Raw genomic sequence first — 115,343 nt, forward strand, 5'->3', positions numbered from 1 at the left:
AGCGACGTACTTTACCGTAGCTGTTTACTTCTACTTTGTCAATGTTTGGTGAGTTAGCAGGGAAAATACGCTCGACACCAATACCGTTTGAAACTTTACGTACGGTAAATGTTTCTGAAACGCCTGTACTGTTGCGTTGGATAACCACGCCCTGGTAAACCTGGATACGCTCCTTGTTTCCTTCTCTGATTTTATAATGTACGCTCACAGTATCGCCCGCTTTGAAAGACGGAAACTCATTAACCTTTACTGTTTGCTCTTCTACAAATTTTACTAAATCCATGATTTTAAGCTCTAAATGCGATTTTTAACCCGTAAAAATCGGATTGCAATTATAGGGATAATTTTTGAATTTAAAAAGCCGAATTTAAAAATTTCAACATTTAGTTTTTTATTAACAAGTTTTGCTGAAATGATACGGTAGAGACGCAATACTTTGCGTCTTATTAAGACGTCAATAAACAACGCATAGGCATGGGGCACAAAGTATTGTGTCTTTACTCATCCAACAAATCAGGCCGGCGTTGTCTGGTACGCTCGACAGCCTGCTCAAAGCGCCATTTTTCAATTTCAGGAGTATTGCCGCTCAATAAAATATCCGGAACTTTATGGCCTTGCCACTCAGCAGGGCGGGTATAAACCGGAGCATCAAGCAATCCGTCCTGGAAGGAATCAGACAGGGCCGAGGTTTCATCAGATAGTACTCCCGGAATCAACCTCACCACAGCATCAACTACAATAGCCGCCGGAAGCTCTCCGCCCGACAGGACGTAATCCCCGACAGATACCTCCCGGGTGACGAATATATCCCTGATACGCTGGTCTATGCCCTTATAATGCCCGCACAGGATGATAATGTTTTTTTTAACCGACAATTGGTTGGCTATCGTCTGGTTAAGCGTTTCACCGTCCGGCGACATGAAGATCACCTCGTCATAATCGCGTTCAGCTTTCAGGGCCTCGATGCATTTGGCAAACGGTTCGATAGTCATGACCATACCGCTGCCACCACCGTAGGGATAGTCGTCGACACTTTTTTGTTTGCCGGGAGCGTAGTCGCGCAGGTTATGTACATGTATTTGGGCCAGGCCTTTTTTTTGAGCACGCTGTAAAATAGAGTGGGCAAAGGGGCTTTCCAACAAACCCGGCAGTACGGTAATGATATCAAAACGCATGGAGGCAAAGATAGGGTTTTTGATAGAGTGAAGAATCAAGAGCCAAAAAATCAAGATTGAATGCTGGTTAACAAATCTTGACTCTAATATCTATATCTCGCGCTGTACCACCCAACGATGGCCAAAGGGGTCCTGCAGTTCGCCCTGGCGGTAGCCGTATTCGTAATCGGTAACCGGCGATATGACGGTTGCGCCTGCCGCGATAGCCTGATTGAAAACCTGGTGTACATCGGCAGTAAACATACCAATTATCACGGTAGTGCCCCGGTTAGCGTCCGGGCTAACTTTATGCGGATGTTGAGGCATCATTTCGTGTACATGAAACTTCTGTCCGTCAATTTCAAACTCAGCAACATGAATGCTGCCATCGTCATTCAACAGGCGGAAGTTTTCTGTGGCGCCGAATGCGTTTTTATAGAAATCGATATCGGTGGTACCACGGTTAAGGGTTAAGAGCGGCGCGAAGGCAGTTTTTCTCATAAAGCAAATATCAATAAGGAATGTTGAATTTAGAATGCCGAAGTATTTTATAATTAGAGAGCGAACGTCTTGTCTCTTGATTCTAGTCCCCCTCCTCCAATATAAATATTTCCTCAACAGGTTTGCCAAACACCCAGGCAATTTTCAGGGCCAGTACAGTCGACGGCACATAGCGGTTACTTTCAATAGTATTGATGGTTTGGCGCGATACGCCGATCAGTTCGGCAAGTTCGCCCTGGGTTATGTTTTTGATGGCGCGTTCTACGCGGAGCGAGTTTTTCATAGGGCGCCGGTATTAATTGAACGGTTAAGCGAATAGATTTTCCAGCGGAAGCGAACGATAAAGAAGATAAGTGGCGTTATGACGTTAAACATCATCACTGACAAGAATGTCCAATTGTAAAAAAACACGATACACAGAATAAGTAAGGCATAGTTTACATAAACCGACCACTGTAGCGAGTCTAATCTTAGCTGAGCCAGCTGCTCGTCTTCAATTCTTTCTTTCGAAAAACCGATAAACAAAAAGCTCAGAATGATGCCAACCTGCAGCACATCATTATAAATGACTTGCAGCCAGACATTATGCGGAATAGGTTCGAGATTACCCAGATAAGTAGATTCGAACAGCCCACCTGTTTGGTATTGATGTACCCCGCATATTAGGGTTATCATCATTAACAGGATTATCCCAATAAGCCGGAAATTGTAAGGAAATAGAAAGCGTGTTTTCATGTTTGTAAAGTTTAGTTTACCAAATGTAAAACAAACTGGTAACTATATAGGAGTTGGGACAAAATGATATATAGTTATTGGTCACTTGCTATCTCGTCAATTGAATAATATGAAAACACCGTAATCTTGTAAGCAAATGTTATAGCCATAATACTAAATACAATAAGTATTATTCCTGTAACTAAATTAGGGAATCCATATGTTCGCCATGTATCATATAAGCATCCTAGAGCGCATAGGAAAGAAATTATCATTACAAAATATCGCCTAAATATTTTATAGGGGCAAATTTTTGAAATGGCCGACACGATAACAAGCACCATAGCTTGAAAAATAACAAATATTAGCGCTATTAATGTTGTCCCGATTATTAAAAAAACAGCCCAAAATAAAAGCAATCCCATTTTTTCCTGAAAGTAAACCAATTTGCCAATTATAAAGTATATCAATTCCTGGAATCCCCAAAAAGAGCCGTTAAGTACAATAAGCGTTAATATTGCATAAAGCAATGTTCTTAGTAATCGAAGTAAAAGGTTCATTGTGTGGTGTGGTTAGAGTTAAAAAATTATGGCGTAACCTTAATCTTTCGCTACTCATGGGACACCACATCCCTAACCGCAAAAAGACACAGCTACGCCATTTCGGCGTACTACGACTTTTATATTGCGGTTTGCTATTAAATGTGGTGTTTTAGAGCAGCAATAAAATCAAGTACAATATTATTTTGCCTGCTTATTTCCAGGCTTTGGCTTTACAGCCATTTGTATCATTTGTTCTAACGTGCCATTGAACTTTACTTTTTCTTCGTACTGTTCAGCACGTGGCTTTGATTGTTTTTCTTGTTCTTTCTTTGCCATAATTCAAAGTTAATATAATTATATTTACTATCTGTCAACCTTATTGCAATATGGATGAAAAGGTAAAACGCTTAATTGATTTAAGCATTCAATACAGGGGTAATATATTACACCATTGTATTTTATTAGAAGATACAATTACCGATTATTTAGCTATGTATTTCGTAGATACATTAGAAAGATATAAAGATATTAGAGAGGTTGTTTTAGACAGATTGACATTTGATAATAAAATAGCCACGCTTGATGAATTGATAAAAAGAAACTATCCCGATTCGTATAAAAACAAGTATCCTAAGTTATTTTCGGAATTGAGATATATTAAAGATGTGAGGAACAGCGTAGCACATTGGCCCGTATATAGCCACTATAAAGAGGGGGCTAAAATACCCAAAGAGTTTAGTTTAATTAACTTTAGAAATGGGGTTGGGAAGAAAGTTTTTTCAAAAGGGGAATTTGAGTTATTCCAAAAAAGAACCTTAAAGTGTATAGATGTTATTAAGAAAATAGGTAAAGAATAACAACTACTCGGGGCTGACCTCTCGTAATAATCGCTTATTGCGCTTGGGTTATTAGTCAACAAAGCCCCCCTTTCGTTCTACAAAGTTATATCATTATTTATTAGAAATCAAAGCGTGGTATGTTAATCGCTTGTTATTGGCTATTTTAAACGCCGCTTCAAACCTATCAACATCTAACATTTTACGATTATTATAACGGTATTCAAACTCTCTGCAATAGCGGTGTAAATGCTTTGGTGATACATAATGATAAATACCAATTACGCCACGTTTTAACAAGCTAAAAAAGCCCTCTATGGTGTTAGTGTGTACGCTGCCTCTTACGTACTCATGCTGAACGTGGTTTACTTGCTCGTGCTTGTAGGTGTTTTTAAGGCTTCCATACATAGACGAACTATCCGTGTATATTTGAGCATCTTTATCTACATTAGCTTCAATAATCGGCAGTACATCAATTAGCTTAGCCTTTTTATTTGCTAACATAACGGTGCGTACCTGCCCCTCTCTTTCAACCAACGCAAAGATAGCCGTCTTAACTCCGCCCCATTGTTCATTTGCATGACGTATTGCACGGCGTTTCTTATTGCTCTTATTCTTTAAAGATCCGCCAACGTAAGTTTCATCAACTTCAATAACTCCGCTTAGTTTATCATCGCCCCAATCATTTAGCATTTCTCTAATACGATGCAATAAAAACCATGCTGTTTTTTGAGTGATGTTTAAATCTCTGCTTAATTGTAAACTACTAATTCCCTTTCGGTGAGCAGTACATAAATACATTGCGGCAAACCATATACGTAATGATATTTTAGTATTTTCAAAAATAGTCCCCATTGTAACAGTGAACTTCTTATGGCATTCTTTAGCCTTGCATTTATAGCCTCTATTAGTGACGTACGCGCCAACATTACCACAATGTGGGCAAGATGGCTCATTACCCCAACGGCTATGCGCTAAGTAACTTATACAGGTCGTTTCTTCCTTAAAAAAATCAAGCACCTGTAATAGACTTGTAAATTGTGATGTCATTTAACCTCCTTTGGTTTGCTTCGACAAATGTAATATTAATAACAATATGGGACAAGTTTTTGTTTAAAATAATTGTTAATTAAGGATTTGTATTTGGTATATTGTGAGGTTAAACCTTATTTAGTAAATGAACAAATTAGAGGATAAAATTATCGCATTTGATGTAATACCAGATGGCGATAAATACAGATTAATATTGATAACCGATAGCCAAAAAACAGCCTCAATTGTTTATGGGAATTTATCAAATAATGATATTGCAATCACACATAGAACTACCGATATACATTTTGATTTACTAATAGCCTTAAGAAATAGCTATTACGAATTAAATGGATATACAAATGAAACCACTAATCTTCTGATAACGGCCGTTGATTATCGGCAGTTGTCTGCGATAGGGGTTTATTACCATTTGTTAGAAAAACCTGTCCTTTACGATGAGCCAATTCTTTTGACCAATCCTTAGTTACTTTTTTAATGCAAACCTGCACCTTTGCAAGGTCAATAACCACTAAATCTTTGTTATTTTCTAGCATCTTTAAACGGCTTTATTGTGCCATTTAAAGCTACTGTTAACGCGATCAAAAATCCAAATCACACCCAAAAAGCGTAGCTTTTTGCCCACTCAAATTAGTTGACAGTGTGTAAACACAAACACCAAAATTCTGCGTGAAATCAACAAAGCATCAAAATAAATGAAATTAATCCTACGTGTCCCAAGTGATATATAGTTACCAACAAACTTTACAAAAATCAAATGTTTTGGTAACTATATATGAGTCGGGAAAAGGGGTTTTAGCCGAAGCAAGCTTTTTATTTTATCGTAACTAAAACTATTATCTCAGAACCCTGCAATTGAATAATGGCATAGAGCGCCATCCTTTATTATGGCAATCTTTTCAGAAACCGGATCAGTAAAACATTGAGCCCATCTATTGAAGCTTATTGGATCGTAATGGTCGGTTAGTTCACCAAACTCGTCAAAAGTTGGGTGGAACATAAACTCAATTGTTTCGATATTATTCACACTTTGGTTTTTCTTATTTGATGAATAAGGATATTCAAAATAATTAGCATAATGAAGATCTTTACTGACTATGATGGCATTTAGTTTCCGCCGGTATAAATTTTTTAAAAAATTGCCGGATGAGTTGGTTTGAGCTAGCCTTAACTTAAGTCCATAGTTGGATGCGGCTTTCATGAACATCCCTGTAAAACAAGGCAAAATATGTACATGATGGTGTGAATTTAAGTGATTAACATTAATTCCAACTTTTAACGCCTGCTCAATTTGGCAGCAAAGTTCCTTATAAAACGCTGCCCGCGCACGTTTATCAAGAATGGTGTATGACTTATTAATAACTGTAGGGTTCCATTCGCCCTCAGAAGTTAGAAACCTTTTATCCATGTTGGTTAAGGGTTTCCCGGCCGTAAAGTTTACATGAATGCCTATATTTCTAAGCGACGGATATTTTTTGAGAACAGAAACCGCCTCATTAAAGTAGTCGGTGTTTGTCATGATGGATATGCTATTTATGTAACCCCGCTCAAACGCCAGTATACAGCCATCTGTCAAAAGTTTATCAAAGCCAAAATCATCAGCGTTAGCGATAACGTTTAGTGGTATAATTTTATGCATATTACGTGGTTGGTAATATAAGAACTAAAAATGCACAAAAGTGTTTGAGACATTTTTATTGAATAACCGACTAGTACAATGCGCTTAAACCAAATTAATTTTGGTGCATTGGCAGTCACTTATCCAAACATAAATATGGCGTTGTGTTAACCGAATGAACTAAATATAGTATCGAACAAGCCAAGGGGGGCAATCGCAAGGATATTGTTCGCGATCGCTTCGTTGTTCCTCCTTACAGCAATGACAAGTATACTACTCCAGATAAATATCCAGCAGCCCCTCCGGCAAATCGACATAGAGGATCTCTTTAACCTGGTCAATACCGGTAATGATATCTTCATTAAGCGGAAATAACACCTCGGCATCCTGATAAATTACCGTAGCCATGAGTTGCTGCGGATATTCATTGATCTCGGTAATTATACCCAGCTCGCCCTCGTCCTCGTCTACCACCATGAAACCTTCCAGGTCGAACAAGGTAAAGTCCTCTTCGCTTTTGGCGGGTTTTAATTTGTTAGGCAGGTAGATGTCTTTTTTAGTAAGGGCCGCAGCTTTCTCGACGGTATCTACATCCTCCAAATACAAGTAAGCCTGATTGTTATGATTATGATATTTGATAGACTGCACAAAAAAAGGAGCCAACTTACCGGCTATCTCGATAAAAATAGTCTGGAAAGCAATATCCTCAAGCCCGTCGAAATCAACATAAAGCTGCATTTCGCCTTTCAGGCCTTTGGTTTTTAGTACACTGCCTATACGGAAACAGTCTTGAATTTTCATTTGAGTATAAATTCGAATTACAAATTTGGTGGTTTTGGTTTTAAACGACAATGGCGAAGAACCCTCAGGTACTTCGCCATTGTAAATTGTCTTAATTCTTGAATCTGTACAAAAATTATTCAGCGCTATCAGCAGCCGGAGTTTCCTCGGCAGCAGGTGCTTCTTCGGTAGCTTCAGCAGCAGATGCTTCTTCCGCCTCAGCAACCGGAGTTTCTTCAACTTCGTCTGCAGGAGGGGTGTTTTTAGCAGCAACAGCAGCAGCTTTTTCTTCTTTTTTCTTAGCCTCAGCCTCTAAAGCTGCTTTACGTGCGGCTTGTTTGGTAGAAGACAGGTCGGCTTTTTTACCGGTGATTTTACCGTCTTTTTGCTCTAACCAGGCTGTAAATTTAGCGTCGGCTTGTTCTTGAGTTAAAGCGCCTTTTTTAACACCGCCTTGTAGGTGTTTTTTGTAAAGCACACCTTTGTAAGAAAGGATAGCACGACAAGTATCTGTAGGCTGGGCACCATTGTCTACCCAGGTAAAGGTTTTGTCGAAGTTAATGTCAATGGTAGCAGGGTTAGTGTTTGGGTTGTAAGAACCTAAACGCTCGATAAAACGACCATCACGTGGTGCACGAGAGTCTGCTACTACGATGTAATAAAAAGGTTTGCCCTTTTTACCATGTCTTTGCAATCTGATTTTAGTTGCCATTTTTTAATTTTAATTATGTGTCCAACATTCCCCCGGAGTTTCTTTCAGCGGGGGACGCAAAGGTAGGAATTTAATTCAAAATAAAAAATTCAAAATTCAAAAGGCTTTCCGGCGTAAATGTCTGAAATTTACCGCCATGAATAAGTTAAGCATAGCTATTGATATGGATGAGGTTATTGCCGACCCCATTGACAAATTTATAACCATTTACCAGCAAGAACACGGATATAACTACACGCTCGACCAGATGCATGGCAAAGAGTTTCGTGAATTGTTGCCGCCCGAACTGGATCATACCCTGCGCGAATACATCAACCGCAAAGGTTTTTTCCGCGACCTGAAAGTGATTGCCGACAGCCAGGAAGTCATTGCCGAGCTAAATAAAAAGTACGAGGTATTTATTGTATCGGCCGCTACCGAGTTCCCTAACTCTTTAGAGGACAAACAAGCCTGGCTGGGCGATTACTTTCCGTTTATTGAGTGGACCAATATTATTTTCTGTGGATACAAGATTGTTAATACCGATATAATGATCGATGATCGTACGAAAAATTTTGCGCGGTTTAACGGACGCAAATTGCTGTTTACCTCGCCTCACAACTTGCGGCTTACTGAATACGAACGTGTAAATAGTTGGAAGGAAGTAGCAGAGAAATTGTTGTAGCCATTGGGTCTGGAGTAAATAAAAAGCCTGTGATAACGCACAAGCTTTTTTATAATTACACCGAGTCTCGTCAATTTAAAGACTCAAGGCTATTGATTCAGAACTTATGACTCGTTACAAAGACAGCATCTCAACAATCCGCGTAAACTCGGCATTCACATCGCGGTGATGTTTTACTGATTGGCCAAATGGGGTATAAGCGATATTATTATGAATCAAACCTACCATTTCGCCGGTGTGGCCATCTCTCAGCGCTTCAACAGCGGCTACGCCTAACCGGCTAGCCAATACGCGGTCCATACAGGTTGGCTTGCCGCCGCGTTGTATGTGCCCAAGTATGGACACACGCGTATCATAATGCGGAAACTTTTTCATAATGGCTTTACCTATTTCGAAAGCGCTGCCCGGCTCGTCGCCTTCGGCAACCATAACTATTTTTGAGGTTTTGTCTTTGCGGCCTCTTTGCAACCGATCAAACAGTGCATTGATATCTGATTTGGTTTCTGGAACCAACACAGCCTCTGCACCTACACCCATGCCCGTGCGCAGGGCAATCATGCCTGAATCGCGGCCCATTACTTCGACAATAAACAAACGGTCATGCGACTCGGCAGTTTCACGGATCTTGTCAACGGCTTCAATAACGGTATTAATGGCGGTATCGTAACCAATAGTAAAATCAGATCCGCGCAGGTCATTATCAATGGTGCATGGCACGCCTATGATCTTGATGTCTTTATAATCATCGCCAAACTCGCGCATGCCTTTAAGGGTTCCGTTGCCACCTAGAGCAACTAACGCTTCAATGCCATTTTTCTTTAATTGTTCGTAGGCTTTCTGCCTGCCTTCGGCAGTTTTGAAATCTTCGCTGCGGCCGGTTTTTAATAAAGTACCGCCACGCTGAATGATATTGGATACCGACTTGGTATTCATCTCGTAGATATCGCCATTTATCATACCTTCAAAGCCGCGGCGGATACCTGCAACTTCAATGTTATAAAAAACTGCTGTCCGTACTACCGCTCTGATGGCGGCATTCATGCCTGGAGAGTCGCTACCTGAAGTAAAAAGTCCTATTTTCTTAATCGGGGTCATTGTTTTTAAATGGCGGATTTTGGTTATACCTGATTAGCGGCAAGTATGTATATACGTGCTACCGTTTGCGCCGCAAATTTAAGTTATTTTTTGGCTTGTTGCGCACTTTGATAAGCGGTAATTCCGCTTTCTAAGAACTTCAGGTAGCTCTCAACATTATAATTAGCCGGCGACGGCGGTATAGTGACGCCGTTTTTATCGGTCAGCATATTGCCGTCGCTATCCAGTAACACATAGAAGGGCTGCGAGTTAGCATTAAAGCGCGATGCTTCCAGATCGCTCCATTTGCCGCCCAGTGTAGTGATTCTTTTTCCGCTATAAGTTGATGTAAATTGTTCAGATGGTTGCAGCTCTGCTTTGTCATCAACTACTAACTGCAGCAATATATAATCGTTTTTAAGATGATTGAAAACGCGCGAGTCGGTCCATACATCGGCTTCCATCTGGCGGCAGTTTACACAGTTAAAGCCGGTAAAATCAATCATGATGGGCTTGTGCAGCTCTTTTGATACCTGTAATGCCTGATCATAATCGTACCAGGCATCCAGCCCGCGGGTAGCAATGCGGGTATAGTTAGCAGCGTATTTTTTTTCTAAGGATGATGTTTTAACTGCCACCTCGGCCGCGCTTGCACCGCCCGGCACTTGAGACAGGTCAAACTCCTGCGTCGCCATCGGTGGCAAGAAAGCGCTTAGCGGTTTTAACGGAGCTCCCCATAAGCCCGGAATCATATAAATCGTAAAAGCAAAAACCAGTATCGCCATAAAAAAGCGTGTAACTGATACGTAGCCCACGTCGCTGTCATGCGAAAATTTAATTTTTCCTAATAAATATAAGCCTAACAGCATTCCTAGAGAAATCCAGATCGACAAGAAAATATCGCGGTTAAACCAGTTCCAGTGATAAGCCAGATCGACGTTTGACAAGAATTTCAGTGCGAAGGCAATCTCCAGAAAGCCCAGGCAAACTTTTACCGTATTCAACCATCCGCCCGATTTTGGCAGCGATTTAAGTGCCGACGGGAATAGCGCAAATGCCGTAAACGGCAAAGCTAAAGCGGCCGAGAAGCCCAGCATGCCGACGGCAGGCCCGAGCCTGTCGCCTTTTGAGGCTGCCTCAACCAGTAAGGTGCCTATAATTGGGCCGGTACAGGAGAATGATACTACCACCAATGTAGCAGCCATAAAGAAAATACCCGCTATGCCGCCTTTATCCGCGTTAGCATCCAGTTTATTGCCCAATGAGCTTGGCAGCGTTATCTCAAAAGCACCCAAAAAGGATATGCCAAAAACCACCAGCAACAGGAAAAAGAAAATATTGAATATGCCGTTTGTCGCCAGGGCATTCAGCGCATCAGAGCCAAACAGCCCTGAAATAATCAACCCCAGGCCAACATAAATAATAATGATTGACAGCCCATAAAGCAATGACTGTCCGATACCTTTAGCCCTTGACCCCGCTTTTTTGGTAAAAAAACTCACCGTTAAAGGCAATAGCGGGTAGATACAGGGCATTATCACAGCAGCCAGCCCTCCTAAAAAGCCAGCAATAAATATCTGCCAAAGCGATTTGGGTTTTTCGGCAGCCGGCGCGCTGATAGTTGCTTTTTGTTTAGCTACCTGTGCCTGCTGCGCTTTTTTGCGCATAGCCAGGCTGTCGGCAGCCGTTGGTATGCTGGTAAAGGTTACGCCACTGGTATCGTTTTGTGCCATTGCTGGTTTAACGCCGGCTGCAAAGCTGGCAGCAATTACCAGGCAAATCAGCGCTATCCATTTAACAAAAAAGCTTTTCGGGGCTGCTGTCATCATCAAAAAATTATTTACCCAAAGGGATAGAGAAATTTACATCTTCAGGTGGCAAACATTTTGAATCGTTACAGGTCATGTATTCTAACTGACCTTTTATAGCAGTAACCTTTGGCGATTTAAGCTTGATTTTTTGCTGAAATATTACCTCTTTCTCAAAAAAGCTTACGTTCATATTAAAAGCTTTTTCAAAGCGCGTTTCGGGTTTTGGTTCGGTGGCCGGGCCAACTAAACTATAATCCTTTGACTTGGCAAAGTTAAACGAGGTTTTAATAGGGCCGCCATCTTTAACATGTTGCGAGTAAATGTGCCAGCCCGCATCGATAGTTGCTTTCAAAAAAACGGTAACTTCGGTTGAACTGGTTTTTTTGGCTGCGTAGGCCCATTTTACCGGGGTCACAATTTGTGCGTAAGCGCCAACAGTTAAAAACAAGGCGACTATTATTGTTAATATTTTCTTCATAACTGTTTATTTAAAAATTCTATTTCTTTAAGGTTATAGGTTGTTTCTGTATTGTTGTGCTTTACTATTAGTAAGCCATTGTCTTTAACTCCGGTTATTGTGCCGGTAAATTCCTGGCCATTGGTTTTGAAACGTTTTTCTACATTAAACCAGTATAGTCGCGACAAATAGGTATCCCTTACAAAATTTGTTTTACCGGCTTTCAATTTTAAATACCACGCTTCAACATGGTTGCAAATGTCAGCTAATATATCATTAAGCGGGTAATCTTTATGTAATATCTGTCTTACTGACGTTGCGTTAACAGCATCCTCCGGGAAGTTTTCCTGGTTAATATTCAGGCCGATGCCGATCACCGAATTTTTGATCTGGCTGCCCTGCAATAAATTTTCAATCAGCATGCCCCCCAATTTTTTATTGCCATAATAAATATCATTGGGCCACTTTATTTTAAGCGCGTCGCCCAATAGCGGCCACAGTGCATCATAAACGCCCATACTGATGGCCCGATTGAGATCGAACTGATAGGCAATGTCTAAAAAATGTGGCTGTAAAAGCAGGCTGAAGGTAAGGTTTTTGCCGGGTTCGGCATGCCATTTGTTGTTTTGCTGGCCACGACCGGCATATTGCCCTTCTGCCATAATGACCGTTCCTTCGGGCACTGGCTTGGAATTTGACAATAAGTTTTTAAGGAAATTGTTGGTCGAGTCGACTTCTTTTAGTGTCAGTAAATTTTGTCCAACAAATAATCCTGAAAATATGTTATTTTGCAATGTTATATTTATAATAATGCTTAACTCAAAAACGTTCAAAACTAATTCTTTTTGATGGTAAAAAATAAAGCGACCAATGAATCATCTTATATTTCTGAATTAGCCATACATGGCATACAGGAAAAAAAAGGAAATGACATCGTCAGATTAGACCTTCGTAATATTCATAGTTCGGTGACAGATTATTTTGTGATATGTCATGCCGATTCATCCACACAAGTCAAAGCAATTGCCAACAGTATCGAAGAAGAAATTTTTAAAGCCTTAAAACAGGAGCCCTGGCGAAAAGAGGGCCTTGAATATGCAGAATGGATACTGCTTGATTACATAGACGTAGTAGTACACGTTTTCAGAACAGATAAACGGGAATTTTATGGTGTAGAGGATTTGTGGGGAGATGCCGAAATAAAAAGCTATAAAAGCAGTGCCTAACTATAGCTCAATTTTTAATTACAGTGAGATTTAAAACAACAAATGGAAGATAAGAAATTTGATAAGCCAAAACCGATAAGAAAAATACCGAATAAACGTATAACCCCTAAGCCTCCTAAATTTAATTTTATGTGGTTATACGCAGTGGCAATAGCTGTGTTTGTCGGCGTAGCTTATTTCTCAGGGAGTAGTGGTGGTGCCTTAATTGATTTTAAGCGTTTTGAAACCGAAATGCTTAAACCGGGTGACGTAGATTATGTTGAAGCCTATAAAAATGGCGACTACCTGGTGGCCGAAGTTCATATAAAAAAGGATAGCTTAAAAAAACCGCAATACGCTGATGTTGTAAAGCAGCAGCATGCTTTTGGGGTAACCGGTAACGACCCTCAATACACCTTTACCGATGCCTCTTTTGAGAGCTTAAAGCAGTCAATTGCTAATGCGCAGAAAGATGTGCCAGAATCGCAAAAAATAGCGGTTAAATATGTGCCGCACGATAGCTTATTGTCAAACGGACTGGTGCAATGTGTTATCATGATCGTGGTGTTTGCTGTAATGCTGATGTTCATCATGCGCCGTATGGGCGGTGGTGCAGGCGGCGGCCCGGGCGGCCAGATCTTTAACATAGGTAAATCAAAAGCTACTTTGTTTGATAAAGAGGCCCAGGTATCGGTAACCTTTAATGACGTTGCCGGTCTGGAAGAGGCCAAACAAGAAGTTATGGAGATCGTCGATTTCCTCAAAAATCCAAAGAAATATACTAACCTGGGTGGTAAAATACCTAAAGGTGCGCTGTTGGTGGGTTCGCCGGGTACCGGTAAAACCCTTTTAGCTAAAGCTGTTGCCGGCGAGGCGCAGGTGCCTTTCTTTTCCTTATCAGGTTCTGATTTCGTGGAAATGTTTGTGGGTGTGGGCGCATCACGTGTGCGCGATTTATTCCGTCAGGCTAAAGATAAAGCGCCATGTATCATTTTTATTGATGAGATTGACGCTATTGGCCGTGCCCGTGGCAAGAACAATATCGTAGGGGGTAATGACGAGCGTGAAAATACATTAAACCAGTTATTGGTTGAGATGGATGGTTTTGGTACCGACTCAGGTATTATTATCCTGGCCGCTACTAACCGCCCGGATGTATTGGATTCAGCTTTATTGCGCCCCGGCCGTTTTGACAGGCAGGTATCCATTGATAAACCCGACCTGATTGGCCGCGAGCAGATATTTAAAGTACACTTAAAACCGGTTAAACTGGCCGACGGTGTTGACGCTAAAAAATTGTCGGCGCAAACCCCGGGTTTTGCTGGTGCCGAAATTGCCAACGTTTGTAACGAGGCCGCACTGATTGCTGCCCGACGTAACAAAGAGGCCGTTGATATGCAGGATTTTCAGGATGCTATTGACCGCGTTATTGGGGGTTTGGAGAAAAAGAACAAGATCATATCGCCCGAAGAAAAACGCATCGTTGCTTATCACGAAGCCGGACACGCTATTGCGGGCTGGTTCCTGGAGCATGCCGATCCGTTGGTTAAAGTGTCTATTGTGCCGCGTGGCGTTGCTGCATTGGGTTATGCGCAATATCTGCCTAAAGAGCAGTTCTTATATACTATAGAACAGTTGGAAGACGGTATGTGTATGACGATGGGCGGCCGTGTTGCCGAGGATATTACCTTTGGTAAGATATCAACCGGGGCACAAAACGATCTGGAACGCATTACCAAACTATCATATGCGATGGTTACCATTTATGGCATGAACGATAAGGTAGGTAACGTATCATTCAATGATACGCAGGGCGAATATCAATTCAACAAGCCATACTCAGAGAAAACGTCTGAACTGATTGACCACGAAGTTCGGAATCAGATCAACGCCGTTTATGCACGTACCAAGCAATTGTTGCTTGATAAACGCGGGGGCCTGATCAAACTGGCTGAAAAGCTGTTGGAGAAAGAGATTTTGTTCCAGTCTGATCTGGAAGAGATACTGGGCAAACGCCCCTTTGAGCACCGTACTACTTATGACGAGTTTGTAAATGGTGTGGATAATCCCGGAGCAAATCAAGAGGCGGCTGCACAAGGCTTACAGCACGAAGGCGTGGTTGACCATTCCGGAACGTTTGAAAGAAACCCTGAAGAAAAAGAAGCCAACCAGGGCGAATAAATAAAAGTTTAAAGCCATTCAAAGTCCTTAGTTTAAAGTTTTTTAACTTAACGCTAAGGACTTTTTTATTTTATACTATTTTTGACGCCGAAGCTCAATAAACCAACCCATGCGAGACATTACCACACCCAAAGAAAAGCTACTGAAGAAAATACGTCAGGCCTTGTTAGAGAAAAGAGATAACCCTTACCCAAACCTGGAAAACCTGCCGATGTATCCGCCTGCACCCGAGGATCTGGATGTAATGTTTGCCGAGGAGTTTACTGCCGTGCAAGGTCAGTTTGCTTTTTGCGAGGATGAGGTGCAGTTTATAGAGACCTTATTAGAACTGGCCGAGAAACGTAACTGGCGTAAAATATACTGCTGGGAACCCGGCTTGCAGGAAGTATTAAACCGCTACGAATTTCCGTTTTTTGAGACGGATAAAGACTTTACCCAGGCCGAGGTGGGTTTGACCCTTTGCGAGGCATTAGTGGCACGTAACGGCAGCATTATGGTGTCAAGCGCGCAATCTGCAGGCCGCAGGCTAAACATTTATCCCGAAGTGCATATTGTACTGGCCTATACATCGCAACTGGTAGCCGATCTGAAAGACGGTTTTGCGCTGATCAGGCAAAAATATAACGGCAATGTCCCGTCTATGATATCAAATATAACCGGCCCAAGCCGTACGGCCGATATCGAGAAGACACTCGTTTTAGGCGCCCACGGCCCTAAAGAGCTGTTTGTGTTTTTGCTGGAGGGATAACGTTAACAGGCGAGGCTTTATAACGCATACTAAGAATGCTCCATTGTCTGTAGGCGCACAATTCACAGAGTGATCAATAAAAGACTTAAATGTCAGGAAACGTGATCCAAACTGATCCGTTTTTTGCGACTATATTTTTAACAACCTTATTTTCAGTGTCTTGAATTTTCCGCGCGATTCAAATGATCCAACTGATTCACATTCTCGTGGATCAGTGAGCGGTTTATGTTTCTATACATCGTTATAAGAAGGAATGACGAAGCAATCCGCCATCGCCCAATCCGTAGCAAGATTTAGAGCGGACTTAACAATGTATGCTGACTGGCGGTGTGCAGATCGCGCCAGGCGCGATTGATCTCAGTATCAGAGCCTGCGGCAATTAATCCGCAAAGCGGATAAAGGCGATCAACAATTTCTCTGGCCGAGATAGCCAGTTTACGGCTGGTTGTGCTTACAGCATCTAAATTAGCACCACTTACTATGTTATTTTGTACAATGTCACCCCAGGAAATATCCACCGCCTCAAAAAACGCCCGACGCAGATTCTCCATTTCCTTACCAGCCAAAGCCAACGCTTCGATCAGAATAATTTTTTGGGATGGTGTTAACCGCGGGTGATTCATGCGGTCATTAAAAACATCGGCACACAAATCAATAAAATGTATGGCAATGCCCGATATGTTTACAGCTAAGGTCGCTTCTGCTAATTGCAGAAAGGGATAACGGTACAACGGCGCGTCAACAACCGCAGCAGCCGGATCAATTTTAAACGCGCGGTTCTTATTTACGGTTAAATTCACAATCTCAAAGGCATCGCTGCCGGTTGCCGCCATACCCATATATTTCCAGGCAGGGATAGGCACCACATCCTTTTTGTCGAAAACAAAGGGCAATATAAGTTGTTCGTCATCATCACCTAAAACCGGCTGGCCATTTTGGGTAATTGCGCAATTAGCCGTGATATAAGTGGCATGATGCACACCACTGGCATATTTCCAGCTGCCATTGATGAGGTAACTATCGCCAATAAGTTCTGCGGTACCACCTACCGCGCCACTGCCTGCAAGACAAACCAACGGATCGGCGAATAGCTGTTGAGCTAATGCTGCATTTATAAATCCGCCGAACCAGCCGGCGCCGCTGCAAAGCGTGACTACCCAGCCGGTGCTGCCATCGGCCCAGCTGATGGCTTCCTGCAAGTGCACTAAGTTGGATAATGTGAGCTGCTGCCCACGGTAAGCTTCGGGCATTAAAAGTTTAAACCAGCCTTCACAATAAATAATTTTCAACTGTTCAGGATGCAGCATACCCAATTGCTCAGCTTCAGCGGCGTTTTCTCTGATGATATTTACGTCATCCGGGTTAATGAAAACCGATGGATGTGACAGCTGTTTTTCCATAATTTAAGGTGTTGGTGCCTGGTTAGCCCCGTTTTCTTTTTTTAAGATCGCCCGCCATTCTATAAATCCGAAAATAGCTACGATAAACAAAAACAGCGTCAGGGCTGCAAACATGATCAAATGTTTATAGCACAGCAACGGTATAGCAAACAGGTTAGAAATATTTAATAATACCCAGTTCTCCAGCTTGCGCCTGGCCAGCAGCCACATACCCGCCCACGCGGTTGACGATACCCAGGCATCCCAGACGGGGACGTTTGAAGCGGTAAACTTTTTGAGTGCAATAGAAAATATTGCCCAGCCTGCAACTACTATTAAAACGGTTATCACCCATTCTCTTTTTGTGGCCCGGCTGATCTTTACAGGGGGTGCATTTTGACGCCTGATCCAATGTATCCAGCCATAAATACTCATCACGATATAATATAAGCTCAGTACTGATTCGGCATAAAGCCCCGCCAGCATCAAAGCATAAATACCAATAATGGTACCGGCTATTCCCGTTGGATAGAGGAGAATATTATTGACTTTGGCCAACAAAACCTCCGCAATACCTAAAATCACCGCAGCCCACTCCCAAAAGGTGGTTTGGCCTGCCTGCTCAATAAACAGTTGCAACCATTGATGTAAAAGGCTCATCTTATTATCTTAGAAGCATAGCTCCGGTGGTCCGGGGCTATGCTTTTTGTTAAAACTTCAGGTTCAATGATGCCAGGAAATTAACAGGCGCCTGAGCAAACCAATAATTGTAATTAGCAACCTTGCCTCCCTCAACCCCGGGGTAGGTTGCGCCGTCTGATTGATATTTGGCGCTGAATATGTTGTTGACCAGTAGTCCGATACCAATATTCTTAACACCTTTGATGCTGAAATTATAGTTCAGGCGAACATCGTTCACAAAGTAATGCGGCAATGCGCGATCATTGGATGAGGTGTTATCCAGGTACTGCTGACTTACATATTTACTGATAAATGCAATTTCGGCGTTGCGCACTGGCTGATAGCTGACGGTGCTTGACCCCACAAAGTTGGGCGAGTAGGCAATATCCGTCTTGGCGTAATGGAAATTTACCGGATCGCCGTTTTCATCAAATAATACCTGGTTAAAGTTTTTCACTTTATTAGTGCTCAGGGTTGCGGTAGCTGCCCAGGTTAAGGGTTGTGCTATTCGGACTTTCCCATTCAGCTCGATACCTGCGCGGTAGCTGCCGGCTATGTTGGTGCGGATGGCCTCGCCTACATCGTCCAATGCGCCGGTAAGCACCAGTTGGTTTTTATACAACATGTAAAAACCATTAATACCTGCAGTGAAGTTTGATTGCGCGGTGCGGTAGCCAAACTCCAGATCTTTCAGGTTTTCTGCTTTCGGGCGGCTGATGGGTGATGAGTTCACGAAGTCATTACGATTAGGCTCGTGGTTTGCTACCGCGATGGAAGCGTATACATTGCTATTATCGGTAACCTGGTAAGTGATACCTGCCTTCGGGTTATAAAAATTCAGTCCGACCTGCTGCTGTACATTGTTCAGATTTTGGTCAAAGCCCAAAAACGAGTAGCCAATATGGCGGTATTGCATATCGCCGTACAGCAATACATCGCCTAAATGATACTCAGCACGCGCAAACAGGTTGAAGTCTGTTTTCTTAGCTGTATTGCGCGAATATTCATAGTCCGGTTGAATATTAGTGCTTTGTTGTGTCCATTCTATGTTATTATAGTGCCGGCCCTTATATTCATTGTAAGCACCGCCGAGCGTAAAATCAAGTTTGCCGGATGGTTTGTAACTGAAGTTATAAGTGGCACCGTAAAAATCATTATCCAACCATAATCTGCGTACTAAATCGGTCGAGGCAACAGTCACACCGCCAATTATTACCGGCGTGACGCCGTAATCGCTCAGATTATCATCGTTCCGGTATTCTTCATAATAACCATAGCCGCGAGTATAATGCAGTGCCCCGCTAAATGACAGCAGCGGACTAATTTGCTGGTTATACAGTAACTGGTAGTAATTTTGATTGTAATTGTCAGTTTGATTTGGGTAATATTTGCCGGTGGCGTCTATGTATCCCAACTCGTTATACTTGCGGTTGCCATGAAGTACGCTGTCTTGAGGTACGCCGTCCCAGGCCTGGTGGGTTTGCTCATATCCGCCGAAAATATTGACGCGTACCACGCTGGTTTTGCCATAATAAGCCCCGCTTAAAAAGTAAGAGCGCAGCTTAGAGGCAGAACGTTCTATATAACCGTCAGAATACATATTTGACAACCGGCCGTCAAACGTAAAATGCCCGCCCAATAAACCGGTGCCTAAGTTGAAGGTGTGTTTAACCGTACCGTAAGAGCCGGCCGCACCATTGTACTCGGCATAAGCGCTGTCGCGACGGGTGGTGGTTTGGATATTGATGCTGGCGCCGAAAGCACCTGCACCATTGGTTGAGGTACCTGCACCGCGCTGCACCTGGATATTATCTACAGATGAGGCCAGGTCAGGCAGGTCGACAAAGTAGACGCCCTGATCTTCGGCATCATTTATCGGGATGCCGTTTACGGTGACATTGATACGGGTTGGGTCAGAGCCGCGAATGCGGATGCTGGTATAACCAACGCCTGCACCTGCATTTGAGGTTACTACTGTGGACGGCGTTTGCTCCAATAGATATTCAAAGCCGCGGCCTGTATTGTTTTTGTCAATGTCTTTTTTGCTGAGGTTGGTAAACGCCGTGGGTGAATTAGCCGATGCGCGGGTGGCGTTTACGGTAACTTCTTCAGTTACCTTATGGCTGCGGGTTAATATAAAATCAAGCGAACTATTGGCATCAACATATAAACTTTTTGTAATGGGTTGATAGCTCAAATAGCTAACCGCAATGGTATAATTGCCGCTTTTTAAATTTTTAAAGACGTATTTGCCACCAGCGTTGCTAACGGTGCTTAGGGCTAAATTTTGAATGGTGATGGTAGCGCCGGGCAGCGGATCGCCGGTTTGCTGGTCAGTAATTTTCCCGGATACCGAGAATTGGGCCGATGCCAGGACAGGCAGCAGCATGGCAAATAATGCCGTAAATAAATTTTTCAATTTGTGTGTTATAAAACGTTAAACCATCTGCACACCAGGGTACAATGCACAGTACACTTAACTTATTACCTCTCCCTACGCCGGCATTACCCGGATCAGGTGTATGTTTTGAATATGCAGAGACGCAACATGTTGCGTTTCGAACCGGATGTCATAAGACGCAAAACATATTGCGTCTCTACATTAGGTTAATCCAAAACAACGGGTTTGATCTCAGCCTGTCTTTCAGTTTGGTAAAATATGCTGCAGCGATATTTTGCTTTCCCAAAACAAGGCACCCCTTGAGAATTATATGGCAAAGGTAGTGTTTTTTAAGAGTGTGCAAGTCTGAAAGTCAGAAAAGACCGAAAGTTCTGACTTTCCGGCCTCTGGTCTTTCGGACTTTCGGACTAAAATGATACTTTTGCAAACTTTACAAAAGAAGTTACTATGTTAAGAACACATACTTGCGGCGAACTTAATATCAATAATTTAGGCCAAACCGTAACTTTATGCGGATGGGTGCAAAAATCGCGCGACCTGGGCGGCACAACTTTTATTGATGTGCGCGACCGTTACGGATTAACCCAACTGGTGTTTAACGTTGATACTGATGCTGCTCTGCGCGAAACCAGCCGCGCATTGGGCCGTGAATTTGTGATCAAAGTGAGCGGGGAAGTAATTGAGCGTACTAACAAAAACCTTAAAATACCAACCGGCGAAATTGAGATTGCCGTTGCTGATATAGAAGTTTTAAATGCGGCAAAAATTCCGCCGTTTTTAATTGAGGATGAAACTGACGGCGGCGAGGAGCTGCGTGCTAAATACCGTTACCTTGATTTGCGCCGCAACCCTATACGTAATAACCTGGTGCTGCGTCACAAAATGGCTCAGGAGATACGTAAATACCTGGATGATCTGAATTTCATCGAGGTTGAAACCCCGGTGCTGATCAAATCGACGCCGGAAGGTGCACGCGATTTCGTGGTACCAAGCCGTATGAATCCGGGCGAGTTTTACGCCCTGCCACAATCGCCGCAGACTTTTAAGCAGCTGCTGATGGTGAGTGGTTTCGACCGTTATTTCCAGATCGTAAAATGTTTCCGCGACGAAGACTTGCGGGCCGATCGTCAGCCGGAGTTTACGCAGATTGATTGTGAGATGGCTTTCATCACCCAGGAAGATATCCTGAATATTTTTGAGGGATTGACCCGTCATCTGTTTAAAAACGTTAAAGGCATTGAGTTTGATGATTTCCCGCGGATGCAGTATGCTGACGCCATGCGTTTATATGGCTCAGATAAACCTGACATTCGCTTCGGGATGCAGTTTGTTGAGTTGAATGATGTGGTTAAAGGAAAAGGCCTGGGTATTTTTGATAATGCCGAGCTGGTAGTTGGTATCAACGCCAAAGGTTGTGCCGAATACACCCGTAAACAAATTGACGAGTTGACCGAGTGGTTGAAACGCCCGCAGATTGGTGCCACAGGCATGATCTATTGCCGTTATAATACCGACGGTACTTTAAAATCATCAGTAGATAAATTTTATACGGAGGATGACCTGACCAACTGGGCCGCTGCATTTGGTGCTGAAAAAGGCGATTTGATGCTGGTGTTAGCAGGCAGTACCGATAAAGTACGTAAACAATTAAACGAGTTACGCCTGGAGATGGGGACCCGTTTAGGCTTGCGCGATAAAAACACTTACGCGCCGCTTTGGGTACTTGACTTCCCGCTGCTGGAGTGGGATGAAGAGACTGAACGTTACCACGCCATGCACCATCCGTTTACATCACCAAAACCAGAGGATATTGCACTGTTAGATACTGCGCCCGGCGACGTACGTGCCAATGCGTATGACCTGGTGATCAACGGTACCGAAATTGGCGGTGGTTCTATCCGTATCCACGACCGTGATTTGCAGGCGCTGATGTTTAAACACCTGGGCTTTAGCAAAGAAGAAGCTCAGAAGCAATTTGGCTTTTTAATGGATGCGTTTGAGTATGGTGCCCCGCCGCATGGTGGTATCGCCTTTGGGTTTGACAGATTATGCTCTATATTCGCCGGGTTGGATTCTATCCGCGATGTGATAGCTTTCCCAAAAAATAACTCGGGCCGCGACGTGATGATCGATTCGCCATCTACCATAGCCGATGCGCAGTTAAACGAGTTGAAAATTAAAACAGCGCTTTAACCGGGCGTAAATAATAGTTTAACCGGTTTGGCGTTATCGCTACAGCCGTTATTATCGGTAGGTTTGTGTAAATGCTAAAAAATGTTAAAATTTAAAGGCATCCTATTTTTTTAAGTATAGTTGCATAGAAAACGCATGAAAAGATATTTTTTACTACTTGTACTGGTAATTGCCGGTTTATCGGCTTGTCAAAAAGTACAAACAACCACTCAGGCCAAAAACCAGGCTGTGATTGACGATCAGAAAATACAGGATTATATAAAAGCTAATAATATTACTGCAACCAAAGATCCGGCAACCGGGGTTTATTACCACATTACAAATGCTGGCACAGACCCCAAACCTAATGCGCTGTCGACAGTAAAAGTTACCTATACTTACGGGTATCTTAACGGTCTTTCAATAGGCGCGACTAATGGTGTACAAGCTAAAGTAAGCGCTTTTATTGCCGGGCTACAAGCGGGTATCCCTAAAATTGGTACAGGCGGCCGTATTTTATTAATTATCCCTTCGGGACAAGCTTATGGCTCCGGAGAAGTGAATGGTATCCCTGGTAATTCAGTGCTTGTTTATACGCTTGATCTGGATGGAGTTACTGCAAACTAAGCGGTTTCTTTGGTGCGTTAATTGAAAAATATAAAATGAAAAGATATTTACTACTACTGGGTATATGTGCAGCTGTTACTTTCTCGGCATGCAGAAAAACAGTTCAATCGCCTTTTGATGCTTCTCAGCAGGCAAAGTATGATGATAAGGCTATACAGGACTATTTTCTTTTAAACCAAATAACAGATGTAACCAAAGACCCTTCAGGGTTATATTATCATATCGACACACCCGGAACAGGTGCGCATCCTACATCATCGTCAAACGTTGTTGTTAATTATACCGGATTCCTTTTAGACGAAACGCCGTTTGACGCACAATCCAGCTATTATTTTCAACTGGCTAATTTTGATATTGAAGGATGGCGCATTGGCCTGCCGCTTATAGGCAAAGGCGGTACTATAACCCTATATATTCCCTCTGGATTGGCCTTTGGCGAAAAGGGTAGCTCAAAAGTGCCCGGAAATACCTGCCTCATATACCATATAACACTGCAGGGCTTTTCTGATTAAAAGGCAATCCGGTTAGTTTACTTTCTTAAAATTGTAAGGGTCCTGCTCCACAAAGTCGGCCACCTTGACGCGTACACTTGTAATTCGGCCAGCCTGAACAGTGAACGGGAAAACCGTTTTGCCATAAATGGGGTCAGAAAACGTAGCAAAGAATCGATTACCGCCCACCGGCTGCATTTTAACAAACATTTTAGGGTGATGCTCAAAGCGTGCTTCCAAACTATTGCCCTCGCCCTGGGTAATGGTCATATCGCCATACAAATCATTGTGATACCTGCCGAGATACGCGCTGACCGGTTGTGCCGGTTGTAAGTTCATCATCACAGAGTCGCGTAGCTTTTTGATAACAGCCTGGTCATTTGATGCGCTGGCTTTATAAGATGCCAGGTATTTATCACTGTAATTTTGGTAAGGTAGTTTAAAGTACGCGTCCATAATTTCCCAGCGCAATGCTTCGTAAAACGAATTCTCGTCTGTATTGGTCAGGATGACAATCCCCAGGTGATCTTGCGGTACCAGGGTTACTGAAGATACATAGCCCGTTACACCACCGTCATGCATCACAATGCGATGACCTGCATAATCCTGCAAAAACCAGCCTAAGCCATATAGTTCATAATTAGTTTCGCCGTTTACATGGCGGATGCTGCCCACATAGTCCTGTGGTTGGCGGGTGGCTAAAATTGCATTTTCGGGTATGACCTGCCTTGCGCCTACTTTGCCACTATTCAATTGTGCCATTACCCATTTGCTCATGTCGTTAACCGACGAGCAGATACTCATGGCCGCGGCCATATTATCCAGCTGGCCGTAGGGGACAGCGCTAAGGCGTTCATCTATCAAAGTATGCGGCACAGTACGGTTAAATGATTTTGGCATATCGGCAGTAAGCGCCAGGGTATTGGTCATGCCCAGCGGCGCGAAGATGTTATCCTTTAAATATGCCTCCCAGCTTTTGCCGCTTACTTTCGGTATGATCTCGCCGGCAGTTAAAAAGGCCGAGTTAGTATAACCCCATTTGGTACGGAACGGATAGGTGGCCTTTATCTGCCCCAGTTTCTCCATTACCTGCAGGCGGGATAAGTTGCTGTTATAAAAGGTAAAGTCGCCCTGAAAGGTCTTAAAGCCTATTCTGTGGCAAAGCAAATCGCGAATAATAAGCTGATTGGTTGCATCCTTATTCTCCAGCTTAAACCAGGGCAGGTATTTGCTCACATTATCATCAAGCGAAAGCTTTTTCTGCTCTTGCAGCATAGCCATTGCTGTAGCTGTAAACGCCTTGGTATTGCTGCCTATCATAAAAAGTGTGTTCTCATCCACCTTTGCGGGTATTCCGAGTTCTTTTACACCATAGCCCTTCATCAGCACAATATGGTTGTCTTTGATAATACAAACGGCAACGCCCGGTATACGCCAGTTGGTCATAGCGCGGTTTATATAGACATCAATACTGTCTTTTATAAAAGCTGTTCTGTTAACATCCTGTGCATAAGTTAAGTTAGAGAGTAAAATACAGCAAAGCAGATAAATAAAGCTCTTTTTCATCCGGATAGTCAATTAATTAAATAACAGGTTCGCGAAGGTACTACTTTAACATAAAACTGAACCGGCAGATTATATGTTTTAGCTACAAATAAAAAAGCCATCCGGTTAGGTATGGCTTTTGGTTTAATCTTAAAGGCGGGGTTTAAAAATTTATATCATCTATATCGGGCGGCAATTCGTCGACCACCTTTTGACGTTGAAAAGTATCTGGTTCAAAATCAGTTTTGCGGCCCAGCATGGTAAAGTTCTCGGCTACAACTTCTGTAGTATATTTTTTTACACCCTCTTTATCCTCGAATGATCGGGTACGTAATTTACCTTCAATGTAAACTAATTTTCCCTTTTGCAGAAATTTGGCTGCTACATCTGCCAGACTTCGCCACAATACAATGTTGTGCCACTCCGTTTGCTCTACCTTTTTCCCATCTTTATTGAAAGTTTCCGAAGTAGCCAGAGGAAAACTTGCAACAGATACGCCACCTTCTAACTGGCGTATTTCAGGGTCTTTACCTAAATGGCCAATTAGTATTACTTTATTAATTCCAGACATAGTTTAAATTGTACGGCTAATTTACAAGTTTATTTCTAATTTAAAAAATTATCTAAAAATATAAAAATTACTTTAGAAAGAGGTAGCGTTTGTAGATTTTCTACTTTTATGAAAAACCAATTTGGCTTTAAACTGACAGGTTGTTTAGCTATGGTGATAAACCGGATATACAATTGCTGGTGGGTTAATATATGCTTTTTCACCTCGGATATGGTTGATATTTCCAGGGCCTCTCCGAAATAATTAACCGCTTCCGGATGGGTAATTAATTTGTTAACAGGAGCAATTCCATCTGTCTCAATCATAGGTAAATCATACATATTTGCCCATATATCGCTTTCATCGCGCTTGTTCATAAGGATATGCTCGCCGTCGGTATAGAGAAAATAGTTGAAATAGCGTTGTCTTACCTTGACCGTCTTTAGTTTCACGGGTAATGAGGTAGTGGCATTATGTTTAAATGCGTAACAATCCAGGCGCACCGGGCAAATCCCACAAGCCGGATTTTTGGGTTTACAGACCATGGCTCCAAACTCCATGACAGCCTGATTGTGTAACGCCGAATTTTTCTTATTAAGAAAATCGTTTGCTTTCAATTGAAACAGTTTTTTTCCCGCCGTACTATTGATCGGCTCAAAAATGCCGAGATACCTGGCCAGCACACGATATACATTTCCGTCGACAACGGCCTTGGCTTCATTTGATGAAAAAGAAGCAATGGCTGCTGCGGTGTACTCGCCGATGCCTTTTAGTTTGATAAGGTCGGCGTACCTGGTCGGAAATTTACCGCCATACAGATCCTGCACCATACGGGCTGTTTTTAACATATTGCGCCCACGTGAATAGTAGCCCAGGCCCTGCCAAAGTTTCAGGATCTCGTTTTCTTCGGCAGCGGCAAAGTCGGTAACCGCAGGATAGGTCTCGGCAAAGCGGTAAAAATAGGGCAGGCCCTGCTCTACACGGGTTTGCTGCAAAATAATTTCAGATAGCCATATGATATATGCGTCGGTGGTGTGTCGCCAGGGCAGGTCGCGCTTGTTTTGAGTATACCAATTTACAAGCTCATCAGAAAAATTCATAACAGACAAAATTAGGCTATAAAGTGCTTAATTGAATGGTATTTGTAAAGTTAGTGTAGTAGTTTGTGCTCTGACGAAAAAAAAAGCACCGATTATTTCAATCTTTCGAGATAAACCAATACTTTTGCAACCCCAAATAAGTTAAGTAATTACAAATAAATTAAGGAAAATCAGATATGACTAAAGCAGAAATTATAACTGAAATCTCATCTAAAACTGGTATTGAGAAGGTTGATGTTCAGGAAACAGTTGAGGCGTTTTTTAAAGTTATTAAAAACTCAATGGTTGGCGGCGAGAATGTTTATGTAAGAGGTTTTGGAAGTTTTGTCGTAAAGAAGAGAGCTAAAAAGACAGCCCGTAACATTTCTAAAAATACTGCTATAATCATACCTGAGCACTTTGTGCCAAGTTTCAAGCCGGCTAAAACTTTTGTTGAAAAAGTAAAAACAGGCAACAAAGCATCTAAAGTTAAATAAGGAAACATGAAAAAAAAACAAATAGTCGTAGCTGTGGCCGTAGTGGCTATCATGGGCTATTTGTATTCATTACCGGTAAAGGGTTTGATAAAACCCAGCCAGACACATGACACCGCTCCGGCTGCCCCTCAGGCAGCTAAAGCGGTATCAAATGTAACTGTCGAGACCGTATCTGAGCCTGCCAAAGTTGCCATTGGGCCTTCGCTGACCGTAAAGATCGAAGGTTTAGAGCAACAACTAAAAAAAGTATCGGGCGATGCTGAAAAGCTATCGCTTAACAAACAATTGGCTGCTGCCTGGGATGATGTAGATCAGCCCGCGCCGGCAGCTTTTTATTATATGGCTGTTGCTAAAAGTAACAATAGCTTTGATGCATGGTTAACATCGGGCAACCGGTTTAACGATGCATTTAAAATAACGCAGGATACCGCCGTAACGCCGGCCTTTATTACAGGCGCGGTCGAGGCATTTACCAACGCGCTTAAACTTAACCCGAAAAGCTTAGACGCTAAAACCGGTTTAGGGGTAGCATATGTAAATGGCGGGGCAAGCCCGATGCAGGGTATAGCTTTATTGCGCGAGGTGGTTACGCAAGACCCGGATAACATTAACGCAAACCTTAATTTGGGTTTGTTTTCGATGAAATCAGGGCAGTTTGACAAAGCAGTACAGCGTTTTAAAACAGTGATTGCAAAAAAACCTGACTTCGAGTCGTACTTTTATCTGGCAGAGACGTATAAACAGTTGGGCCAGAAACCAGAAGCCATTGCAGCTTACGAAAAATGCAAGCAAATGATGCCTAACCCGGTTTTCGGACAGCGCATCGACCAATATATCAAGGAATTAAAAAGTAATTAACATTTAAAAATTATTATTATGCCGAGCGGTAAAAAACGTAAAAGACACAAAATGGCTACCCACAAACGCAAAAAGCGTTTAAGAAAAAACAGACACAAAAAGAAATAAGCACTGCTTTTTAGCATCTTAGTTCCTTTTCGCCATTATAGGGCGAATACAGTATTGTTTTTTTACCCCTATAGTATGAAATTCGGTCCCTGTATAATACAGGGCTACCGGTAAAGAAATGGAGTAGCAGTTGATAAAAGAATTAATTATCGATTCATCCCCCAACGGGGCTACTATTGCATTATTACAGGATAAACAACTCGTAGAGCTGCACAAAGAGCAGGTTAGCAACAATTATACTGTTGGCGATATATACCTGGGCCGTATCAAAAAGATTATGCCCGGCCTTAACGCTGCTTTTGTTGATGTAGGTTATGAGAAGGATGCATTCTTGCATTATCTTGATCTTGGTCCGCAGGTGCAAACCTTGCTAAAGCTGGCCAAGCAGGTGCGTGGTGGAAGTTACCAATCGAAGCTTTTAGATAACTTTAAGCTGGAGGACGATATCAGCAAGGGAGGAAAGATCTCTGAGATATTGACCAAAAACCAGCTTATACCTGTACAAATAGCCAAAGAGCCTATATCTACAAAAGGCCCCCGCTTAAGTTCAGACTTATCTATTGCCGGAAGGTACGTTGTTCTGGTGCCATTCTCTGAGGTTATATCTATATCAAAAAAGATAAAGAGTAATACGGAGCGCACCCGTCTGCGCAAAATTATCGAAAGCATTAAGCCTAAAAACTTTGGTGTTATTATCCGTACGGTGTCAGAGGGCAAGGGTGTTGCAGAAATGCAAAAAGACCTGCTCGACCTGATATCAAAATGGGAAGCCTTTATTACCCGCCTGCCACAGGTTGAGCCGGGAAAAAAAGTTTTAGGCGAGATTGGACGTACTTCAACCATTCTTCGCGACATTTTAAACCCCGACTTCCAGCATATTTATCTGAACGATAGTACGCTGTATGAAGAGGTTAAGCAGTATGTAAAAGATATTTCTCCTGACCTGGAAAATATCGTGCGTATGCACAAGCACAAAGAGCCTTTGTTTGAACACTTCGGTGTCGACAAACAAATTAAAGGCGCCTTTGGTAAAACGGTAAACTTAGCCGGCGGTGCTTATTTAGTAATTGAGCACACCGAGGCTTTGCATGTTATCGACGTAAACAGCGGTAACCGTACAGCCAACAAAGAGAACCAGGAAGAAAACGCGTTCCAGGTAAACCGCGAGGCGGCAAAAGAAATTGCCCGCCAGCTGCGTTTACGCGATATGGGCGGCATTGTAGTGATCGATTTCATCGATATGCACAAGCCAACCAACCGCAAAGAACTGTTTGATTACCTGCGTACAGAGATGTCGCTCGATCGCGCTAAACATACCATTTTGCCGCCAAGCAAGTTTGGATTGGTACAAATTACCCGCCAGCGTGTAAGGCCCGAAATGAACATAGTTACTACCGAAGTTTGCCCCGCCTGCCATGGCACAGGCACCATTCGCCCAAGTATTTTATTGCTTGACGATATCGAGAATAACTTTAACTATGTGCTGACCGAGCAAAATGAAAAAGGCATTACGCTTTGCGTGCATCCGTACATTGAGGCCTACATCCGCCAGGGAATTGTAAACCGGCAGATGAAATGGTTCTTTAAGTATGGACAGTGGATCAAAGTAAAAAGCAACCCGGCCTACCAGATCACCGAGTTCCGCTTTTTCTCATCAAAAGACGAAGAAATTAAATTGTAATAGTAGAATTTATGAACGGAAAAGAGCCGCTACGGGATGTAGCGGCTCTTTTTCGTTTAAAAGGTTTTAGCGATAGTAATTTAAATCGCCGTTAAGCCTAAAATCATGCTTTTGCTCGTCGGGCTGTAGTTTTAGGTTTTGTGTTAATATACGAATATAACTAAGCAGCCCATCAATAATGCCGGGTAGTATCATCGCATTTATTTTTAGAGTATTATTATTATTGTATGCTATAACCAGATTGTACTCAAAACCATGCGACGCTCTAACAATACTCTTCCAATTTTGCAATTGCTTAATTTCGCTGTGTTGCAATAGGTAATTGATGCTATCTAGTTGTGGTTCACTTAACTTCCCTTTGAAGTAGCCGATATGAGCGGCGTTACTGTCCAGGATCTTTTTTAAGTAGTAATTACCGTCGTTTTCAATATTGATAGTACATTGCTCATATTTTGTAGCATTAGGATATACCGGTTCGCCGTAACCACCGTAGTCAAAATGAATGCTGCTGAATTTTATAGCCGGGTCATTAACGTAATCTATATTTTTTAGGACATAGGTAGTAAGCGGAATAGCGTGCTTTGCATCGTCATTTACAGGGGTTAAACTAAGTGTCTTGTTTCCATTTTGCGACAGAATAAACTTGTATATCATGTGCCGTCTGGGCTTGTCCCAGAGGAGCGAATCGATCACCACCAAAGTATCTTTTGATTGATAATACCTCAAATCGGCCTCCATGAACTGAGGATATGATTTAAAAGATTGGTCAAGTTCCCAGCTTATCCGGTTTTTATCAAAAAAGCGCAGAGTGCCAGAATTGCCTGACACCCAAGTTATGGACTGAAAGCGTTTTTGCTGGGCTTGAACAGTACATGCCAGTAGCACAAAAACAACAATCAGAATTTTTTTCATACTTAAAGTTAAAGTATCTGACGCAGACTTAGGTATAAATTTCGAATAAGTCTGTGCGTTTTTTTGGGGCATTCTTCCGCCTGGTATGAAATCTTAATTCGGTCGAGGAAGTGTTTTGCCTCGATCGTGTTTAGTAACATGCCAAAACGCCCTACGCTGTCCGAAGTTTGTAACTTTTACGATTATAGTTTTACACTAAGCTAACTAAAATAACTCCACCAGTCGCTCCAAAGCCATACCGCGCGAGCCTTTGATCAGTATTGTTGAGTTTTTTATCGGCGATAATTTTAGCGCTCCGATAGCGTCATCAGCGGTTTCATAAAATGCGGCCGCCTTGCCTTCGGCGATGGCTTTTTGTGCCGAAAATTCTTTACCAATGAAAATGCGCTCATCAACCGGGGTAGCCAGGGCTTTTTCGATGATGCCTTTATGCTCGGCAGCGGCTTCGGCGCCCATCTCGAACATATCGCCCAAAATCAAAACCTTGCGGGCCGCGGTTATTTTGCCGATGTTCTCGATTGCGACAGCCATGCTGCTTGGGTTAGCGTTGTAGTAATCGCAGATCAATGTGTTGGTTGCCGTTTGTACAACTTGCGAGCGGTTATTTTTAGGTTGATAACCTTCAATCCCGGCATTGATCTCGGCAGCAGACAATTTAAAATACAGCCCGATGCTGATTGCCGCCAGGATATTGTCCAGATTGTAGGCGCCGGTTAACTGGGTTTTAACTGAATATTCTTCGCCGTTGGTATTATTAGTCCACCGTAGCGAAAGCAGCGGTGCGTTTTCAGTGATCTCGCCGCTTACCAGGTCGTCTAACTGGTCGCCATAAAATACCGGCTGTGCTGTAAACTTACGTGTCCCCTGCATCGACATCAAAATAGGGTTATTGCTGTTGATAAAAGCCACTCCGTTATTCGGTGCCAGGAAATCGTACAATTCGCCTTTGGCAATTTTCACGCCCTCAATGCTGCCAAAACCTTCCAGGTGTGCTTTGCCTACATTGGTAATAAGGCCGTGCGTAGGTTGCGATATGCTGCACAGCAGTTCTATTTCTTTGATATGATTGGCTCCCATTTCTATCACCGCCATTTTATGCTCGTTCGTAATGCCCAAAATGGTCAGCGGAACACCGATATGGTTATTCAGGTTCCCTTGCGTAGCCACCGTGTTAAAATGCTGCGACAGCACCGCGTTAATGAGCTCCTTGGTAGTTGTTTTGCCGTTGGTGCCGGTAAGCCCCACAACGGGGATAGTCAACTGGCGGCGATGGTGACGGGCAAGATCCTGCAGGGCGGTAAGCACATCATTAACCAACAAGCATTTATCATTGGCCCGATACTGCGCATTGTCAATCACCGCATAGGCTGCGCCTGCTTCCAACGCTTGCTGCGCAAAGGTATTTGCATCAAATTTATCGCCTTTTAAGGCAAAGAACATGCTGCCGGGCGTAATCTTACGGGTATCGGTAGCGATAACCGGGTGTTGCAGGTAAATGTGGTATAGTTGTTCGGTTGTGGTCATTGTTTAATTAGCGAATGAGCGAATTAATAAATTATTCTCGTTTTTGTTATTTCCCGCTATCGGTCGGGATGACAAAAATAATGGTCTGTCATTTCGAGCGGTAGCGAGAAATCTATACACCTGCATTCGCGCCACGCTAAGCTTGTATATAGATCTCTCCCGTTGGTCGGGATGACATTTTTTTCATTAGGGTATTGTCTTATTAACCAAAATTATTCATTTCTGTTCATCCAGGCTAATACGGCTTTAATTTCACCATAAGAAAAATCGGCACCAAGTATCTCTTTAAGCGGCGCCAGCCGCTCGGCACCGTAGCTTTCAATAGCATCCTGTATTGCCGGTATCTTATCCGCTGTAGTTATATCCCTTACGTCCAGCTCCCCTGTACCCACAAAGTAGCTTAAATGGCTTTCTATTGTCGACACCGTCAGGCCTCGCCCAGTGGCTATTTCATTAATACTTTTGCCCTGGCGATATAAAGACAGGCTATCAGCACGAGTGTCGCCGCTTTTTGGTGCTGAAGGCTTTTCGGCGCGGGGTTTGCGTTCGCGTTTTCTGCTTTTCAGGTTCATCTTAGAGCTTAAACCCCGCACCGCGGTATAAGCGCCTATCGGCAGTAAAAACTCACGACCATAACGCGCCAGCTTCACCTCGCCAAAGCCGGATATTAGTCTTAGCTCGTCTAAGTTTTGCGGCAAATAAGTGGCCATTTCCACCAGTGTAGCATCCGACAGGATCAAATACGGCGGAACGTTTTCCAGCACCGCAATGTCACGGCGCGTGGCCTTGAGTGTTTCGAGTAGCTCGTTTTCAAACGGCAGATCTTCAGTAGCCCTTGTTTCGATAGTTTGTGTGGCAATAAGTTCTACTTTTTCACCGCCTTTCAGCACCGCCTGGCTTTTGTCGGTAAGCTGCAATACCGGGTACTCGCTGCCCGAAAATTGCAGATAACCTAAAGCCGCCAACTCGCGGATGTAGCGCTGCCAGTCGGCCTTGCTGACATCCTGGCCAACGCCGTAGGTCTTTAATTCTTTATGTTCCTGTCTGATCTTTTCATTTTTCGATCCGCGTAAAAAATCAATCACATAACCCGCACCGAATCGCTCTTTTAAACGAAATACTGCCGACAAGGCTTTTTGAGCGATCAGCGTTCCGTCAAACTTAGTGATCTCACTCAAACAGACATCGCATGAACCGCAATGGTCGGGCGCTGCCTCGTCAAAATAATTGAGTAAATACTTGCGGCGGCAGGTGGGCAACTGGCAGTATTTAGCCATGTCATCGAGCTTACTCAGCATGATTTGCGTTTGCTTCGGGTCGCCGTCTACAGCTACAAAGCCTTTCAATTTAAGCACATCGCCGGGCGAATAAAACAAAAGCGCTGAAGACGCCAGCCCGTCGCGCCCTGCCCGGCCGGTTTCCTGGTAATAGCCCTCGATATTTTTAGGCAGGTCCATGTGCACCACATAGCGTACGTTGGATTTATTGATGCCCATACCAAAAGCAATTGTCGCTACTATGATTTTTAGCTCGTCGCGCAGAAAAGCTTCCTGGTTCCTGGCTTTGATGTTGTTATCCAAACCGGCGTGGTAGGCATCGGCGGCATAACCGCGGGCGCGCAGATTTTCGGCCAGCGCCTCGGTCGACTTACGTGACAGGCAATAAATTATACCTGACTCGTCCCGGCGTTCATTCAAAAAATCCAGCAACTGGTCAAAGCTTTCGCGCTTTGGGTTGACGCGGTAGGTGATGTTGGCGCGATTAAAGGATGAGATGAATATAGCGGGGTTTTTCAAGTCCAGCTTGTCAAGGATGTCTTTTCTGGTTTGTTTGTCGGCGGTAGCAGTCAGGGCTATGACGGGGATGTTGGGGAAATGATCTTTTAACCCGGCCAGCATCAGATATTCCGGGCGAAAATCATGACCCCAGTGCGAGATACAATGCGCCTCGTCAATAGCAATCTGGGCAACAGCCACAGGCAGTGATCGCAGAAAATCAACCAGTTTATTACCCGAACCAAACAGCCGTTCAGGTGCCAGGTAAAGCAATTTGATGTGATTTCTGTTTAGTTGCGCGATGATCTCATTTTGCTCGCCTGCGCTTTGCGACGAGTTTAAAAACGCGGCCGGTATACCCGCCAGGTTCAGGGCATCCACCTGGTCTTTCATCAGCGCAATAAGCGGCGAAATGACAATGGTTAATCCTTCGAGCATTACGGCGGGCAACTGGTAGCACAAAGATTTACCGCCGCCGGTGGGCATTAGCGCCAAAACATCCTTGCCGCTCAAAAGCATATTAATAATAGCTTCCTGCTCATGCCGGAACTCACTGTATCCAAAATATTTTTGCAGGGCTTGTGCCAGGGTCATGGTAATGTACAGACGTTGTTGATATGCAATATGCAGACATGCAAATATGCGATGTGAAGATAGGGATTTGACAGGCAGATGTGCAAATATGCGAATGACGGATTTGCTTGTAGGGACGTAATGCATCGGGTCTCCGGCAAGTGTTTCACTTCCAATTTCGAAAAAAGTACAAAAAATAGCCTAATACTCTGTATGTCAATATTTTAACTGCGCTTACCTAAACCTTTTGTACTGTTTCAAAGTGTTTCACTCTGTTTTTGTAATACGCTTATTTACAGGCGTTTATTGGCTAAAAGTGTTTCAACTGTTTCAAAGTGTTTCACTATTTTGTGAAACACCCAAGCCTTACAATCAGCGGTAAAATTGATATTGAGGTGCCTTAAGATAGCGTAATAACGATAATGATAAATTTATTATCTTCACTTTTGCATGTCGAAAAAATTATTGCTTTTGTTGGCAGGCTGGATTTTGGCCGCGTCGGCCCTTGCCCAGAAAATCCAGTCGCCCTCTGAATTTTTGGGGTATGAGCTGGGTACGCAGTTTACTTACCACTATCGTATCCTTGAGTATTTCAAATATATCGGCGCAAACTCCAGACAGGTCAAGCTTGTAACCTATGGCTCTACCAATGAGGGCCGCCCGCTCATAGTAATGTTTATAGCTTCCGACCAAAACATTGGCCGCCTGGAAGACATCCGCAAAAACAACCTGGCCCTGGCCGGCATGCCGCCCGATAGCTCATTTACCAATAACCGGCAACCAGCGCCAGCGGGCAACACTGCAAACGCCCCAGCCATTGTCTGGCTAAGCTATAATGTACATGGCAATGAACCTGCATCAAGCGAAGCGGCCATGCAAACGCTATATGACCTGGTAGATCCTGGAAATACGCAAACCAAAGCCTGGCTCAAAAACACCGTTGTGGCTATCGATCCATGCCTGAATCCCGATGGGCGAGAACGCTATATCAACTTCTATAATTCAGTAAAGGGAATTGAGCCAAATCCTGATCCCGGTTCTCGCGAACATTCAGAGAGCTGGCCAGGCGGACGGGTAAACCACTACTATTTCGACCTGAACCGCGACTGGGCTTGGCAAACGCAAAAAGAAAGCCGCGCACGGGTGGGCTATTTCAATAGTTGGCTGCCCCAGGTGCACGTGGATTTCCATGAGCAGGGTTATGACTCGCCTTATTATTTTGCCCCGGCTGCCGAGCCCTTCCATAAAGATGTTACAGCCTGGCAAAAGGAGTTCCAGACCATTATCGGCAAAAACAACGCTAAATATTTTGACAAGAACGGATGGTTATATTTTACTAAAGAAGAGTTTGATCTGCTGTATCCCTCGTACGGTGATACGTATCCTATTTACAATGGCTCCATTGGAATGACCTATGAGCAGGGCGGTATAGGCGGGGGCCTGGCTATCACTACTTATAACGGCGATGTCCTGACCTTAAAAGACCGGATAGCACATCATCACGCTACCGCGTTGAGTACCATTGAAACGGTATCGGCTAATGCCAGCCGGGCGGTCGACGAGTTTAAAAAATATTACGATAAAAGCCGCAGCAACCCAACCAGCGAGTACAAAGCCTATGTCATCAAAAATGATAATCAGGATAAATTAGCCGCTTTGGCCGACTTACTTAGACGCAACGGCATTCAGGCGCAGTATGGCATCGTAGCACATGCCAAGGGCTACAATTATATTAGTAAAAAGAACGAGTATTTTGATGTTGAGCCAACAGACCTGGTTATCAGTGCCTATCAACCAAAATCTGTATTAATGCATGTGCTCATGGAGCCAAAGACCTTCCTGGCCGATTCAAACACTTATGACATCACTGCATGGGCGCTTCCCTACGCTTATGGGTTAAAAACCTATGGTGTAAAAGAGCAGATCAGGGCAGATCAAAAAAGTTCCATTAATGATGTAGTATTATCCCAGCCGCCAATGCAATCTGCGATGTTTGCGCATCCGTATGCGTATGTATCATCGTGGCAGTCTGTTAATGATGTTCGGTATCTGGCTTCATTGGTAAAAAAAGGTATCAAAGTGCGGTATGCCGAAACGCCATTCCAGGCAGGCGGCAAGCAATTTGGCGCCGGGTCACTGATTATTACCCGCGCCGGCAATAACTCCGGTAATTTCGATGCGGATGTAAGGCGGGCCGCTTCTGATGCTGATCGCCAATTGACACCGCTCAGCACCGGCTTTGTTGACAAGGGCGTTGATTTGGGCTCGGGTTCTGTTCATTATTTGAAACCACCAAAAGTAATGCTGGTGAGCGGCGAGGGTACATCATCAGCTAACGTGGGCGAGATATGGCAGTTTTTTGAGCAGCAAATTAATTACCCGGTTACGTTGGTTAACTACAAGGATACGGACGACGTAAAGCTGAACGACTTTGATGTGATCGTCTTTCCGGATGGCAACTATGATGATTTCCCATCAGAAAAACTCAAGGGCTGGATCAACAACGGAGGCAAGCTCATTGCTCTTGGTAACGCAGCAGCACAGTTGGCGGGCAAAAAAGGGTTTGATATCCAAAAAAAAGATGTCGACTCAGCAAAAGTAAAATCGAGCGGAAAACCATATGCCGACCGTAGTCGCTCTGCTATAGAAAGTACAGTGCCGGGTGCTATCTATAAAATAGATCTGGACAATACGCACCCGCTGGGATTTGGTTATCCTGACTATTACTATACGTTAAAGGTTAACGATGATGTTTATAAACTGATGGACGATGGGGACTGGAACGTAGGCACTGTCAGAAAAGATGGTTACGTAGCTGGTTTTGTAGGCGAAAAGAGCCTGAATAAAATTAAGGATGGCCTGCTGCTTGGCGTGCAGCCTATGGGCCGGGGCTGCGTAGTTTATATGGTTGATGATCCACTCTTTCGCAGCTTTTGGGAAAACGGAAAGCTCTTGTTTGCCAATGCCGTATTTATGGTGACGCCTTAGCTTCTTGAACAAAAACCAATTCCGACAAAAAGCACGGCTGGGAACTGGCATGGCTTTTATTAATCGTCCTGAATCAATGAGCGCGATGGTTAATTGCCTCCTGCGCGATTGTTCTCGTCTTCGGCACCGGTGCGGTGTTCGCGTTGTTTTATCTTGGTGTTGCCGAAGTTGTAGGTTGCTGTTAATTTGAATATGCGGCTATCCCCTTTTTGGCGGATAGTAAAATTATTACCTAGTTCATAACTATCAATATCATTACGGAATATGTTGAATACATCATCTACCCCAAACTTGATGTTAAGCTTTTTGTCCATAAACGACTGACTAACCGCAGCACTTATGTTTTTGCGCGCGTGCATCTGATAAATACCATAATTCATTGCCGAACGGTAATCGAACATAACCTCGCCCTTAAATGTGCCAAATAATAGGGTTTGCGTAGTTTTAAAAATAAAACCTGCGCGGCCGTTATCAATATTGCCGCCATTTATATTGTTGGATTGAAACCCGCTATAAAAACCGTTGAAATTGGCATTGCCCGTCCACCATTTGGCAATGGTATAGGGCGTATAAATATTGAGGTTATAATTATTCTGCGTAGCCAGGTTCAGGTTGGTTTGAAAACTTTTGTTGCCTTGCGTTAAAATAATTTCAACTATGACATCGGTGGTATGGCTGTAACCCAAGCTCACATTAATGGTTTTATCATATACATAACCTAATTCAAAATTATTAGTATACTGTGGTTTCAAAAACGCATTACCCTGGTTAAATGTATATGGATCAAGGTAATATACAAATGGGTTTAATTCGCCATAATTAGGCCTGTCAATGCGGCGACTATATGAAAAATTCAACTCATTCTTTTTATCCAGGGTTTGATTGATAAACAAGCTGGGGAAAAAGTTTAGGTAACTTCTGTCAACCGGGGTGCTGCCAATGAGGTTACCGTTTGATTGGGTGTACTCGGCGCGTACGCCTAATTGTACCGACCCGCCTTTGTATTCTTTGTTCAGATTTAAATATCCAGCGCTTATCTTTTCAGTATACACAAACCGGTTTGAACGGGTGGTATCGTTTATATAGGCAGTGCCATTATATTTTTCGGCACGCAGATCGTTATCGGTTTTTACACCCGAAAATTTGACGCCGGTTTCTAATTTTATAGTCTTGGTCAACGGTTTGGTATAATCTGCCTTTGCCGAGTGAATCTCTATGTCAGACGGAGTCTCGTTACGCAACAACTCGGGGGTGTGCTGTAAGGAGCCGTCAGATAAAAAATAATAGGTGGTGTAGTTTGCTTTGCTGTTATTCTTAAATTTTGAATAGTCAAGATCAACGTTTAGCGTTTGGCCCAGCGTGTCCAACTTGAAGCGATCATTAAGGTTTACCGCAAAGTTGGTGAATGTCTGACGAATTTCGGAGTTGGTATTTAAAGCCGAATCGACACTGTATATTGATGACCCGATTTTGGTCTGATTATAATTAAGATCACGTTCGTTGTTGCTGTTGCCGCTAACTACTATACCAACAGTGTTTTGGCTGCTGATATCCAGATCGGCGCCTAACCTAAAATTATTATAATGGTAAACCTGGGGCATAGTGGTATGCTGCATAAAATAATTGGTGTCGCCATTAGTAGTTATTTTGCGGTTTATATCCATTGTACGACTATAAGGGATATCCCCATGACTAAGCGAACCAAAGAGGTTCAAATTGCCTTGTTTATGGTTGATGTTAAGATTTTGGCTTTCTCTTACACTGCTACCACGGGCTATAACTGCGGTAAGGCTTCCATTGGTACCGTTCTGTTTGTTCTTTTTTAATTTGATATTGATAATACCCGAATTTCCCGCTGCATCGTACTTAGCCGATGGGTTTGAAATAATTTCAATAGATTGGATAGTGCTTCCATCGGTGGACCGTAGCAAGGTGGCTAACTGCTGTGCGGAAAGATATGTTAATTTATCATTGATCATCACCGTAACACCCTGTTTCCCTTTAAGGCTGATGTTGTCATCTTTATCAACCGTAACACCCGGCGCGCGCTGCAGAATTTCAAGGGCTGTATTACCTGTTGCCAAAATGCTGTTTTCGACGTTCATAACCATACGGTCTGTTTTCTGCTCTATTAACGGTTTGGTAGCCGTTACGGTAACTGCGGTTAGCACTTTTACATTGTTACTTATTTTCAATTCCGGCACTATTACAGGTCCTTTATTTTCTTGGACTACAAAGGGCGGTGAAACCATTTTTGCATAACCTAAATTAGTGGCTTTAATAATGTAGTTGCCTGGTTTGATGTTATTAAAAACAAAAACACCTGCATCATTGGTCAAAGTGCCTTTTACCACGGTTGAGTCTGTTGATCTTAATAAACTAATAGTAGCGTAGTCGACGGCAGTTCCCCGCTCATTAATTAACTTGCCCGTAACCTTGTTGGTTGTCTGTGTGGCTTGCGCAGATACACGTGGGAAACCGGCTATCAATAGCAACAGGGTATAATATATGTTGGTGACTATTTTCATTGTGGTGATTCAATTTTTTGGGCAACACAATTCCCTAAAAGATCTTCGCTCTTTTTTAAGTAAATAGGTAATTAAGTTTTCGTATTAGTTCCGGGTTTGCCGGTTGTTTGTCATAGCAATAGTTTCAGGGCTGTGGCAGATGTTTAGTAGTAAGATGCAGGAAACTGTGAATAGGTTACAGATTATTTTAATTTTTTTAGAGCGGGAATAAACGCCTGAATAATATCGGCATAAAAAAAGAGTGGCGCAGCGGTGGTAGCTGCCGTTTTGAAAACGGGGACTTGTGGTGTTTTTTGAGGGGGAAATAAACTAAAATAAAAGGCAAGTACAAGCCCGCCGCAAAACGGCAGGCTCATACACCTTAAATAAATAGCAAACGCCTTCACTATTTTTTCTTTATTGTTCTAGCAGTATCTATTGTTGGCACCGCGCCTAACGCTTTAGTGGGTGGAGCGGTTACTAATGTGTCAACTTTGCAGGTTAATCCATTAGGCGTCATTATAAAAGAAGCATCTGGTGCATCGGGTTTTTTATTTATATCCCGGCATTGATACAGGTCTATCCCATCCCGTAAAAAATCGTTTAAGGCGTTGTCAATTACAACTACTGCATTAACGGGTACTTTTAAAGTCAACGTGATCTCTTGATCGCGCCATGGGCTCCGTTCCTGGCGTTGCAGGTAACGGTCCAGCATTAGTACGGTATCTTTTTGCGAAAAAATATATTTTGTATGACGTGCGTTCAACAGGGCATCTTCATAATCGCGGCCTTTCGCACGATACGTTTCGATCAGAACCGGTCGTGGTACGTCACTTTTTTCAATATAAAGAGACATATTGTTTTCCCTGAAGTTTTCATAGGTGTTATCATTAGTGATAACCATGTCTTTGAAATTCGATTTTATATCCAGGCGTATACTATCGTCGTGTGTAAAGTACTTAACATCATTTAGTTTTAGATAGTATGTGTTGTTAGATGATTGTGTCAAATCAACAGTTTGATTAAAGCTGGCCGAATCGCGGAAATTGGAGGCAACTTTAGTTCCGTAATAGATTGATACCCCTACGGCAAATAGCCAGGCCACAAATATTACAGAGCCAACGTTCTTGTCAATACCCCGGGTATTAAAAATCGATTTCAATGTCAGCAAGAAGATAAATAGCAATGGTATAAAAGCTACAAAAAAGCCTGCTATATATAAACGGTTGGCATATTCATAGCTCATTATACTAAAAGGGAACAAATGTGAGCCGGGGTTGACCCAAATAGTTAATGTAGCCAGACCCACTATCAACGTAATGGCTCCTGCAATGCAGGCAAGCAATATCGCAACGCCTATTATTTTTATTAATATATGTCCGGCGCCTCTGAAAAATATGCCTAAGTGGTAAATAAATTCGCTTACAAAATCTCTGAATTTATAAACCAATGGTTTGGCTTCGCCCTGCAGACTACTAAGGTGATTACGTACCGCGCTCAGCTCTTCTTCAAAACTATTTTTAAAGCCCTGTAAATTGAGTTTTTCTCCTTTCATGGCCATGCGGTCGGCCCGGGTAACTGCTTTAGGTATAACTATCCATAGTATGATATACAAAATTATGCCGGTGCCAAAAAAAGCAACGAATAACACAAAGATTAAGCGTAACCAAATAGTTTGTATGCCAAAATAATTGGCTAGGCCTGCGCAAACCCCACCCAATAAATGGTCGTCAGGGTCGCGAAACAAGGTGCGGGCACCGCTATTGTTATAGGTATAATTGTTTTGACCAGGGCTGTCTTCGCCATTTTCGGCATTTTCAAAATCCTGCACCGAGCCCATTTGTTCAACTATCGCTCTTACGTCCTGTTCCACAATAACCTGGCGCTCCTCTGTTGCAAGTATTTCCGAAAACATTTCGGCAATGCGGTTTTCAATATCTGTAGTGATCTCATGGCTATCTGCCGAGTTCATAAAATGACGTTTTACATCCGTCATGTAATTTTTAAGGATCTCGTAGGCATCTTCTTCTATATGAAAGACGGTGCCATTTATATTTATGATGATTGTTTTGTTCATGATGTGATTTTTTAGGGAGTCGAAATTATTTCTTTTTTCCGGTTGCGGTTTGTACTGCAAACGCAAGCTCTTGCCAGGTTTTATCTAACTGTTCCAGCATTTTACGGCCGTCGTCAGACAAGGCGTAATATTTGCGTGGCGGGCCTGATGTTGATTCAACCCAGTTATAGGTGAGTAACCCGTTGTTTTTTAAACGGGTTAATAATGGATATAAAGTGCCCTCAACCACAAGCAGTTGTGCCTTTTTTAGCTCGGCAATTATATCTGAAGCGTAGGTTTCATCGCGTGAGATGATAGAAAGTATACAGTATTCAAGTATACCCTTGCGCATTTGTGTCTGTGTGTTTTCTGCTATCATATCACAAAGATATATGTAAAAAACTGTATTATGCAATACATAGTACTAAAAAAGTTAAAAAAATAGAATATGACAAAAAATATTTTTAAAAATCCCGGCTTTTTTATTGAAATAATTTGCGTTTTCAATACCCTTACACTACTTTTATAAATAATTAACTATTAACTGATCTTATTATTAACAAACATGAAAAAACTTCTACTTGTAAGTTTGTGCTTGTTGGTGTTCTGCGTAACACAGGTATTTGCACAAAACCGTACTATTACTGGTACGGTTACTGGCCAGGACGACGGCCAACCCATTCCGGGAGTTACAGTAAAAATCAAAGGATCCAATGTTGGAGTTCCTACCGACGTGAACGGTAAATACTCAATCAATGCGCCGGCGGGCTCAACATTGATGTTCTCTTTTATTTCTTATCTGACACAAGAGGTTTCTGTAGGGGACAGAAGCGTTATTAACGTTTCTTTAGCGCCCGATAACAAGCAATTAAATGAAGTGCTTGTTGTAGGTTACGGCCAAACTACCCGGCAAGCCTATGTAGGATCTGCAAAAGCGGTAAGCGGCGAGGAATTGAATAAAAAACGCGTAGATAACATCACCCAGGCTTTAGCTGGTGAAGTTGCAGGTGTACGTGTGGTTAATACCAGCGGCCAGCCAGGTACTGTAGCTACAGTGCGTATACGTGGTTTTGGTTCTGTTAACGGTAACCGCGATCCGCTGTATGTGGTTGACGGGGTTCCTTATACCGGAAGCTTGAACGCTATTAATCCTAATGATGTGGAATCAACTACTGTGTTGAAAGATGCTACAGCCACTGCAATTTACGGTTCTCGTGGATCAGCCGGTGTAATTGTGATTACCACAAAAAGCGGTAAAAACAAAAAACCTTATGTAGAGGCCAATGTCAACTTTGGTACCAATAAGAACCTGATTCCCCGTTATGATGTGATCACTTCTCCAGAGCAGTATGTGGGCTTATCGTGGGAGGGTTTATATAATGAAGGCGTTGCCAAAGGAAATGCTAATCCAACAAACTATGCTAACACCAGACTTTTCAGCTCAGCAGGTTTGCCCTCACATTTCAATATTTGGAATTTGACAGGCCCAAATCTTGTTGACCCTGCGACAAGGACCGTAAAATCTGATGCTGTACGTAAATACACTCCAGAAAAGTGGGCTGATTACGCTTTCCAATCGGCTTCTCGTACTGAAACCAATGTAAGTTTAGGTGGCGGTACTGAGACATCAGGCTATTACATGTCTTTAGGCTATGAGAATAGTAAAGGTTACTCTATCGCTTCAGATTTTCAACGTTTAACCGGCCGCTTAAATTTAAACAGCCAGATCAAACCTTGGTTAGAAGCCAAAATGACTTCAAACTTTGCCCACTCTAAACAAAATATAGGGGGCCAAACCGAAGACTCAGGCAGTATATTTTGGTTTGTTGATAATCTTCCGCCAATCTATGGCTTGTTTCTGAGAGATGCATCGGGTAACTTCGTTCCTGATCCTATTTTTGGCGGCAACCAGTATGATTATGGAGCTAACGGCAGAAAGTTTGGTTCATTAACCAACTCTATAGCTGATACCAAATACAATACCAACAGAAACGATCGTAATGAATTTAATGGTACTGCATCATTAAACGCTACCATTATTCCTGGCTTGACTTTCGAAAATACTTTTGGTTTGCAATATTATGATTTGCTGAACACGCAATTAACCAATAAGTATTATGGTTCTTCTGCCTCACAAAACGGATCTATTTATCTTCACCGAAATAATCTTACCAATTGGGACCTGTTAAACCTGGTTCGTTACAAAAAGCAATTTGGCGAGCATAACATTGAAGCCTTTGTTGCTCATGAGGCAACTAAATGGTCTCATGGCGATCAAGAGGATTTTAAATACAACTTAATATTAAATAATTCGGAATCGCTAAATAACGCGGTAGTAAGTACTCCTGCTACTTCATACACAGAAGGGTATGCTATTGAGAGTTATTTTGGCCAGATAAACTATGACTATCAGGACAAGTACTTCTTGTTAGGTAGTATAAGAAGAGACGGAAGCTCAAGGTTCCTGAACAATAAATGGGGTACTTTTGGTTCTATCGGTGCGGGTTGGTTAATTTCGTCTGAAGAGTTCATGAAGGATCAAACCATATTTAGCTCGTTAAAATTGAAAGCAAGCTATGGTACCGTTGGTGATCAGGCAGGGGTTGGTTATTACTCAGGATATAACCTTTCAACAATTAGTAATGCCAATGACAACAGATCAATTGGCGTACCCGATAAGGGAAATCCTAACCTTACCTGGGAGTCTTCAAAAATATTACAAGCAGGTGTTGAATTTGACTTGGGCCGTTATTTAACCGGTAGTTTAGAATACTACGTTAAAAACACAAGCAATTTGATTTTTGATCAAAAGAAACCGCTTTCAAATGGCTATACACAAATAACCGTTAATGACGGTGGTTTGAGAAACCAGGGTTTAGAGTTTGATTTGGTTGGCCATTTGGTTAGAAATAAAGATTTCCGTTTAGATTTGGGTGTTAATGGCGAAATGCTGAAAAATAGAATTACCAGCATGCCGATTGATCCTACCACCGGTAAACAGATACCTATACAAACCAATAGCTATTATGGCTGGTCGGCAGGACACTCTATATATGATTTCTACATGAGAAAGTCTACAGGTGTTAATCCTGCTGATGGTAGGCAAAGCTGGGATGCTTATTATGTGGATCTGGATGGTGACGGAGTAGCAAAAAGTGGTGCCATTGAATCAAATACCGGCGAATATATTACCAATCTGGTAGCGTATTTAGCCGCTCACCCTGATCAAAAAGCTAATATTAAAGAAACCACTACTACAACTTATACTAACGCGGCGTTACAATATGTTGGTAAGTCATTTGTTCCAACAGTACGTGGTGCGGTAAACTTGAATGCCGGTTACAAAGGCTTTGATTTGAGCGTACAGTTCTTATATAGCGTGGGTGGTTATTCTTATGATGCAGCTTACAATACTTTAATGGGCAATGACCTTGTAGGTGATAATAACTGGTCTACCGACATCTTGAAAAGATGGCAAAAACCTGGTGATAAAACTGACGTGCCAAGAATATCTGACGATTATGATGTTCTATCAACCGGAGCTTCATCCCGCTTTATCACAAAAGCTAGTTATATTCAGTTAAATAACGTGCGTTTGTCTTACACATTCTCTAAAGCTATGACTGCTAAATGGGGTGTAGGTAGCCTGGGTGTATTTGTTTCGGGCGATAATTTATATATGCATAGCGCACGTAAAGGATTTAACCCGGGTAACGCAGAAGATGGCCTGAGCAGTATTTATAACTACTCGCCGTTATCAACTTTGTCAGCCGGTTTAAACGTAAGGTTTTAATTTGTAAAGAGATTTAAACAATGAAAAATTTAAAAATATATGTTAGTGCATTTGCTTTATTAGCTTTTGCAAGTAGCTGTAAAAAATCTTTCCTGGATGAACAGCCGAGTGAGAAAGTGTCGACTGAACAGGAACAGGAAGAGGTGAAAAAAGATCCTAAGCTTTTGGATGCCCGCGTTTCTGGTTTGTACACCACGATGTACGAAGATTTTACCGGGGATTTTACTAATGGTACCACTCAAAATCATGATGACTTTGGTCAGAAGGGTTATGATATCTATTCAGATATGCTTTCTGCCGATTTGTTGCTTGGTGCAACCAACTATGGCTGGTATACCAATCTGGAAAGATATCAATCTACAAAAAATAGCGCCTCGTCTACTGATTATCAGCCTTATCGTTATTATTATAAAATAATATATGCTGCGAATACGGTTATTGACGTATTAGGTGGTAATAACGCGACGTTGGCTAACGACGATGTAAAACATTACATGGGTCAGGCAAAAGCTATGCGTGCTTACGCTTATTTTTATTTAGCCAATCTTTATTCGCCTAAAGGTTATGGTACCGGTGCTGAAAAAATATTGCCAATATTAACAAGCACCAATCAGGCCGAAGTACCAATGAGTACATCAGCTCAGGTATACACCCAGATTATTAGTGACCTTGATCAGGCGAACAGTTTGTTAGCTGATTTTACTCGTCCTGATAAGAATCATATTGATTCGTATGTAGCTAAAGGGCTTTTAGCTTATGCCTTAGCCGCCAGAGGTACAAATGCGGACTTGACTCGTGTTATCAGTTTGACAGACTCTGTTTTGGCTAAATATCCGTTAACTACTCCAAGTGAGGTTGTTGCTAATCTTGATGGTAGTGGCCATCTTACAAATCCTCAGTCTGGCTTTAACAATATAGCAACCCCAAGTTGGATATGGGGGGCTGATATTACTCTATCAAGCAATCTTGATCTTGTTTCGTGGTGGGGCCAAATGGACATCTTTACCTATAGCTATGCATGGGCAGGCGACCCTAAATTTATTGATGATAGTTTGTATAAATCTATCCGCCCTACCGATATCAGAAAAAAACAGTTTGATGATAATCCGGATTATGGCGGTTTATTGCCGACTGGCAAATTCTTTAACGAAAACCGTGAAGAAGGCGGCCAGCGTAACATAACCGACGACTACATTTATATGCGTGCAGACGAAATGGTGCTGTTAAATGCAGAAGCCAAAGTGCGTTTAGGAGATGACGGCGGTGCAAGAACAGAAATTAAGTTATTGTTGGCACAAAGATTTCCGTCAGCCCTGGATTACGCTTATATTGATTTGCTAACCGGCAATGATCTTAAAGAGGAGATTTACCTGCAAACTCGCATCGAATTGTGGGGTGAAGGCAAAACGTACTTAGCTATGAAACGTAATAAGCATTCTGTGACTAAAGGCAGTAATCACCTGTTTTTAGTAGGAGAGACCTTTCAATATGATGCTCCTGAGTTAACTTTTGTTACTCCATCAGGTGAGTTCTTATACAACCCAAATCTTACTAAATAATTTTAAGACATAATGTAAGAAAGTAAGAAAGGGTGCCTGTCAAACAGGCACCCTTTCTTCGTTTAAAGACTAATATGTCTTATAAGTAATTCAGATCAATCTTTTCTGCGCTTACTTCCAGGTGAATTTTCCTGCCCAATATAAGCGCCCGGTTATCTGGGATATGTCCCGCTGGAAAATCAAAACAAACGGGGTAGGTGTAATCTTTAACTACATGCATTACAATCTCAGTTATGGTTTGGCCAAATGGAACGTCATTGTCCTTGATATCCGTAAACCCGCCTACAATCAACCCCGCCAGGTTTTTCAATTTGCCGGCGCGGTCTAACGTTCTGATCATGCGGTCAACCGCGTATAGATATTCGCCCACGTCTTCAATAAAAAGGATCTTGCTATCGTAATTAAAGTCAGATACTGAGCCTAATGAGGCAATGAGCAGGCTCAAATTGCCCCCGATAAGTATACCCTCAGCTGCGCCCGGTTTATATTGACCGTGCGGTTTATAATGATAATAAACCTCAGAGCCCAACAATGCGCTTTTAAGCGATTGCAGCGATTTTGAAGAGGCATCGGGAATATTTACCGGCATTTGTCCATGAATGGTTTGCAAGCCATAATTGGCATATAAATGGGCATGCAATAAAGTTATATCGCTAAAGCCAATTATCCATTTGGGGTTTGTTTTTAAGCGCTCAAAATTAACCTTGTCAATCATCCTGATGGTTCCGTAACCGCCGCGTGCAGCTATAATGGCCTTAATGTCGTCATTGTCAATAAAGTGCTGCATGTCTGAGGCGCGCAGATCATCATCGCCGGCAAACTGGTAGTAGCTTGCATCTACAGTGTCGCCTAAAACGACTTCCAATCCCCACGATTCAAGCAAGGCAATAGCGTCCGTCATTGGTTTCGGGAGCTTTTTTGCGGGGCAGGTTATGGCAATTTTATCGCCCTTTTTAAGGTGGGGAGGCGCTATACTCATATAAAATTCCGAATCACTTAGTTTAATCGCTTGCTTTGGTTTATCCGGCATCTTGTTGCCAAACTTCCTCAATAAAATAATTTATCTTTGCAAACTATAAAAATACAGCTAAATAATTGGAACCAAAAGACTATAAAAGATATACTATTACCGCCGCGCTGCCTTATGCCAATGGCCCTAAGCACCTGGGGCACTTAGCAGGCGCCTATATACCTGCCGATCTGTACGTGCGCTATCTGCGACTAAAAAAACGTGATGTCGTTTTTGTTTGTGGTAGCGATGAGCACGGTACCGCAATAGCCAATCAGGCTATGAAGGAACATACAACGCCCCGTGCCATCATCGACAAATATCACGAGATCAATAAAAGCTCATTCGCACAAATGGGCATATCCTTCGATATTTACCACCGCACCAGCGCGCCGCTGCATCATGAAACGGCACAAGAGTTTTTTACTAACCTAAACGACAAACACATTTTTGTTGAGAAGGAAGAAGAGCAATATTATGATGAACAGGCCAGCGCTTTCCTGGCCGACCGTTATATTATAGGCACTTGCCCTAATTGCGGAAATGAGAATGCTTACGGCGATCAGTGTGAAAAGTGCGGCACTTCTCTGAGCCCCGCTGAGCTGATTAATCCGCGCTCAACACTGAGCGGAAACAAGCCTGTATTAAAGCCTACCAAACACTGGTATTTGCCTTTAGACAAATATGAAGATTGGTTAAAGGAGTGGATATTAAAAGATCATGCCAAAGACTGGCGCGCTACCGTTTATGGACAGTGCAAAAGCTGGATTGACGGTGGTTTGCATGCCCGTGCGGTAACCCGCGACCTGGACTGGGGTATTAAGGTGCCGGTACAGGGTGCTGACGGGAAAGTATTATATGTTTGGTTTGATGCGCCTATAGGATATATATCGGCCACTAAACAATGGGCTGCCGATCATGGCAAAAATTGGGAGTTGTACTGGAAAGATCAGGGTACTAAATTGGTCCACTTTATTGGTAAGGATAACATTGTTTTTCATTGTATTGTATTCCCGGTGATGCTGAAGGTGCACGGTGACTATATATTACCTGAAAATGTGCCGGCCAACGAGTTCATGAATTTGGAAGGCGACAAAATGAGCACCAGCCGCGGTTGGAGTGTCGAGATGCATGAGTACCTGGAGGATCTGCCTGACAAAGTTGACGAGCTGCGTTACTACCTGACCGCCATAGCCCCAGAAACAAGCGACAGCGAGTTTACCTGGAAAGACTACCGCGACCGTGTAAATAATGAGCTGGTAGCTATACTGGGAAACTTTGTCAACCGGGTGATGATATTAATGCACAAGTTTTACAATGGTAAAATAGAAGCGTTGACAGACACGGTTAACTTCACTGACCCGAATTTAAGCAATGAGGTAGCTAAGTTTTATAATGATATGGAGGCCAGTTTCGAGGCCTACAAATTCAGACAAGCACAGCAAACTATGATGGAAATTGCCCGTCTGGGAAACCGTTATCTGACAGAGAAAGAACCGTGGAAAAGCATCAAGACCAACCCGGATGACGCGAAGGATGCCCTGCATAACTGCCTGGTGCTGATTGGCCATTTGGCTACTTGCCTGCAACCGTTTTTACCGGGCACCGCAAAAAAGATATTCCGGATGTTGAACTGGCCTAAGGATGTGGTTGCTTTTGACGAAAAAATAGTATTTGCCAAGGGCCACCAATTGAACCCGGCTGCGTTACTGTTTGAAAAAATAGAAGAAGAGCTGATTGAAAAACAAGTACAAAAATTGATAGACAAAAAGACAGCTATTGAAAGCCCTGCCAAAAGCGAAGATCAACCTGTAACACCGGCAAAGGAAAATATTAATTTCGATCAGTTTGCAGCTATGGATATTCGTATAGGCACTATACTTGCTGCCGAGAAAGTAGCAAAAACCAAAAAGCTATTAAAACTGACTATCGATACCGGTATTGACCAGCGTACGGTAGTGTCAGGCATTGCCGAACATTTTGAGCCTGAAGGCATCATCGGCCAGCAGGTGAGCATACTGGTGAACCTGGAACCGCGCGAGATCAAGGGCATTCTGTCGCAAGGCATGATTCTGATGGCCGAAAACGCGGAGGGGAAACTAACCTTTGCTGCTCCGCTGAATTGGATGCCAAATGGTTCGACTTTACGATAGATCGAAATCTTTAATAAAGCCATAATCTGCGCTTAAAAAGCGCATCGGTTTTTTATATATATTTGCCATGCTTATTAAGAGCTTGGCCCCGTAGTTCAACGGATAGAATAGAAGTTTCCTAAACTCTAGATATGAGTTCTGCTTTGCGGTGATAGTTAACCATTTAAGTGTTTTAAACTTGCTTTTGCGCCATCAGATGCGCCAAATGTCATGTTTACCACACCTAAGGTTTGTATTCCTAAGAACACTAACGATCGTGTTTATATTGCTTATTATTTTGACGGTAAACGTCAACGAGAATATAACGCCAATCGTTTAAACCTAAACATCAATCCCAATCAGTTTAATAGTATTGACGATAGAGATAGGCTGTTAATTCGGTTGCAATTTGAATTCACCAAAGCACTTAATAAAGGATGGAATCCCTTTGCTAAAGAGAACGAAAAACCAAGTTTAAAGTTCGCTCTTGACACCATATTGGAGGAGAAACAGAACTCAAACCTATGCGATGGCTATAAGCGTAATTTGAAAACCATTCATCGTATGTTCTGCGATTTCCTAACGGTCAAAGAATTAAATAGTAAAGCGGATGAGTTAGAACTTCAAAGGGTTGAAGTATTCCTTAATCGATTTCAAACAAGCGAACGGAATTATATAAATCGCAGACGTCAGCTTGGTACCCTTTTCAACGAAATGGTTAGAAAGGATTACGCTGATAAGAATGCAGTCAAGCACACAAAACCAGCAAGAGCCAAAGCAACATTGCATGCGCCATATTCAGATGCACAACTTAAGAATGCTTTAGATTATCTAAAAGAGCATAATCCTAAATTGCATTTGTGCTGCATCTTAACTTATGGTTGCTTATTACGACCTCATCAAGAAATTAGATTACTTAAGCGCAAGCATATTGTAAAAGACTTTACAGAGATTCACCTTTCGGGTAGTGAGAATAAAAGCAAGCGTATAAGGACGGCTTATATCCCAGGTTACATTAAAGAATTACTTAAGGAACGTTTGCAAACTGTAACTGATATGGATGTGAATATTTTTACTTTAACAAACCAACCTTATAATATAACCTACTTCAATCTTATGTGGTTAAAGGCAAGTAAGAAAATGAGGAAAGCCGGTATTATTGAACCTAAGCAAACTATATATTCTTTTAGACATACTGCAGCTATCAATGTCTACAAGAAAACTAAGGATTTGCATGTATTGCAACAATTGCTACAGCATTCTAATATGATAGTTACGCTTAACTATTTACGCGGACTTGGGGAATTAAATGATGAAAGGTTGAGGGAGGTGTTGCCGGAACTTTAATTTTTAATGTGGTTATTTACAATTAATTCTCTACGAATTTGTTATAAGGCTGTTATGAACTCTATATATAATCTGAGTTAATATCTGTAGATTTATTTATAATCACCTAAACACAATATATGTATTACTTATTTCAACAACGAGATGAAATTAGCAGTGTTCTGTTTTATGAAAGCTGTGAAACGGAACAACAATTGGATGACTTAATGGCTACGGCAGGTTTTCCAGTAATGTTTATTTATGATGATATAACTAAAGGAATTAGAATCATCAATGATTACTATGATTTACAGCAATGTCATCAAATTATTAATAGCCTTGTCAGGTAATCAATAGGATTATTTAATAATGATATTTAGTATTTATCTATTACCCGCAGAGGTTTGGGGTACTGTGTCCGATTGGTTTATGGTTGCTGTAACATCTGTAACAGCGTTTTACCTTTATAAAACGTTAAGATCGCAACAAGAGGTACAAAAGACACAAAATGAGTTGTTTACAATTGAAAATATTCGGTTTAAGGAAAGTATTAAACCGATATTGAAGTATACTGGAACTACACAAATGATGCACCCGGGGGATGAAACCAAGAAAATATTAACTGTTGAGGTATCGAATGAGACGAGTAGTAATGCGTTAAATATTTCAAAAATAGTATCTGAAAAAGACCAAATATTCATTCCTATGGGATTTTCAGATACTCGAACTCATTTGGTTAAGGGTGATGCTCCGTTACTATTCCATTTTTTAATTGACCCTAAAGGAGGTGGATTTGTTAGCTTTTCTTTGAGTTATCAAGATATTGCAGGAACTAAGTATAAACAAGGTGTATTTTGTATCTGTGATGAAATTGGAATAGAGTTGCATCCTTATTTGCCAAAAGTATTAGACTAAATTAGATAGCATAATCTGATTGGACTAACTCAGCCCACAACTATAATCCATAGTATTTGTTTAATATTTCAGTTAAAACACCACCAGCGGTAGCAAGGCCTATCTCCCATGTTCCTTCAATCGATTTATTAACCATAGTGGTAAGCCAACCTTTTACTTTGGGGCCAAAGCCTTGGTTTACAGGCTCTTCATTTACGATAATTGTTGAGATTTCTTCAATATCTTCATTGGTAACTTTATTAACAAGAAGACTTTCTTTCAAAGCGTCCAAATTCCTTTCAAAGTTGTTATGAATAGTAAATTGATTGTTATCACCCGTGTTGATTACATTACTGTGACCCGTAGAGTGGATATTAATTTGCGTTCCGATACCACCCTGATGGCGATTTGCTCTTTTTAATTCTCCTTCAAACCCGCCGTTTTCAAGAAATAGTTCTGCAGACGATTCTAATAGAATCGACATTGGTAAAAGATTTTCTTCTGTATCACCCATTCTAATAATAAATCCGCGTTCTTTAAGAACGTTGATAAGGGCATTTGCTTTACGCTCTGATGGTTCAATTAAAAGTACCTCGTCTGAGTCCAAGTATTCCTGATCATTGAACGCCTTTAATATTAAGTCAAGTTTTTGTGATTGAGTTTCGTTTAGGCTCTGCATAATGTAAGGATTGAGTAAAATTAGTGCTAAATATTTGAGAGACTAGCTAGAAGTGTTATTGCTTAGAAAATAATTGAATCAGGCCGACTACTAAAGAGCCAATAGAACCAATAGATCCACCATAACTAAACATTTTATCTATTACAGACGGTGAAGGTTTAATGCCATTTGTCATTTCGTTAAGCAGTTCTTGGAAAACTTCAATAGCATTGTCTCTGCTATCTATCGGGATATTCGGGTTTGTTTTAAGAACCGTTATAATTTCATTAACCTTTTCCGTAATTTGTTTAGTATTAGAAGATGTCGTAATTGAAATTATATTTTCGTTACCTGTGTTTATAATGTTCCCCTCGCCAGACGAGTGAATATTGATATTATAGGTGTTTATTGGCGCAAAATGCTCGGTTGATTCACTGGGGTTTTCAATAGCTTCTTCAACCTCTTTAATTCCCCAATGTGTAATCTTTATAGAACCACCTAATGCATAAGGTTCAATTAAACCTTCATTAATCAAGTAGTCTACAATATTGCGAGTTAACATATAGTCAAACCCGAGTTCATTGCCAACTTCGGTCATGTCAAAGGCCGCATTTGTCCCACCACCCGATTCTTCATATATTTTTTGGAGGTATAGAAAGCGGTTTTTCTTTATTTCAATTAAATTCATGATTGTGCTGGTTGAAGTTGTAATGCAATTATATATTAAATATTTCCGTCATCCAAACCAATCGTATTATAAGACAAGTCGACCCAATGGAAATCAGCTATTAACTAATTCCCATTTGGTTATTATCACCTGTGTTTAATATATTACCATCACCAGATGAATTGATATTATATATATTCCCTAAATATTGATTGACGGTAGTATTAATTTGCTGCTTTGTATCGTCATCTGCTGTAAGCGGATTTAGAGAGGGATAATCTTTTTCGACTTCAAGCAACAACTCCATAAGTTTAGTTTTTATTATAGTGATAACGCCAATGATTTCAGATATGAGAACTAATTGACGGCAACTTCTAACTGAGAACCTGCATCCATTTTTCTGTGCCTGATCTGTAAGAAATCTACACATATCTACTGCAAATTCTTTTCCTATATATTGATTTGATGTTTTTGTCAACGCTACTAAACCAGCAATACTTTCATTAAAAGGCTTCTTCATAAGCATTTGTTGAAACTCTTTATCAAAGCACGTCATTGGTAAAGAGCTTTCCGGGGTAATATTGTTATTCCCATGCCCCAGAACTGCAAGTACTGATGTTTTACAATAGCGATAGTTCGGAAGTGGTTCCCCACCAGAATATCCATTTAACTCATTCGAAGCCCATTTCGCTAATTCATCATTCCCTATTCTTCGGGCGAAAGCTAAAGTTTTTAAAAGCGGTTTAGTTACATCATCTTCGCTTGACAAAGAGTCAATTATATCTGATACCATATTCAAAGATAAGTGGTTTGATAATATAAAAATCATTTAATATCAGCATCATTTTGTCTGGCTTGTACGTTGCAGCTATCGGCTGTAAGCGACTTTAAAGTAGCCTTAATTATGCTTACAGTCGATAGGTGGAACGCTCCAAAGGGGTTTGGGGATTTGGAAGATAGCCCCAATTAGCCAGCTCACCAATAGCGAATGGAGCTAAAGGTCTATGCAGGGAAAGCCGAAAGGCGACTGCATAGTATGTTTAACACAAACGAAGTGCAGCCTTCAGCGACCAAGCGGTGAGCTAAAATTATAATGAGCGATTGGCTTTAATAGTATTGAATGTTGCAAGCATTCACCTGGTTGATTAAACCAAGTGATGCGCAGCATAAATGAAAGTTATTAAAGCCAAAGAAAGCGAATATGTAGCAACGACTTTGCTTAATTCAAAGCGGGTGACAAATCGCGATAGCGGTGTAGTTTAATATGTCGATAGACTTATTAAATGGCGCAACATTTGGCGACAGCTTTGAAAGTATTGGAGTAGCGGAATACCCTTTTTCCCGCTTCACTGTTTTTATTTAATAATATCTTGAATCACGTGGTAGAGTTAAGTCGTTATCATTGTTGATTTCAATAATTTCAAAATCGACAGGAGTATCATCTTGTATATAGATTTCTGTTTTAAAATATATAACTGTTTCGTCACTTATTATTTCAAAGGTTGTATCATAGTAATTCCCAACTTTATCTTCACTATCGTACCAAAATGTGTTTTCATCATCTATTTCTACTTCGACTTTGTAAGTAATATTTGCTTTAGATTCAATCACTATACTTTCCTTACCTATGCTGATAAATTGAAAGTGATTAGAAATATTTACTTTACAAGACTGAATTTCAAAATTGTGGACATCCAGTTCAAAATGAGTATAATATAGAATATCGTTATCTAATTGATTTCGCAACCATTTCACCAATTGATCTTCTAAATCTTGCTCATTTTCGGTGTAATATGATGCCGCTAACTGAATAAATTCTTTATTCTTTTCCTCCTTAATGAATGAATCAATAAAGTGCTCTAAGCTTGAAGAATCTGCTATATAATCACTGGTGTAGTTGAGTAAATCTTTGTCCGTTGATATTAAAGAACATTTTTGATTATTAACTCTACACCATTCTTCAATTGTTAGTATAGCAAATGCATCTGGAAATTCATGTTTTTTCGCTCCCCCACTAAACGGGAATAGATTAGCAAAGTATTTGTCAAACACTTCACCAATATTTATAACCGGATAATCCAAAATTTCAATTTTAGAAACATCTACATGCCTATCAAGCAGGTCTTTAAATTCTTTGTTAGCAGCTTCTAATTCGATATTATTAACAAAATCGCGATAACTGGCAAAATTACGTAATATCCGACTTTCGTTTCTGAACTTTTTGGCTTTAGTCTCAACCTCATCCAGGTTTTTACTTGCCCTGCTCAACAATTCGTTATAGGTGATAATCGGCATCAAAATTTTTACTTTCTTTTCCTTACCCCACTTTAAAAGCTGTCTTATCCTATCCCCCTCAAAGAAGTTGTTGCCTTCAAATATTGATGTATCAATAAATATGATTCTTGACATAATGATTTTATATTTTCAATAATCTTACAGTTATTTAATATTTAATTTTCAATAATTGGAGAATTATAATATGGGTCGTGGAACACATGCGAAATAGTAGAAAATTTAGTCTTGGTACCGAAAGTGCCATCGGTAACCGATTTATAAATGAAGAAAACGTATCCAGCAAGAATGTGTAAGAATTCTTTGCAATCATTTACTCCTGTGAAAATGTACTCTTCATCCTCGACTACTTTAATTTTGAAATAATTATTGAAGCAGTCAGGGATTTCATCTTTTAAGTAGTTGTTTAGTTTCATGCGATAGTGAGTTATACTATGACGGGTTTCACTAAACATATCTAACCATTCTTTAAAGTTTAAATTATAAATATTATTGACTTCGTAAGCTTGGAAAATGGTGTTATTTGTCCTAAGGATGTCTATTAAATGGCGGTTGTTTACTCTGTCTTTAACTCGTTTTAGAGCCTTTCGTATGTTTTGAAAATCCATTTGTGGATTGAAATCATTAGGCAACTGCAAGTTGGTATTCAACCTGATATAATCCGCTACTTGATTATAAAGATATGTCTCTAGAATCTCGTAACTCTGTGCCACTTGGAATAAACATTCTCTGCTTAAAATGAGCCCGATCTCGTCTGAAAAATTTAATCGATTGAGTGTATATGTATCTGTGGGCATAAAAAGATTATCAGTTCCTATGTCAAGCGTAATATCTCGAAAGGCAAAACCCACAGTGTGAAGTTCGTTGCCAATAGTTTGATCGACTTCAATATTGATTTTTGAGCGGTCCACTAAACTATTTAACACAGTTAATCTTGCATCTATTAGTCTGAGCTCTGTTATTGCTGCTTTAAAACTGACATCAAATTGTGTTCCCATTGTTATATGCTAATTTTAAATGTTAAATATTATAGCTTTTAAAAACTGATTATAAATATAGTAAACGCTAATCATCATTTACTTCAATTAAGCTTTCGATCGTAGTTGTTATAAACTTCTGTATTGGCGTTAAGCCATCTTTATAATCTTTTTCATCTGTAGTATATTTCCAACGAGCAATATGGTTTATAGTCCTCGAATTTGCTATTGTGCCTCGTTTTCTAATTAATGCGGCTATTTGTTTTGAAAACAATAGCACACCCCAAGTGTCTTTATCCTCTTCATTTACTTTTGCATATATTGGTAGGGTATCAAATATTCTCAAATAAATAGATGCTATTTGTTCAATTAATTCAGTTGTTAAGGACTTACCGACTTTAAGGATATTGTTTGCTGTTTCTTTCAATTTATCTTTGAAATGTTCAACAGTAACCGGCAGGTTTTCAATATTATTATTTAATATCAAGATACTTTGCTCCATCAACAAATATGCTCTCAAAACGTCATTGTGATTTGTATCTATTGCCTGTTGAAAAGGATAACTTAGTCTTTCCAAAGGGAAATCAATCCATTTGTTAATGTAATAACTCCCTCCAAATGTTGGGCTATCCTGAATTCTATGATTGTCACTTCTAACAACTTTTAACTTATCTAGCCACCTTGAATCATTATTTTGAGTGCGGTTTTGCGACCAGAGTATAAAGTCAATAACCTGTAAACCAGGATTAGTCTTGTCGGCAACTTGGATATTTATTTTAGGAAAATAAGTGACAAAAGAATTTAGATTATAAAGTGTTAGTTCAAGTAATCTATATAGGTTTTCAATCCATAATTCACTTTGTTTTTGATTGAATTGTTTTCGCCCCTCAACAATAAGGGTTACTTCTTCAAACCTGTAATCAATTAAAGGGCTAATTACTAATTCTAATGTTCTCTTGTTTAAATCCTCGATTGTATATGATTTTTTACTGTAAGCTTGATTATGGTAACTGTATTTAAAATAACCATTAACTGATTTATTAATAGATTGGCATAAATGCCAATGTGCGATTGCACTGTCAAATGAAGCATGGAAATATCCTTTTGATAAGGTTTTTAAATCGTTCTTATCATGCTGTGGTTCTGCTTTTAGTGCGTTTATTGCATCATCGATAACAGATTGATCGATTTTGGTTTCGGTTATTATTATCCCTGATCCTACTATTGACGAATTGGTTTCATTAAGATTAAATTCTGTTTCGTCAGCGTAAGCAAATACCTTCATAGGATAAAGATTGGTATATAAAGGTAACTAAAGAGCTTGCCGATTAATCGCAAGCTCTTTAATAGCTATCGAGCAAACGAGCGATAGCGAGTTGGCGACGATGAGCTAATCATTGTTCACCCACCAAGCTAAAAATGCTCCCCAGGCAATAACCCCAATTATTAGTACGCCGCGCATAAATGCCGACCATAAATTAATTGACTGGAAGTTTTCAATAAATAATGAGATAAAGTAAATTACTGCTGATCCTACAATCCAGTAAATCAGCCAACCGATAAATTTCATTTGTAATAAGTTTAAGTACCATATCAGCCTATATGGTGGGGTTAAAACACAAAAGCGCAAGGCTTGGGATCATATCTGCACTTAAAGAGGTCCTAGGAGACCCACACAGTAACAAACAAGTCCTTACACCCTGCACTTTCGTGCTGGGCGTTGACTCATCTGTTTTTACCGTGTTTTTGAATTTCCTAGGTTCCTTTAAGTAAAACAGCGAAGATTAACGCTTATATCTTATTATATGTAATATTTCTTTATATATCCAAATTCTGCTCTGATTGATTAATAAACGAAATTACGATTAATTGGTAAATAAATTGGAGTCCACTCGGAACTCAAAATTTATTTACCAATCTGTGTTAGCGTCTTCTACAGCGACTAAACTATCGCCGTTAAGGTCTTCTGTTAGCCTGCGTTTCCAATAAGTGTAATGATCGCATTTGTCAGTGTTAATTGTAATAATATCCTCAAGGTCATGTTGTGTACACTCGTAGTTTGTGTTTCGATAAGCAACACGGAACACCTGACTGTATGCTTGCTCTCCTACGGTTTTTATAATATCGCTATCGGTTTCTAACACAATTCGGTAGCAATAGTTTTTTTTGTAAAGGGTGACACTACAAAGTAGACAAACAAATTCGTATAAGTCCTGTGAAAGAGTGCCTTTATTGGGGTATTTCTGTATTAAATAGGTGCGTGATGCTGTGAATGATAATTGGGCTAAGATTTGTCGTAAGTCTGAGAGTATGTTGGTGTAAACCTTTTCAACCTCAATGTTCTTGTTACGTAAGTCAATATAAGGTTTGTGATCAATGGCAAATAAAACTTGTTTCTCATGAGGAGGTGGGTTTAAGATTTGATGAATATTTGATTGCATAGTTTTGTGGGTTAAGTGAATTAATGAACAGCTTATACTCTAGTATTATGTTATTGGATGGATTTACCGAAAACATGCACGGATATGGTACCTTTTTGGCATTTTGTTTTTGATGGAAGCCGCTTTTTCGGGTTGGCCATTCGTCTTTAGAAACGAAGTCTTTGAATATCGGACACTACGGTTTAAGTGATTTAGAGCCGTGAAATGGTTTCCATCCAAAACAGTGCGGGGGGTATGTCGTGATAGAGGGGGGACGCGTGGAACACACAACCCATTTTTATATTATAAAATTATTGAGAGATGTTATTTAAAGAAAACGACCAAGCTGTTAAGCCTGGTCGTTGAGTGAACCATATTAAAATACCGGGGTCTATATTATAGGAATGGTACTAATAATATGTATCAGTATTAATATAATAAGTATAATTATTCGTCTACGATAAATTTAGGGTTACTTAAAATTCTTGTCCAAACCCTACTGCCGTTTATGGTTTTTTGTTCTCTATCACTCACATCAAACATAAGTTGAAGAATGTGAAGCACCTTACCCGGCAGATTAAACTGCTTTTTAAGTTTTGAGCCAATTTCTCCTAACTCGGTAGTCGAACTGGGCAAATCCAGTTTAAATTTAAAAGCGTTATTAAAGGCACCAATAGCAGGGAACGGTATGGGTTTATCTTTTTGATCTTTTGTCTTCAATAAGGCTTTAACTTTCTTCTGTTTATAGCCTGCTTTCCTTATTGCTGCTAAACCCAATTTAAAATATGCATTACACAAATCGGGGTAAGTATCAATTAAATTACTTATTTCGGTATTGCGGTTATCAATTTGATAGGGAAACTCATTTGTATGCAAATGCTCCATTTGCTCAACTATTGTTTTAAAGAGTTCGGGATTGTCTTTTGGATAGGTGCGTTTAAATCTGTCTTCGTCAGACAATGGATACTCACTATGCGTAATGGTTAGTTTAAAGTTTTTAACCCTTTCGAAAGCTTCTATGAGCCTATCTCGGCTTGAATAATAACTTTTGACCATATCCTCATCCAGTCTATTATCAATTAGAAAATGATTAGTTAAGTAAGTGGTTTTATTCACATATTTAACATAACTCATCGCTTCGAGAGCCTGTTTGAACGATATTCTTTGTACTTCTTCTTCAGCAGATATGTATAACATTTTGACCGATGAAAAGCTTGAAGACTGACCATTTAAATTATGTTGAATCGCTTCTCGACTTTGATGTTTGATAGAAGAATTTACGTTAGTAATATGAGTGATTTTATTAACTCCATTTCTAAACCGCCCCATTATTTGTATTGCTTCTGTAGCGGGATCGATAATAGTATGTTCAGCAAAGAACAAATCAGTTAGAATGATAACGTCTGGTTTTGCATCAACCTCTATATCCACCGCAGAAAAGTAGCGCGAAGTATAAAAATTGTATTTCTTTAAAGGCATCAATTCGGTATATGCATTTGCAAAGCCTAATGCGTTCAATTTGGTAACACTCTTCTTAGCACAAAAAACTTGACATTGTGAGGCGATGCCTAAATATTTAATTAAAGAATATATGCCATCTGTTGAATTCATAAAGAAGCTGTAATGGTCTGCCTCATTGTTAACCAAATAGTCTTTTACAGATAGCACTACATTATTGCTTATATGTAAGTTAAATGGTTCGGCATAGTCATAAGTAGGCTTAATAACGTATCGAATAAATTTTTTTTGCGTAAACCGGGGATCGCTTGGCATAATAGGGGTAGCAGATATGAACCCTTTATTGATATATAGGAAGAAATCATCAAGAGGTTCAACTATAGTATTTCTATATCCCACATCTTGTATAGTTTTCTCTGATTCATCATATAAAAAATAAAAATCAGTAAAGGGATTAATGCCACATTTTATGAAAGCTGGTTTTACTTTTCTCAGATAAGCTTCTGGTGTAGTTAATATTTTTTTATATTTAATGTCAGATTTAAGATAGTTGATAACGTCTTGAAGGGTTGTCTTTTCATAAACACCCAGTACTATAAATCCATCTTTGTTAGCCTTTGCTACCTTACCTATTATTACTGGCACATTTGGGAAAGCTATAAGACTGTGGCGTTCACAATAAATCTCTGCATGAGTTGCCCCGCATCCTGGAATTGTTTTATTAATGAGGGCATTTGAGGGTAAGAAATTCATTATATGAGATATCTTTTTACCCTTGGGTAAATCAATTAATTTAGTTTTCATTTTATTTAAAAAAAGAAGGGGCCGAAAGGCCCCTTTAGTTAGTAATGTATCTATTCGCTCTCTCGTTGCGGATTCGTGGTGCTTAAAATCTTTGCTGATTCTTCATCAACTTTTTTAAACACGCCTTGCGCGGTCATGAAGTCGTTAAGCAGATTGCTAACGTCCGGTGAGTTTTGAATAGATAGTGTACGTGTACCATTTGGGAATTGGAATTCCACAAAGACACAAACCTGTCCTGAACGGTTTATATATTCCCTGTCTGTCATGGATAGACAGCTATGGAGATTTCTCTCCAGGGATTGGTACGTTTCATCATGGCTTAACCTGTTGCGGTTAACCATGGGCTGGGTTGTTTTATCAAACCGACTTTTGGGCATGATTTTTTAAATTTAACGTTGACAATTATGCGTTTGGGTCATATTAAATTTTATGCCCTTTGCTTATTACAAGGTCAATTTTTTTGAAATTGTGAGCATTTCATTATAACTTTTTAGTTGAGTTATTCATTCTGAAATGCGTTATAGTGAAAATCGATATCATTAGTAAACTTTTCAATATAACGTCTAATTACTATTTGTGGGTCGGTCTTTTGATGTTTAATTATATTTAATAAGCGCAGATATGAATAGATGAATTGCCCTTGCTCATTAGAGAGATCAATAGTTTTCACCTTATTAAATACGTTGTTTTGAATGCCTTTCAAGCCAGCTTGTTCTTCAAGGTATACTTTTAAAACAAACGCTAAATAACCAACTGTTTTATCATAAGAGGATATAGTTTTTAGTTTAGGCTTTCTTATTGCTGAAATGACACCGTCAATGGTTTTATCGTTTATCTTAGGTAAGCTTTCATCTAAAATATTATGATTATAAAGTGTTGTAAGTTCTTCCTGTAGAAGTTTGACCACTTTTGCAGAAGTCAAATAGTTGTCAATGGCTACTGTATTATTAATTAATAATGTACGTGGGCCTCGGTTTCCATCCACCATTTTTCTTAACTCATCAAGTTTAACAACCACCTCCCTAAGTTGCATTATCCTTTGCTTTTTGAACTGGTGATTAGCCTGTTCATCCCTCATAAACAGCTCGGTTAGGAATAAGAAATGGTCACGATGCTTTCTCCAATTCTTTAAGTTATACTCGGCTTTGAAAAGGCGTTTTAGGTCGTCTTTAATTCCAGCAAACAAATCATCCGACATATAATCGAAAGAGATAACATCTTTAATGTTCTCTATGTCCGATATTTTCCTTTTTTCTTTTAATATGTAATGGTAAGCTGTTATTAATGGATGGTAATCCTTTAAAATCTCATAGTTTACCTTGACTGTAATGCTGTTCCCTTTTGAGTTCATGAAAAACCCTGCTGTTGTAAAGCAGGATTGTAAAGGTATATTTATTGAACTATTATTTATTGGCTTATAGCATTGTCGGTATCTACTAAGAATAGATGTGTTTAGTTGCATTTTACCTATAGAATCTAACTTTTAATTATAAAATCTGCGCCACCAGATGCGCCAAAAGAGCCTCAAAACCATGTAAAAACTCTATTATTTTGCATATATTTGCCCTAATTAATTTAATGTTTAACAAGGCGTAAATGTCAGGTTTAAACTGATTAAATGATTGACAATTAGTCTCTTAGTTTTGTCTAAAACAAGCTATAGATGACTCTAGGTCCCGTAGTTCAACGGATAGAATAGGAGTTTCCTAAACTTTAGATATGGGTTCGATTCCCGTCGGGGCTACCAAACCGGACAGATCAGTTTTCGAGTTGATTTGTCCGGTTATTCCATACAAAATGCTATCTGATAATGAGGTTATTAAGTTGAATAAATTGTTAGTTTCATAGGTTCGATAATTAGACAAATCCTTATTGAAGAGTATACCAGTTGGGAATAGTAGATTTTGTAGCCTTTGTTTTATACATAATGTGCCTTTAGACCACAATAAGCTAAGATTTGAACATAATTTTAGCGCAACATCAATATAATAGTGCAGGTTCGATAAGCTTCGATTTAATTTTTTGAAATCTTTATCCAAAGTGGCGATTTCCGCTGATAGTTTATTTTTAACTTTTTGATATAGCTCATCCTCTATCTTACCAGTTGCAAAGCGATATTCTACAACTTCTAACTCATCTCTGAGTTTTACAATTATTTTATTCAATTCTAATGCTTCTTTCTTCTGCGACTGGTTTAAAGAATCGAAAGTATATGTTAATTGCTGTTTTAAAGGCGCTATAAGCAACGGATTTACTTGGAAGGTGTCTAAGTGTTCTTTAAATAAATTGTGCATTTTATCTGTGTTAATATTGGTTTTACAGCCAATGGTATTGCATTTATAATATTTAGCTTTTTTCTTAAGAATATGATAAGCTGTAAACTTTCGACCGCATTTACCACAAACCAGAGTTGACTTCAGTGGAAAATGGTCATCTTCCGTCTTATGAGTTTTTAAAAAATCTGAATTTATACCAATGATTTTGAAATGCTCTTCCTGAGTAATCATGGGTTCTTGATTACCAATTACAGGTTCATTGTTAATGACCGCATGTATATTAACACCACAGTAAAATGGATTTTTGAAAATATCGGTTAGTTTTTGGCGGTGTAAATCGAGGCCTCGTTTTTTTAACCATAGTTGAATATATGTATTGTTGTACCCGTCAAGCTTTAATCGGAAGGCCTGTTTTATAAGTTGACCTTTTTCATTTATTACGCTTTTCTTATACTTATTACCGGGGTCATGCACTTTATCATATCCTAATGGTGACTTAGTTGGCCAGCCACCGTTCAATAACATGTTTTTCATGCCGGCAACTATTTTCTCTTTACGTTGATCATTATCTAACTCACCTAATATAAAGCCTAATTGTTGCATGAATTTACCATGCGAAGTATTAGAGTCAGTCGGGTTAGTAACAGCAACTATTTTAACGCCTAAATGCTTTAATTCATTAACTATCGGAAATACCTCCGCGCCTGTTCGTGAAAAACGATCTAAAGAAAATACAACAATATAACCAACACTATATTCTGACTTTTTTCTATTAAAATTTCTAATATATTCGAGCATTCTACCAAATTCCTTACGGTCATCTGTTTTGGCGCTTTCATGTGTTGCACCAAATTTTTTAAGTATTGATAAATGATTCTGTAAGCAATACTCCTCACATCTGATTAATTGAGTTTCTAAACTATGGTTATTCATAGCTTGCTTATTAGTCGATACTCTTGTATAAATTACTGCACATTGAGACAAAACAGGAGATTTTGCCTTAGGAACATCATTTGCATGTAGGCTTTTAAAAATATCTAAGTTATTCATTCACTGATATTTGATTTATAATACTCATAAAAAAGTAAAGATAATTGATATAAGTTATTTATAACTACCTCAGCATCAGATATTTCTATCAGTTCAAATCCGGGATACTTCCTTAACTCTTCAAACGTTAATTTACCTTTTCTATCTGCTTCACCTGTATTTGACATTGTACAAACGTTGCATTATCCAAAGCTGCAAGAATAACTTGTATGTAACTACTCTCATTAACTGACAAAAGCTAACGTGTGAATAACAAGCCAATAAATAATCTATTAAAACAAAGTCGTAAAAAATTAAACTGCAGCTTTAAACGAAATTCAAAGATTTACAACACCTAAGTCTTTTGAGGTGGGAGTGAGGGACGTTGTGGCTGTGGCTGTGGTGTTGTAGTGACGTAATGTCTGTGGGGTGGTGGGTGCCGTTAACCGTTGTCACAACAAAGGTCAAAAAAATATTTTAAATATCAAATTCAATCAAGTGAGCCAGGGTTTTACTTAGCATTTAAAATAATATGACTAAAATGGCAAGTAAAGTTTGATGCCAAAGGACAAATTAAAGTCACTTTAATTATTTTGGTTATGTACCAATACCTGTGTCACCAATTCTGAAATGTATTCGATCTTCGTATCATCTTTTATTAGTATTTCATAATCACCATTTCCCCAATGGCCAATATTAGAAACATCTCTCGCTAAATTTTCAGGATCTGCCAATTTCCCTTTTTTCAGATTTATCCAAATTTTCAATGACTTTTTAAGAATAGTTACATCAACGATATTTTTGTTTTTTTTGAATGCTATATAATCTTTTAAGGGAGCAATTATAATTTCTGAATCTAAACTAACTATAAGAGATTTTAATTTATGATAGAGTGTAGAAATTTCTTGTGGTATACCTGTTAGGTGATCATCTTCGGTATACAATTGCTTTTTTGCCGATAAAACTTCTTTTTTTACAAAAGTGTGTATTTCAGGTATACTTTCCTTAGCGACAACCTTATCAAGGTTGGTCCTTGTAGCTATTTTGCTTACTTGCGTGTTTTTAGCAGGAATTTTAGCTGCGTGAGTTTTTTTAATTTTTGTTATTAAATCAAAAAGTTTAGGGAAGTTCTGGAAATCACTTTTCGAGAAAGACTTTGAATTTTCAGCTAAAATATTCTTCGAATCTTCTTTAATTTTTTTATTTATATCATCGATTGATTTATTCCCATAATTACCAATCGATTTATCAAAAGCCTCACGTAGTGCTGCTTCATACTTCTCCGGCAAATACATATTTTCGATCGTACATGACGATGTATGATTATCAGGTTTAATGAGGGCAAATGCAAAAAAATTATCATGAGCAATCACGTCTCCTTTTAATTTCCTATAACCGCAATTGGTATCATCGCGATTAAAACCTGCTTTGTTTAAAGTATCAAGCCCGGCTGAATCATTGTCATAAATACCGATGTATATAACATCATTTTGGATATTCGCTTCGTATAATCCATTCATGAAAGGATGTATTTTGCTTTCTCCACCTAATGAAAAAATATCAAAATCAACCTCTGTGTAATCACTCCTTAGCATCTCAAATGCATTGCTTATGTGCATTTTATCATGTTTGCCTTCTACTAATAAAATAAGCTTTTTTTTACTTGATAAGAATGTGCTTTGCTGATGTTTATTCCAAAACTCGTCTGTTAAATCACCTATAATTTCTTGTTTTTTTCTTTCGATTATTTTCCCACTATTAACCATATAAAGATTATTGTCTTCCATTGATTGGGTAACCGTAGGAGAATGGGTTGTTAAGATAATTTGCCTATTGTGTTTATATGGTTCAAAAATTTTTACTATTTGTTCTTTATTGTTTAAATGTATGTGTGCATCTGGTTCATCAAGAATAAACAAACTATCTTCTTGTTCGGAAAATTCAAATGCCGCCTTAATAAGTAATAACTTTTTCTCTCCTTCGCTCAAATCCTCTACTGTTAAATAGTCATTAAATTTTATAGTTATATCATCTATGATCTTTGTGTTTTTTGGGGAAAAAGCCAGATATAAAAGCTTATAAACATCATCTGGTATATATTGATTTTCGTCAATTATTTTTTTAAATTCTGTGAGAGTATATTCAGATTTAATGTCAATTTTTTTAACAAAATCCAATACCACATTATCGTTATACTCCGCATAATTGGACTTCTCGTACTCAAATTTTATTTTATTTATTTGATCAATTTTTAATGCTTTTTTCACAAAATTTTTATTGTCGTCCAAGTCAGAAAGAGCCAGGCTAAGAAGGGATATGGACCAATAGTATTTATTTAAATACAGCATTTGTGGCATTTGATTCAATGATTGTGAAATGCCTATATTCTTAGATTTATTGATGGTTTTTATGAAGTCGTCATAAAAAGGGAAAAAACATTTGGCCCAAAGCCTATCTTCTTCACCACTATAAATAGCAACAACTTTTTTGGGTAAATATTCTGAAATCGATATAACAACGTTATCATCAACATGAAAAGTAAGCTTGGACTTTTTCTTGTCAATTTTTATGTTTTGACCAGATTGATTGTTGTATTCTACGTAATAATCAAACGAAACATTTTCATTCGACCTATACAGACTTCTAAAAATGTAACTTAATGCTTCAAGCAAGTTACTTTTTCCACTGCCGTTATTACCAATTAAAGCGATAATATCAGATTGATGTACTAAATCAATATCTAAATTTTTATACCCTTCGATCTTTAAAGATTTAACTTTCATTTGGCAAATAGTATTTTTTGAAATTCACTCTTGGCTATCATTTCAATAGTGTCACTTTTAGATTTTAATTGAAAAATTTGAGTTCTGATATTCTTTATATGAGTCACCATCGTTTTTTGAAATTCTAATGATTCTGGTAAAGGGATAAAAACCTTTTTTAAATTAGAAATACCCAATTCAGTTTGTTTAGTCGCTTGAGCAGACTTGATATCGTTAACTTGGTTCTGTCCATAACTGCTATTGAATAATTCAACAAATAATTCTGGGTCTATAACCGACACATTTAATCTCAATAAAAGTATATGGCTATCATATAATAAGCCTTGATGATTTTCTGTGATATAACTTGCCCTTCCAATTGTACCCTCCCCGGTAGAATTTATCAAAACATCTCCTACTCTGGTTAAGATTTCCTTATCAATAGAATCAAACCATGTTTTGTCTACTGTTTTAGAAAACTGCAAGTCTATCTCATTCCACCTATTACATTTTTGATTAAGTATAAATGCACCCGTTTTGGAGCTATATCGGGGACTTTTGCCCCGGAATATATTAACCGCAATGTCCGGCCTATTTGAAATAGACACGACATTAAAGTGCTTAGAGTGGTTATTTGATGAAGAGATAATTTTATCTAACCCCCATTCAGATATTGAATTAAATAAAACGACTTGAAGCCCCTTTTTTCTTAATCGTCCAGAAGAATTATTGAGTCCCAATTCTTTAAATATATATTCTTTTATTCCAATTTCTAACTGGGTTATCCTTTCATTTATTTGCTTGGATTGATTGATTGCTTTGTAATAATCTGAAACAATCTTCACCTGTTCTGTTAGCGGCGGTAAAGGAATTTCATAGCCCAGAACATGATAAGGGCGTATCGCCGCATAATTTGTACTTCCAGTCGATTTGATTTGTCTTGAAAACTGTTCTTGTTTTATAATTATGCCGAGATATTCAGGAGATAATTTGGCTCGGTCGATTTCAAATAAAAAATAGTGGCTACTCACGATTGCGCCTTCTAAGTTTTCAGGTATTATACCATACCCGCCTACTTTTGCATCAATTTCAGCAACTAAAAAATCATCAGTTTTACAAACTTGCTGTTTTTTGATCTTAATTTCTGATCCAAATACCTCATCTCTTAAGGCAACACCTCGCGCCCTAATTTGAACGCGGCACCTTTTGTATAATTTATTGTCATCAATTATAATTGATGTTTTCCTTTGAACAAGTACATCGCGCAACTTCACCAACGGATACAGGGATGCAATTACATTAGTATTGCTTAACGTATAATAGTCCCAAAAAGTAGTGTTTTCGAGCTGGCTGAATTTTAAATATTGATAATCGACTTCTAAATTCATTCTCCCTCTCTTTTATAGAGCATAAAATATTTGTGGTTTAGAATCTACTGGCAGATTATCAATAATAGGTATCCTACAAACATTTTCATCTTTTAAAATCTGGTAGTTAATGGTAGTAGATTTTTCCCGCCATAATTTATTATTTGTCCTATATAATTTAAATTCTTTGGCTAATGGTTCTAACTCGTTATCAATAGGTGATCCAATACTACTTATTCCCGCCTTCTCAACTTCTGCAATAGGTATTTCGTAATTAAACTCTTTTTTGATCTGCTCCTTTATTTCATTCGCAATAATGTCTTCAAGTTGTTTTAGTTCTAATCTCAATACGCTCTTTTCCTCTTTAGGCAAAGCATCCTTTCCTTTTAAACTAAGTTTTTCAGATATCAGATTGATTCGAGGATTATGTTTTCTATTAACGGCTATTGTCGCATTGTTGGAAATATCCTCCCATTGTTTTGCTTCATCATCTGTGAATTTTTTAAAGAATAATAAGCTTGGCTTGACCATTGCCCCACTTGCTATAAAAACATCTTGGGGAATAGATGTTATTAAGAGTATTTTTGCTTTACTTTCAATATAGTCTCTTATCCGTTGAAGGTTTGTATTGTTTAATAAACCCTCAGGTAAAACAATTCCCATTCTACCTCCCGGTTTCAATAAATTCAGACACCTTTCAATGAATAAGACTTCAGTGAGAGTGCTCATACTGCCAGTTTCATATAAATCTAATACTGATTTTCCAATATTGTCATTTATCTGTTTTAATGCGTGGTCGTATGCTGCCCCATATTGTTTTTGGTACTTCTCAATTCTCGTTGCATCAGTGAATCTATCTCCTTCCGTTATTTTCAGCGATTTTTCTACTCTGCTACCAAAAGGCGGATTGGTAAAAATTACATCAAATCTGTTTTCGAAAATTCCATTAACATTTAACAATCCGTCATTATGATGAACACCTCCATGACCATCTCCATGCATTATCATGTTCATTTTGGCAGTTCTTGCCATTCTTGGATTGGCATCTGTTCCAAAAATGCAATTGTGTGATAAAACATGATATCGACTTAGGGGATTGGAAATATCAAATTCATGATTTAATTTATCAATTATTCCTTGTACTGTTTTATCAATTCTTTTTTGATCTTCTGTAGTCCCATTTTTGTAATCATCATCATAATAAGTGTCTTTTATGGATTTTATCTGTTTCCTAATATCTTCGTCTATTTTATTTCTTACATATTCAAAAGCAGTAATTAAAAATCCACCACTCCCACAACAAGGGTCACAAATTTTTTCTGTCTCGTTAGGATCAAGAATTTCAACCATATAATCAACCACAGTTCGAGGTGTAAAAAATTGCCCTAACTCACCTCTAAAAGTTTTACCTAAAAACTGTTCGAAAGCTATTCCTTTTACGTCATCGGATGTGTCAGAAAGATTGAATGCTTCTAATTCTTCAACGATCATCTCAAAACTATTTCTCTTTATTCGTATTTGATCTTTTTGTTCAAATATTCCATCATTTTCAAATTTACTTTTTGTTTTGCTGAACAACACCTGCATATAATCTTGATCTAATGACGGGCTTTCTTTTTTTACTTCAGGGCGAATTAGCGCCTCGTAATGCTTTTCATCGGCAATAAACTTTTCTTTTGAAAAAATCATCTCTTCTTTCGATTCACGCTCAAACATTATTTTCATAAATAGCACTTTGCTTATTTCATCAAAGGCTGCTTCTGGAGACAACTTGTCATTATTTCGTATAATATTATGGCATCTGGAAAGTAATTTTGAAAATTGATCTCTTGTGAAAGTTTTATTTTCCTTAATATACTTGTTAATTTTTTTCTCATCAAACAGATCATCAGCTTTGGGTATTTCTGTGAGTTTTTCTAACTTCTGTGGCGCATTGTCTTTAACAATATGAAATATTTTAGTTTCTTTTAAATTGTGCGCTATGAAAAAATTTGCATTTACAAGAGAAGCAAGATTATATCCCATAGAATAATCAGATTCTTTTATTTTAATATGTTCTGCTTTACATTCTACTGTAATGATTATGGAAGGTATAGAACTCTTCAACTTATCCTCTTCCGACCGCCAAATGGCAATATCAGCTTTATACCTTTTTTTAACGTCAACATCCTGTCCTAATTGGTTGATCTCATAACCGTAGGTATTTACTAATCTACAGATGAAATCTTGTTTTAAATTTTCTTCAGGGGTGTTGTCTACCCATATATTTTTTAACGGAACAAATATTTTATTCCCTTTTATTTCGACGTTCATCATTACTTTGGCTCTTTAGTTGAGATAATTAATTCTCTTACATCCACACCTAAGAGCTTAGCGATAATCACGAGATTATCCATCGATGGCTGTACTTCATTAGTGCACCATCGAGATATTGTTGTTTCATTTTTTTCCAATTGTTCGGCAAGCCACTTATTTGTTTGACCCTTCTCGGCTAAAACGGCTTTTAATCGGTTGATCGCTCTTTTATTCATTAAAATAGGCATAAAATGCAAATATATCATCTTGCAAAGATGATAGTGAAAGTACGATTATATTTGGTATATGTTCTAATTTTATTCGTTATCGATTATCTTGATTACATTACCGTCTAAATCAACCTTTGCTTTTACATAATTAATGACTTTACCGCCAAAAGAATTTTTGCCACGGAACTTTGTTACTACAATCAAATACGATCCTTTGTCGGAATACGTAGTTTCTATATGTTCATAACTGTCCGGGTCATTCATGTTTCCTTTTATATAGCGTTCGAGTTTTATGTGAGCCCCACTCCAAGGACTAAATTGATATTTAATTTTTTCCTGACGATCTTCTGCCGATTCCTCTGTAACAGTTACCGTTCCATCGGCATTAATAGAATCTGTTGTTAAACTTTCTTGGGGTGTATGTTTTTCAATTTTATCATTTATATGCGGTTGCTCTTTTTTTACTTTAGGGTGTGAGCCTTGGTCACTAAGCGCAGCGATGATTACGAAGGCAGCAATGCCTATTATCCATAACATCCTTTTTTTCGCTTTTTTCTTTTGAAGTTTTTGCTCTTCAAGCATTCTCTGAAACACTGGCGGTAGGTCTGATTGAGATTTCATTTTTATAAAAGTTAAGGTTATGTTATCTGCCCCTAATAACTTACTATAAAAAAGCAGCGTGGGACATTAGTTGTCCGTAGCTGAGGTACTGGTATACCTGAATACAAAACAAACTAAGCCCAAGCTGTGACGTGAGCATCCAGTTCATTCTTTGTATTCTTTAAATTACCAGTTTTCAGCTACAAGAATTTCTAAACGCTATATTTTTACCGATTAAACGGGATTTGTATTTATCTACATGTCATTTTTGTTTTATTCAAAAGTAAATCCTTTTTTGTCATATCGCGAAACTAAGCCGTTTTATTGTATCTATCATATAGTCTTTGAACTTGTACCACATGGAATACACAGTCCTTACGAGTTTTGAACCCTAATGTATTTAATTCTTTCGCTATAAAGGCGAAAGATTTTCCGCCATTTTTCATTGAAACTATTAAAGCACCAGCTTTGCGGTTATTCTCATTAGATACGGCATTTCGTTTTTTTGCAACAATGCCTTTAAGTTTCGCCTCAATAGTTAAGTTTTCAGGCTTACCCAACTTATATCCTAAGCGTTTCTTTTCCTGTAATGCCAGTTTGGTGCGATGACTGATCATCTCGGCTTCTTGCTCTGCTAACGCAGCAAAAATGTGTATTGTGAATTTATTGGCTGTTGGCATATCACAGGCAATAAAATCAATACCGCTTTCCATCAGACTCGTGATGAAGCGTACATTTCTTGCCAGCCGATCAAGTTTAGCAATAACTAAAATACTATTATTTGCTTTAGAAGCTATTATAGCATGTTGGAGAGCCTCTCGATAATTTCCTTTGCTCGTTCCAGATTCTATGTCAGTAAACTCTTGTAGGGGCTCTATGCCTTGTAAAAATGTTAAAACCGATGTGCGTTGAGATTCAAGACCCAAGCCTGAATTACCCTGCTTTTGTGTACTAACCCTGTAATAAGCTACATATGTTTGTTCTTTGTTCATTGATTTACATTTTATAAATGGTGGTTTATGTTTTGTAAACTATTCAGTTATAAAAAAAACCTACTCAGCTGAATAGGTTTAACTTCGTTTCAATTATATGTTTTTCCAGATGTCCTTGTTTGTTAATATGAATCACGTCAAAACCAATTTTAAGTAATTCATCTGAGATTAAATGTTTTCGATGGCAATTGTTTTGGTCACCTTCACTGCACATTAAAGTTACTTTAATGCCTGATTTACTAAATGACAAAATTTGCTGAATACCAGACTTAAATAAATCCGTTTGTTTTATCGCCTCATAACTAACCTGACCATTACAATATAAGGATTGGTCTTTAGGGCGTCCACCTAACTCATTTCCTAACCATAGGTATGTAATTTCCACGTCATTAAGGCTGGCTTTTAAATTAGCTTGTCGAAACTGAGGGCTGAAACGGGAATAGGGTAAACTTCTAACATCAATCAATATATCTATTTGGTTTAATTTTAGTAGATTGATAAAGGCTTCAATTCTTCTGTTCCCATGTCCAATTGAATACGTAATTAATTGTTTATCAGGTACTTGATTCATATATAAAGATAAATAAAAATTATATAATTTTCAATTTTAATCGCCTGAACCCCTTAATTTCAACTATGTCAGAATCAATAACCCCCCGCATCTTATCGATAAAAAATAAACTTGCTTACTTAAAATTGATGGCGGCTTTGGTCCGGAATTTAAATTATAAGGAAACAAATGAGATGATCATTGAAACAAAAGCGTTTTTTGACACCTCATCTCAAATAGATATAGCAAATAAAATTGACCACATAGAATTGAATATCGAAGAAATGATTGGTCCAATACTACAAAGGTTTCCACCCAAAGTTTCAATTGCAAACATTGCAACCATTTTTAATAATGCATATTTAGAAAATGATCAATTATTTGAAACAGGTTTGACTATCGGTTTTCTTGATAATTTGATGGATTTATCTGCGTTTAAATGGTATTCCGATATGCCTTATCAATATCGAATAGCTATTGGCGCGCACAAAGGAAACGGTGGTATCGAGGAAGATTTTTTGTTAAAAGATGCGTTCGTGTTTTATGCGAAAGCACAGCGAGCATACAGACAGTTGTTGAGTCATTTTGACAAATTAAGTAAGCAAGGGATTAATATATCGCACCCTAATTACCATGATGCCTATAAAGGATTAGTCGATCTTAAATATGAAGTTGCTACTTATTGCCGTTTAACGGTGATTTCCTTTTTTTCCTTTATTGAGTCATTTGTAAATAGCATCGGACATAATTATATATTGCGGTTCAAATCAATTTTAACCGATAAGGAAATATTAACACTTAGAGGGATGCACAGGGATAAAGAAGGTTCATATCTAAATCTTAAACAAAAGATAGAAAAAATACATCAGATTATCAGATCGGATAAAAAGCAAATAATTAATTTGACAGATATCGCACAGCAAAAAGAGCCTTTTAAAACCTTTTTCGATTATTACGAAGCATTAAGGAATGCGTCGGTGCATTTTTCGCCTGAAAAGGAAAATATATGGCTTGGCCCTGAAGAATGGATCACAAAAGCAAATAGTTTTTGTGATCTCGCTTTAAAAGTGGGGCTTGAAATTTGGGTTGCTTGCTATCCGAACTCAGACGGCCCCGCATATTTAGGAAAATTAAATAAAGAAATACATTTAAAAATAGCAGAAAAGCGCTTGGCGAATATTGATGTTTTAAAGTAAGCCAGTCGTTTTTAATGAGTGGTTGATATATTTGTATCTTAAACTTAAGTATGAACCCTTTTTTTGATATCAGTACAAGTGAGAATCTTCCGCCAGAAGCGTTACCATTAAATAATTTAGGCAATCAACGCATAATGGCTATGGTTGGAAGGCCAAGTAGGAACGACTGGGGAGGGCGATCTTATGAAAGCAACGCTATTTATACAGACACGGTGCCGGAGGATTATGATGATCAATTCGCCTATAAACTTAATAAATGGAAACCCGTTTATGATATCGATAAAGTAATAAATCATCATTATGATTTTTATCTTTCAGAAAATTCACATGGCCACGATAATTTTTTGAAACACATGCGATATGTCATTTTGCCTAAATTGAAAAGCCGGAAAAGTAGTGAAGCGTGTATAGAGTTATTTGAAAAATGGCTTGATATTAAAATGCCAAATAGCCGATCAAATACACCTCATATAGTTAACAATTCCATCAACTTAGGAAACATAAATGCACCTGTGCAATTTCAGCAGAACTCTGAAAATTCCGTTCAGACACAATATAATTATTCTCAAAAAGATCAAGTCAAAGAATTATTTAATTTGTTAACTAAGGATATTGAAATGGTTAATGAAAAAATCAGATCGGACTTCGCTATGGAAATGAACTATGCGGTGGCGCAGTTGGCAAAAGACAAAGATATTAAACCACAATTATTAAGTATTGGTGGAATAATAAAAGATGTAGGTATTGGAACATTTACTAATCTTCTTGCCTCACCAATATATGAAATCGTTAAGCCAATGCTTGGTCTATAAATTTTGCCTTTTATTTTTTTTGGGAATGTACAATGGAATCGTATTAAATTTTTGTACATAACCCGATTTGAGATAATTGTATGTTTCCTTTTTATCATCCTTGTCAAAAATAGGTTTTAATGCTGTAAGTATATTATTGGCAATGTTGGAACCTTCTTTTCTCTGCGAGGCAGAGAAATCAAAAAACTTAACCAAATTATTTGCCTGCATACTCATACTCATATCAGGCAAAGAAATGTAACCTTTATCGGTTAATTCATGTATCAATTCAGCAAATTCTTGTTGGGATGCAAGCCAATTAATTTTAAAATTGCTTTGATTAATGAGGTGAGTTGGCGTAGATTTAGATGTATAATAAGTTGGTTCGTGCATTTTTATCCGGTCAGTTAATAGAGCAATTAATATTTCGGTCATCTGATCCGCAACTGCTTTGGGGATAAAAACATTATTGAAAAAATTTAGCTGGGTATCTTCCTCTTTCCTAATGTCGATGTAGAAGTTAACCAGATTCTTCATAATAATTAGGTCATCATTGATACAAGCGAACACGGGACCATTTTTAAGGGCTGTAATTGCTTTTGCAAAATCAAGAAATATATTATCGATCCACTCATCGATATATTCACCTAAATCCAACAAGATACTATCTCGTTCTAACCCGTCAAGTTCTTTCCTGTGCTCGGTTTGTGTGTCATTTAATTCCTCCAATTCATGGTATTTTCGATACTTGCGCTGAAAAGAGTTACTAATAGCCACCCCATCGTTTTTCTCAGAAGTGTATAATGGGAATGATGCAAAATTGTTGATATACCAATCACTCAATTCCTCTTTTGTTGGTTTATAAAGGTGGTTTTTATGGCAGAAATATGTCGTCCTGGGTTGCTGGCCTTCAGTAAGTAATAAATCAGCAATGATGTCACGCTGCGGTTTAAAATGATCTGTGGAAGTTATCATGCGTTATTTTTATCAAAATTGCAGAACTTGCTTTCTAAATCAAACTACAAATCAATTACGCAATTCAAGCGATCATCATGATACTCAAAGATTCTCAAGCAATTTGCAAGAAAGATTAAAATATTTGTATCAGGGGGTAAATACTTTTCGATTTTTCTAATAACGGTGCTTATTGCATTCCCATTCGAATCATATTTAACTTTTAAATGAGTTTCGGTATGTACGGTGCCTCTTGCCCTATCCAATAGTCCTTCTCTGGCTGCATCTCTCAGCAATGCCTTGAAGTTTATTTCATTATTGATTAAAGCCTTTTTATATAGAACGTGGACTTCGTGGACAAATCCACGCCTATAACCTTCATTTTTTATATCTTCTTCGCTTAAGTTGGGCTGTGCCCAGCCTTGGAAAGTGTTATACTCAATTCCCTCAGCTTTGCAGCATGTAGCTATGGTATATTCACCTGTACTGTATAACTTACATATCCTTTTTGCTTTGTCAATTTTCATTGATCTCGGCAGTTTAAGCTTAGCATTCATCATCTATTTTAAAGTAACTTTAATGCGGTTAGATACTTACTGTGTATATAATCAAGAATTTAACTTAGGAGCCGGTAAACTGGAATATAATTCACTTATAATTGATGGGCTGGAATTTATAAAGTCTATAATTTTAAGCAGATCATCAATATAAAGGTTCGATAATTGGGGGCTTTGGACCACCAAACCGGACAGACTTCAAATCAAGTTTTGTCCGGTTTTTTTCGTTCCTAACTTACTGCCTATCACACAGACTAACTGAGTTGTTCCAACATTTGAACTTTTGCCAATCCTTAACGTTGTTATTTTACTTTTAATTTTCTGCAATGTTATTAGGGCGGATGATGATCTGGCGGACGGCAAAATTTCCGGAACAGTTAAAACCTCTGATGGCCAACCGGCAGCATTTGTAACGGTATCCATTAAAGAATTAAACCGGGCAGCCAGCACAACAGATGAGGGTAGGTATACCATCAGCAATATTAAGCCCGGTAATTACACTCTTGTTGTTTCATTTGTTAGCACCAAAAGCGCCGAAAGGCCTGTTACCGTGATGGTGTCAAAAACAACGACAGTTGATTTTGTATTAACAGAAAGCTTCTCGACGCTAAACGAGGTAATTATTAATGCCAATAGATCGCCCAGGCCTGTTTCAATAGACAAGGCGAACATCCGGGCTCTCGATCTTCCTCAAAGTACCGGAACGGTAGGCCACCAGGTTATTGAGGACCAGCAAATAAATAGATTAGGTGAGGCAATTAAAAATGTAAGCGGCGTTTCGTTGACACAAACGCGGGGCGGCGTGGGCGAAACATTTTCAGCGCGGGGATATAGCATCGGCATTACAGGTGCTTCAGGCAGTATTTTTAAGGACGGGGTACTAACTAATACGGCCGGTTTTCCTGAGGCAAGTACCCTGGAGTCTGTAGAAGTATTGAAAGGAAGCGCTGCGTTGCTTTATGGCAACGTATCCAGCGGCCTTATCATTAATATGGTTACTAAAAAACCCCAGTTTGAAAGCGGCGGCGAGGTTTCCCTGCGGTACGGAAGTTACAATCTGTTTAAACCAGGTGTGGATATTTACGGGCCAATCAGCCAAATTCAGCCTTCCGGTTCATCGGTGTTTACGAAAACAACGGCAGCTATCGCAATCATGTGTACAACATAAGAAAATATGTAAACCCTTCTTTATCATTTAACCTCGGTAAAAAAACCACTTTGCTGGTTACAGGCGATTATTTGAGTGAGAGCTTGACGCCTGATTTCGGCATTGGGTCTTTAAATAATGGCCGGGCCATTCCTACGATGGTGCCGCGTTCACAGTACATAAATACCTCATGGGCCTATAGTCAAATGAACCAGTTTTCGGGAATGGCAGCTTTGAACCACCAGTTTAATGACAACTGGCATTTAAACGCCATCATATCCGGGCAGAGAACCGATATCGATTCGTACCAGGCGAGCCTGCCCAATACCGTAAGTGCGACAGGCGAATGGAACAGGGGCCTGGCCCGTGCAAACACCAAAGAAAACGAACACACCGGTCAGATTAATTTAACGGGGAAATTTAAAACCGGATCGGTAAGCCATCAAGTATTGGTAGGAACTGATGTCGCCAAAGTAGTAAATGTTACCAATGGTTACAGTGTTGCGGGCCAGTATATCAGCACATATATTTACGACAAGATTAATACCATCGACCTCAATAAATACATTCAACGTACCGATATTCCGACGGCAGTAGATACCTCACGTATTACAGCGCCTGTTTATCGTTTGGGCACTTACGCTCAGGATTTGATAAGCTTTACAGATAAAATTAAGATGCTGACGGGCATAAGATGGTCATGGCAGGAAACCGATCAAACCAATATTCAATACCTGGTAAAACAAACCTTTGGCGCAGGAACCGCTATAACGAAATACGACCGCGCATTTTCACCCAAACTGGCGTTTATCTATCAACCCATCAGTACGAGTTCGGTATATGTAAGCTACAGCAATAATTTTATAGTTAATACCGGTACAGATGTTAATACAGGGCAGGGACTTAAACCATCCCTGCTGAACCAATATGAAATCGGCTCAAAAAACGAATTGTTCGATGGTAAAATCATTACCAATGTGAGTATATACCGTATCATCAACAGTAACCTGGCTGTAGTATCGCCTATTAAAGCCGATGGAACCGTTAACAGCGATAATACCGTTAAAACATTTAGCGGAGAAACGACCAGTGATGGTTTTGATATTGATATAATAGGCCACTTTTCAAAGAATTTTTACTTTATCACTGGTTATTCTTATAACAATGCACGGTATACCAAAACTACAGGTTTAAAAGAATCGCCTATATTGGGAGAACGTTTGGTGATAAGCCCCGTAAGCACCGCAAATGCAACCCTGTTTTATACATTTACTAATCCATCCCTTAAAAAATTTAAAGTTGGCGCAACCGCATTTTATACAGGAAACAGAATGGCAGGATATAACAATAAAGTCGGTCAGGCACAGGCTTACAGCCGTCTCATTCCGGTTAAGGGGTTTACCACGCTTGATCTTTCAGCCGGGTACACCTATAAAAAGATTTCTCTGCTGGCGAGTGTGACTAATGTAACCAATACGATGAACTACTTAATACATGATAATTACAGTATTACCCCGATTCCTCCGCGCCAGTTCTTAACAACGTTATCTTATAAACTTTAAATCTGATTCGAGCCCGGGCTCAGGCGAAAGAGAGATGCTGGATAGCCATTTTTGAAAGTCCCGAAAATGGGCTTGAATTATTAAAATTGTTGATAATCTTCCCATATTTTTCTATCAAGCGGTTCGAGTTTCCGATAGGGCTGCACTTTTTATTTTAAGGACTGTTTGATCGACAAAACAAGGGAATTTTTAAGATGATTTTGGTTCAGATTTCTGTTCGGAGTCAAAGTGACCAAACATATCAAATAGATGTTTTCAAATCATTTTTATTTGTATGTACATTTGAACATAACAATTTTTTGTATATGTTTGACATATAAGGTTACTTTTATATACAGCGGTTAAGACCGCGCCAACTCCATACAATAAACCGCATGAAAAAAATATTTTTACTGGCTTGCCTGGCGCTTACCGGCGTTACGCAGTCATTTGCGCAAAAAGCCGTTAATACCATCTGGCAAATTGGTAAAGCCGACGGTTCGGCTAACGAATTTGCAATGGCGCCAGATGGCTTTAAAAAATTTGTTGAGCGCGATTTCGGATTCGAAGACAAGTTTTATTTGATAGGGCATTCCAAAACCGATCAGGATTTTCCTTATGTTTTGGCGGGCCCTGCGGATACCTGGGGTGGCACCTGGCCAACATCGGGCTGGCGTACAAACCAGGTGAATATACTTTTTTCGTTAAAAGAAGTACCGGCTAAAGGCAATTATAAATTGGTGATCAAGCTGGCCGATTTTGCTAAAAAATTCCTTCCGCTATTAAAAGTCAGCGTTAATAACGCTGATCATAAATTTCAGTTAGAAGCGGCTGGCTACGATTTAACCAAACAACCACATCCACGACTGAATGAGCCCTACATCGACTCGGCAGCTTTGACAGGCGATGCATCAAAAGCTACTCCACATACGCTGGAAATTCCTGTTAGCGCAAGCACCCTAAAAAAAGGCGGCAATACGGTAATGATCACCATACTGCAGGGATCATGGATAAAATTTGATGATGTAAGCTTAGAAGGCCCGGCAGATAATTTACAAATGCCCGGTCAACTATATGTCCGTGATGTTGAGGCAGCTGATTACGAATTACAAACCGGCGCGTCGCGCGTACAGCCACTGTTGATAAACACCGAACACTTAACAGGCAACCCAACTTTAAGTGTTGAGCTTGATGGCAAAACTATTTTTAAAGAAATAGTAGAGAAAGGCAATTATGATTTCGAAGCTCCTATGCCAGCTGTTGCTGCTACCAGAACCAGCAACTACCGCATTTTAGAAAATGGCAAGGTAGTACAGACTGGTAAAGTTATCCGCTCTAAACAAAAACTGCAAACGCTGGCCGATTATGTGGATACCCGCATAGGTACTGCTCACTCGCGATGGATGATAGCACCCGGCCCATGGATGCCTTTTAGTATGGTAAAAATGAGTCCCGATAATCAGAATGCGGGGTGGCAGGCGGGTTATGAGCCATCTTTTGAAACGGTTAGCATGTTTAGCCACATTCACGAGTGGACTATGGGTGGTTTGGGAATCATGGCTACTAACGGCCATTTAAAAACCACCCCGGGCGATGAGTTGAAACCCGGCTCAGGTTTTGCTTCACGGATTGATAAGCGCAGCGAAGAAGCTCCAATAGGCGAGTACAAGGTAAAACTAACCGACTACAACATCAAAGCCGAAGTAACAGCCACTACCCGTTGCGGATTTGAACGTTTTACGTTTCCTAAGGATAGAGATAGCTCGCGCATATTAATTGATCTGCACATCCCCACAGAATATGACTATGTGCTCAAAGAAATTAAAGTAACTAAGGTAGGCGATAAAAGCATTGAAGGTTACGCACATCAATATTCCAGAGGCGTATGGAGCAACCAGGCGGATCAGGATTACACTGTGTACTTTGTAATTGAGGTTGACCAACCCATAACAGGTATTGGTGGTTGGGCAGATAAGAAAATGCTTAGCGGCAACACTTACTCGGCCAAGGATATCAGAAATGCCGGCATCTGGTTAAACTTTGATACCAGGGCACATTCGATGGTGCAAGTACGTTCAGGCATCTCTGTAGTTAGTTTAGAGAATGCCAGATTAAATTTAAAGACGGAAATCAAAGACAAATTTGGCTGGAGCTATGATGCTATTCGGCAAAATCAGGTAAACACCTGGAACGATATTTTTAACAGAGTAAAGATTACTTCGACTAACCGCTTAGAAAAAGTGCGCTTTTACAACGCCATGTATCGCTCAACTGCCAGCCGTAATACCTGGAGCGATGTAAACGGACAATGGCGCGGAACCGACAGTAAGGTGCATCAATTGAAAGATAAAGACGATGTCGCTTTGGGTTGCGATGCATTTTGGAACACATTCTGGAATCTGAATCAGGTTTGGAATTTAATTACTCCCGAATGGAGCAAACGCTGGGTAAACTCTCAATTGGCTATGTACGATGCCAACGGTTGGTTAGCAAAAGGCCCGGCGGGTATGAATTATATTCCCGTTATGGTGGCCGAGCATGAGATCCCTTTGCTGGTATCCGCTCATCAAATGGGTATCACCGGGTTTGATGCTAATCATGTATTGGAAGCCGCTGTTAAAATGCAAACCACCCCGGCTCAAAAAGTATTCACCGGTTTCGCCGGAAACGAAGATCTGGCAGAATATATGAAACATGAATATGTGCCATCTGATAGCGGTCGGTTCTCTAATACAATGGAGTATTCGTTTGATGATTGGACCGTTGGGCAGTTAGCGAAATCGCTAGGAAAAACTGATATTTACAAAAAGTTTAACACTCGCGGGTACTGGTGGAAACATGCCATCGATACGGCCGGTTACAGCCACATGAAACTGGCAAACGGGCATTTTACGCCAAATTTTGACCCTTTCCGCAGCGGACACAATGAAGAATATGTGGAGGGCAATGCCTGGCAGCTAACTTTCTTCGTTCCGCAGGATGTGCCGTCGCTGATCAGTTATATTGGCAAGAAAAAATTCATCGATCGCCTAGAGTGGGGCTTTAAAGTAAGCGAACCATGGCGCTACAACGGCATGAACGACCAGTATTGGGATTATCCGGTGGTACAAGGTAATCAGCAATCCATGCACTTTCCATTCCTGTTTAACTGGGCAGGCAAACCTTGGTCAACCCAAAAATGGAGCCGCTCTATCATAGATCGTTATTATGGCTATGGCGTAGGTAACGCCTGGCTGGGTGACGAGGATCAGGGCCAGATGAGCGCCTGGCTGGTGATGTCGAGCATGGGCCTTTTCCAAATGGATGGGGGCGCACGCGAAAAGCCTATTTATGAGATAGCAAGCCCGTTATATCAAAAAATCGAGATTGATCTGGGTCAGCGGTTTGGCCGCGGTAAAAAGTTTACAATCGAGGCTAAAAATGCATCGCGCACTAACATGTATGTGCAAAGCGCTGTGTTAAATGGTAAAATATTGAAATCGTTCAAATTCCCCGCTTCCGAGCTATTAAAAGGCGGATCATTGATATTAGTTATGGGGCCAAAACCGAACGAGCGATGGGGTATTGATAACTAACAGCCAAATATATTAGTCAGGTATTAACAAAGCCCTGCCTTGTATAAGACAGGGCTTTGTTTTTACGGCAATTTTTCATCAATTATTTAAGTCAAATAAACTAATACTTGATAGAATATCCCACTATCTATCCGTCAGAATTAATTGTCTTCGAAAATTGTAATAATAAACTTTGCTCTTTTACCCCTGATGCTCAGGAATACCGTTTGGATCCATCCATATAAATTCCCAATGGTGGCCATCAAGATCTTCAAAGCTGTGTTGGTACATAAAACCGTAGTCGGTGGCCGGATTAGGTATTGTGGCCCCCGCTGCTGCTGCCTTGTCTACCATTACGTTAACGGCATCTTTACTCTCGGCAGATAAGGCAATAGAGCACTCGATCGCTTTGTGGGCGTCAATAATTTCTTTTTTAGTAAAAGTCTGGAAGAAAGGCACTGTCAGGAGCATTACGTAAATGGTATCGCTGATGATCATGCAGGTTGCTTTCTCGTCGGTAAATTGTGGGTTAAAAGTATACCCAAGTTTGGTAAAAAACTCTACAGATCTGTTGAGGTCTTTAACCGGTAGGTTTACAAAAATTTGAGTTGCCATAATTGTTTTTTGATTAGTTTATTCAAAAGTACGGCAATGTCAAATACGCGCAAACGTGCAAAAACGACAAGTTAAGGGGTTAATTGCGACTTATGTTAATATCAATATAACAATTGATTTGCTAATGCCGGAGACAGCCGGGTACTATTTTACTTTATTAAATACAAACAGATCCTTAAAAACCCATTTATCATTTTCCTTATTACCACGGGCTATAGCAAACTGATCGTCAGAGCGCTTTTCATAAAGGATACGCAGATCGCCGCTCGTATTCTGAAATACTGCGCGGTCCTTGCTTGCTTCCAGAAAAATGTAACGGTTGGGATTATCCTTTTCTTCTTGCCCTAGTAAGCCCGGTTTAAAATGCTTTACCAACGATACCAAACCCTGGTCAGATTGTTCATAGGCCAACATCTCATACAGATCGGCTTTGTTGCCGTTCATCATGCGCATGAAACCCAACATGTTATCACCTTCAAAGCCCAACCAAACAGCCTCAATTAAGCGCCCTTCGGCTGTCAAAGCTTTCCAGTGGCCCTCTATAAATCTGATATCAGAAAACGAACCGCCTTTCGGAGGAACCTGAGCGAAGAGTGCAACAGGTAACAAACCGCAAAAAAATAGTAAAATAACGTGGACGTGTTTCATAACCTTGATATAATTTACAAACTAAGATAAGTATTTTGGATATCATTGGACGCTTGCAATCGGTTATTCGCTTCTCAAGCTCTGCACCGGGATTGCTATTGCTGCTTTTATTGCCTTGATGCCAATTGTTGCAAGTGCAATAATTAAGGCAACAAGTCCGCTTACGGCAAATATCCACCAATTGATATTGATCCGATACACATATGCCTGCAACCATTGGTGCATGTAATACCAGGCTATAGGGACTGCAACCACAAAGGCAATTCCGATGAGCAGTATAAATTCTTTTGAAAACAGGTAAACGATATTGCCTGCATTGGCACCAAGTACTTACGCTGTAGCCGACTCCAAAAAGGATCATAGGCCCACAGGCGAATATCAATTGCCAACACCCGGGCAATCCACAAAAGAGCAACTGCCAATGCCAGGGCCAAAAACCGGTTCGCTGATCGATCGGCTTTTTTGGCGAACCCTAAAAGCAGCATGAAAGTGAGGCTGGTGTACTGCATCCCAAAACCCGACGTCATATAGGGTGATATGAAATCTATACGGTTTCAAGCAAATTGATCAGCCAATCATTGGTCCAAATCTATAAACATTAACAGATAAAGTGTTAACGGACAGGTTTAAATAAATGGTGTATCAAAACCGGACGAATAATGTCCGGTTTTACCCTGAAAAACGGTCTTTGCCTAAGGCTTTAACGGGCACTTCGCCTCGGTTCAGGGCTGTTTATGATGTTTTCAAGCAGGGTATGCACCTGATAGGGCGTGTGTAGCCGGTATGTTGCCAGCGACGGCTGTTCGCCAATCTTAATAGTAAATGCCCCTCGTATACCCGCCGTAGCCCTAAACATATCTTCGTCGGTTTCATCATCCCCTACACATAAAATAAAGTCGTATTTGGCACCCTTAAGAAGCCCGGTAACGGCCTTTCCTTTATCCACCAATCGACTGCGTACTTCTATCACCTTATGTCCGTTGAGAACCTGCAAAGGTAAAGGGCCTATACAGTCCAGTAATTCCCGGTAAAGTTCGGCCGCCTTTACACCGCCATGAAAAGGCTCTGTTTCCCGGTAATGCCAAGCCCGGGAAAATTCTTTTTCCTCCATAAATGACCCCGGGCATTTGGAAACATAAGCAGCCATCAGCTTTTCTACCTGCGGCCAGAAGGCTTTCAGGTCATCAGCTATAACTGACCAATCATGACCTATCTTTTTAACCTTCGCGCCATGTTCTGCTACCAGGCCGATAGGTAAATGGCCAAGCCAGTTTTCCAGGCTGGCGCTATCTCTTCCACTAACAATATAAACGTCAGTATTGGTATGTTTACCTAATTGTGTCAGCAGCATAAGTAATTCAGGCGATGGTAGTGCCTGTTCAGGCCTTGCAGTGAATGGTGATAATGTGCCATCATAATCCAACAGCAGCAGTCGTTCGGATGCTGCTGTATAATACGCCAGTAAACTGGCTCGCGAAAAAGGGTCGATATGCCTTGCCGCGTTCGTTATTCGCCGAACGGTTACTTCTTCCAGCCGCTGCAGCATATTTGCCGCCCAACGGTTCACATCATGAGTTTTGATCTGTATCTGCATTGCATTTAAGCGTTCTTGCTGTTCGCTGCTGCCCATTTCAATAGCTAGCTTAATGGTCGAAGCAATCTCGTCGGCATCATTCGGGTTGATAAGCAGAGCGCCGTTCAGCTCGGTTGCTGCACCGGCCAGTTCGCTTAATATTAATACACCGGTGCCATCGTTGCGGCTGGCCACAAACTCTTTGGCCACCAGATTCATTCCGTCACGCAGCGGGGTAATCAGTGCAACGTCACAGGCCCGGTATAAAGCAGCTAGCTCATTAAACTCCAAATGTTGATATTGATAGATCACCGGCTTCCAGTCAATGGTACCCAGGCTGCTGTTTATATCGCCGATATATTCATCGATCATTCTTTTGCGTTCTGCATAAGTCCTGATATGATTTCTTGAAGGGACTATTACAAGCACAAATACTACCTGCCCACAGTATTCAGGGTGCTGGAGCAGAAACTTTTTATAGCCTTTGATGCGATGATGTACGCCTTTTGTGTAGTCCAGCCGGTCAACAGAAAAAAGCATTTTTTTATTATGCTTAAGCGATTGATAGTGAGTGGTAAGTTCCTGTACATCATTTTTGAGGCCTGCATCATGAAACATATCAAAGTCGATGCTTACCGGAAACACCCCGGTACTAACAGCCCGGCCTTCCCAGGTTAGTTCGCCATCAACAGGAACTGTTTGCAGCACCTGTTCGGCTGCCTGCAAAAAATACCGCTGATAGGAATCGGTATGAAACCCAATAACATCGGCGCCAAGCATACCCAAAAGCAGTTCGCGTTGCCACGGTTTAGGGACAAGACGAAAAACTTCGAATACCGGGAACGGTATATGCAGAAAAAGCTCGATAGACAGATCTGGAGACTGCCGGCGCAGCATAGCTGCCAGCGGCAATAGATGATAATCATGTATCCAAATTACATCGCCGGGCCGAACCTCGGCCAGCAAACGACGGGCAAATTGGCGGTTCACGTCCATATAGGCTGCAAAATCGGTTTTATGGAACTCGGCGTATGATGGGAAATAATGGAAGAGTGGCCAAAGCAGTGAATTAGAAAAGCCATCATAATAATGCTCGTAAGTTTCAGCATTTGTAAACACCGGTAGATAGTTAAAATCAGTATCAGCTGTAGACACAGCATGCTGCCAGGCCGCTTCGTCGCAACCCGGTACTCCTACCCACAAACGCTGTCTGAAACGGTCGCGCCCATCGTGGGCAAGGTAAGCGTTCACGGCCGAAATCAATCCCCCGGAAGATTGGCGGCATTGATACTGGCCATCTTGAAGTTCAACAGTAAGAGGTAACCTATTGGCTACTATAAATAATCTTCTTTCAATCATAATTATATTTTTTAGCGGCGAAGCCACTTTTAAATCAATCGAATCAGGCACTTGTTTTATTCAGGTTTCCAACCAACTGCCGTTATAATTCAGTTCGCTTGCAGATGTTGTTTGTCAAAATCAACTATGTTGTGCACATTCCAACGACGGGTAATATGTTGCGGTAAAGTGTATGTTGCAAAAGCGATTGACCAATACAGCGGTAAATAGCACAGTTAAAGGTCGACCTCTCTACGCATTGCAGGGGGCATACATGTGCCTGTATTAGGCGACAATGTATATCGGCTTCAATATAATCAAGCACTAGCGCAGGGGAGCAGTAAAAGGTTAGAATGGACTAAGCCGGAAGAGATAATTGTAATGTGGTGGCGAGAAAAGTTTATTCTCCCATATTTTTCGGACGAATACCGGAAGCGTTTTGCCGGAGTTAAATAAAGAGCATATCGTATTATGCCCGGTCCAGATATCAAAATTCAGTGTACGGGAGATGAGGTACCGGTACTTTGGGACAGATGCATGATGTATAGGGCTTTTCTGCGCTTTGTCGGATGAATAGTGATGTAGAAAAATATAAAGCAGCGTGTTATCGGGAGATGCAGATGCTATTGCGCTCGAATTGCTCGCAGGATGGACACGCCCGGAAAAAACAGGGTGAAAGCAGATCAGCGCATTAATGAGCCATGCTGCCAGGATAATTTGCAGGCACCTCTTCAGCATTAAGCAAATATAGCGAAAAATACCTTGGGGGCAAGAGCGGGTGCCTCTATTACGTAGCCTGACTGTCAAAATAGCCGGATCTTTTCAGATCAAAGATACGATGAGTTTATTAGTGAGATCAGCGTATCTGATCTAAATCGAAACATTTAAAAGAAATTTTATAAAATATTTGCGTAGTTAAATGACTACGTATATATTTGTAGTCATTTAACTACGCAATGAATTTAAGAAGAGACGTATTTCAGGCCATCGCCGATCCTACCCGAAGAGCAATACTGCTATTGGTGGCTTCGCAATCTTTAACAGCGGGCGCTATAGCCTCAAATTTTGATACGGCCCGCCCTACGGTATCAAAACATTTGCAAATATTGACGGAGTGCCAGCTACTACAGCAAGTGCAGAACGGGCGCGAAATTTATTATCATATCAACGCAAAAAAAATGAAAGAAGTGGCCGACTTTATCGAGCCGTTCCGCCAGATGTGGGACGACCGGTTTAACAAGCTCGAAAGCGTAATGAAACTTTATCAAACTAAAAATAAAAAATAATATGGAGCTAAAAACCAAAGTACACGCCGGCGATGGCACGCACGACATTACGATAAAACGTGAATTTGATTTGCCTGTTGATCTGCTTTTTAAAGCCTGCACTGAGGCAGAATTTATTGAACAATGGATGAACACCAAAGTAATTAGATTTGAAGGCAAAAAGCATGGCAGCTACCAGTTTGAAACAAGCAACGCGCAAGGGCAGGTGGTTTTACAAATGGGGGGCGTAATTCATGATTTGGTAACAAATCAAAAGATCATCCGCACGTTTGAGATGGCCAATACGCCGTTTGGCGTTCAGTTAGAGGTTTATGAGTTTGAATCGCTTACAGAAAGCACCAGCAGGTTAAATGCACATATCATTTATGAGTCGGTTGCTCAGCGCGATCAGTTGCTGCAAATGCCATTCAGGCAAGGGTTAAATATGGCTCATAACCGTTTAGAAGAAATCATCAGCAAGTTTAAATAAAGTATTATGGAAAAGAAAAAACTAATTATCTATTGGATTGCCACCGCTTTACTATCGGCGGGGATGTTGGGAAGCGGTATTAGCCAGCTGTTGCGGGCTAAACAGATGGTTGATATCCTTGCGCATTTAGGCTATCCGGCTTATTTAATGACCATACTTGGCACCTGGAAAATACTCGGCGTTGTAGTAATTCTGGTACCGGGCTTTAAGCTGATTAAAGAGTGGGCATACGCGGGCCTTTTTTTTACCATGACGGGCGCTTTAATATCGCACCTGGTCATGGGCGATAGCGGAAAAGCAATTATAGGGCCTTTGGCTCAAACTATTTTTATTATTTTATCCTGGTATTGCAGGCCGGTAAGCAGAAAGATCAATACGGCCAATCTATAAATAATAATAGCTCGGTATGAATAACAAACAATTGTCGCCGCAACAGTGCGGAGAATTGCTCGACGTATTGAAAGCGCGTTTTAATAAGAACCTGCACCGCCATAAGGGGCTGGAATGGGCCAACGTGCAGGCTAAGTTAGCAGTGAATGCCGATAAACTTTGGTCGCTTAACGAAATGGAGCTGACCGGTGGTGAGCCGGATGTGATTGGCTATAACGCAGAGACCGGCGAATATACTTTTTATGATTGCTCGGCAGAAAGCCCCCAGGGCCGCCGTAGTTTGTGTTATGACCGCCAGGCACTTGATTCCAGGAAAGCATATAAACCCGAGAACAACGCGGTTGATATGGCAGCAGCTATGGGCATTGAGCTTTTGACGGAGATGCAATACCGGTACCTGCAGGAGCTAGAGCGTTTTGACCTGAAAACATCAAGCTGGGTAAAAACTCCCGCTGATATCAGGAAGCTGGGCGGCGCAGTTTTTTGCGACCGCAGATATGATACAGTGTTTCTGTACCATAACGGTGCAGAATCATATTATGCGGCAAGAGCTTTCCGCGGCATGTTAACTGTGTAAACCTTTTGCTAATATTGTACTATGGCGCAGGCAGGTATAAACCCAAAAGTCGATTTCTTTTTCGATAAAGAAAAAAGGTGGCAACAAGAGATTGAAAGACTACGTGTGATTTGCCTGGATACCGGGCTTACCGAGGAATTGAAATGGGGCTGTCCATGTTACGCCTTTGAAGGAAAAAATATTGTTCTGATACATACCTTTAAAGAGTATTGCGCATTACTGTTTTTTAAAGGAGTATTGTTGAGCGATGCCGACGGAATACTGATTCAGCAGACCGAAAACGTACAGGGCGCCCGGCAGATCAGGTTTGCAAATATTCGTGAGGTCATTGACCGGGAAGCTGCTATTAAAGCCTATATTTTTGAAGCCATAGAAGTAGAGAAAGCGGGGCTGAAAGTGGAATTGAAGAAAACGGATGAATTTAATATGCCTATTGAATTTCAGTACAAGCTGGATCATATCCCGGCATTAAAAACAGCGTTTCAGGCATTAACTCAGGGGCGGCAACGCGCTTACCTGCTGCATTTTTCGCAGGCTAAACAGGCCCAAACCCGCGAGGCGCGTATCGAAAAGTATATTCCGCAGATTTTAAATGGAAAAGGACTGAACGACTAGTAAATGAAATAAAGCAATGCGACAAAAGCTAAACTTAATAACCCTCGGTGTCGATAATTTTGAAAGAGCTGTAAACTTTTACGAAAACGGACTGGGTTGGAAAAAGTCAGACAAAAGCGTGGAGGGGTTGGCACTTTTCCCGCTCGGCGGCATGATACTGGCGCTGCATCCCCGCCATGAATTAGCCGAAGACACTACCCTAAAATACCAACCCGCAGCGTTTTCAGGTATGACTATTTCTTACAACGCCAAATCTGAACAAGAGGTTGATGATGTGCTGAAGCAGGTAGCCGATCTAGGGGCTTCTGTCATTAAACCGGCCCAAAAGGTTTACTGGGGCGGCTATAGCGGTTACTTTAAAGATTTAGACGGATATTTATTTGAAGTAGCTTACAATCCGTTTTGGCCATTGGATGAGAACGACAATATTATGTTGTAGCTATCATCTGATAATACACGCCGTCGGCCAATTCTAAAAAATGTTTCCTTAATCCCTTGCAGAAAACAAATTTATTTTCAAGCTTTGCACTGCAAAGTACTTTATATGAAAAATAAAGACATTTATGATGACATCAGTTCCATCAAAACCATTATGGAGCGGTCGACTAAGTTTATTTCGCTAAGCGGATTATCCGGTATATTAGCGGGCATTTATGCGCTTATAGGTGCGGGCGTTGCCTATATACTTATCCCGAACTATTCAACAAATTCGTTGGGTGACGATGTGTATGAGAACGTTAATAGGTTGGGCTTGGATCTGATACTATTTGGCGTTGCCATAGCCGTGTTAGTCCTATCAATAGTTACAGCCATCTTGCTTTCGTCGGCTAAAGCCCGTCGTAATCATCAATCGGTTTGGAATCAAAGTAGCCGGGCGCTGGCTAACGCGGGGTTGCTGCCTTTACTTGTTGGTGGTTGTTTTGCTTTTATTTTGTATGTTCAGCATCACTATGGTATTATTGCACCCGCTTGCCTGGTGTTTTATGGCCTGGCCCTAGTAGCGGCCTCAAAATTCACCTATGGGGATGTTAAATGGCTTGGGCTGCTAGAAATTGTGTTGGGTTTGCTTTCATTAATGCAGCCAGGGTATGGTCTGTATTTTTGGGCTTTGGGTTTTGGTGTGCTGCATATTTTATATGGCACTATAATGTACTTTAAATACGATCGTGTTAGCGCTTAATAATTTTGATAAAGCTTTTGAAAACCGTATACGCCTACAAGTGATGAGTGTATTGGTAGCTAATGAGAGTTATGACTTTAATTCGCTTAAAGAATTACTGGCTACTACAGACGGTAATCTGGCCTCGCATTTGAAGGCGTTAGAGAAAGAGGCGTATATCTCGGTGATCAAGTCATTTCTGGGCAGGAAGCCTAATACTCGGTATCAGGCCACCGAAAAGGGAATAGCTGCATTCAAAAAACATCTTGAAGCGTTGGAAAACTTAATTAAACAGCAAAAAAGCTAATATTTTTTTGAATATACACTTTGAAATACAAAGTACTTTTAACTAACAACAAAATGGAATCACAACAATCAACGCAAATAACCCACTGGCTCCGGGAGTCTGTATCGGTTAAATTAGTATTTATCGGGATGCTCACTTTAGTGCTCCTTATCCCGTCGGCAATGATAGGCAACCTTATCCATGAACGGGCAGCGCGGCGCGATGAGGTTATATCTAACATCTCTTACAACTTTGCCGGTAAGCAGCTAATCAAAGGCCCGGTATTGGTTATCCCGTATAAAGATCAGATTGAAGTAGCTGATGTCAATGGTAAACCTGCGTTAAAACAGGTTGAGAGAAAACTATTCCTGCTGCCTGATCAACTATCTATTAAAGCGGAGCTAAAAACTGATGTGATTCATAAAGGGATGTTTTCGGCAGTGGTTTACAAAACACAAGTGCGTATGTCAGGCAATTTTGCCAAAACCGATCTGAATGCGCTCGGGATAGACGCAAAGCAGCTTTTAACTGATAAAGCTTTTGTGACATTCAGCGTGTCCGATTTAAAAGGCCTGAAAACCAACCCCAGCCTGACATTGGGTTCACAAACTTTCGCGGCCGCTCCGTCGGCCGGGAATGTCTCGGCTTTTACTAATGGTTTGCAAGCCGCCGCTACTAATGCCGGCGAGATTGTCGGCAATTCGCTGTCATTTACCTGCTCGCTTGAGCTGAATGGCACCGATGGTTTAAGCTTTTTACAGTTAGGTAAAACAACCGATGTAGAACTTAGTGGAAACTGGGGAACGCCAAATTTCGACGGTCGCTTTTTACCTGACGCCCGCCAGGTTAAAGACAAAGCCTTTAACGCCCGCTGGCATGTGCTGTATTATAACAGCCCGTTTCCGCAGCAATGGACCGACAGTGCCAGTGTGCTGAATAATGTAAGCAAACAGCAAAACGCAACATTTGGCGTAAACCTGCGGATGCCGGTGGACGATTATCAGGAAACTACCCGTGCTAATAAATACGCCGTATTAATTATCGTCTTAACCTTTGTGTCACTTTTTTTAACTGAACTGATTGGTAAGCGTAAGATACATTCTTTCAACTACGTATTAATAGGGGCGGCGATGATCATTTTTTATACCCTGCTGTTGTCACTTTCAGAACAGATGGGTTTTAACTGGGCTTATATTGTAGCAGCTTTGGCCATTGTAGGCCTGATAACCGCGTTTGTGTCCTCCCTACTTAAGAATAAGCTGAAATCCTTTTCTTTCGCGGGCATACTTTCAGTATTCTACGGTTTTATCTATGTCATTATTCAACTGGAAGATTTTGCGTTATTGGCCGGTAGCATTGCTTTGTTTGTTATTGTAGCGGTGTTGATGTATTTCTCGAGAAAGATTAATTGGGATGGCGGGCATTACGATAAAAAGCCCGGCGTAGTTTAACGGCGAGCGCCCATATCGTCAATTCCAATATTGACTGAGTAACTATATAAATTAAATCTATACTGTTAGCTTCTTGCGGTTTAATTCAAGACATTTCCTGTTTGCAGCGATTCTGTTGCTTATCGAAACATTGATCGGAATTTATGCTGATAACAATGTCGTTCGCCCTTTCGGCGGCGATTTCTTAGTAGTGATTTTTTTCCTGTTTTGTCATGAGTTTCTTTACGGTTACGGCTAGCCTTAGATGTGCTGATATTTTTCTGTAATACACAGGTAACGCAATACTATTATCTTGTATACGTATTAAGATTGGTCAGTTCAAAGTTTGCCTGCGTGAGTATGGGTACATCTTTTTTCTGGATGGATGCTGGTGTACACCTTAGGCATTATTTTAGTGGGAGTGACAGAGATGTTTTCAGAAAAGCCGATACGTAAGAAGAAGATAAGTTATATGGAATATTTTACCTCCGAAAATTCAGTCGTCAGGAAAATTTGGGGCAGCCCCGATAGTGTGCTGTTTGTCTTTGCAGGGTCAGCTGCCGAGTTTGCCCTGAATAAGGCGGTAGACTGGCTGTATTTTACCGGTCGCCTGCCTGCCGATCCGCTTGGCCGTTTATTTTCAACGGTGACCTATGCACGCAAGATCATTTTTTCACCGTTGGATAAGGCTAATCATTACATAGACCAGATTACGGCCATTCACCAAAGTGTTGAGCAAAACCGGGGTGCGCAAATTCCCGACTGGGCCTATCGTGACGTATTATTTATGCTGATCTGGTATTCTATCCATGCCTACGAAGTCTTATATAGACAACTCACCATCGAAGAAAAAGAGGAAGTGTTTGATGTATTTTACAGGGTAGGTATACGCATGCATCTAAAAGATCTGCCCCAAACCTATCAGCAATGGCATCACGCTCATCAACAGCATCTGGAAAATGATACCGTCTGCAGCCAGTTTACAACAGATCTTTATCGTCAATACCGGAAGCATCTTGGCCCTATCCGGTTTTTCTTGTTGAAACGTGTACAAAGCTTGCTGTCTCCTGCGCGTATCAAACAAATGTTAAAGTTAGAGGGCCCGGGCGTGGTAAGGCCACTGCTTACGGTATATAAAGCTTCAAGACGTTTAGGCATCGGAAACTTGCTTATTGAAAGCTTGCTGCCATTAAAATATATAGCACAGGTTAGGCAGATACGTATTTAAGAATTGTAATATTTGTGGCGCAAATAGGTGTAGGTAGAGACACAATGCTTTGCGCCTTTGCATGTATCTACAGATGAAACACCCCGCATCTTATGATTAAATTTGAAATTAAGCGCAGCCGAATGGACGGGACACTATTTTTTCTATAAATTAGATTATCGATATCCTCAAACAACAGTAACCGATAATCATTATGGAAAGAAGAGAATTTATAGCCGCCGGCGCCATTGCCGCAACCAGTTTCAGTATTTTACCAGGGGGGACCCTTTTTGCTAAAGCCAACGACAAAGTGCGCCTGGGCTACATCGGTGTGGGCGACCGCGGTATGAGCCATATCTCTGAAGGCACCTTGCGAAGCGATGTGGAAATTGTTGCAATATGCGATATTCAGGAACGCTCACTGAAAAGATGCCGAGAGTTTATTGCAAAGGCAAAACGGCCTGCCGCCGCTGAATACACCGGGGGATTGGACGCCTATAAAAAGCTTCTGGAGCGTAAAGATATCGATGCGGTGATCATTGCCACACCATGGCAGTTTCATCATCCGCAGGCTATTGACGCCATGAAAGCAGGTAAATATGTGGGTTGCGAGGTTATTGCCGGGCTCACAGTAGAAGATCATTGGGATATTGTAAATACCTCAGAAAAAACCGGCATGCCTTACATGACGCTGGAGAATGTTTGCTATCGCCGCGATGTAATGGCTACACTGAACATGGTCCGCCAGAATGTTTTTGGCGAGGTGTTACATGTAGAGGGCGGCTACCAGCATAACCTGCGCAATGTGTTGTTTAACAACGGCAAGGACGACTATTCCGTAGGGCCTGAGTTTGGTCCGTCAACCATCAGCGAGGCGCAGTGGCGCACACAGTTTAATGTTGATCAGGATGGTGACTTATACCCGACACATGGCGTTGGCCCGTGTATGCAATATATTGATATTAACCGTGGTAACCGTTTCACCAATATGGTCTCTGTCAGCAGCAAAGCACGGGGATTAGCGGCTTATGTCGAAGAAGTGTCGCCCGGCCATAAAAATGCAAAGATCAATTATAAAAACGGTGACATTACTCAAACGATGATCAATTGCGCGAACGGCGAAACAGTGTTATTAACGCATGATACACATTTGCCAAGGCCATATTCGTTAGGTTTCAGGATCGACGGCACACAGGGTATTTGGATGGACGTGAATCAAAGCATCTATATCGATCACCAAACTAAAAATAATGATACCTGGGAGCCTGCGCAACCCTGGCTTGATAAATATGACCACCCGCTCTGGAAACGCTATGCCAATGATGCCGCAGGCGCGGGACATGGCGGTATGGACTGGTTTGTATTCAACGCCTTTATTCTGGCAGTAAAAGAAAAAAAGCAAACCCCTATTGATGTATACGACTCGGTTACAATGAGCGTAATTACGCCACTATCGACAAAGTCGCTGAAAGAGGGGAATGCGCCGCAACAGTTCCCCGATTTTACACGCGGCAAATGGAAAACGTGTAAGAATGAATTTGCACGGGATGATAGTGGGTTTTAGCTCGAATGACAACTTTGGGAATGTGTAGGTGTCGCTCTGAGCCTCTCGAAGGGTGAGCGATGGGAACAATAAGCGATTATGGACCCTTGCCCTCATGCTTCCGCGGGCTCAGCATGACACGGCAGATCAATGATTATTATTTTCTGCTTTATGCCGGTAAGCTTCCTGCAAATTATTCTTTAGTAACTGATTATTGGGATCAATTGACAGCGCTTTTTTGCCTGCGGCGATGGCTTTATCCCATTGCTGCAATTTATTGTAAGCTGCGCAAATATTGTTATAAGCCTGTACATAATTAGGTTCAAGTGCCAGCGCCTGGTTACAGGCATCGATGCAATCCTGAAAACGACCGGCAACATAGTAGGATAAACTTAGCCCCAAATATTTATCCGCCGTAGGCGATTTTCTGATTTCGTCAGCCTCAAGATCGGCTTTGCTTTTACGAGCAATGGCGGCTTGCAAATAGTTCCTGGCCTCGGCATTATTGGGCTCCAATTGTAAGGTGCTTTCAGCCAGCTTTTTTAATTCGCCCCAGTTCTCGGTGTTTTGGTACCCCTCCATTAATTGCATCCGCGCAAAAGTATTTGCCGGTGATAGCTTAAGGGCATATTGCAGCTTTGGTATAGCTTCTTTATATAGCCCCCGGCTGTTCAGAAAACGGGCATAGTAGCTGTAGGCATCCGGATAATTGCTGCCATATGCGAGGCCTTTTTCAAAGTAACCCCTTGCTTCTTCATCGTGACCGGCGGCAGACTTAAGGATGCCAAGATTTATATAAATGCTGAAGTAGTTTGGGAGTAATTTGAGCGCCCGCTCGTAATAGATCTCAGCAGTGAGATAATCGCCCTGTGCCATTTTGCTCAGGCCATAATTCATAAGCCCGCGGCCATTGTTGGGGCTTTTTATAGTGACGTCATACCAAAGGCTATCCTCGTCATACCATACTTCGTTGCGCCGCCAGGTGCCATAGGCGTATGTAACCAGTAACAGGGTTAATAAAGTTGCAAATAGAATTTTATAGCGCGGAAGATGCCGGGTAATCCAGGGCATCCATTTTTTTATTAATAGGGCAATATTCCAACTTACGCTAATGAGTAAGCCGACAAAGGGAAAATACATGCGGTGATCATTCAATACCTCAGCCAGCGGAATTATGCTTGATGTAGGCAGCAACGCCAGAAAGAACCAGACAATGCCAAAGCTGATTGGCCGCAGTTGTTTTTTCTGGGAAGTGATAAAAGCAATAGCGATCATTAGCACAACAAAAGCCATTCCCGCAAAAAAGCGCCAGTCGGATATGCCGGGTAACAGTGTCCAGTCAGAGTCGGCACTTAACTGGGTCGGCACAAAAAACATCTGGAAATAATGCGCGATAACAATAGGCTGCGTTATGAGATACTGCATAGGGGAGGCGCCGCCCGGTTCCCAGGTTTTAGGCGTCATTTTATCTAAAAACCAATACGTAACGGCGCAGCAAATAAAAGCCGGGATAGCTGTTTTTATTGCCCCAAATACTTGCCTGAATTTACGAGGTTTGAAGATATCCACTAAACCCAACCCTTGCTCAAAGAATAATAGATAAACAAAAAACATCGGCGCAAACATCACTGAGGGTGGCTTGGCCAGTGCACCTATAATTACCGGAAGCAGGTATAGATAATACTTACGGCATCGCCCCGAATATTGATATAGCACGAAGGCGAGCACCACACCGAAGGTGGATTGTATATCTGCCCGGGCAATGACATAATTAACGGTTTCGGCTATCGCCGGATGAAGCAGATAAAAGGTAGCGGCAATGAGTGCAACGGCGGCATTCCGCTGGTTATTGACAATAGTGATATCAAAAATCCGGTGCATAAATTTTACCATCAGCCATCCTTGTAACAGAAATAAAATGAAAGTAGACAGATGAAAAAAGAACAGGTAATAATCGCCGCCTAACCAGTAATCAAATGCCAGCGAAGTGGTGGTAACCGGGCGGTATGACTGGTTTTGGGGCAGGGTGCTGCTGGTGCTACCGTTCTTAAAGAATAACGGAATGTTATGTATATTGCGTATGTAGGCATTGTTTTGTATGGTATGCGAATCGTCAAAATGGAAGCCGTTTTGAAAATGGTTGGCATAGGTGATGGCACAGAGCAACATCATCAAAAAAATACCGATACGGAAATGGTGCTTTTTCACGAGGGTAAGTTATTAAACATTTGCCAATTGTATTTGGCTTATTTAGCCCGTTAAATAGTCCAGAACTGCCGCGCGGTTATTTATGCCGATGCGTTAGGTTTGTTGTATTTAGCAGATGAGAATGAAAAGCATATTCGATAAGCCGACCCGCGACGCCATTATTGCGCGCATTAAAACTCTTAATGAAAACAATATACCGCAATGGGGCAAGATGAATGTTTACCAGATGCTGAAGCATTGCACTTTGTCTGATGAAATGTACCTGGGCGATAAAGTTTATCCGCGACAATTTATAGGGCGGATATTTGGTAAAATAGCATTGAATAATTTAACTAAGAATGACGCCCCGATGGGCAAAAATGCTCCAACCAGTAAAGATTTTAAAGTACAGCAAAGTGCTGGCGATATCATTGCCGAGCGTGACAAATGGGCCGGCCTGATTGAACGGTATCAGGACTTCGATGCCCCCGACTTTACACATTGGTTCTTTGGTAAAATGACGAAAGAACAGGTGGGTCAACTGGCATACAAACATGCAGATCATCATTTAAGACAGTTTGGTGTTTGATACCGGACTGTATGAAGATGCGCATCGCGTCTCTAAAATACACCAATCAATCTCCAGCACATCTATTCCACTTTTGTCCACGGCGATGGCAGCACATTGCAGCGTTTGGCGTAGGCGTCCCAAATGTCGTTCATCTTTTTAACCAGGTCGGGGCGCTGGGCAGCCAGGTCGTGCATTTCGCTGCGGTCGGTTGTAATATCATACAACTCCCATGGCGACGACCTATATGTATGGCCTTTCATTAGGGTGGCTTCGCTTACCAGTTTCCATTTACCCATGCGCACGGCCTTATTCATTTCATGATCCCAGCATAACGCCTCACGTTTCAGCGGCTGGTTGGTGAAACTTGGCACCAGGCTTATACCCTCAATCGGGGTGATGTCATGGCCGTTATAAGTCTTAGGATATGGCGTATGGGTAACATCCAGAATGGTTGGCATGATGTCCATTTCATGGCCCACCTGGTCGCGCATTTCGCCTTTGGCTTTCAATCCGTCTGGCCAGTGAACGATCAGAGGTGTAGAAATACCACCTTCATGCACATAGTGCTTAAACTTGCGCAGCGGCGTGGTAGACACATTGGCCCATTCCTGCATGTACGATACATAAGTATCCGCCGGACCAGCCATTAAATCATGGCCCTGCATCACCAGTTTCCCGGCGCGGGTGGTTTTAGGGTTGTTGGAATAGACCAGCGACTCAGGTGTCAGCTTGCGCACATTTGCGGTGTCAGCAGCTTCGGCACGGATAGGCCCGTTGCCAATGATCTCGGCACAGGCGCCATTGTCCTGCAAGAAGAAAATCAGCGTGTTATCATACATGCCGTCAGTCTTCAACTGTTTGATAATTCGCCCGATACCCTGGTCCATGATATCGATCATAGCGGCGTAGGTCTCCATGCGGCGCAGCATAGCCGGTTTGTTTTTTTCATCAGCCCAGGGCTTACCGTCAAACGGCGAAAGGGCAACATCCGGTTTAACCACGCCCAGCTTCTTCATGCGCTCTAAACGTTCCTTGCGCAATGCTTCATATCCTTTGTCAAAACGACCTTTATATTTGGCAATCTCCTCGGGCGGGGCCTGCATTGGCCAGTGGGCGGCGGTATATGCCACGTACATAAAGAAAGGCTTGTCCTTATCGCGCTCTTTGATAAATTTTACTGAGTTGTCTGAAATAGCGTTAGTGAAGTAATACTGTTGGGGATGATATTCCGGATCATTGGTGGTATTAACCAAAGTATTGTCACGGCATAGGTAACCGGGATCATAATAGTTAGCCGCGCCGAGGATAGTGCCGTAATAATGATCAAAGCCCCGCTGCAACGGCCAGTTCTCTTTGCCGCTGGTTGGTTTCGGGTCGAGGTTTAGGTGCCACTTACCCGTCATGTAAGTAGCATAACCCGCCGAATGCAATACCTCTGCCATAGTAACGGCGTTATGGCTTAAGTCGCCGCGATAGCCGGGTAGTTTAAAATCATCAGTTGTCATCCAGCCCATACCTGCCTGATGCGGGTCGAGGCCTGTCATTAATGAAGCACGCGAGGGGCAGCACCTGGCGACATTATAAAATTGAGTGTAACGCAAACCCTCTTTGGCAAGCATATTGAGATGTGGTGTGGCAGCCTCGCCGCCGTAGCAGCCCAAATCAGAATAACCCATATCGTCCGACAGGATCACTATAATATTAGGGCGTTTTAACGCTGCCTTTTTGGGTGCAGGTTTTATCGTGTTTGCCTTCCAGGCTATCACGACAATGCAGACCACAGCTAATACAGCTATTGATCTAAATTTAAAATACCTCATAGGTGCGGACAGTTGGTTACTGTTACTAAGTTATAAATTAAAGTTCCAAAAACGCAAAAGCCCCGATCTTTCGATGCGGGGCCATGCTACTATTGGCAAACCTAATTATATGCCTTTATCAATGTACTGCACCTATTTTTTTAAGCAGTTTCCGGTTTTCGCGTTTGTGGATGAGTCTGTGCACCAAGGCATAAATTACAGGCAATATCAGTAAGGTCAATATGGTCGAAGTAATCAAACCGCCTATTACCACAATAGCCAAAGGTTTTTGTGTTTCGCTGCCAATACCGGTCGATATTGCCGCGGGCATTAAACCAATGGCGGCCATCAAAGCAGTCATCACCACTGGCCTGACGCGCGATATTACGCCGTCCAATATCGCTTTATCCAAAGGCATGTGCTCTTCCAGGTTTTTGCGGAACACCGATATCAGGATCACGCCGTTCTGGATACACACCCCAAACAACGCAATGAAACCAATACCGGCTGATATACTAAAGTTGATACCTGTAATATGCAAAGCCAATATACCGCCAATCAGCGCGAAAGGTACATTCATAATAACCAATGTGGCATCTTTAACATTGCCAAAGGTGATAAACAAGATCAGGAAGATGACCAGCAAACAAATTGGCACCACGTGCGCCAGGGTCTTCGATGCGCGGGTTTGGTTCTCAAACTCACCCACCCATTGCGTTGAGTAGCCGTGGTCAAATTTAACCAGCCGGTTTACTTTTGCCTGGGCCTCGGCAATGGTGCTCCCCAGATCGCGCCCGCGGTTCGAGAATTTAACCGCAATGTGACGCATGTTATTGTCGCGGTAGATAAATGCAGGGCCGGTTAATATTTTTATAGCGGCGATCTCTTTGATAGCGATCTTCGAACCGTTGAGTGTTGGTACCATCAGGTTCTCGATCTTATCCTGCGTATCGCGGAACTGCTTTTGATAACGCACACGAATGTCAAAGCGACGCTCGCCTTCATATAGTTGGCTAGCGGCTTTGCCGCCTATCGCCATTTCAATAACGGAGTTGGCATCGGCAGTGGCCACGCCGTATAGGGCCATTTTGCGTTGATCCAGCTCTATCCTAAACTCCGGCTGACCAAGGTTGCGCAGCACGCCTAAATCGTCAATGCCTTTTACGGTTTTAAGCACTTTCATCACTTCGTCGGCTTTTTCATCCAGCACTTTAAAATCCGAGCCGAAGATGTTTACTGCTAACGCCGCGTTAACACCGGCAACGGCCTCTTCCACGTTATCGCGGATAGGCTGCGAATAGTTGAATACCGTACCAGGGATCTTCCGCAATTGCCCGTCCATCGCATCAATTAAACTATCGCTGGTAACACCTTTTGGCCATTCTTTTTTATTTTTCAGGTCGACTTGTATTTGCACATCAAAGAAACCTTTCGGGTCGGTACCGTCATTGGTACGGCCCACCTGGGCCAGGGTTTGCTTAACTTCAGGGAACTTAGCCAGCATCTGCATCATTTTTTGGTTGATGCTTTCGGCTTCGGGCAATGAAACACTCATCGGCAACTCGGCTTCTACCCATAATGCGCCTTCATTCAGATCGGGCAGGAACTCAGTACCCAGAAATTTAGCTGAGAAGAAGGTCAGGGCCATAAACGAAATGGCAACTATCAAACTGATCTTGGGGTTCTTATACGTATAATTAAACATCCGGCGTATGCCATTCTCAAAGAACGTTACCACCGGATTATGTTTCTCTTTTACATTTTTATTGAGCAGGATGCTTGACAGCGCGGGCACCAGCGTAAGCGTAAATATCAGGGCACCCAGCAAGGCAAAGCCCAAGGTATAAGCCAGTGGCGAGAACATTTTGCCTTCCACTTTTTGGAAAGCGAAGATCGGTATTAAACAAGTGATGATAATGAGCTTGGAGAAAAAGATCGCCTTACCCATTTCGGCGCCGACATTTTTAAACAAGCCCAGTTTAGCCAGCTTGTTAAATTTCTCCATGCCAACCTCGTGTGCCTTATGGTCGAGTGCTACAAATATACCCTCCACCATCACCACGGCGCCGTCTATAATGATACCAAAATCCACCGCTCCCATGGAGAGCAGGTTGGCGCTCATACCTTTTATCCGCATACAGATAAAAGCAAACAGTAACGACAGCGGGATGATAATAGCCACCGTTAAAGTGGTTCGCCAATCGGCCATGAACAGGAATACGATGACAGTTACCAGCACTATGCCTTCCAATAGGTTGTGAATCACCGTTTCGGTACAAAAATCCATCAGGTTGGTGCGGTCGTAAAAGGTGTCGATCTTGACATCTTTTGGCAATATGTTGTCATTCAGATCTTTAACCTTATCGCGTACACGCTCCAATACCTCGGCTGGATTTTCGCCTTTGCGCATTACGATGATCCCTTCAATAACATCCTTCTGCTTATCGCGGCTAACCTGGCCCAGGCGGGGTAAACCGGCCTCATGCACATCGGCAACATCCTTGGCCAGGATAGGTACGTTATTTACATTTTTGATGATGATGTTTTTCATCTCATCAACGTTATTGATCAAACCGATACCCCGCACCACGTAAGCCTGGTCATTTTTCTCAATAACATCGCCACCTACGTTAATATTACTGCGGTTGATGGCATTGTATACGTCAAGCGAAGTCAAACCATATTTTTGCAGCAAAGCCGGATTGACGCTTACCTCGTACGATTTTTCTTCACCTCCAAAACTGTTCACGTCGGCAACGCCGGGAACGGCTTTAAATTGACGGTCGAGCACCCAATCTTGTATAGCGGTGAGTTCGTGCAATGATTTGGTTTTACTTTTCAGGGTATAACGATAGATCTCACCGGTGGGGCCATAAGGCGGTTCAATCTCGGGTTTTACTCCATCAGGCAGATCGACGTTGGCCAAACGGCTTAATACCTGCTGACGCGCAAAGGCGTCGTCCACATCATCGTCAAAAATGATACGGGTGTATGATAAACCGAATGCAGATGTGGTACGCAGGTTAGATTTCTTCTGCACAGAGTTCAACACCGTCTCTATCGGAATGGTGATGAGCTTCTCGACCTCCTCGGCACTGCGGCCCGGCCATTGAGCGATGATGATGATCTGCGTGTTGGTTACATCAGGGAAAGTCTCAATAGGGGTATTGGTATAACTCCACACGCCTATGCCCACCAAAATGGCGGTCATAAAAAACACGAAGTAACGGTGCTTTAATGAGAAGTAGATTATATTTTTAATGAATTTATTCATTGTTTGATTTCGGGTAAAAAATAACTGCTATTGATAATTGGGAAGGCATTACGCCAATCAATCGCCGGTTAAAGCATCATACAACAACAGTTGGTTTTTTGAGATCACCTTATCGCCGGGCTGTAAGCCTGAACCTATATACGAGATATCATCCACCGTTTTGATCACACTAACCTCCCGCACTTTCAGGTCGCATTTTCCGTTGTAAACCACGACGTAATTTTTGCTGCTGTCAAACACAATGGCTTTTGCCGGTACAGACACTGCTTGCTGGTTTTCGGTATTGGTAATCACTACGTTAGTAAACATTTCGGGTTTTAATAGCATCCCCGGATTAGGTAGTACTATCTTGATCTTCATTACCTTATTATCAGGGTCCAGCACTGAACTGACCTCGTTCACCTTGCCCATAAATACTTTTCCCGGATAAGCCAGGGTGGTAACTTTAGCGTTGTAGCCTACTTTTACCTTGCTAATGTCCGACTCAAATACGTTGGCCCATATCCAGACATCCTGCATGTTAGAAATAGTAAACAGGCTGCCCGAGTTATCCTGACGAATGAAACTGCCCGAAGTAATACTTTTCTCAATGATATAACCGCTTTCAGGAGCTTTGATAACCAGCGTGCCATTCTCGCTGGTGTTGCCTCCGCCATTGATGGATAGCTGCTGTTTAACCTTGCGGTTGGCGGCTATGGCTTTATTATAGTTCTCTTTAGCCTCAGTATAATCACGTTCGCTCGAGATACCGTTTTTGTACAGCGATTCAGCCTGATCTAATTGTCGCTTAGCTACCGCAAGGTCTGATTGGGTCGACGATAAGTCAGTATAATTACCGGCAACATCGGCACTGCGCATCACTGCCAGGGTTTGGCCCTTCTCAACTTTATCGCCTAACGACACCTTTACCGATATCACCTGGCCGCTTGAAAAAGGGAATACTTTAACCACATTATTATCATCGCTTGAAACCTCGCCCGAAAGGCTAAGCTCATCTTTCATAGTGCTGGTTTTAGCGGTATCAATAGTGATCATTTTCTGTAATGAGTCACTAATACATACCTCTTTGGTCTCTGGGGCATCAACGGTTTTGGGCTTGCAGGCTGCCAAAAACATTAAGCTGCCAAGACCAATCAAAATCGTTTCTCTTTTCATCATTATTAGTATCAATTTTTAGTATTAAGGCTTTATTACTGTTGTCCCGGTGGCAAAATTTAGGTCGGCAATAGCCTTTTGCAGGTTGTTTTGTTGCTGGATTATTTTAAGCTTAGTGTCTTTGTAAGTGTCAAAGAAGTCGACAAACTCAATTAGGCCAATGTGGCGTTCTTTGAAACTTTTCATCATGGCGCTAAAAAGCTTGTCATATTGCTCGTTAAATTCTGATTGCTGGGTGGTAAATAGCTCCTGAGTTAGCTCATATTGTTTAACCGCAGCAACTACTTCATTTTTCAGACGCAGGTCGTTATCCTTTACTAAATTCTCCTGACTTTTCAGTGTATACTCTGCCGCCTTTATATTGCCCTGATTACGGTTAAATAATGGTAATGGAAGCCCTATTTGCAAGCCGTAATAGTTTCGCGCATAACTGCTGTTTTTGTCATAAGCTACACCTATCGTAATATCCGGCGCAGCCAAAGCTTTCTGATAAGCCAGATCATGCGAGGCCGAATTAAGCTGATATTTATTTTGCAGATAATCAGCACGATTGCTTTCGGCCTGGCCGATCAAAGCTGGGATATCCAGCTTGACCGGTTGGCCTTGTTGATCGGCTAAAGTGGGGGCAATGTATGTAGTTTCTTTTACGCCTAACAGCGTTTTTAATTCTGTTTGCAGATCATTGATCTGTTTGCTACTCTCTATCCTGTCGTTTTGCAGGCCAAATAACAACGCCTTTAAACGGATCAGGTCCTTCATCGATGTATTGCCTGCATCGTATGACTTTTGGATGCCGTTAACTAAATTGGTTGCAGTGGCAATTTCCAACCGGTAAACCTGATCCTGCTGTATCAGCGTAGCCAGCTGACTAAAATCCAACTGCAAATTATAACGCAGGTTGCGCATCAGGTCGTTAAACGCGGCCTCCTGCACCTGGGCATTGTCTTTAGCCACGGCCACCTGTTTGCCGCGTTTGCCTGCGGTTTGAAAAACCTGGCTTAACTGCACAAACACCTGCCCCAAACTGCTGTTGTGATAGAAGAACTTTTTACTACCACCGTCATAAATATTCTGATCGGTGCTCAATACCGGATTGCCCCAAAGCTTGGCCTGCAATATCAGGGCTTTGTTCGATTCGATATTGTATTTCTGGGCAAGTAACTGAAGGTTATTTTCCAGGAACTGCTTTTCGGCGTCCTGAAAGCTTACTTTAAGTGTATCCGTCTGGGCACTTGCCTTAAAAACTGTAGTTGAAATTAATAGGGGTATTAATAAAAAACCGACTTTAAAACGCATATTTATTCTAAAGCGACAAAGGTATCGAGGCCTATTATCGAATAAATTAAAATGACATTAGAATTGTTCCTGTCGCAAGAATTTGACAGTCATACAGGTGCCCTGGCCCTGTTGCGATTGCGCATCCAGCGTTCCGTTAAATAGCTGGATGATCTTTTGAGTAACGTATAACCCTATGCCGCTTCCGGCAAAACTGCGGCTATTATTTGCGCGATAAAACGAGTTAAAGATCTGGTCGATGTCGTGTGCCGGGATACCGATGCCTGAATCGATGATCTGCATTTGGATCGTTGATTCGTCGGCATAAAAGGTACACTTTACTGTTCGCTGATGAGAAAACTTAAAAGCGTTACCAATAAGGTTATTTAAGGCGATAAAAAGCAACTGATAATTAGCAGGTATGGTCAGCATTGCTTCATTCTCTGGCATATGTTCAATGATTAACTCCAATGCGCCCGGGCGTATCTTGCCGGCCCAATGATCCTGTAATTCCCATAATAATTCATCTATGCGTACCGGGCTTTGATGAGCAATGGTGAAATCCATATCTACCTGGGCCAGTTCCATAAGGCCCGAAATAGTATCGCGTAACCGCTCAGATTCTTCAAGGATCAATTGCAATATCCTGCGGTTTTCTTCGGGGTTAAGTTGTTTTTGCAAGGCCAGTTCGGCTTCGCCGATAATGGTGGTGATAGGCGTACGCAATTCATGCGACGCGTTGGCGACATAGGTGCGTTGTAAAGAAAAGGCGTTTTCAAGATGCTCTAACAGCCGGTTAAAGTTGCTGGCCAGCTCACTTATTTCATCCTTCCCCTTACCTTCGTCTATCCGCAGATGCAGGTTGGTGGCCTTGATCAATTTCATCTGTCGCACCAAATTTTTAATAGGCGATAGCGTGCCTTGCGCCAGCCACCGGCTTACCAAAAATAAGGTAGCGGTTACAATCAAAAACACAATGGTCATTACCTCGCGAATGGATGCCAGTTGCCGCCTTCCTGTCTCATCGACGGCTGAAACCAGAATTACGAAATTGCCCTGGTTGTCCTTAACATACGTGCCAACTATTTGGGCTGTCTTACTGGTATATTCCAGATAGTTCTGTTTGCGTACCCTCTCAATTACTTTGTAATTCCAATACTGCTCATCATCACGGATAAAAGCCGCGTCGTTCTTGTCGTCATAAAACCGGGTAACCTCACCGTGTAAATTACGCATATAGCGTGTGCGGACCTTGGCAAGTGAGTCGGGGCTTATTTCGTCCGCTTTAAGATAAAGTTCAGCAGCTACATTAGCACGGTCATACAGGTGGCGGTAAAAATCATTATGTACAATGGTGTAAACCGATATATAAAGCGACACCATGACCACCAGCAACATGCCCGAGCCTACCAGCGTAAAATAAAGCGAAAGCCTGTCCTTTATTTTCACATTAAGCCGATTCTGTTTTAAAAATATAGCCTTTACCTACGACGGTATGGATGTATTTTGGGGAAAAGCTTTTGTCAATTTTATTGCGCAGATAGTTTACATATACATCAACCACATTGGTACCGGTGTCGAAGTTTATGCCCCATACTTTTTCGGCTATAGTTTGGCGCGACAGTATTTTGTCATTATTATGCATTAGCAGTTCCAGTAGAGCACATTCTTTAGTAGTAAGCGTTATTTTTTTTCCTTCGCGCTCGACGGTATTATTGGCAATATTCAGTACGATATTACCCTGGCTGATAATGGGCGACGATTCAGACGCGTTGCGCCTTAATAAAGCATCAATGCGGGCCTGCAGTTCTTTTAAGTGAAAGGGTTTTACCAGGTAATCGTCGGCGCCTGTGTTGAGTCCGGTTACCTTATCGTCGACACTGTTCAGCGCCGTCAACATCAGGATGGGTATGGTTTTATTTTTTTGCCTGATATGACGGCATACCTCAACACCCCCCAGGTAGGGAAGCATCAGATCAAGTATGATCAGGTCATAAGGTTTGTTGGCGAAGCGTTTAATAGCTTCGGCGCCATCTGCGGCGATATCGACTGTGTGATTATTCTCTTCGAGCGTTTTTTTCACCATGGCCGATACCCGTTCTTCGTCTTCAACTAAAAAAATTTGAGCCATATCGTATAAACAAATATAGTTTTAAAGTATTATACAGCGTCTTAGATTATTTTAATGTGCGGAACGAACTACTTGCCCGCGCGTCATAGCGAAGAACCAAGCAATCTCTGCATACGCTAGTCAAATTTGCCACTATCGTGTAGAGATTGCTTCGTCGTTCATCCTGGCAATGAGGTAGGTGGTGACGGCATTTACGAACACTCGTCCACCAACATCAATATCGAATGGTAGTTTCTGCCCACTGCGTCAGACAAAGCTATCTCGCAGGTTTTTGAAGATGAATAATAACCGTCAAAATCACAACCTCCAATTTCTTTAGCCTCGGGCCGGGTAGCCGAGTAAGTTAGCTCCGGATGCAGAAAGCCCCTGTCGCCAGCCATGCCGCAGCAGCCTGCAAATACCGGCACATCAACATTTTTGGCAAACCTGCGGGCAATATGGATAAACTGGGTTTCCAGTCCGGGCATTTTTTGGAGCGAACAAACGGGATGAAGCACCACGTTTTCTTTTTTATGGAGAATCCTGATTTGCGGCAGCACAAAGTCATGAATATAGGTAACACTATCGATGATGGTCAGCTGATCAAATCTGGCTTTATTTTCTTCCGTCAGTACGCCACGACAATGCGTTAGCGTTTGGGTGCATGAGCTGATATCTAAAACCACGGGCAACTTGCCTGCGGCCGAGACCTCCCACAACTGACTAACCGTTAAGTTAGTCATATAATGATATGCATCTTTAAATCCTTTGGAAGAATAGATCTGCCCGCAGCAACTTTTCTGGATATCCTGCGGAATGATGACATTGATACGTGCCTTTGCCGACACATCCATAAAGGTTTGCATAACACCTTTTTGTCCATCAGGTTCGCCCATGGCGCGCGATATACAGGCAGGAAAATATACTACTGATCGATTATAGGTAGAGTTGTATAGATTACCCGGAATGGGCCGCGCCGCAGCCAATTGATTTGACCATAATGGAAAGGCCGGAATAATTTTACGCAAACCTTTAGTCAGCCTGTACGTTGCTTGCTGGCCAAATAGCCGGTTAATCAGTATCCCGGTTTTAAGGCCCAGGCGTACCAGTTTATAAATCACCCTAAATCGTCGGGCAGTAAATAAGGCCAGATTGTTTGCAACATCTGAATGTTTTTCGCGTCGAAGTCGCTTTATCAGATCACCGGTATTAATGTCAACGGGGCAGGCTGTAGCGCAAAGGCCGTCTACAGCGCAGGTTTCCAGGCCTTCGTACTGGTATTGGTGCAGCAGTTCTTTATATTGAGGATTGTAGCCCTGGTTCTTTAATCTTAATAACTCGCGGCGCACTACAATGCGTTTACGAGGAGTAAGCGTGATGTCACGACTTGGGCATTTATGTTCGCAAAAACCGCATTCAATACAGCGGTCAACTTCTTCTTCAACCTGCGCCAGTTCTTTCAGGTTTTTAATGTGAGCCTGTTTATCGGCGTTGATAATAACACCAGGATTGATCAGGTTGTATGGGTCGACGGTTTCTTTTACCGATTTCATGATCCGGTAAATATCCCCACCCCATTCCGTCTCTACAAAAGGCGCCATATTGCGGCCGGTGCCGTGCTCAGCTTTTAACGCGCCGTTATATTTTTTCACGACGAGATCAACCACATCCTGTAGAAAAGCTTGATACCGTGTTACCTCGGCAGCCGTATCAAAAGCCTGTGTAACCACAAAGTGGATATTGCCATCCTTGGCGTGACCGAATATAATTGCACGTTCGTACCCATGCTGCTTAAATAGCTGTTGCAGGTCGATGATGGCATCGCCTAAACTATCGACAGGGAAAGCGATATCCTCCAAAATTACCGAGGTGCCGCTGACACGCACTGCGCCCACTGCCGGGAACATGCCCTTTCGTACCTTCCAAAATAATGCCTGTTCTGCCGCAATCGCCGTAAACTCGGCTTCTACCAATAGCGACAGCTCATTAGTAATAGCCAGGAATCCGTCCATTTGCACCTTCAGTTCATCTTGGGTATTGCCTTGAAATTCTACCAGCAAAGCGGCCGCATTGTCGGGTAAAGTTTTGATGATTGCAGGCATGCCGGCTATATTTTCTATGGATTGTAGCGAGGCCCTGTCCATTAGCTCCACAGCAACTGCGCCGGCATTAGTTAACGGACGGATAGCCTGGCAAGCCGAGTAGATATCGGTAAAATATAGGATGCCGGTAAGCTTTTCAGGATAGTCGGGTGTGGTTTGAAGTACTGCCTCGGCAATAAAGCCCAAAGTACCTTCGGCGCCTATCAGCAGATGCGCCAGGATATCCATTGGCTCCTCAAAATCAATGAATGCATTTACCGAATAGCCTACGGTGTTTTTGGTTTGATATTTTCGGCGAATCTTATTGTAAATATCCTGATCATTCAGGATAAGCTCACGCAGTTCTTTTAGCTTGTTATATATCGGTGCCGATTCCGTTTTAAAGCGCTCATAATCGGCTGGCAACTCTGTGTTGTAGCGCTTGCCATCAGGTAAAATAAAAGTTATATATTTTACGGTATGATAAGAGTTCTTGCTTACACCACAGCACATGCCACTGGCATTGTTTGATATAATGCCGCCCATCATAGCTGCATTGATACTGGCCGGGTCGGGGCCAATTTTGCGCTGATATTTTTTGAGGAAAGTATTTACATGGGCGCCAATGGCACCGGGCTTTACCCGCACCAGCTCCCCGTTGTTTTCTATTGTGACTTTGTTCCAATGCTGGCTCAGATCTACCAGTATCCCATCGGTTATTGACTGGCCCGATAAACTGGTACCCGCAGTACGGAAAGTAACCGGGATGCTATGCCGTCTCGAAAAAGCCAGCAGATCAATAACCTCTTTCTCTGAAGCAGGTAAAACTACCGCCTTCGGGCGCAGGTAATAAAATCCGGCATCTGGCGCTGACGACACCAGGTCGATCAGGTCTGTCTTTATCCGCTCGGCGGGCAATATCGCCCCCAATAAATCTCCGATCTTTTGATCCACTACAAGAGTTGTTTTTAGGTTTACACAGCTTCGCGATAGCCGAAAAGCTTTGCTAATTTAAGACATTCTGTCGAAGGTAAAATACCATCCGAAGATGTCGGTTCAAATAAACTTGAAGCAGCGGCACAAACTCCGAGATTAAGGCACCCGGTAATATCCATATTGTTATGCACACCGGTTAAAACCCCGGCGGCAAAAGCATCACCCGCGCCAGATGCTCCGGCAATTTTCTCGGCAGGCATGTTGATGCTGGGTTGATAATGCGTTTGGCCCGCTTTGTTAACCGCGATAACTCCTGTTGGGAAATGTAGAATAACCCATTGCCTAACTCCCATATCGATAATGCGATGCGCGGCTTCATAACATCTTTTCAGGACGATGTTACCGTCCATCGTAGTATCAATACCGGTGATCTTCCCGGCTTCATACTCGTTCACAAACAGGTAATCGATATATGGCAGTGAAGGTGGTATCACGTCCTTAAAACGGTCAGACCGCTCACTCACAATATCTACCGAAGTGATCAATCCCTGCTCTTTGGCATTTTTCAAAACTTTGCTGCCGCGGGTGGTACCGTCGGCTTCGATGATATCCAGCTTATCCAGCAGCAGCAAATAGCCTAAATGAAAAATTTTATCCTGCGAAGCAGAAAAATCAAAATCGCCTATATCCAACAAGGCATTGGCCCCGCGTTGGTGAAAAAAAGTGCGCCTGCCGGTACTCTTAACGCTCATTACGTCTGTATATGAAGTATGGGCAGCACCCGTTTTGCGTATTTGATCGGTATTGATGCCCATGCTTTGGCAATGTGCTATGATACGGTCTCCCTTTTCGTCATCGCCCACCAAACCTACTCCGCTTAACGGAAAATTAGCCCGTAGTTTTACCAGCCCCATAATTACATTATAGGCCGAGCCGCCATTACAGCTACTCTCAGTAAATATGTTTACCAGCTTTTCTTCTTCCGGAAAACCATCGATTAGTTTTACCTGATCCATGATCCAATTGCCGCCAACCAAAATGCCGTTTCTCATGGCCTATTTGTCGCTTAGTAGTTTCACTATCGGGTTTTCGTCCTCATCTATCTCGGCGTAGCGACCAATATTCGGGTCAGAGAAAAAGTTATCGTTCAGATCATCATTGGCGGTAGATACCTCGCCAATAATGCACTCATCCGATGCCGGAAAAAACTCATGCCAGATACCTGGCTCAATGGTAACGCGCTCGCCCGATTTTAAATGCAACTCGTCGCCCGATTTAAAATCCTTAAACTCACCGTTAACCTTCATCTGGAAAACACCTTGCCCCATATCGTGAGCTGGGTCATTGGCCCAAAGGCGAATAACCAGCTCGCCTGTCCGGCAAATAATATCTTCCTTTTTCTTTTTATGCGTATGCGACGGCGTGGTTTGCCCTTTGGCAGCATACATTAGCTTCTCGCAATACTCAGCCTCTTCGGCCAGATTGATCAAAATCAAACCATAGTTTTTAAAGTTGCCTAAGCCAAAGTCGGTTACATCCCAACGAGGTTGGGGGGGGAGTGTCCAACCACCCTGTTTAAAAAACTTACCCGAACTTACAATTGCCTGGTTGATCTCTGATCTTTTCATGCCGGTTGAGTTTGATTGTATACTATTTTTTCGACAGTTTGATTAGCGAACGATTTCAGTGCCGCATCAAATACATAATGACTAGCCACGGCCTCATCAGGTGTAACACAGCCAAAGCGGCCATTCAGGAATCCTTCGCGCTCAGCAACGTAACCGGCCAGCATTTGCATAAAGCAATCAGCAAAGCCAGGCTCAAAAATACCGCCGGTAATAACCGGGAACGGCACACCTTTGAAACCCAGATCAGTGCGCTGCCAGTATTGGTCTCCATCAATGCGGAAGGTCCACAATGCTTTGGTATCTTTGGTGCTGTATTTAACGCCACCTTTGGTCCCAAATATTTCGATATACCAGGTGTTGGTTTCGCCCGGCGCAATGCGTTTCATTTCTAATAACATCGGCACTTGTTTACCGTCGATAGTTACCTGAGTATTTAATGTTGCATTGTTCCAGGTATCGCAAACGGCCATACCGCCTTTGCCATCCGGACGTTGCTCTACTATCTTTTGCAGGTTGGCATAAACCAATTCTGGTTTCCAGCCCAAACGCAGCGGCACATGTAATACGTGCATGCCCAGATCGCCCATTACACCTATCTCTCCGCAATATTTAACCTGGCGTTTCCAGTTGATGGGTTTGTTTGGGTCGATATCGCTCGAATGCAGAAAGCCGGCTTTTATTTCAATGATCTCGCCCATACGGCCTGATTTCACTTCCTCTATTACTCTTTGCGGGCCAGGCAGGAAAGGCATCTCAGAGCTGCAACGCACAAAGCGGCCCAATGCCTCCCCCTTATCGCGGATAGCCAGCGCGGCTTCCAGATCAATACCAAAAGGTTTCTCGGCCAGTAAGTCTTTACCTGCTTCTAAAACTTCGATATAAAAATCTTTATGCAGGTTATGAGGCA

General features: G+C 41.3%; 101 protein-coding genes and 1 tRNA gene (2 of these 102 only partly in view). 37 read left to right on the forward strand and 65 right to left on the reverse strand.

All coding sequences use genetic code 11. The features are described 5' to 3' along the window. The 6 genes from rplS to ABD772_RS13120 all read right to left on the reverse strand — a co-directional run. Positions 1-283 carry the 5' portion of a 50S ribosomal protein L19 gene (gene rplS, locus ABD772_RS13095; RefSeq protein ID WP_345105138.1) on the reverse strand. It extends 65 nt beyond the left edge of the window, so 283 of the gene's 348 nt are visible here — the first part of the coding sequence; the start codon lies at positions 281-283; its stop codon lies beyond the left edge, outside the window. A gap of 214 nt (positions 284-497) precedes the next feature. After that, positions 498-1,175, reverse strand: coding sequence for a tRNA (guanosine(37)-N1)-methyltransferase TrmD (gene trmD / locus ABD772_RS13100; RefSeq protein ID WP_345105141.1), 678 nt, complete (start codon positions 1,173-1,175; stop codon positions 498-500). Positions 1,176-1,265: 90 nt separating this feature from the next. Next, positions 1,266-1,655 carry a VOC family protein gene (locus tag ABD772_RS13105; protein ID WP_345105143.1) on the reverse strand — a complete coding sequence of 130 codons (390 nt, stop codon included), beginning with the start codon at positions 1,653-1,655 and terminating at the stop codon, positions 1,266-1,268. A gap of 82 nt (positions 1,656-1,737) precedes the next feature. Further along, on the reverse strand, positions 1,738-1,938 hold the full coding sequence (locus tag ABD772_RS13110; RefSeq protein ID WP_345105146.1) for a helix-turn-helix transcriptional regulator: 201 nt from the start codon (positions 1,936-1,938) through the stop codon (positions 1,738-1,740). Further along, positions 1,935-2,390 (reverse strand): hypothetical protein, encoded by a 456-nt coding sequence (locus ABD772_RS13115; RefSeq protein ID WP_345105149.1) that lies wholly within the window; start codon positions 2,388-2,390, stop codon positions 1,935-1,937. The genes ABD772_RS13110 and ABD772_RS13115 overlap by 4 nt, the downstream gene beginning before the upstream one ends. Positions 2,391-3,109: 719 nt before the next feature. Then, positions 3,110-3,247 carry a hypothetical protein gene (locus tag ABD772_RS13120; protein ID WP_345105151.1) on the reverse strand — a complete coding sequence of 46 codons (138 nt, stop codon included), beginning with the start codon at positions 3,245-3,247 and terminating at the stop codon, positions 3,110-3,112. Positions 3,248-3,297: 50 nt separating this feature from the next. Here ABD772_RS13120 and ABD772_RS13125 point away from each other — a divergent pair, with 50 nt between their 5' ends. Next, entirely contained in the window at positions 3,298-3,768 is a 471-nt protein-coding gene (locus ABD772_RS13125; protein ID WP_345105153.1) for a hypothetical protein, read from the forward strand. Between the two features lie 93 nt (positions 3,769-3,861). On the opposite strand, the gene ABD772_RS13130 is transcribed toward ABD772_RS13125, so the two are convergent. Next, positions 3,862-4,797 carry an IS1595 family transposase gene (locus ABD772_RS13130; protein WP_345105156.1) on the reverse strand — a complete coding sequence of 312 codons (936 nt, stop codon included), beginning with the start codon at positions 4,795-4,797 and terminating at the stop codon, positions 3,862-3,864. A gap of 127 nt (positions 4,798-4,924) precedes the next feature. Here ABD772_RS13130 and ABD772_RS13135 point away from each other — a divergent pair, with 127 nt between their 5' ends. Then, positions 4,925-5,266 (forward strand): hypothetical protein, encoded by a 342-nt coding sequence (locus tag ABD772_RS13135; RefSeq protein ID WP_345105158.1) that lies wholly within the window; start codon positions 4,925-4,927, stop codon positions 5,264-5,266. Positions 5,267-5,641: 375 nt separating this feature from the next. Here ABD772_RS13135 and ABD772_RS13140 read toward each other — a convergent pair whose 3' ends face one another. The 3 genes from ABD772_RS13140 to ABD772_RS13150 form a co-directional block, all read right to left on the reverse strand. Continuing rightward, positions 5,642-6,439: a ChbG/HpnK family deacetylase gene (locus tag ABD772_RS13140; protein ID WP_345105160.1), complete on the reverse strand. Its 798-nt coding sequence runs from the start codon at positions 6,437-6,439 to the stop codon at positions 5,642-5,644. Positions 6,440-6,691: 252 nt separating this feature from the next. Further along, entirely contained in the window at positions 6,692-7,219 is a 528-nt protein-coding gene (gene rimM / locus ABD772_RS13145) for a ribosome maturation factor RimM (protein WP_345105162.1), read from the reverse strand. A 115-nt stretch (positions 7,220-7,334) separates the two neighbouring features. Continuing rightward, positions 7,335-7,910, reverse strand: coding sequence for a 30S ribosomal protein S16 (locus ABD772_RS13150; protein ID WP_345105164.1), 576 nt, complete (start codon positions 7,908-7,910; stop codon positions 7,335-7,337). A 136-nt stretch (positions 7,911-8,046) separates the two neighbouring features. Between ABD772_RS13150 and ABD772_RS13155 the strand changes: the two genes are divergently transcribed. Further along, positions 8,047-8,574: a 5' nucleotidase, NT5C type gene (locus ABD772_RS13155; protein WP_345105167.1), complete on the forward strand. Its 528-nt coding sequence runs from the start codon at positions 8,047-8,049 to the stop codon at positions 8,572-8,574. Positions 8,575-8,688: 114 nt separating this feature from the next. Here ABD772_RS13155 and pfkA read toward each other — a convergent pair whose 3' ends face one another. The 4 genes from pfkA to ABD772_RS13175 form a co-directional block, all read right to left on the reverse strand. Then, on the reverse strand, positions 8,689-9,669 hold the full coding sequence (pfkA, locus tag ABD772_RS13160; RefSeq protein WP_345105169.1) for a 6-phosphofructokinase: 981 nt from the start codon (positions 9,667-9,669) through the stop codon (positions 8,689-8,691). 83 nt (positions 9,670-9,752) lie between these two features. After that, positions 9,753-11,474 (reverse strand): protein-disulfide reductase DsbD family protein, encoded by a 1,722-nt coding sequence (locus ABD772_RS13165; RefSeq protein WP_425562833.1) that lies wholly within the window; start codon positions 11,472-11,474, stop codon positions 9,753-9,755. A 10-nt stretch (positions 11,475-11,484) separates the two neighbouring features. Further along, positions 11,485-11,937, reverse strand: a complete 453-nt coding sequence (locus tag ABD772_RS13170) for a protein-disulfide reductase DsbD domain-containing protein (protein ID WP_345105174.1) — start codon at positions 11,935-11,937, stop codon at positions 11,485-11,487. Further along, positions 11,934-12,710 (reverse strand): biotin--[acetyl-CoA-carboxylase] ligase, encoded by a 777-nt coding sequence (locus ABD772_RS13175; RefSeq protein ID WP_345105176.1) that lies wholly within the window; start codon positions 12,708-12,710, stop codon positions 11,934-11,936. Before ABD772_RS13175 ends, ABD772_RS13170 begins: the two co-directional genes overlap by 4 nt. Positions 12,711-12,764: 54 nt before the next feature. Between ABD772_RS13175 and rsfS the strand changes: the two genes are divergently transcribed. The 3 genes from rsfS (at position 12,765) to ABD772_RS13190 (ending at position 16,050) form a co-directional block, all read left to right on the forward strand. Beyond that, positions 12,765-13,142 carry a ribosome silencing factor gene (gene rsfS, locus ABD772_RS13180; RefSeq protein ID WP_345105179.1) on the forward strand — a complete coding sequence of 126 codons (378 nt, stop codon included), beginning with the start codon at positions 12,765-12,767 and terminating at the stop codon, positions 13,140-13,142. A gap of 42 nt (positions 13,143-13,184) precedes the next feature. Further along, positions 13,185-15,302, forward strand: a complete 2,118-nt coding sequence (gene ftsH, locus ABD772_RS13185) for an ATP-dependent zinc metalloprotease FtsH (RefSeq protein ID WP_345105182.1) — start codon at positions 13,185-13,187, stop codon at positions 15,300-15,302. A gap of 109 nt (positions 15,303-15,411) precedes the next feature. Then, complete coding sequence (locus ABD772_RS13190; RefSeq protein WP_345105185.1) at positions 15,412-16,050, forward strand: LutC/YkgG family protein; 639 nt, start codon at positions 15,412-15,414, stop codon at positions 16,048-16,050. A gap of 293 nt (positions 16,051-16,343) precedes the next feature. Here the strand turns inward: ABD772_RS13190 and ABD772_RS13195 are convergent, their stop codons facing one another. From ABD772_RS13195 to ABD772_RS13205, 3 genes are read right to left on the reverse strand one after another with little or no spacing between them, the layout of a single operon-like run. Beyond that, a complete protein-coding gene (locus ABD772_RS13195; RefSeq protein WP_345105188.1) occupies positions 16,344-17,450 on the reverse strand; it encodes an acyl-CoA dehydrogenase family protein in 1,107 nt (368 codons plus the stop codon). Between the two features lie 3 nt (positions 17,451-17,453). Beyond that, positions 17,454-18,089, reverse strand: coding sequence for a nicotinamide riboside transporter PnuC (gene pnuC, locus ABD772_RS13200; RefSeq protein ID WP_345105190.1), 636 nt, complete (start codon positions 18,087-18,089; stop codon positions 17,454-17,456). Between the two features lie 49 nt (positions 18,090-18,138). Continuing rightward, positions 18,139-20,529 (reverse strand): TonB-dependent receptor, encoded by a 2,391-nt coding sequence (locus tag ABD772_RS13205; protein ID WP_345105193.1) that lies wholly within the window; start codon positions 20,527-20,529, stop codon positions 18,139-18,141. A 429-nt stretch (positions 20,530-20,958) separates the two neighbouring features. On the opposite strand from ABD772_RS13205, the gene aspS reads away from it, so the two are divergent. The 3 genes from aspS (at position 20,959) to ABD772_RS13220 (ending at position 23,822) form a co-directional block, all read left to right on the forward strand. Next, positions 20,959-22,704, forward strand: a complete 1,746-nt coding sequence (gene aspS / locus ABD772_RS13210; protein ID WP_345105196.1) for an aspartate--tRNA ligase — start codon at positions 20,959-20,961, stop codon at positions 22,702-22,704. A 135-nt stretch (positions 22,705-22,839) separates the two neighbouring features. Further along, on the forward strand, positions 22,840-23,310 hold the full coding sequence (locus tag ABD772_RS13215) for an FKBP-type peptidyl-prolyl cis-trans isomerase (RefSeq protein WP_345105199.1): 471 nt from the start codon (positions 22,840-22,842) through the stop codon (positions 23,308-23,310). 35 nt (positions 23,311-23,345) lie between these two features. Then, positions 23,346-23,822, forward strand: coding sequence for an FKBP-type peptidyl-prolyl cis-trans isomerase (locus tag ABD772_RS13220; protein WP_345105202.1), 477 nt, complete (start codon positions 23,346-23,348; stop codon positions 23,820-23,822). A gap of 12 nt (positions 23,823-23,834) precedes the next feature. Here the strand turns inward: ABD772_RS13220 and ABD772_RS13225 are convergent, their stop codons facing one another. From ABD772_RS13225 to mutY, 3 genes are all read right to left on the reverse strand, one after another. Then, positions 23,835-25,367 (reverse strand): serine hydrolase, encoded by a 1,533-nt coding sequence (locus ABD772_RS13225; RefSeq protein WP_345105205.1) that lies wholly within the window; start codon positions 25,365-25,367, stop codon positions 23,835-23,837. Positions 25,368-25,509: 142 nt separating this feature from the next. Then, positions 25,510-25,917: a single-stranded DNA-binding protein gene (locus tag ABD772_RS13230; RefSeq protein WP_345105208.1), complete on the reverse strand. Its 408-nt coding sequence runs from the start codon at positions 25,915-25,917 to the stop codon at positions 25,510-25,512. Between the two features lie 35 nt (positions 25,918-25,952). Beyond that, on the reverse strand, positions 25,953-26,996 hold the full coding sequence (mutY, locus tag ABD772_RS13235) for an A/G-specific adenine glycosylase (RefSeq protein ID WP_345105210.1): 1,044 nt from the start codon (positions 26,994-26,996) through the stop codon (positions 25,953-25,955). A gap of 176 nt (positions 26,997-27,172) precedes the next feature. On the opposite strand from mutY, the gene ABD772_RS13240 reads away from it, so the two are divergent. The 3 genes from ABD772_RS13240 (at position 27,173) to ABD772_RS13255 (ending at position 30,119) form a co-directional block, all read left to right on the forward strand. Continuing rightward, on the forward strand, positions 27,173-27,472 hold the full coding sequence (locus ABD772_RS13240; RefSeq protein WP_345105212.1) for an HU family DNA-binding protein: 300 nt from the start codon (positions 27,173-27,175) through the stop codon (positions 27,470-27,472). 6 nt (positions 27,473-27,478) lie between these two features. After that, positions 27,479-28,330: a tetratricopeptide repeat protein gene (locus ABD772_RS13245; protein ID WP_345105215.1), complete on the forward strand. Its 852-nt coding sequence runs from the start codon at positions 27,479-27,481 to the stop codon at positions 28,328-28,330. 238 nt (positions 28,331-28,568) lie between these two features. Continuing rightward, positions 28,569-30,119: an Rne/Rng family ribonuclease gene (locus tag ABD772_RS13255; RefSeq protein WP_345105218.1), complete on the forward strand. Its 1,551-nt coding sequence runs from the start codon at positions 28,569-28,571 to the stop codon at positions 30,117-30,119. A gap of 66 nt (positions 30,120-30,185) precedes the next feature. Here ABD772_RS13255 and ABD772_RS13260 read toward each other — a convergent pair whose 3' ends face one another. The 3 genes from ABD772_RS13260 to recQ form a co-directional block, all read right to left on the reverse strand. Continuing rightward, positions 30,186-31,031 (reverse strand): hypothetical protein, encoded by an 846-nt coding sequence (locus ABD772_RS13260; RefSeq protein WP_345105220.1) that lies wholly within the window; start codon positions 31,029-31,031, stop codon positions 30,186-30,188. Between the two features lie 204 nt (positions 31,032-31,235). After that, positions 31,236-32,555: a UDP-N-acetylmuramoyl-tripeptide--D-alanyl-D-alanine ligase gene (locus ABD772_RS13265; protein ID WP_345105223.1), complete on the reverse strand. Its 1,320-nt coding sequence runs from the start codon at positions 32,553-32,555 to the stop codon at positions 31,236-31,238. A 212-nt stretch (positions 32,556-32,767) separates the two neighbouring features. Next, entirely contained in the window at positions 32,768-34,924 is a 2,157-nt protein-coding gene (recQ, locus tag ABD772_RS13270; protein WP_345105226.1) for a DNA helicase RecQ, read from the reverse strand. Positions 34,925-35,353: 429 nt separating this feature from the next. Between recQ and ABD772_RS13275 the strand changes: the two genes are divergently transcribed. Further along, complete coding sequence (locus ABD772_RS13275) at positions 35,354-37,891, forward strand: M14 family metallopeptidase (protein ID WP_345105228.1); 2,538 nt, start codon at positions 35,354-35,356, stop codon at positions 37,889-37,891. 89 nt (positions 37,892-37,980) lie between these two features. Here the strand turns inward: ABD772_RS13275 and ABD772_RS13280 are convergent, their stop codons facing one another. The 4 genes from ABD772_RS13280 to ABD772_RS13295 form a co-directional block, all read right to left on the reverse strand. Then, positions 37,981-40,419: a TonB-dependent receptor domain-containing protein gene (locus ABD772_RS13280; protein WP_345105230.1), complete on the reverse strand. Its 2,439-nt coding sequence runs from the start codon at positions 40,417-40,419 to the stop codon at positions 37,981-37,983. Between the two features lie 182 nt (positions 40,420-40,601). Further along, positions 40,602-40,775 carry a hypothetical protein gene (locus tag ABD772_RS13285; protein WP_345105231.1) on the reverse strand — a complete coding sequence of 58 codons (174 nt, stop codon included), beginning with the start codon at positions 40,773-40,775 and terminating at the stop codon, positions 40,602-40,604. A gap of 29 nt (positions 40,776-40,804) precedes the next feature. Next, on the reverse strand, positions 40,805-42,475 hold the full coding sequence (locus tag ABD772_RS13290; RefSeq protein ID WP_345105233.1) for a PspC domain-containing protein: 1,671 nt from the start codon (positions 42,473-42,475) through the stop codon (positions 40,805-40,807). A gap of 25 nt (positions 42,476-42,500) precedes the next feature. After that, on the reverse strand, positions 42,501-42,833 hold the full coding sequence (locus tag ABD772_RS13295) for a PadR family transcriptional regulator (protein WP_345105236.1): 333 nt from the start codon (positions 42,831-42,833) through the stop codon (positions 42,501-42,503). A gap of 186 nt (positions 42,834-43,019) precedes the next feature. Between ABD772_RS13295 and ABD772_RS13300 the strand changes: the two genes are divergently transcribed. Together ABD772_RS13300 and ABD772_RS13305 are read left to right on the forward strand one after the other, a co-directional pair. Next, positions 43,020-46,247 (forward strand): SusC/RagA family TonB-linked outer membrane protein, encoded by a 3,228-nt coding sequence (locus ABD772_RS13300; RefSeq protein WP_345105239.1) that lies wholly within the window; start codon positions 43,020-43,022, stop codon positions 46,245-46,247. 20 nt (positions 46,248-46,267) lie between these two features. Then, positions 46,268-47,806 carry a RagB/SusD family nutrient uptake outer membrane protein gene (locus ABD772_RS13305; RefSeq protein WP_345105242.1) on the forward strand — a complete coding sequence of 513 codons (1,539 nt, stop codon included), beginning with the start codon at positions 46,268-46,270 and terminating at the stop codon, positions 47,804-47,806. A 79-nt stretch (positions 47,807-47,885) separates the two neighbouring features. On the opposite strand, the gene ABD772_RS13310 is transcribed toward ABD772_RS13305, so the two are convergent. Beyond that, positions 47,886-48,836 (reverse strand): S66 peptidase family protein, encoded by a 951-nt coding sequence (locus tag ABD772_RS13310; RefSeq protein ID WP_345105244.1) that lies wholly within the window; start codon positions 48,834-48,836, stop codon positions 47,886-47,888. 65 nt (positions 48,837-48,901) lie between these two features. Between ABD772_RS13310 and metG the strand changes: the two genes are divergently transcribed. The 4 genes from metG (at position 48,902) to ABD772_RS13330 (ending at position 53,188) form a co-directional block, all read left to right on the forward strand. Continuing rightward, positions 48,902-50,968 (forward strand): methionine--tRNA ligase, encoded by a 2,067-nt coding sequence (gene metG / locus ABD772_RS13315; RefSeq protein WP_345105246.1) that lies wholly within the window; start codon positions 48,902-48,904, stop codon positions 50,966-50,968. A gap of 210 nt (positions 50,969-51,178) precedes the next feature. Continuing rightward, a complete protein-coding gene (locus ABD772_RS13320) occupies positions 51,179-52,294 on the forward strand; it encodes a tyrosine-type recombinase/integrase (RefSeq protein WP_345105247.1) in 1,116 nt (371 codons plus the stop codon). A 119-nt stretch (positions 52,295-52,413) separates the two neighbouring features. Then, positions 52,414-52,623, forward strand: coding sequence for a hypothetical protein (locus ABD772_RS13325; protein ID WP_345105250.1), 210 nt, complete (start codon positions 52,414-52,416; stop codon positions 52,621-52,623). Between the two features lie 19 nt (positions 52,624-52,642). After that, positions 52,643-53,188 carry a hypothetical protein gene (locus tag ABD772_RS13330; protein ID WP_345105253.1) on the forward strand — a complete coding sequence of 182 codons (546 nt, stop codon included), beginning with the start codon at positions 52,643-52,645 and terminating at the stop codon, positions 53,186-53,188. Between the two features lie 40 nt (positions 53,189-53,228). Here the strand turns inward: ABD772_RS13330 and ABD772_RS13335 are convergent, their stop codons facing one another. The 11 genes from ABD772_RS13335 to ABD772_RS13385 all read right to left on the reverse strand — a co-directional run bounded on the left by ABD772_RS13335 (position 53,229) and on the right by ABD772_RS13385 (position 63,794). Continuing rightward, positions 53,229-53,846 carry a hypothetical protein gene (locus tag ABD772_RS13335; protein WP_345105256.1) on the reverse strand — a complete coding sequence of 206 codons (618 nt, stop codon included), beginning with the start codon at positions 53,844-53,846 and terminating at the stop codon, positions 53,229-53,231. Between the two features lie 55 nt (positions 53,847-53,901). After that, positions 53,902-54,513: a hypothetical protein gene (locus tag ABD772_RS13340; RefSeq protein ID WP_345105259.1), complete on the reverse strand. Its 612-nt coding sequence runs from the start codon at positions 54,511-54,513 to the stop codon at positions 53,902-53,904. Between the two features lie 100 nt (positions 54,514-54,613). Beyond that, entirely contained in the window at positions 54,614-55,285 is a 672-nt protein-coding gene (locus ABD772_RS13345; protein WP_345105262.1) for an AbiTii domain-containing protein, read from the reverse strand. Between the two features lie 566 nt (positions 55,286-55,851). After that, on the reverse strand, positions 55,852-56,901 hold the full coding sequence (locus ABD772_RS13350) for a PIN domain-containing protein (RefSeq protein WP_345105265.1): 1,050 nt from the start codon (positions 56,899-56,901) through the stop codon (positions 55,852-55,854). 41 nt (positions 56,902-56,942) lie between these two features. After that, positions 56,943-57,782, reverse strand: a complete 840-nt coding sequence (locus ABD772_RS13355; protein ID WP_345105267.1) for a hypothetical protein — start codon at positions 57,780-57,782, stop codon at positions 56,943-56,945. A gap of 67 nt (positions 57,783-57,849) precedes the next feature. After that, entirely contained in the window at positions 57,850-59,046 is a 1,197-nt protein-coding gene (locus tag ABD772_RS13360; protein ID WP_345105270.1) for a hypothetical protein, read from the reverse strand. Between the two features lie 105 nt (positions 59,047-59,151). Next, positions 59,152-59,331: a hypothetical protein gene (locus ABD772_RS13365; protein WP_345105272.1), complete on the reverse strand. Its 180-nt coding sequence runs from the start codon at positions 59,329-59,331 to the stop codon at positions 59,152-59,154. 340 nt (positions 59,332-59,671) lie between these two features. Continuing rightward, positions 59,672-60,202, reverse strand: a complete 531-nt coding sequence (locus ABD772_RS13370; protein ID WP_345105275.1) for a hypothetical protein — start codon at positions 60,200-60,202, stop codon at positions 59,672-59,674. 426 nt (positions 60,203-60,628) lie between these two features. Then, on the reverse strand, positions 60,629-62,443 hold the full coding sequence (locus ABD772_RS13375) for a hypothetical protein (RefSeq protein ID WP_345105278.1): 1,815 nt from the start codon (positions 62,441-62,443) through the stop codon (positions 60,629-60,631). Between the two features lie 50 nt (positions 62,444-62,493). After that, a complete protein-coding gene (locus ABD772_RS13380; protein WP_345105281.1) occupies positions 62,494-62,661 on the reverse strand; it encodes a hypothetical protein in 168 nt (55 codons plus the stop codon). A gap of 281 nt (positions 62,662-62,942) precedes the next feature. Beyond that, positions 62,943-63,794 carry a hypothetical protein gene (locus ABD772_RS13385; RefSeq protein ID WP_345105284.1) on the reverse strand — a complete coding sequence of 284 codons (852 nt, stop codon included), beginning with the start codon at positions 63,792-63,794 and terminating at the stop codon, positions 62,943-62,945. Positions 63,795-64,115: 321 nt separating this feature from the next. On the opposite strand from ABD772_RS13385, the gene ABD772_RS13390 reads away from it, so the two are divergent. Continuing rightward, positions 64,116-64,190: transfer RNA gene (locus ABD772_RS13390), tRNA-Arg, on the forward strand. Here ABD772_RS13390 and ABD772_RS17585 read toward each other — a convergent pair. The 9 genes from ABD772_RS17585 to ABD772_RS13430 all read right to left on the reverse strand — a co-directional run bounded on the left by ABD772_RS17585 (position 64,150) and on the right by ABD772_RS13430 (position 74,565). Next, complete coding sequence (locus ABD772_RS17585; RefSeq protein ID WP_425562834.1) at positions 64,150-65,769, reverse strand: recombinase family protein; 1,620 nt, start codon at positions 65,767-65,769, stop codon at positions 64,150-64,152. The genes ABD772_RS13390 and ABD772_RS17585 overlap by 41 nt on opposite strands. Then, entirely contained in the window at positions 65,766-65,936 is a 171-nt protein-coding gene (locus ABD772_RS13395; protein WP_345105287.1) for a hypothetical protein, read from the reverse strand. The genes ABD772_RS17585 and ABD772_RS13395 overlap by 4 nt, the downstream gene beginning before the upstream one ends. 396 nt (positions 65,937-66,332) lie before the next feature. Beyond that, on the reverse strand, positions 66,333-68,531 hold the full coding sequence (locus tag ABD772_RS13400) for an AAA family ATPase (protein WP_345105289.1): 2,199 nt from the start codon (positions 68,529-68,531) through the stop codon (positions 66,333-66,335). Further along, positions 68,528-69,898, reverse strand: a complete 1,371-nt coding sequence (locus ABD772_RS13405) for a restriction endonuclease subunit S (protein WP_345105292.1) — start codon at positions 69,896-69,898, stop codon at positions 68,528-68,530. The genes ABD772_RS13400 and ABD772_RS13405 overlap by 4 nt, the downstream gene beginning before the upstream one ends. Positions 69,899-69,910: 12 nt before the next feature. Further along, the gene (locus tag ABD772_RS13410; RefSeq protein ID WP_345105295.1) at positions 69,911-72,193 is read right to left on the reverse strand and encodes a type I restriction-modification system subunit M; all 2,283 of its coding nucleotides are present in this window, start codon (positions 72,191-72,193) and stop codon (positions 69,911-69,913) included. Further along, positions 72,193-72,438: a helix-turn-helix transcriptional regulator gene (locus tag ABD772_RS13415; protein WP_345105298.1), complete on the reverse strand. Its 246-nt coding sequence runs from the start codon at positions 72,436-72,438 to the stop codon at positions 72,193-72,195. Before ABD772_RS13415 ends, ABD772_RS13410 begins: the two co-directional genes overlap by 1 nt. A gap of 51 nt (positions 72,439-72,489) precedes the next feature. Further along, positions 72,490-73,023 carry a hypothetical protein gene (locus tag ABD772_RS13420; RefSeq protein ID WP_345105300.1) on the reverse strand — a complete coding sequence of 178 codons (534 nt, stop codon included), beginning with the start codon at positions 73,021-73,023 and terminating at the stop codon, positions 72,490-72,492. Positions 73,024-73,313: 290 nt separating this feature from the next. Beyond that, the gene (locus ABD772_RS13425) at positions 73,314-73,994 is read right to left on the reverse strand and encodes a recombinase family protein (protein WP_345105302.1); all 681 of its coding nucleotides are present in this window, start codon (positions 73,992-73,994) and stop codon (positions 73,314-73,316) included. A gap of 64 nt (positions 73,995-74,058) precedes the next feature. Then, complete coding sequence (locus ABD772_RS13430) at positions 74,059-74,565, reverse strand: DUF488 domain-containing protein (protein ID WP_345105305.1); 507 nt, start codon at positions 74,563-74,565, stop codon at positions 74,059-74,061. 65 nt (positions 74,566-74,630) lie between these two features. Between ABD772_RS13430 and ABD772_RS13435 the strand changes: the two genes are divergently transcribed. Next, positions 74,631-75,740, forward strand: coding sequence for a hypothetical protein (locus ABD772_RS13435; protein WP_345105307.1), 1,110 nt, complete (start codon positions 74,631-74,633; stop codon positions 75,738-75,740). Positions 75,741-75,790: 50 nt separating this feature from the next. After that, the gene (locus tag ABD772_RS13440) at positions 75,791-76,552 is read left to right on the forward strand and encodes a hypothetical protein (RefSeq protein ID WP_345105310.1); all 762 of its coding nucleotides are present in this window, start codon (positions 75,791-75,793) and stop codon (positions 76,550-76,552) included. On the opposite strand, the gene ABD772_RS13445 is transcribed toward ABD772_RS13440, so the two are convergent. Beyond that, positions 76,547-77,506, reverse strand: coding sequence for a hypothetical protein (locus tag ABD772_RS13445; protein ID WP_345105313.1), 960 nt, complete (start codon positions 77,504-77,506; stop codon positions 76,547-76,549). The genes ABD772_RS13440 and ABD772_RS13445 overlap by 6 nt on opposite strands. Positions 77,507-77,550: 44 nt before the next feature. After that, the gene (locus tag ABD772_RS13450) at positions 77,551-78,012 is read right to left on the reverse strand and encodes a hypothetical protein (RefSeq protein WP_345105315.1); all 462 of its coding nucleotides are present in this window, start codon (positions 78,010-78,012) and stop codon (positions 77,551-77,553) included. A gap of 313 nt (positions 78,013-78,325) precedes the next feature. Between ABD772_RS13450 and ABD772_RS13455 the strand changes: the two genes are divergently transcribed. From ABD772_RS13455 to ABD772_RS13465, 3 genes are all read left to right on the forward strand, one after another. Continuing rightward, on the forward strand, positions 78,326-79,210 hold the full coding sequence (locus tag ABD772_RS13455; protein WP_345105318.1) for a carboxypeptidase-like regulatory domain-containing protein: 885 nt from the start codon (positions 78,326-78,328) through the stop codon (positions 79,208-79,210). Continuing rightward, positions 79,198-80,751 (forward strand): TonB-dependent siderophore receptor, encoded by a 1,554-nt coding sequence (locus ABD772_RS13460; RefSeq protein WP_345105320.1) that lies wholly within the window; start codon positions 79,198-79,200, stop codon positions 80,749-80,751. Before ABD772_RS13455 ends, ABD772_RS13460 begins: the two co-directional genes overlap by 13 nt. A gap of 374 nt (positions 80,752-81,125) precedes the next feature. Beyond that, on the forward strand, positions 81,126-84,305 hold the full coding sequence (locus tag ABD772_RS13465) for a GH92 family glycosyl hydrolase (RefSeq protein ID WP_345105323.1): 3,180 nt from the start codon (positions 81,126-81,128) through the stop codon (positions 84,303-84,305). Between the two features lie 180 nt (positions 84,306-84,485). Here ABD772_RS13465 and ABD772_RS13470 read toward each other — a convergent pair whose 3' ends face one another. From ABD772_RS13470 to ABD772_RS13485, 4 genes are all read right to left on the reverse strand, one after another. Next, entirely contained in the window at positions 84,486-84,899 is a 414-nt protein-coding gene (locus tag ABD772_RS13470) for a VOC family protein (RefSeq protein WP_345105326.1), read from the reverse strand. Between the two features lie 144 nt (positions 84,900-85,043). Next, entirely contained in the window at positions 85,044-85,547 is a 504-nt protein-coding gene (locus ABD772_RS13475; protein WP_345105329.1) for a DUF6265 family protein, read from the reverse strand. 700 nt (positions 85,548-86,247) lie between these two features. Further along, positions 86,248-88,479, reverse strand: a complete 2,232-nt coding sequence (locus ABD772_RS13480; protein WP_345105331.1) for a bifunctional alpha,alpha-trehalose-phosphate synthase (UDP-forming)/trehalose-phosphatase — start codon at positions 88,477-88,479, stop codon at positions 86,248-86,250. A 327-nt stretch (positions 88,480-88,806) separates the two neighbouring features. Beyond that, positions 88,807-89,196: a hypothetical protein gene (locus tag ABD772_RS13485; protein WP_345105333.1), complete on the reverse strand. Its 390-nt coding sequence runs from the start codon at positions 89,194-89,196 to the stop codon at positions 88,807-88,809. A gap of 218 nt (positions 89,197-89,414) precedes the next feature. Between ABD772_RS13485 and ABD772_RS13490 the strand changes: the two genes are divergently transcribed. The 11 genes from ABD772_RS13490 to ABD772_RS13540 all read left to right on the forward strand — a co-directional run bounded on the left by ABD772_RS13490 (position 89,415) and on the right by ABD772_RS13540 (position 97,441). Beyond that, a complete protein-coding gene (locus tag ABD772_RS13490; RefSeq protein ID WP_345105336.1) occupies positions 89,415-89,744 on the forward strand; it encodes an ArsR/SmtB family transcription factor in 330 nt (109 codons plus the stop codon). Position 89,745: 1 nt separating this feature from the next. Beyond that, on the forward strand, positions 89,746-90,213 hold the full coding sequence (locus ABD772_RS13495; protein ID WP_345105339.1) for an SRPBCC family protein: 468 nt from the start codon (positions 89,746-89,748) through the stop codon (positions 90,211-90,213). Between the two features lie 6 nt (positions 90,214-90,219). Beyond that, a complete protein-coding gene (locus tag ABD772_RS13500) occupies positions 90,220-90,603 on the forward strand; it encodes a DoxX family protein (RefSeq protein ID WP_345105341.1) in 384 nt (127 codons plus the stop codon). A 16-nt stretch (positions 90,604-90,619) separates the two neighbouring features. Then, a complete protein-coding gene (locus ABD772_RS13505) occupies positions 90,620-91,180 on the forward strand; it encodes a DUF4256 domain-containing protein (RefSeq protein ID WP_345105343.1) in 561 nt (186 codons plus the stop codon). A gap of 21 nt (positions 91,181-91,201) precedes the next feature. After that, positions 91,202-91,795, forward strand: a complete 594-nt coding sequence (locus ABD772_RS13510) for a YdeI/OmpD-associated family protein (RefSeq protein ID WP_345105345.1) — start codon at positions 91,202-91,204, stop codon at positions 91,793-91,795. 16 nt (positions 91,796-91,811) lie between these two features. Next, on the forward strand, positions 91,812-92,234 hold the full coding sequence (locus ABD772_RS13515) for a VOC family protein (RefSeq protein ID WP_345105348.1): 423 nt from the start codon (positions 91,812-91,814) through the stop codon (positions 92,232-92,234). A 105-nt stretch (positions 92,235-92,339) separates the two neighbouring features. Beyond that, positions 92,340-92,975, forward strand: a complete 636-nt coding sequence (locus ABD772_RS13520; protein WP_345105351.1) for a hypothetical protein — start codon at positions 92,340-92,342, stop codon at positions 92,973-92,975. Beyond that, a complete protein-coding gene (locus ABD772_RS13525) occupies positions 92,962-93,261 on the forward strand; it encodes a winged helix-turn-helix domain-containing protein (RefSeq protein WP_425562832.1) in 300 nt (99 codons plus the stop codon). The genes ABD772_RS13520 and ABD772_RS13525 overlap by 14 nt, the downstream gene beginning before the upstream one ends. 53 nt (positions 93,262-93,314) lie before the next feature. Beyond that, entirely contained in the window at positions 93,315-94,691 is a 1,377-nt protein-coding gene (gene creD, locus ABD772_RS13530) for a cell envelope integrity protein CreD (protein WP_345105354.1), read from the forward strand. Between the two features lie 364 nt (positions 94,692-95,055). Next, positions 95,056-95,898 carry an oxygenase MpaB family protein gene (locus ABD772_RS13535; protein ID WP_345105356.1) on the forward strand — a complete coding sequence of 281 codons (843 nt, stop codon included), beginning with the start codon at positions 95,056-95,058 and terminating at the stop codon, positions 95,896-95,898. Between the two features lie 193 nt (positions 95,899-96,091). Continuing rightward, positions 96,092-97,441: a Gfo/Idh/MocA family protein gene (locus ABD772_RS13540; RefSeq protein WP_345105358.1), complete on the forward strand. Its 1,350-nt coding sequence runs from the start codon at positions 96,092-96,094 to the stop codon at positions 97,439-97,441. Between the two features lie 126 nt (positions 97,442-97,567). On the opposite strand, the gene ABD772_RS13545 is transcribed toward ABD772_RS13540, so the two are convergent. After that, positions 97,568-99,628 (reverse strand): tetratricopeptide repeat protein, encoded by a 2,061-nt coding sequence (locus ABD772_RS13545; protein WP_345105360.1) that lies wholly within the window; start codon positions 99,626-99,628, stop codon positions 97,568-97,570. Between the two features lie 121 nt (positions 99,629-99,749). On the opposite strand from ABD772_RS13545, the gene ABD772_RS13550 reads away from it, so the two are divergent. Further along, positions 99,750-100,196 carry a DUF1569 domain-containing protein gene (locus ABD772_RS13550; protein ID WP_345105363.1) on the forward strand — a complete coding sequence of 149 codons (447 nt, stop codon included), beginning with the start codon at positions 99,750-99,752 and terminating at the stop codon, positions 100,194-100,196. A gap of 62 nt (positions 100,197-100,258) precedes the next feature. On the opposite strand, the gene ABD772_RS13555 is transcribed toward ABD772_RS13550, so the two are convergent. The 10 genes from ABD772_RS13555 to ABD772_RS13600 all read right to left on the reverse strand — a co-directional run. Next, entirely contained in the window at positions 100,259-101,998 is a 1,740-nt protein-coding gene (locus ABD772_RS13555; RefSeq protein ID WP_345105366.1) for an arylsulfatase, read from the reverse strand. A gap of 118 nt (positions 101,999-102,116) precedes the next feature. Next, positions 102,117-105,251, reverse strand: a complete 3,135-nt coding sequence (locus ABD772_RS13560; RefSeq protein ID WP_345105369.1) for an efflux RND transporter permease subunit — start codon at positions 105,249-105,251, stop codon at positions 102,117-102,119. A gap of 57 nt (positions 105,252-105,308) precedes the next feature. Next, a complete protein-coding gene (locus tag ABD772_RS13565; protein ID WP_345105371.1) occupies positions 105,309-106,409 on the reverse strand; it encodes an efflux RND transporter periplasmic adaptor subunit in 1,101 nt (366 codons plus the stop codon). A gap of 21 nt (positions 106,410-106,430) precedes the next feature. Next, positions 106,431-107,702: a TolC family protein gene (locus tag ABD772_RS13570; RefSeq protein ID WP_345105374.1), complete on the reverse strand. Its 1,272-nt coding sequence runs from the start codon at positions 107,700-107,702 to the stop codon at positions 106,431-106,433. Positions 107,703-107,759: 57 nt separating this feature from the next. After that, a complete protein-coding gene (locus ABD772_RS13575) occupies positions 107,760-109,130 on the reverse strand; it encodes a sensor histidine kinase (protein WP_345105377.1) in 1,371 nt (456 codons plus the stop codon). A 1-nt stretch (position 109,131) separates the two neighbouring features. After that, positions 109,132-109,812, reverse strand: coding sequence for a response regulator transcription factor (locus ABD772_RS13580; protein WP_345105380.1), 681 nt, complete (start codon positions 109,810-109,812; stop codon positions 109,132-109,134). A 191-nt stretch (positions 109,813-110,003) separates the two neighbouring features. Then, positions 110,004-112,826 carry an FAD-binding and (Fe-S)-binding domain-containing protein gene (locus ABD772_RS13585; protein ID WP_345105382.1) on the reverse strand — a complete coding sequence of 941 codons (2,823 nt, stop codon included), beginning with the start codon at positions 112,824-112,826 and terminating at the stop codon, positions 110,004-110,006. 20 nt (positions 112,827-112,846) lie between these two features. After that, the gene (locus ABD772_RS13590; protein WP_345105385.1) at positions 112,847-113,860 is read right to left on the reverse strand and encodes a carbohydrate kinase family protein; all 1,014 of its coding nucleotides are present in this window, start codon (positions 113,858-113,860) and stop codon (positions 112,847-112,849) included. 3 nt (positions 113,861-113,863) lie between these two features. Next, positions 113,864-114,436, reverse strand: a complete 573-nt coding sequence (locus ABD772_RS13595; RefSeq protein WP_345105387.1) for a D-lyxose/D-mannose family sugar isomerase — start codon at positions 114,434-114,436, stop codon at positions 113,864-113,866. Beyond that, positions 114,433-115,343, reverse strand: partial view of a Gfo/Idh/MocA family protein gene (locus ABD772_RS13600; RefSeq protein ID WP_345105389.1) — the 3' portion only. Its footprint extends 238 nt past the window's final position; the window shows 911 of its 1,149 coding nt (coding positions 239-1,149); its start codon lies off the right edge, out of view — the gene reads right to left on this strand; the stop codon is at positions 114,433-114,435. The genes ABD772_RS13595 and ABD772_RS13600 overlap by 4 nt, the downstream gene beginning before the upstream one ends.

The sequence above is a fragment of the Mucilaginibacter panaciglaebae genome (assembly GCF_039539265.1).
In the GTDB taxonomy this organism is placed as follows: Bacteria; Bacteroidota; Bacteroidia; order Sphingobacteriales; family Sphingobacteriaceae; genus Mucilaginibacter; species Mucilaginibacter panaciglaebae.

Excerpts from the sequence above, each read along its gene's own strand:
- ABD772_RS13220 (WP_345105202.1), top strand. The coding sequence starts at position 23,346 with ATGAAAAGATATTTACTACTACTGGGTATATGTGCAGCTGTTACTTTC.
- ABD772_RS13195 (WP_345105188.1), bottom strand. The coding sequence starts at position 17,450 with ATGGAAAAACAGCTGTCACATCCATCGGTTTTCATTAACCCGGATGAC.
- ABD772_RS13125 (WP_345105153.1), top strand. The coding sequence starts at position 3,298 with ATGGATGAAAAGGTAAAACGCTTAATTGATTTAAGCATTCAATACAGG.
- ABD772_RS13425 (WP_345105302.1), bottom strand. The coding sequence starts at position 73,994 with ATGAACAAAGAACAAACATATGTAGCTTATTACAGGGTTAGTACACAA.
- ABD772_RS13365 (WP_345105272.1), bottom strand. The coding sequence starts at position 59,331 with ATGAAATTTATCGGTTGGCTGATTTACTGGATTGTAGGATCAGCAGTA.
- ABD772_RS13335 (WP_345105256.1), bottom strand. The coding sequence starts at position 53,846 with ATGCAGAGCCTAAACGAAACTCAATCACAAAAACTTGACTTAATATTA.
- ABD772_RS13265 (WP_345105223.1), bottom strand. The coding sequence starts at position 32,555 with ATGACCACAACCGAACAACTATACCACATTTACCTGCAACACCCGGTT.
- ABD772_RS13435 (WP_345105307.1), top strand. The coding sequence starts at position 74,631 with ATGTCAGAATCAATAACCCCCCGCATCTTATCGATAAAAAATAAACTT.
- ABD772_RS13515 (WP_345105348.1), top strand. The coding sequence starts at position 91,812 with ATGCGACAAAAGCTAAACTTAATAACCCTCGGTGTCGATAATTTTGAA.
- ABD772_RS13370 (WP_345105275.1), bottom strand. The coding sequence starts at position 60,202 with ATGCAATCAAATATTCATCAAATCTTAAACCCACCTCCTCATGAGAAA.
- ABD772_RS13375 (WP_345105278.1), bottom strand. The coding sequence starts at position 62,443 with ATGAAAACTAAATTAATTGATTTACCCAAGGGTAAAAAGATATCTCAT.
- ABD772_RS13420 (WP_345105300.1), bottom strand. The coding sequence starts at position 73,023 with ATGAAATCTCAATCAGACCTACCGCCAGTGTTTCAGAGAATGCTTGAA.
- ABD772_RS13555 (WP_345105366.1), bottom strand. The coding sequence starts at position 101,998 with ATGAGGTATTTTAAATTTAGATCAATAGCTGTATTAGCTGTGGTCTGC.
- ABD772_RS13345 (WP_345105262.1), bottom strand. The coding sequence starts at position 55,285 with ATGGTATCAGATATAATTGACTCTTTGTCAAGCGAAGATGATGTAACT.
- ABD772_RS13240 (WP_345105212.1), top strand. The coding sequence starts at position 27,173 with ATGACTAAAGCAGAAATTATAACTGAAATCTCATCTAAAACTGGTATT.
- ABD772_RS13590 (WP_345105385.1), bottom strand. The coding sequence starts at position 113,860 with ATGAGAAACGGCATTTTGGTTGGCGGCAATTGGATCATGGATCAGGTA.
- ABD772_RS13580 (WP_345105380.1), bottom strand. The coding sequence starts at position 109,812 with ATGGCTCAAATTTTTTTAGTTGAAGACGAAGAACGGGTATCGGCCATG.
- ABD772_RS13305 (WP_345105242.1), top strand. The coding sequence starts at position 46,268 with ATGAAAAATTTAAAAATATATGTTAGTGCATTTGCTTTATTAGCTTTT.
- ABD772_RS13480 (WP_345105331.1), bottom strand. The coding sequence starts at position 88,479 with ATGATTGAAAGAAGATTATTTATAGTAGCCAATAGGTTACCTCTTACT.
- ABD772_RS13470 (WP_345105326.1), bottom strand. The coding sequence starts at position 84,899 with ATGGCAACTCAAATTTTTGTAAACCTACCGGTTAAAGACCTCAACAGA.
- ABD772_RS13490 (WP_345105336.1), top strand. The coding sequence starts at position 89,415 with ATGAATTTAAGAAGAGACGTATTTCAGGCCATCGCCGATCCTACCCGA.
- ABD772_RS13510 (WP_345105345.1), top strand. The coding sequence starts at position 91,202 with ATGGCGCAGGCAGGTATAAACCCAAAAGTCGATTTCTTTTTCGATAAA.
- ABD772_RS13465 (WP_345105323.1), top strand. The coding sequence starts at position 81,126 with ATGAAAAAAATATTTTTACTGGCTTGCCTGGCGCTTACCGGCGTTACG.
- ABD772_RS13405 (WP_345105292.1), bottom strand. The coding sequence starts at position 69,898 with ATGAATTTAGAAGTCGATTATCAATATTTAAAATTCAGCCAGCTCGAA.
- ABD772_RS13225 (WP_345105205.1), bottom strand. The coding sequence starts at position 25,367 with ATGAAAAAGAGCTTTATTTATCTGCTTTGCTGTATTTTACTCTCTAAC.
- trmD (WP_345105141.1), bottom strand. The coding sequence starts at position 1,175 with ATGCGTTTTGATATCATTACCGTACTGCCGGGTTTGTTGGAAAGCCCC.
- ABD772_RS13110 (WP_345105146.1), bottom strand. The coding sequence starts at position 1,938 with ATGAAAAACTCGCTCCGCGTAGAACGCGCCATCAAAAACATAACCCAG.
- ABD772_RS13440 (WP_345105310.1), top strand. The coding sequence starts at position 75,791 with ATGAACCCTTTTTTTGATATCAGTACAAGTGAGAATCTTCCGCCAGAA.
- ABD772_RS13150 (WP_345105164.1), bottom strand. The coding sequence starts at position 7,910 with ATGGCAACTAAAATCAGATTGCAAAGACATGGTAAAAAGGGCAAACCT.
- ABD772_RS13560 (WP_345105369.1), bottom strand. The coding sequence starts at position 105,251 with ATGAATAAATTCATTAAAAATATAATCTACTTCTCATTAAAGCACCGT.
- ABD772_RS13350 (WP_345105265.1), bottom strand. The coding sequence starts at position 56,901 with ATGTCAAGAATCATATTTATTGATACATCAATATTTGAAGGCAACAAC.
- ABD772_RS13330 (WP_345105253.1), top strand. The coding sequence starts at position 52,643 with ATGATATTTAGTATTTATCTATTACCCGCAGAGGTTTGGGGTACTGTG.
- ABD772_RS13355 (WP_345105267.1), bottom strand. The coding sequence starts at position 57,782 with ATGGGAACACAATTTGATGTCAGTTTTAAAGCAGCAATAACAGAGCTC.
- ABD772_RS13445 (WP_345105313.1), bottom strand. The coding sequence starts at position 77,506 with ATGATAACTTCCACAGATCATTTTAAACCGCAGCGTGACATCATTGCT.
- ABD772_RS13280 (WP_345105230.1), bottom strand. The coding sequence starts at position 40,419 with ATGAAAATAGTCACCAACATATATTATACCCTGTTGCTATTGATAGCC.
- pnuC (WP_345105190.1), bottom strand. The coding sequence starts at position 18,089 with ATGAGCCTTTTACATCAATGGTTGCAACTGTTTATTGAGCAGGCAGGC.
- ABD772_RS13400 (WP_345105289.1), bottom strand. The coding sequence starts at position 68,531 with ATGAAAGTTAAATCTTTAAAGATCGAAGGGTATAAAAATTTAGATATT.
- ABD772_RS13495 (WP_345105339.1), top strand. The coding sequence starts at position 89,746 with ATGGAGCTAAAAACCAAAGTACACGCCGGCGATGGCACGCACGACATT.
- ABD772_RS13595 (WP_345105387.1), bottom strand. The coding sequence starts at position 114,436 with ATGAAAAGATCAGAGATCAACCAGGCAATTGTAAGTTCGGGTAAGTTT.
- ABD772_RS13130 (WP_345105156.1), bottom strand. The coding sequence starts at position 4,797 with ATGACATCACAATTTACAAGTCTATTACAGGTGCTTGATTTTTTTAAG.
- ABD772_RS13115 (WP_345105149.1), bottom strand. The coding sequence starts at position 2,390 with ATGAAAACACGCTTTCTATTTCCTTACAATTTCCGGCTTATTGGGATA.
- ABD772_RS13260 (WP_345105220.1), bottom strand. The coding sequence starts at position 31,031 with ATGAAAAAAATTCTGATTGTTGTTTTTGTGCTACTGGCATGTACTGTT.
- ABD772_RS17585 (WP_425562834.1), bottom strand. The coding sequence starts at position 65,769 with ATGAATAACTTAGATATTTTTAAAAGCCTACATGCAAATGATGTTCCT.
- rsfS (WP_345105179.1), top strand. The coding sequence starts at position 12,765 with ATGGTAAAAAATAAAGCGACCAATGAATCATCTTATATTTCTGAATTA.
- ABD772_RS13155 (WP_345105167.1), top strand. The coding sequence starts at position 8,047 with ATGAATAAGTTAAGCATAGCTATTGATATGGATGAGGTTATTGCCGAC.
- ABD772_RS13550 (WP_345105363.1), top strand. The coding sequence starts at position 99,750 with ATGAAAAGCATATTCGATAAGCCGACCCGCGACGCCATTATTGCGCGC.
- ABD772_RS13135 (WP_345105158.1), top strand. The coding sequence starts at position 4,925 with ATGAACAAATTAGAGGATAAAATTATCGCATTTGATGTAATACCAGAT.
- ftsH (WP_345105182.1), top strand. The coding sequence starts at position 13,185 with ATGGAAGATAAGAAATTTGATAAGCCAAAACCGATAAGAAAAATACCG.
- ABD772_RS13340 (WP_345105259.1), bottom strand. The coding sequence starts at position 54,513 with ATGAATTTAATTGAAATAAAGAAAAACCGCTTTCTATACCTCCAAAAA.
- ABD772_RS13565 (WP_345105371.1), bottom strand. The coding sequence starts at position 106,409 with ATGATGAAAAGAGAAACGATTTTGATTGGTCTTGGCAGCTTAATGTTT.
- ABD772_RS13310 (WP_345105244.1), bottom strand. The coding sequence starts at position 48,836 with ATGCCGGATAAACCAAAGCAAGCGATTAAACTAAGTGATTCGGAATTT.
- ABD772_RS13485 (WP_345105333.1), bottom strand. The coding sequence starts at position 89,196 with ATGCTGAAGAGGTGCCTGCAAATTATCCTGGCAGCATGGCTCATTAAT.
- ABD772_RS13410 (WP_345105295.1), bottom strand. The coding sequence starts at position 72,193 with ATGATGAACGTCGAAATAAAAGGGAATAAAATATTTGTTCCGTTAAAA.
- ABD772_RS13415 (WP_345105298.1), bottom strand. The coding sequence starts at position 72,438 with ATGATATATTTGCATTTTATGCCTATTTTAATGAATAAAAGAGCGATC.
- ABD772_RS13245 (WP_345105215.1), top strand. The coding sequence starts at position 27,479 with ATGAAAAAAAAACAAATAGTCGTAGCTGTGGCCGTAGTGGCTATCATG.
- rimM (WP_345105162.1), bottom strand. The coding sequence starts at position 7,219 with ATGAAAATTCAAGACTGTTTCCGTATAGGCAGTGTACTAAAAACCAAA.
- ABD772_RS13450 (WP_345105315.1), bottom strand. The coding sequence starts at position 78,012 with ATGAAAATTGACAAAGCAAAAAGGATATGTAAGTTATACAGTACAGGT.
- pfkA (WP_345105169.1), bottom strand. The coding sequence starts at position 9,669 with ATGACCCCGATTAAGAAAATAGGACTTTTTACTTCAGGTAGCGACTCT.
- ABD772_RS13230 (WP_345105208.1), bottom strand. The coding sequence starts at position 25,917 with ATGTCTGGAATTAATAAAGTAATACTAATTGGCCATTTAGGTAAAGAC.
- creD (WP_345105354.1), top strand. The coding sequence starts at position 93,315 with ATGGAATCACAACAATCAACGCAAATAACCCACTGGCTCCGGGAGTCT.
- ABD772_RS13570 (WP_345105374.1), bottom strand. The coding sequence starts at position 107,702 with ATGCGTTTTAAAGTCGGTTTTTTATTAATACCCCTATTAATTTCAACT.
- ABD772_RS13395 (WP_345105287.1), bottom strand. The coding sequence starts at position 65,936 with ATGTCAAATACAGGTGAAGCAGATAGAAAAGGTAAATTAACGTTTGAA.
- ABD772_RS13190 (WP_345105185.1), top strand. The coding sequence starts at position 15,412 with ATGCGAGACATTACCACACCCAAAGAAAAGCTACTGAAGAAAATACGT.
- ABD772_RS13360 (WP_345105270.1), bottom strand. The coding sequence starts at position 59,046 with ATGAAGGTATTTGCTTACGCTGACGAAACAGAATTTAATCTTAATGAA.
- ABD772_RS13170 (WP_345105174.1), bottom strand. The coding sequence starts at position 11,937 with ATGAAGAAAATATTAACAATAATAGTCGCCTTGTTTTTAACTGTTGGC.
- ABD772_RS13165 (WP_425562833.1), bottom strand. The coding sequence starts at position 11,474 with ATGACAGCAGCCCCGAAAAGCTTTTTTGTTAAATGGATAGCGCTGATT.
- ABD772_RS13320 (WP_345105247.1), top strand. The coding sequence starts at position 51,179 with ATGTTTACCACACCTAAGGTTTGTATTCCTAAGAACACTAACGATCGT.
- ABD772_RS13140 (WP_345105160.1), bottom strand. The coding sequence starts at position 6,439 with ATGCATAAAATTATACCACTAAACGTTATCGCTAACGCTGATGATTTT.
- ABD772_RS13520 (WP_345105351.1), top strand. The coding sequence starts at position 92,340 with ATGAAAAATAAAGACATTTATGATGACATCAGTTCCATCAAAACCATT.
- ABD772_RS13275 (WP_345105228.1), top strand. The coding sequence starts at position 35,354 with ATGTCGAAAAAATTATTGCTTTTGTTGGCAGGCTGGATTTTGGCCGCG.
- ABD772_RS13325 (WP_345105250.1), top strand. The coding sequence starts at position 52,414 with ATGTATTACTTATTTCAACAACGAGATGAAATTAGCAGTGTTCTGTTT.
- ABD772_RS13505 (WP_345105343.1), top strand. The coding sequence starts at position 90,620 with ATGAATAACAAACAATTGTCGCCGCAACAGTGCGGAGAATTGCTCGAC.
- ABD772_RS13430 (WP_345105305.1), bottom strand. The coding sequence starts at position 74,565 with ATGAATCAAGTACCTGATAAACAATTAATTACGTATTCAATTGGACAT.
- ABD772_RS13215 (WP_345105199.1), top strand. The coding sequence starts at position 22,840 with ATGAAAAGATATTTTTTACTACTTGTACTGGTAATTGCCGGTTTATCG.
- ABD772_RS13285 (WP_345105231.1), bottom strand. The coding sequence starts at position 40,775 with ATGAGCCTGCCGTTTTGCGGCGGGCTTGTACTTGCCTTTTATTTTAGT.
- mutY (WP_345105210.1), bottom strand. The coding sequence starts at position 26,996 with ATGAATTTTTCTGATGAGCTTGTAAATTGGTATACTCAAAACAAGCGC.
- aspS (WP_345105196.1), top strand. The coding sequence starts at position 20,959 with ATGTTAAGAACACATACTTGCGGCGAACTTAATATCAATAATTTAGGC.
- ABD772_RS13540 (WP_345105358.1), top strand. The coding sequence starts at position 96,092 with ATGGAAAGAAGAGAATTTATAGCCGCCGGCGCCATTGCCGCAACCAGT.
- ABD772_RS13295 (WP_345105236.1), bottom strand. The coding sequence starts at position 42,833 with ATGATAGCAGAAAACACACAGACACAAATGCGCAAGGGTATACTTGAA.
- ABD772_RS13535 (WP_345105356.1), top strand. The coding sequence starts at position 95,056 with ATGCTGGTGTACACCTTAGGCATTATTTTAGTGGGAGTGACAGAGATG.
- ABD772_RS13105 (WP_345105143.1), bottom strand. The coding sequence starts at position 1,655 with ATGAGAAAAACTGCCTTCGCGCCGCTCTTAACCCTTAACCGTGGTACC.
- ABD772_RS13475 (WP_345105329.1), bottom strand. The coding sequence starts at position 85,547 with ATGAAACACGTCCACGTTATTTTACTATTTTTTTGCGGTTTGTTACCT.
- ABD772_RS13120 (WP_345105151.1), bottom strand. The coding sequence starts at position 3,247 with ATGGCAAAGAAAGAACAAGAAAAACAATCAAAGCCACGTGCTGAACAG.
- recQ (WP_345105226.1), bottom strand. The coding sequence starts at position 34,924 with ATGACCCTGGCACAAGCCCTGCAAAAATATTTTGGATACAGTGAGTTC.
- ABD772_RS13290 (WP_345105233.1), bottom strand. The coding sequence starts at position 42,475 with ATGAACAAAACAATCATCATAAATATAAATGGCACCGTCTTTCATATA.
- ABD772_RS13500 (WP_345105341.1), top strand. The coding sequence starts at position 90,220 with ATGGAAAAGAAAAAACTAATTATCTATTGGATTGCCACCGCTTTACTA.
- ABD772_RS13385 (WP_345105284.1), bottom strand. The coding sequence starts at position 63,794 with ATGAACTCAAAAGGGAACAGCATTACAGTCAAGGTAAACTATGAGATT.
- ABD772_RS13300 (WP_345105239.1), top strand. The coding sequence starts at position 43,020 with ATGAAAAAACTTCTACTTGTAAGTTTGTGCTTGTTGGTGTTCTGCGTA.